Source organism: Pseudomonas oryzae, from assembly GCF_900104805.1.
In the GTDB taxonomy this organism is placed as follows: Bacteria; Pseudomonadota; Gammaproteobacteria; order Pseudomonadales; family Pseudomonadaceae; genus Geopseudomonas; species Geopseudomonas oryzae.
Genome location: NZ_LT629751.1, coordinates 844,470 through 957,449 on the forward strand (window position 1 = coordinate 844,470; position 112,980 = coordinate 957,449).

At 68.1% G+C, this 112,980-nt stretch carries 104 protein-coding genes and 6 pseudogenes (2 of these 110 running past the window's edge); 76 read left to right on the forward strand and 34 right to left on the reverse strand.

The features are described from left to right. The 5 genes in view from tcuA to BLT78_RS03965 are tightly spaced (at most 14 nt apart) and all read left to right on the forward strand, a layout consistent with a single transcriptional unit that may run on beyond the window. On the forward strand, nt 1-418 hold the 3' portion of the coding sequence (tcuA, locus tag BLT78_RS03945; protein WP_090347718.1) for an FAD-dependent tricarballylate dehydrogenase TcuA. Its footprint begins 1,043 nt before the window's first position; the window shows 418 of its 1,461 coding nt (coding positions 1,044-1,461); its start codon lies beyond the left edge, outside the window; it ends in the stop codon at nt 416-418. 11 nt (nt 419-429) lie between these two features. Further along, the gene (locus BLT78_RS03950) at nt 430-1,248 is read left to right on the forward strand and encodes an aspartate/glutamate racemase family protein (protein ID WP_090347719.1); all 819 of its coding nucleotides are present in this window, start codon (nt 430-432) and stop codon (nt 1,246-1,248) included. Between the two features lie 12 nt (nt 1,249-1,260). Further along, nucleotides 1,261-2,634 carry an FAD-dependent oxidoreductase gene (locus tag BLT78_RS03955; RefSeq protein ID WP_090347720.1) on the forward strand — a complete coding sequence of 458 codons (1,374 nt, stop codon included), beginning with the start codon at nt 1,261-1,263 and terminating at the stop codon, nt 2,632-2,634. A 14-nt stretch (nt 2,635-2,648) separates the two neighbouring features. Further along, entirely contained in the window at nt 2,649-3,440 is a 792-nt protein-coding gene (locus BLT78_RS03960; RefSeq protein WP_090347721.1) for an electron transfer flavoprotein subunit beta/FixA family protein, read from the forward strand. Beyond that, complete coding sequence (locus BLT78_RS03965) at nt 3,437-4,435, forward strand: electron transfer flavoprotein subunit alpha/FixB family protein (protein ID WP_090347722.1); 999 nt, start codon at nt 3,437-3,439, stop codon at nt 4,433-4,435. The genes BLT78_RS03960 and BLT78_RS03965 overlap by 4 nt, the downstream gene beginning before the upstream one ends. A gap of 56 nt (nt 4,436-4,491) precedes the next feature. Here the strand turns inward: BLT78_RS03965 and BLT78_RS03970 are convergent, their stop codons facing one another. From BLT78_RS03970 to BLT78_RS03980, 3 genes are all read right to left on the reverse strand, one after another. Next, nucleotides 4,492-7,632 carry a DEAD/DEAH box helicase gene (locus BLT78_RS03970; protein ID WP_090347723.1) on the reverse strand — a complete coding sequence of 1,047 codons (3,141 nt, stop codon included), beginning with the start codon at nt 7,630-7,632 and terminating at the stop codon, nt 4,492-4,494. Continuing rightward, entirely contained in the window at nt 7,629-8,438 is an 810-nt protein-coding gene (locus tag BLT78_RS03975) for a hypothetical protein (RefSeq protein ID WP_157719474.1), read from the reverse strand. The genes BLT78_RS03970 and BLT78_RS03975 overlap by 4 nt, the downstream gene beginning before the upstream one ends. A 159-nt stretch (nt 8,439-8,597) precedes the next feature. Continuing rightward, nucleotides 8,598-9,560 carry a LysR family transcriptional regulator gene (locus BLT78_RS03980; RefSeq protein ID WP_231975690.1) on the reverse strand — a complete coding sequence of 321 codons (963 nt, stop codon included), beginning with the start codon at nt 9,558-9,560 and terminating at the stop codon, nt 8,598-8,600. Between the two features lie 87 nt (nt 9,561-9,647). Between BLT78_RS03980 and BLT78_RS03985 the strand changes: the two genes are divergently transcribed. The 4 genes from BLT78_RS03985 to BLT78_RS04000 are packed head-to-tail and all read left to right on the forward strand — an operon-like array spanning nt 9,648 to nt 13,865. Continuing rightward, entirely contained in the window at nt 9,648-11,093 is a 1,446-nt protein-coding gene (locus BLT78_RS03985) for an FAD-dependent oxidoreductase (protein ID WP_090347725.1), read from the forward strand. A 1-nt stretch (nt 11,094) separates the two neighbouring features. After that, complete coding sequence (locus BLT78_RS03990; protein WP_231975691.1) at nt 11,095-11,826, forward strand: SDR family NAD(P)-dependent oxidoreductase; 732 nt, start codon at nt 11,095-11,097, stop codon at nt 11,824-11,826. Nucleotides 11,827-11,851: 25 nt separating this feature from the next. Further along, entirely contained in the window at nt 11,852-12,427 is a 576-nt protein-coding gene (locus BLT78_RS03995) for a cysteine hydrolase family protein (protein WP_090347726.1), read from the forward strand. 31 nt (nt 12,428-12,458) lie between these two features. Beyond that, on the forward strand, nt 12,459-13,865 hold the full coding sequence (locus tag BLT78_RS04000; protein ID WP_090347727.1) for an MFS transporter: 1,407 nt from the start codon (nt 12,459-12,461) through the stop codon (nt 13,863-13,865). Nucleotides 13,866-14,000: 135 nt separating this feature from the next. On the opposite strand, the gene BLT78_RS04005 is transcribed toward BLT78_RS04000, so the two are convergent. Next, nucleotides 14,001-14,768: a tetratricopeptide repeat protein gene (locus tag BLT78_RS04005; RefSeq protein ID WP_090347728.1), complete on the reverse strand. Its 768-nt coding sequence runs from the start codon at nt 14,766-14,768 to the stop codon at nt 14,001-14,003. A 128-nt stretch (nt 14,769-14,896) separates the two neighbouring features. Then, nucleotides 14,897-16,741: a sigma-54-dependent Fis family transcriptional regulator gene (locus tag BLT78_RS04010; protein WP_090347729.1), complete on the reverse strand. Its 1,845-nt coding sequence runs from the start codon at nt 16,739-16,741 to the stop codon at nt 14,897-14,899. A gap of 4 nt (nt 16,742-16,745) precedes the next feature. On the opposite strand from BLT78_RS04010, the gene BLT78_RS21295 reads away from it, so the two are divergent. The 13 genes from BLT78_RS21295 (at nt 16,746) to BLT78_RS04070 (ending at nt 31,159) form a co-directional block, all read left to right on the forward strand. Next, nucleotides 16,746-16,973: a hypothetical protein gene (locus BLT78_RS21295; RefSeq protein WP_157719475.1), complete on the forward strand. Its 228-nt coding sequence runs from the start codon at nt 16,746-16,748 to the stop codon at nt 16,971-16,973. 93 nt (nt 16,974-17,066) lie between these two features. Beyond that, nucleotides 17,067-17,966 carry a VOC family protein gene (locus tag BLT78_RS04015; RefSeq protein WP_090347730.1) on the forward strand — a complete coding sequence of 300 codons (900 nt, stop codon included), beginning with the start codon at nt 17,067-17,069 and terminating at the stop codon, nt 17,964-17,966. Nucleotides 17,967-17,988: 22 nt separating this feature from the next. Beyond that, complete coding sequence (locus BLT78_RS04020; RefSeq protein ID WP_090347731.1) at nt 17,989-18,867, forward strand: alpha/beta fold hydrolase; 879 nt, start codon at nt 17,989-17,991, stop codon at nt 18,865-18,867. 83 nt (nt 18,868-18,950) lie between these two features. Beyond that, the gene (locus tag BLT78_RS04025) at nt 18,951-20,171 is read left to right on the forward strand and encodes an acyl-CoA dehydrogenase family protein (protein WP_090347732.1); all 1,221 of its coding nucleotides are present in this window, start codon (nt 18,951-18,953) and stop codon (nt 20,169-20,171) included. A gap of 110 nt (nt 20,172-20,281) precedes the next feature. Then, entirely contained in the window at nt 20,282-21,976 is a 1,695-nt protein-coding gene (locus BLT78_RS04030) for a DUF1302 domain-containing protein (RefSeq protein WP_090347733.1), read from the forward strand. Between the two features lie 10 nt (nt 21,977-21,986). Continuing rightward, complete coding sequence (locus BLT78_RS04035; protein ID WP_090347734.1) at nt 21,987-23,360, forward strand: DUF1329 domain-containing protein; 1,374 nt, start codon at nt 21,987-21,989, stop codon at nt 23,358-23,360. Nucleotides 23,361-23,443: 83 nt separating this feature from the next. Next, on the forward strand, nt 23,444-24,526 hold the full coding sequence (locus BLT78_RS04040; protein ID WP_231975692.1) for a WD40/YVTN/BNR-like repeat-containing protein: 1,083 nt from the start codon (nt 23,444-23,446) through the stop codon (nt 24,524-24,526). 27 nt (nt 24,527-24,553) lie between these two features. Continuing rightward, the gene (locus BLT78_RS04045) at nt 24,554-26,971 is read left to right on the forward strand and encodes an efflux RND transporter permease subunit (RefSeq protein ID WP_090347736.1); all 2,418 of its coding nucleotides are present in this window, start codon (nt 24,554-24,556) and stop codon (nt 26,969-26,971) included. Next, the gene (locus BLT78_RS04050) at nt 26,968-27,414 is read left to right on the forward strand and encodes a GlcG/HbpS family heme-binding protein (protein ID WP_090347737.1); all 447 of its coding nucleotides are present in this window, start codon (nt 26,968-26,970) and stop codon (nt 27,412-27,414) included. Before BLT78_RS04045 ends, BLT78_RS04050 begins: the two co-directional genes overlap by 4 nt. 53 nt (nt 27,415-27,467) lie before the next feature. Further along, nucleotides 27,468-28,256, forward strand: a complete 789-nt coding sequence (dmpE, locus tag BLT78_RS04055) for a 2-oxopent-4-enoate hydratase (protein WP_231975694.1) — start codon at nt 27,468-27,470, stop codon at nt 28,254-28,256. Nucleotides 28,257-28,279: 23 nt separating this feature from the next. Further along, nucleotides 28,280-29,221, forward strand: a complete 942-nt coding sequence (locus tag BLT78_RS04060) for an acetaldehyde dehydrogenase (acetylating) (protein ID WP_090347738.1) — start codon at nt 28,280-28,282, stop codon at nt 29,219-29,221. Nucleotides 29,222-29,232: 11 nt separating this feature from the next. Then, entirely contained in the window at nt 29,233-30,264 is a 1,032-nt protein-coding gene (gene dmpG, locus BLT78_RS04065) for a 4-hydroxy-2-oxovalerate aldolase (protein WP_090347739.1), read from the forward strand. A gap of 49 nt (nt 30,265-30,313) precedes the next feature. After that, nucleotides 30,314-31,159: an alpha/beta fold hydrolase gene (locus BLT78_RS04070; protein ID WP_090347740.1), complete on the forward strand. Its 846-nt coding sequence runs from the start codon at nt 30,314-30,316 to the stop codon at nt 31,157-31,159. A gap of 74 nt (nt 31,160-31,233) precedes the next feature. Here the strand turns inward: BLT78_RS04070 and BLT78_RS04075 are convergent, their stop codons facing one another. Next, nucleotides 31,234-32,190 (reverse strand): p-hydroxyphenylacetate 3-hydroxylase reductase component, encoded by a 957-nt coding sequence (locus BLT78_RS04075; protein ID WP_090347741.1) that lies wholly within the window; start codon nt 32,188-32,190, stop codon nt 31,234-31,236. Between the two features lie 199 nt (nt 32,191-32,389). Here BLT78_RS04075 and BLT78_RS04080 point away from each other — a divergent pair, with 199 nt between their 5' ends. From BLT78_RS04080 to BLT78_RS04095, 4 genes are all read left to right on the forward strand, one after another. Beyond that, a complete protein-coding gene (locus tag BLT78_RS04080) occupies nt 32,390-33,466 on the forward strand; it encodes an SMP-30/gluconolactonase/LRE family protein (RefSeq protein ID WP_172830762.1) in 1,077 nt (358 codons plus the stop codon). 154 nt (nt 33,467-33,620) lie between these two features. Further along, complete coding sequence (locus BLT78_RS04085; protein ID WP_090347743.1) at nt 33,621-35,273, forward strand: arylsulfatase; 1,653 nt, start codon at nt 33,621-33,623, stop codon at nt 35,271-35,273. A gap of 181 nt (nt 35,274-35,454) precedes the next feature. Next, nucleotides 35,455-36,204 (forward strand): electron transfer flavoprotein subunit beta/FixA family protein, encoded by a 750-nt coding sequence (locus BLT78_RS04090; RefSeq protein WP_090352131.1) that lies wholly within the window; start codon nt 35,455-35,457, stop codon nt 36,202-36,204. A gap of 1 nt (nt 36,205) precedes the next feature. Continuing rightward, the gene (locus BLT78_RS04095; RefSeq protein ID WP_090347744.1) at nt 36,206-37,144 is read left to right on the forward strand and encodes an electron transfer flavoprotein subunit alpha/FixB family protein; all 939 of its coding nucleotides are present in this window, start codon (nt 36,206-36,208) and stop codon (nt 37,142-37,144) included. A gap of 186 nt (nt 37,145-37,330) precedes the next feature. Here BLT78_RS04095 and BLT78_RS04100 read toward each other — a convergent pair. The 4 genes and pseudogenes from BLT78_RS04100 to flgA all read right to left on the reverse strand — a co-directional run. Beyond that, nucleotides 37,331-38,875, reverse strand: a pseudogene (locus tag BLT78_RS04100) (methyl-accepting chemotaxis protein); the annotation flags it as partial. Nucleotides 38,876-38,983: 108 nt separating this feature from the next. Beyond that, entirely contained in the window at nt 38,984-39,436 is a 453-nt protein-coding gene (locus BLT78_RS04105; RefSeq protein WP_090347746.1) for a flagella synthesis protein FlgN, read from the reverse strand. Between the two features lie 30 nt (nt 39,437-39,466). Next, the gene (gene flgM / locus BLT78_RS04110; protein WP_090347747.1) at nt 39,467-39,748 is read right to left on the reverse strand and encodes a flagellar biosynthesis anti-sigma factor FlgM; all 282 of its coding nucleotides are present in this window, start codon (nt 39,746-39,748) and stop codon (nt 39,467-39,469) included. A gap of 118 nt (nt 39,749-39,866) precedes the next feature. After that, nucleotides 39,867-40,562, reverse strand: coding sequence for a flagellar basal body P-ring formation chaperone FlgA (gene flgA, locus BLT78_RS04115; protein ID WP_090347748.1), 696 nt, complete (start codon nt 40,560-40,562; stop codon nt 39,867-39,869). Between the two features lie 176 nt (nt 40,563-40,738). Between flgA and flgB the strand changes: the two genes are divergently transcribed. From flgB to flgL, 11 genes are all read left to right on the forward strand, one after another. Next, a complete protein-coding gene (gene flgB / locus BLT78_RS04120) occupies nt 40,739-41,152 on the forward strand; it encodes a flagellar basal body rod protein FlgB (RefSeq protein ID WP_090347749.1) in 414 nt (137 codons plus the stop codon). Between the two features lie 6 nt (nt 41,153-41,158). Further along, nucleotides 41,159-41,566, forward strand: a complete 408-nt coding sequence (gene flgC / locus BLT78_RS04125; RefSeq protein WP_090347750.1) for a flagellar basal body rod protein FlgC — start codon at nt 41,159-41,161, stop codon at nt 41,564-41,566. A gap of 11 nt (nt 41,567-41,577) precedes the next feature. Then, nucleotides 41,578-42,255 carry a flagellar hook assembly protein FlgD gene (flgD, locus tag BLT78_RS04130; RefSeq protein ID WP_090347751.1) on the forward strand — a complete coding sequence of 226 codons (678 nt, stop codon included), beginning with the start codon at nt 41,578-41,580 and terminating at the stop codon, nt 42,253-42,255. 66 nt (nt 42,256-42,321) lie between these two features. Continuing rightward, nucleotides 42,322-43,566: a flagellar hook protein FlgE gene (gene flgE / locus BLT78_RS04135; RefSeq protein WP_090347752.1), complete on the forward strand. Its 1,245-nt coding sequence runs from the start codon at nt 42,322-42,324 to the stop codon at nt 43,564-43,566. A 12-nt stretch (nt 43,567-43,578) separates the two neighbouring features. Continuing rightward, complete coding sequence (locus BLT78_RS04140; protein WP_090347753.1) at nt 43,579-44,334, forward strand: flagellar basal body rod protein FlgF; 756 nt, start codon at nt 43,579-43,581, stop codon at nt 44,332-44,334. A gap of 34 nt (nt 44,335-44,368) precedes the next feature. Further along, on the forward strand, nt 44,369-45,151 hold the full coding sequence (gene flgG / locus BLT78_RS04145; RefSeq protein WP_090347754.1) for a flagellar basal-body rod protein FlgG: 783 nt from the start codon (nt 44,369-44,371) through the stop codon (nt 45,149-45,151). After that, nucleotides 45,151-45,819: a flagellar basal body L-ring protein FlgH gene (locus BLT78_RS04150; RefSeq protein WP_090347755.1), complete on the forward strand. Its 669-nt coding sequence runs from the start codon at nt 45,151-45,153 to the stop codon at nt 45,817-45,819. The genes flgG and BLT78_RS04150 overlap by 1 nt, the downstream gene beginning before the upstream one ends. A 14-nt stretch (nt 45,820-45,833) precedes the next feature. After that, nucleotides 45,834-46,952 (forward strand): flagellar basal body P-ring protein FlgI, encoded by a 1,119-nt coding sequence (locus BLT78_RS04155; RefSeq protein WP_269458068.1) that lies wholly within the window; start codon nt 45,834-45,836, stop codon nt 46,950-46,952. Beyond that, nucleotides 46,952-47,965, forward strand: coding sequence for a flagellar assembly peptidoglycan hydrolase FlgJ (gene flgJ / locus BLT78_RS04160; protein WP_090347757.1), 1,014 nt, complete (start codon nt 46,952-46,954; stop codon nt 47,963-47,965). Before BLT78_RS04155 ends, flgJ begins: the two co-directional genes overlap by 1 nt. 91 nt (nt 47,966-48,056) lie before the next feature. Continuing rightward, nucleotides 48,057-49,685: a flagellar hook-associated protein FlgK gene (gene flgK, locus BLT78_RS04165; protein WP_090347758.1), complete on the forward strand. Its 1,629-nt coding sequence runs from the start codon at nt 48,057-48,059 to the stop codon at nt 49,683-49,685. Nucleotides 49,686-49,703: 18 nt separating this feature from the next. Continuing rightward, nucleotides 49,704-50,624, forward strand: a complete 921-nt coding sequence (gene flgL, locus BLT78_RS04170) for a flagellar hook-associated protein FlgL (RefSeq protein ID WP_090347759.1) — start codon at nt 49,704-49,706, stop codon at nt 50,622-50,624. A 22-nt stretch (nt 50,625-50,646) separates the two neighbouring features. Here flgL and fliR read toward each other — a convergent pair whose 3' ends face one another. From fliR to fliF, 13 genes are all read right to left on the reverse strand, one after another. Beyond that, nucleotides 50,647-51,435 (reverse strand): flagellar biosynthetic protein FliR, encoded by a 789-nt coding sequence (gene fliR / locus BLT78_RS04175; protein WP_090347760.1) that lies wholly within the window; start codon nt 51,433-51,435, stop codon nt 50,647-50,649. Then, nucleotides 51,436-51,705, reverse strand: a complete 270-nt coding sequence (gene fliQ, locus BLT78_RS04180; RefSeq protein ID WP_090347761.1) for a flagellar biosynthesis protein FliQ — start codon at nt 51,703-51,705, stop codon at nt 51,436-51,438. Nucleotides 51,706-51,721: 16 nt separating this feature from the next. Continuing rightward, the gene (gene fliP, locus BLT78_RS04185) at nt 51,722-52,471 is read right to left on the reverse strand and encodes a flagellar type III secretion system pore protein FliP (RefSeq protein WP_090347762.1); all 750 of its coding nucleotides are present in this window, start codon (nt 52,469-52,471) and stop codon (nt 51,722-51,724) included. Then, nucleotides 52,468-52,878 (reverse strand): flagellar biosynthetic protein FliO, encoded by a 411-nt coding sequence (gene fliO / locus BLT78_RS04190; protein WP_090347763.1) that lies wholly within the window; start codon nt 52,876-52,878, stop codon nt 52,468-52,470. Before fliO ends, fliP begins: the two co-directional genes overlap by 4 nt. Continuing rightward, a complete protein-coding gene (gene fliN, locus BLT78_RS04195) occupies nt 52,875-53,354 on the reverse strand; it encodes a flagellar motor switch protein FliN (protein ID WP_090347764.1) in 480 nt (159 codons plus the stop codon). The genes fliO and fliN overlap by 4 nt, the downstream gene beginning before the upstream one ends. Beyond that, the gene (gene fliM, locus BLT78_RS04200) at nt 53,347-54,399 is read right to left on the reverse strand and encodes a flagellar motor switch protein FliM (RefSeq protein ID WP_090347765.1); all 1,053 of its coding nucleotides are present in this window, start codon (nt 54,397-54,399) and stop codon (nt 53,347-53,349) included. The genes fliN and fliM overlap by 8 nt, the downstream gene beginning before the upstream one ends. A 4-nt stretch (nt 54,400-54,403) precedes the next feature. Beyond that, complete coding sequence (gene fliL, locus BLT78_RS04205) at nt 54,404-54,895, reverse strand: flagellar basal body-associated protein FliL (protein WP_090347766.1); 492 nt, start codon at nt 54,893-54,895, stop codon at nt 54,404-54,406. 117 nt (nt 54,896-55,012) lie between these two features. After that, nucleotides 55,013-56,296, reverse strand: coding sequence for a flagellar hook-length control protein FliK (locus tag BLT78_RS04210; RefSeq protein WP_090347767.1), 1,284 nt, complete (start codon nt 56,294-56,296; stop codon nt 55,013-55,015). 8 nt (nt 56,297-56,304) lie between these two features. Beyond that, nucleotides 56,305-56,775 (reverse strand): flagellar export protein FliJ, encoded by a 471-nt coding sequence (fliJ, locus tag BLT78_RS04215; protein ID WP_090347768.1) that lies wholly within the window; start codon nt 56,773-56,775, stop codon nt 56,305-56,307. A 22-nt stretch (nt 56,776-56,797) separates the two neighbouring features. Beyond that, a complete protein-coding gene (fliI, locus tag BLT78_RS04220) occupies nt 56,798-58,186 on the reverse strand; it encodes a flagellar protein export ATPase FliI (RefSeq protein ID WP_090347769.1) in 1,389 nt (462 codons plus the stop codon). Nucleotides 58,187-58,189: 3 nt separating this feature from the next. Next, the gene (gene fliH / locus BLT78_RS04225) at nt 58,190-58,927 is read right to left on the reverse strand and encodes a flagellar assembly protein FliH (RefSeq protein ID WP_090347770.1); all 738 of its coding nucleotides are present in this window, start codon (nt 58,925-58,927) and stop codon (nt 58,190-58,192) included. Then, complete coding sequence (fliG, locus tag BLT78_RS04230) at nt 58,920-59,906, reverse strand: flagellar motor switch protein FliG (protein ID WP_231975695.1); 987 nt, start codon at nt 59,904-59,906, stop codon at nt 58,920-58,922. Before fliG ends, fliH begins: the two co-directional genes overlap by 8 nt. 1 nt (nt 59,907) lies before the next feature. Then, a complete protein-coding gene (gene fliF / locus BLT78_RS04235; protein ID WP_090347772.1) occupies nt 59,908-61,671 on the reverse strand; it encodes a flagellar basal-body MS-ring/collar protein FliF in 1,764 nt (587 codons plus the stop codon). Nucleotides 61,672-61,910: 239 nt separating this feature from the next. On the opposite strand from fliF, the gene fliE reads away from it, so the two are divergent. The 29 genes and pseudogenes from fliE to BLT78_RS04355 all read left to right on the forward strand — a co-directional run bounded on the left by fliE (nt 61,911) and on the right by BLT78_RS04355 (nt 87,768). Next, nucleotides 61,911-62,240 (forward strand): flagellar hook-basal body complex protein FliE, encoded by a 330-nt coding sequence (gene fliE, locus BLT78_RS04240; protein ID WP_090347773.1) that lies wholly within the window; start codon nt 61,911-61,913, stop codon nt 62,238-62,240. A 246-nt stretch (nt 62,241-62,486) separates the two neighbouring features. Then, nucleotides 62,487-63,833 carry a flagellar filament capping protein FliD gene (gene fliD, locus BLT78_RS04245; RefSeq protein ID WP_090347774.1) on the forward strand — a complete coding sequence of 449 codons (1,347 nt, stop codon included), beginning with the start codon at nt 62,487-62,489 and terminating at the stop codon, nt 63,831-63,833. A 33-nt stretch (nt 63,834-63,866) separates the two neighbouring features. Beyond that, nucleotides 63,867-64,271 carry a flagellar export chaperone FliS gene (gene fliS / locus BLT78_RS04250; protein ID WP_231975697.1) on the forward strand — a complete coding sequence of 135 codons (405 nt, stop codon included), beginning with the start codon at nt 63,867-63,869 and terminating at the stop codon, nt 64,269-64,271. A gap of 2 nt (nt 64,272-64,273) precedes the next feature. Beyond that, nucleotides 64,274-64,633, forward strand: coding sequence for a flagellar protein FliT (locus BLT78_RS04255; RefSeq protein WP_090347775.1), 360 nt, complete (start codon nt 64,274-64,276; stop codon nt 64,631-64,633). Then, entirely contained in the window at nt 64,630-65,751 is a 1,122-nt protein-coding gene (locus BLT78_RS04260) for a flagellar hook-length control protein FliK (RefSeq protein ID WP_090347776.1), read from the forward strand. Before BLT78_RS04255 ends, BLT78_RS04260 begins: the two co-directional genes overlap by 4 nt. Then, nucleotides 65,741-66,019 carry an EscU/YscU/HrcU family type III secretion system export apparatus switch protein gene (locus tag BLT78_RS04265; RefSeq protein WP_090347777.1) on the forward strand — a complete coding sequence of 93 codons (279 nt, stop codon included), beginning with the start codon at nt 65,741-65,743 and terminating at the stop codon, nt 66,017-66,019. The genes BLT78_RS04260 and BLT78_RS04265 overlap by 11 nt, the downstream gene beginning before the upstream one ends. A gap of 376 nt (nt 66,020-66,395) precedes the next feature. Beyond that, nucleotides 66,396-66,719, forward strand: coding sequence for a flagellar transcriptional regulator FlhD (flhD, locus tag BLT78_RS04270; protein ID WP_090347778.1), 324 nt, complete (start codon nt 66,396-66,398; stop codon nt 66,717-66,719). Nucleotides 66,720-66,730: 11 nt separating this feature from the next. Then, a complete protein-coding gene (gene flhC / locus BLT78_RS04275) occupies nt 66,731-67,333 on the forward strand; it encodes a flagellar transcriptional regulator FlhC (RefSeq protein WP_090347779.1) in 603 nt (200 codons plus the stop codon). Between the two features lie 166 nt (nt 67,334-67,499). Then, complete coding sequence (gene motA / locus BLT78_RS04280; RefSeq protein ID WP_090347780.1) at nt 67,500-68,381, forward strand: flagellar motor stator protein MotA; 882 nt, start codon at nt 67,500-67,502, stop codon at nt 68,379-68,381. Further along, nucleotides 68,378-69,289: a flagellar motor protein MotB gene (gene motB, locus BLT78_RS04285; RefSeq protein WP_090347781.1), complete on the forward strand. Its 912-nt coding sequence runs from the start codon at nt 68,378-68,380 to the stop codon at nt 69,287-69,289. The genes motA and motB overlap by 4 nt, the downstream gene beginning before the upstream one ends. 8 nt (nt 69,290-69,297) lie before the next feature. Continuing rightward, nucleotides 69,298-71,547 carry a chemotaxis protein CheA gene (gene cheA / locus BLT78_RS04290; protein ID WP_090347782.1) on the forward strand — a complete coding sequence of 750 codons (2,250 nt, stop codon included), beginning with the start codon at nt 69,298-69,300 and terminating at the stop codon, nt 71,545-71,547. 2 nt (nt 71,548-71,549) lie between these two features. Further along, on the forward strand, nt 71,550-72,041 hold the full coding sequence (locus BLT78_RS04295; RefSeq protein WP_090347783.1) for a chemotaxis protein CheW: 492 nt from the start codon (nt 71,550-71,552) through the stop codon (nt 72,039-72,041). Between the two features lie 163 nt (nt 72,042-72,204). Then, nucleotides 72,205-73,836, forward strand: coding sequence for a methyl-accepting chemotaxis protein (locus tag BLT78_RS04300; protein ID WP_090347784.1), 1,632 nt, complete (start codon nt 72,205-72,207; stop codon nt 73,834-73,836). 236 nt (nt 73,837-74,072) lie between these two features. Next, nucleotides 74,073-75,206: a methyl-accepting chemotaxis protein gene (locus BLT78_RS04305; RefSeq protein ID WP_408003103.1), complete on the forward strand. Its 1,134-nt coding sequence runs from the start codon at nt 74,073-74,075 to the stop codon at nt 75,204-75,206. Between the two features lie 45 nt (nt 75,207-75,251). Beyond that, nucleotides 75,252-75,548, forward strand: a pseudogene (locus tag BLT78_RS22005) (PAS domain-containing protein); the annotation flags it as partial. A gap of 237 nt (nt 75,549-75,785) precedes the next feature. Further along, entirely contained in the window at nt 75,786-76,961 is a 1,176-nt protein-coding gene (locus BLT78_RS04310) for a methyl-accepting chemotaxis protein (protein WP_456239002.1), read from the forward strand. 147 nt (nt 76,962-77,108) lie between these two features. Then, nucleotides 77,109-78,830, forward strand: coding sequence for a methyl-accepting chemotaxis protein (locus BLT78_RS21795; protein WP_090347786.1), 1,722 nt, complete (start codon nt 77,109-77,111; stop codon nt 78,828-78,830). Between the two features lie 32 nt (nt 78,831-78,862). After that, nucleotides 78,863-79,726, forward strand: coding sequence for a CheR family methyltransferase (locus tag BLT78_RS04320; RefSeq protein WP_090347787.1), 864 nt, complete (start codon nt 78,863-78,865; stop codon nt 79,724-79,726). A gap of 103 nt (nt 79,727-79,829) precedes the next feature. Beyond that, nucleotides 79,830-80,891: a protein-glutamate methylesterase/protein-glutamine glutaminase gene (locus BLT78_RS04325; protein WP_090347788.1), complete on the forward strand. Its 1,062-nt coding sequence runs from the start codon at nt 79,830-79,832 to the stop codon at nt 80,889-80,891. A 594-nt stretch (nt 80,892-81,485) separates the two neighbouring features. After that, nucleotides 81,486-81,725 (forward strand): annotated as a pseudogene (locus BLT78_RS21920) (HAMP domain-containing protein); the annotation flags it as partial. Further along, nucleotides 81,717-82,643 carry a methyl-accepting chemotaxis protein gene (locus BLT78_RS21925; RefSeq protein ID WP_408003104.1) on the forward strand — a complete coding sequence of 309 codons (927 nt, stop codon included), beginning with the start codon at nt 81,717-81,719 and terminating at the stop codon, nt 82,641-82,643. The pseudogene BLT78_RS21920 and the gene BLT78_RS21925, both read left to right, overlap by 9 nt. A gap of 107 nt (nt 82,644-82,750) precedes the next feature. Next, complete coding sequence (gene cheY, locus BLT78_RS04335) at nt 82,751-83,140, forward strand: chemotaxis response regulator CheY (RefSeq protein ID WP_090347790.1); 390 nt, start codon at nt 82,751-82,753, stop codon at nt 83,138-83,140. A 23-nt stretch (nt 83,141-83,163) separates the two neighbouring features. Next, nucleotides 83,164-83,847 (forward strand): protein phosphatase CheZ, encoded by a 684-nt coding sequence (cheZ, locus tag BLT78_RS04340; protein WP_090347791.1) that lies wholly within the window; start codon nt 83,164-83,166, stop codon nt 83,845-83,847. A gap of 199 nt (nt 83,848-84,046) precedes the next feature. Continuing rightward, nucleotides 84,047-84,514: pseudogene (locus BLT78_RS21930) on the forward strand (methyl-accepting chemotaxis protein); the annotation flags it as partial. Nucleotides 84,515-84,541: 27 nt separating this feature from the next. Further along, a complete protein-coding gene (locus BLT78_RS21935) occupies nt 84,542-84,931 on the forward strand; it encodes a CZB domain-containing protein (protein WP_408003105.1) in 390 nt (129 codons plus the stop codon). A gap of 575 nt (nt 84,932-85,506) precedes the next feature. Then, nucleotides 85,507-85,839, forward strand: a pseudogene (locus tag BLT78_RS21940) (PAS domain-containing protein); the annotation flags it as partial. A gap of 129 nt (nt 85,840-85,968) precedes the next feature. Further along, nucleotides 85,969-87,309, forward strand: coding sequence for a methyl-accepting chemotaxis protein (locus BLT78_RS04350; RefSeq protein WP_408003106.1), 1,341 nt, complete (start codon nt 85,969-85,971; stop codon nt 87,307-87,309). A 35-nt stretch (nt 87,310-87,344) separates the two neighbouring features. Further along, a pseudogene (locus tag BLT78_RS21945) lies at nt 87,345-87,455 on the forward strand (AAA family ATPase); the annotation flags it as partial. Nucleotides 87,456-87,489: 34 nt separating this feature from the next. Beyond that, the gene (locus BLT78_RS04355) at nt 87,490-87,768 is read left to right on the forward strand and encodes a PD-(D/E)XK nuclease domain-containing protein (RefSeq protein WP_231975700.1); all 279 of its coding nucleotides are present in this window, start codon (nt 87,490-87,492) and stop codon (nt 87,766-87,768) included. Between the two features lie 25 nt (nt 87,769-87,793). On the opposite strand, the gene BLT78_RS04360 is transcribed toward BLT78_RS04355, so the two are convergent. Next, complete coding sequence (locus BLT78_RS04360) at nt 87,794-88,711, reverse strand: response regulator (RefSeq protein WP_231975701.1); 918 nt, start codon at nt 88,709-88,711, stop codon at nt 87,794-87,796. A 333-nt stretch (nt 88,712-89,044) separates the two neighbouring features. On the opposite strand from BLT78_RS04360, the gene flhB reads away from it, so the two are divergent. The 5 genes from flhB to BLT78_RS04385 are packed head-to-tail and all read left to right on the forward strand — an operon-like array spanning nt 89,045 to nt 95,580. Then, entirely contained in the window at nt 89,045-90,211 is a 1,167-nt protein-coding gene (gene flhB, locus BLT78_RS04365; RefSeq protein WP_090347795.1) for a flagellar biosynthesis protein FlhB, read from the forward strand. Further along, on the forward strand, nt 90,208-92,292 hold the full coding sequence (flhA, locus tag BLT78_RS04370) for a flagellar biosynthesis protein FlhA (RefSeq protein WP_090347796.1): 2,085 nt from the start codon (nt 90,208-90,210) through the stop codon (nt 92,290-92,292). The genes flhB and flhA overlap by 4 nt, the downstream gene beginning before the upstream one ends. Then, nucleotides 92,292-94,658: a flagellar biosynthesis protein FlhF gene (gene flhF, locus BLT78_RS04375; RefSeq protein ID WP_090347797.1), complete on the forward strand. Its 2,367-nt coding sequence runs from the start codon at nt 92,292-92,294 to the stop codon at nt 94,656-94,658. Before flhA ends, flhF begins: the two co-directional genes overlap by 1 nt. Further along, complete coding sequence (locus BLT78_RS04380; RefSeq protein WP_090347798.1) at nt 94,655-95,182, forward strand: hypothetical protein; 528 nt, start codon at nt 94,655-94,657, stop codon at nt 95,180-95,182. The genes flhF and BLT78_RS04380 overlap by 4 nt, the downstream gene beginning before the upstream one ends. Before the next feature lie 5 nt (nt 95,183-95,187). Continuing rightward, a complete protein-coding gene (locus BLT78_RS04385) occupies nt 95,188-95,580 on the forward strand; it encodes a flagellar protein FlhE (protein ID WP_090347799.1) in 393 nt (130 codons plus the stop codon). Nucleotides 95,581-95,608: 28 nt separating this feature from the next. Here the strand turns inward: BLT78_RS04385 and BLT78_RS04390 are convergent, their stop codons facing one another. The 3 genes from BLT78_RS04390 to BLT78_RS21525 all read right to left on the reverse strand — a co-directional run bounded on the left by BLT78_RS04390 (nt 95,609) and on the right by BLT78_RS21525 (nt 97,573). Further along, entirely contained in the window at nt 95,609-96,793 is a 1,185-nt protein-coding gene (locus BLT78_RS04390) for a GGDEF domain-containing protein (RefSeq protein ID WP_090347800.1), read from the reverse strand. 73 nt (nt 96,794-96,866) lie between these two features. Then, complete coding sequence (locus BLT78_RS04395) at nt 96,867-97,232, reverse strand: winged helix-turn-helix domain-containing protein (protein ID WP_157719476.1); 366 nt, start codon at nt 97,230-97,232, stop codon at nt 96,867-96,869. 101 nt (nt 97,233-97,333) lie between these two features. After that, a complete protein-coding gene (locus BLT78_RS21525; RefSeq protein WP_172830752.1) occupies nt 97,334-97,573 on the reverse strand; it encodes a hypothetical protein in 240 nt (79 codons plus the stop codon). Between BLT78_RS21525 and BLT78_RS04400 the strand changes: the two genes are divergently transcribed. Both BLT78_RS04400 and BLT78_RS04405 read left to right on the forward strand, forming a co-directional pair. Continuing rightward, nucleotides 97,472-98,140, forward strand: coding sequence for a response regulator transcription factor (locus BLT78_RS04400; protein ID WP_090347802.1), 669 nt, complete (start codon nt 97,472-97,474; stop codon nt 98,138-98,140). The genes BLT78_RS21525 and BLT78_RS04400 overlap by 102 nt on opposite strands. 478 nt (nt 98,141-98,618) lie before the next feature. Then, nucleotides 98,619-99,314, forward strand: a complete 696-nt coding sequence (locus BLT78_RS04405; protein ID WP_090347803.1) for an RNA polymerase sigma factor FliA — start codon at nt 98,619-98,621, stop codon at nt 99,312-99,314. A gap of 12 nt (nt 99,315-99,326) precedes the next feature. Here the strand turns inward: BLT78_RS04405 and BLT78_RS04410 are convergent, their stop codons facing one another. The 3 genes from BLT78_RS04410 to BLT78_RS04420 form a co-directional block, all read right to left on the reverse strand. Beyond that, on the reverse strand, nt 99,327-100,439 hold the full coding sequence (locus tag BLT78_RS04410; RefSeq protein ID WP_090347804.1) for a GGDEF domain-containing protein: 1,113 nt from the start codon (nt 100,437-100,439) through the stop codon (nt 99,327-99,329). Nucleotides 100,440-100,545: 106 nt separating this feature from the next. Continuing rightward, on the reverse strand, nt 100,546-102,657 hold the full coding sequence (locus tag BLT78_RS04415; RefSeq protein WP_090347805.1) for a putative bifunctional diguanylate cyclase/phosphodiesterase: 2,112 nt from the start codon (nt 102,655-102,657) through the stop codon (nt 100,546-100,548). A 10-nt stretch (nt 102,658-102,667) separates the two neighbouring features. Next, nucleotides 102,668-103,090: an Hpt domain-containing protein gene (locus BLT78_RS04420; RefSeq protein ID WP_090347806.1), complete on the reverse strand. Its 423-nt coding sequence runs from the start codon at nt 103,088-103,090 to the stop codon at nt 102,668-102,670. A gap of 216 nt (nt 103,091-103,306) precedes the next feature. Between BLT78_RS04420 and BLT78_RS04425 the strand changes: the two genes are divergently transcribed. From BLT78_RS04425 to BLT78_RS04435, 3 genes are read left to right on the forward strand one after another with little or no spacing between them, the layout of a single operon-like run. Then, nucleotides 103,307-104,995: a PilZ domain-containing protein gene (locus BLT78_RS04425; protein WP_090347807.1), complete on the forward strand. Its 1,689-nt coding sequence runs from the start codon at nt 103,307-103,309 to the stop codon at nt 104,993-104,995. Then, complete coding sequence (locus BLT78_RS04430; RefSeq protein WP_090347808.1) at nt 104,995-106,992, forward strand: PAS domain-containing hybrid sensor histidine kinase/response regulator; 1,998 nt, start codon at nt 104,995-104,997, stop codon at nt 106,990-106,992. Before BLT78_RS04425 ends, BLT78_RS04430 begins: the two co-directional genes overlap by 1 nt. After that, entirely contained in the window at nt 106,989-108,011 is a 1,023-nt protein-coding gene (locus tag BLT78_RS04435; RefSeq protein WP_090347809.1) for a response regulator, read from the forward strand. Before BLT78_RS04430 ends, BLT78_RS04435 begins: the two co-directional genes overlap by 4 nt. Here BLT78_RS04435 and BLT78_RS04440 read toward each other — a convergent pair. From BLT78_RS04440 to BLT78_RS04455, 4 genes are all read right to left on the reverse strand, one after another. Further along, nucleotides 107,992-108,501 (reverse strand): hypothetical protein, encoded by a 510-nt coding sequence (locus tag BLT78_RS04440; RefSeq protein WP_090347810.1) that lies wholly within the window; start codon nt 108,499-108,501, stop codon nt 107,992-107,994. The two genes, BLT78_RS04435 and BLT78_RS04440, sit on opposite strands and share 20 nt — an antisense overlap. A gap of 252 nt (nt 108,502-108,753) precedes the next feature. Beyond that, the gene (locus tag BLT78_RS04445) at nt 108,754-109,122 is read right to left on the reverse strand and encodes a flagellar protein FlaG (RefSeq protein WP_090347811.1); all 369 of its coding nucleotides are present in this window, start codon (nt 109,120-109,122) and stop codon (nt 108,754-108,756) included. A 280-nt stretch (nt 109,123-109,402) separates the two neighbouring features. Continuing rightward, nucleotides 109,403-111,148, reverse strand: a complete 1,746-nt coding sequence (locus BLT78_RS04450) for a flagellin N-terminal helical domain-containing protein (protein WP_090347812.1) — start codon at nt 111,146-111,148, stop codon at nt 109,403-109,405. A 228-nt stretch (nt 111,149-111,376) separates the two neighbouring features. After that, on the reverse strand, nt 111,377-112,980 hold the 3' portion of the coding sequence (locus tag BLT78_RS04455) for a putative bifunctional diguanylate cyclase/phosphodiesterase (protein ID WP_090347813.1). It continues 154 nt past the right edge of the window; the window shows 1,604 of its 1,758 coding nt (coding positions 155-1,758); its start codon lies off the right edge, out of view; its stop codon occupies nt 111,377-111,379.

Consider the following 112,980-nt stretch of genomic DNA (forward strand, 5'->3'; position numbering starts at 1 on the left):
CGACAGCCTCGAGGAACTGGCCGGCAAGCTCGAAGGCGTCAACGTCAACGCGCTGCTCGACACCCTCAGGGAATACAACGCCGCCGTGCGCCGCGAGGTGCCGTTCAACCCGGCGGTGCGCGACGGCCGCTCGACCCAGGGTCTGGCGATTCCCAAGTCGAACTGGGCCAACCCGCTGGAGCGCGGCCCCTTCGTCGCCTACGCGGTGACCTGCGGTATCACCTTCACCTTCGGCGGCCTCAAGGTGAACAGCGGGGCGCAGGTGATCGACGAGGACGGCCAGCCGATCCCCGGCCTGTACGCCGCCGGCGAGCTGGTCGGCAACCTCTACTACGTCAAGTACGCCGGCGGCGCCGGCCTCACCTCGGGTTCGGTGCTCGGCCGCATCGCCGGCGCCGCGGCCGCTGCCCAACGCTAAAAGGACATCCCATGACCATCCGCATCTGGCACCAGAGCTTCACCGTGCTCAGCGACCTCGGCGCCTACGACGCCGCCCTGCGCGCCCACTTCAGGAAGGTCGCCCGGCCTGACACGGTGATCGACATGCACGGCATGCAGCCGGGCACCTACCGCACCAATTACCCGGGCGACGACATCAAGTACGCCGCCATCCAGTACCTGCACGGCCTGCAGTTCATTGCCGCCGGCCTCAACGCCGAGCAGCAGGGCTACGACGCCTACGCCATCAGCACCCTGCCGGAGCCGGCGCTGCGCGAGATCCGCAGCCTGCTCGGCATTCCGGTGGTCGGCTACGGCGAGGCGGCGATGCTCACCGCCTGCACCCTCGGCCGCCGGTTCGGCGTCCTGGTGTTCATCGACGAGCTGGCCGAACTGGTCACCGACAACGCCCAGCGCCACGGCCTCGGCCAGCGCCTGGCCGGAGTGCGCCACGTCGGCTTCCGCTTCGCCGACGTGCTGGCCGCGTTCAGCGATCCGGCCTCCCTGATCGACCGCTTCCGCACCGCCGCCCGCGCGCTGATCGCCGCCGGCGCCGAGGTGATCATCCCCGGCGAGGCGCCGCTCAACGTGCTGCTCGCCACCCACGGCATCAGCGAGGTGGACGGCGTGCCGGTGCTCGACTCGCTCGGCGCCTGGATCAAGCAGGCCGAATCGATGGTCGACCTGCAGCGCGCCAACGGCACCCGCACCTGCAACCGCGGCTACTTCTCCGCCCAGCCCGACCCCGAGCGGGTGCGCGAGATCTTCGCCTTCTATGGCCTGGGCCAGCGTTTTCTCGAGCCGCGCTGAGGAGTGACGAACATGAGCGAGATCCTGAATACCCAACTGCTGGTGATCGGCGGCGGCCTGGCCGGCTTCGCCGCCGCCCTGAGCGCCGCCGAGGCGGGCGTCGACGTGCTGCTGCTGGAGAAGACCGCCGCCACCGGCGGCAGTTCGGCGATGAGCGGCGGCTGCCTGGCCTTCGCCGGCACCGACCTGCAGCGCGAGCGCGGCATCGAGGACTCCTCCGCGCTGCTCCATCGCGACCTGATCGAGGTCGGCAAGGGCGAGTGCGACGAGGCGCTGGTGCGCGCCTACGCCGATAATCAGCTGGCCACCTACGAATGGCTCAAGGCCCACGGCGTGGCGTTCCAGCCGGTGATCGAGACCGCCTCCGGGCAGTCGGTGCCGCGCGTGCACAACGTCGACCCGGCCGACATGGTGCGCCAGCTGGAGCTGGCCGCCCTCAAGACCGGCAAGGTCGAGGTGCTGCGCAACACCCGCGCCCGCCGCCTGCTGCGCAGCGCCGCCGGGCGGGTGATCGGCGCCAGCGCCGAGCGTGACGGCCAACTGCTGGAGATCCGCGCCACGCGCGGGGTGATCCTCGCCTGCGGCGGCTTCGTCCACGACCGCGAGCTGATCCACCGCTTCGCCCCGCTGTACGACAACGCCGTGTTCATCGGCGGCGAGGGCAACGAAGGCGACGGCCTGCGCATGGCCTGGGCGCTGGGCGCTGACCTGCGCGACATGGTCCACATCAAGGGCACCTTCGGCAAACACCCGATGGACGAGAACAACCACCACGCCTGCCTGGCCGTGTACAAGGGCGCCATCGCGGTCAACCAGGAGGGCCGCCGCTACGTCGACGAGTCGCTGTCCTACAAGCTGCTCGGCGACGCCTGCATGCAGCAGTCCTACGGCGTGACCTACCAGATCCTCGACCGCGACATCATGGAAAGCGGCGACGACCGCGTGCGCATCCTCGACTTCGAGCGCCGCCTGGAGGAAGGCCTGTTCGTCGAGGCCGACAGCCTGGAGCAGCTCGCCAGGCTGCTGGAGCTGCCGGTCGACGACTTCCTCGCCGAGGTGGCCGCCTACAACGCCGCGGTCGAGGCGGGCGAGACCCCGGCCTTCGGCCGCCGCCACCTGGTCCACCAGCACGGCGCGCTGCGCACCATCGCCCGCCTGCCGTTCTACGCCTACCCGTCCACCGCCGCGGTGTTCGGCACCTACTGCGGCGTCAAGGTGGATGCGCAGATGCGCGTGCACGACGTGTTCGGCGCGCCCATCGACGGCCTGCTGGCCGCCGGCGAGATGGTCGGCGGGCTGCACGGCGCCGCCTACATGACCGGCTCGGCGCTGGGCAAGGCGGCGATCTTCGGCCGTCTGGCCGCCGCCACCGCTTGCCACGGCTGAAGGGGGAAGGGCCGATGAACATCCTGGTACTGCTGGCCGGCGTGGCCGACAACCGCTACCCGCTGCACGACATCCGCATCGACGCCGCCGGGCTGATCGAGGAGAGCGGCCAGTCGCGCCGCCAGCTCGGCCCGTTCGACGAGGGCGCCCTGGAGCTGGCGCTCAAGCTGCGCGATGCCCGCGAGGACTGCCGCATCGAGGTGCTGGTGCTCGGCGGCAGCAACAACGACAACCTGCTGCGCAGCGTCGCCGCCTTCAAGCCCGACCGCCTGCGCCTGCTCGACCTGCAGCCGTGCCGGCCCTGGGACGCGCGCCTGAGCGCCGCGCAGATCGCCGGGCTGATCGGCGAGGAAGGCACACCCGACCTGCTGCTGATCGGCCGCGAGTTCGGCGACCTCGACGAGGGCAGCCTGCCGGTGCTGCTCGCCGCGCGCCTCGGCCTGCCGCTGTTCGCCCTGGCCCAGTACGCCGAATGGCAGGACGGCCGCGTGCGCCTGCTGCGCGAGCGCGGCATCCGTCAGCAGTGGCATGCCGTCGCCGGCCCGCTGCTGGCCACGGTGACCAACGACCGGCGCAACAAGCTGCGCCACCCGCTGATGAAGAACGTGATGCTGGCCAAGAAGATGACCTTCGACAGCGTGACCGCCAGCGCGGCGGAGGACAGCAGCGTCCTGCTCGACAACCTGGCGCCGGCCCGCGAAGTGCAGCGCGGCGGCCAGTGCCGGCTGCTCGATGGCGACGTGTCGAGCCAGGCCCGCGCGCTGGCCGGCTACCTGCGTGGCGAAACAGAGGAGAATGCGGCATGAGCGCACCACTTAAGACACGCGAGATTCTGGCCCTGATCCCCCTGGCCTGGGGCGAGGACGCCCTCGACATGACCCTCGGCGCCGCCCAGCGGGTGGCCGCCGACGCCGGCCTCGGCTTCGCCGCGCTGCTGCTTGGCAGCGCCGGCAGCGAGGAGGGCGCCCGCCGCGCGGCCGCCGCCGGCGCCGCGCGCATCTGCCTGGCTGCGCATGCCAGCCTGGCGCTCGACGCCGAACCCTCCGCCCTGGCGCTGGCCGGCGCCGACGCGGTGCGCCAGCAGCCCGAAGCCGCGCAGCGCCTGCTGCTGGTGCCGCCGGGCGCCGACGGGGAGGAACTGGCCGCCCACTTGGCGGCAGAGCTGGATGCTCAGCCCCTCGGCCGCTGCAGCGCCCTGCGCTGGACTGCCGACGGTCTTGAGGCCGAACGCGCCACCTGGGGCGGCCGCCTGCGTCTGGGCATGACCCTCGCCAGCGGCAGCGCCGTCGCCTGCCTGCGCCTGGGCAAGGCCGAAGCGGTCGCCAGCTCCGAGCCGCCGTGCGAGCGCCTGGAACTGGCTACCCTCCTGCCCGCGCCGCTGGCGGTGGAGGAGAGCACCAGCGGCCAGCGCCTGCCGCCGGTGGAGAGCGCGCGCATCGTGGTTTCAGGTGGCCGCGGGGTCAACGAACAGGGCTTCGCCCTGCTCGAGGAGCTGGCCGAACGCCTGGACGGCAGCCTCGGCGGCAGCCTGCCGGCGGTCGACGCCGGCATGGTGCCGGTGGTGCGCCAGGTCGGCGTGTCCGGCAAGTTCGTCAGCCCGGACATCTACCTCGCCGTCGGCATCTCCGGCACCCCGCAGCACCTCGCCGGCATCAGCCCGGACACCCGCATCGTCGCCATCAACAAGGACCCGGCGGCGGACATCTTCAAGGTCGCCAGCGTCGGCGTGGTGGGGGATTGGGAGCAGGTGTTGCCGGAGTTGTTGAGGGTGGTGGGGGAGGGGCGAGCAGCCGCGTCATGAGGCTTGAGGTGTTGGTGGGGACGCCAGGAGGCGTCCCGAGGGTGATTCACCTAGAACTAATCTGCGCTCAGAATCTGGCCAAAGTATGCGGGACTCAAAGCTACAACTCGCTGGATAGCGCTGAGATGATGCTCCTTAGCTACCTTGAAATGGGCGCCTTCAAATCCGTCTTGCAGAAGCGCATCGCGAATAGCTTGTGCGATGAAACGATCGGAAAATCCAGCCTCATACGCACTTATAGATAGGGTGTCAGGAAGTCCGTTCTTTAGGCTTTTTTGGAATCTCGCGAGCGATGCCCCCTGGTCACCCAGAAGCTCTGTGGGGTCGAAGAGGAATTGCGCGAGGGCCGCAAGGATGAGCGTGCAATCAAACGCCAGTGTGCTCTCTAGGAAGTCAAGAACATCATCGTCGCTCACCTTCTGGCGACGGCTGCCGGCCTGCTTTTTCGCATCCATCTTTGCGGTTTGTTTGAAGATTTCCCCATAACTTGCTCCACGTATCCAGTAAAGTGCGATCTCATAACCTGCTGTCCAAGGCTCGACAGATCGGAAGAAGCGATTGTCGCAAAGCTCGGTAAATAGCGGCCAAGCTGCGGTGAGCCAACTCTCATTTGAGTCAAGATGTCGGAGGGCCTCACGATGTTGGTTGGCCCACGTCTCAATGCGCTTGGCGTGCTTTGAGCCGAGTAATGTCTTTCCAAAAGAAGCTTGCTTTGCTGGGGAACTCTCGACCGACTCGATGCGTTGTGCAAGAAGCTTGAAGAACTCCTCCAGCTTGGTAGCTTGGTCTGCAGTAGCCAACGAGTACGCCAATGTTCCAAGGGCAAGCTCACCTGCCCTTTGAACAAAGTCGTTACCATCCTCGGTTGCACGGTTCGCCATCAGATAGCTTTCAAGCGTGCGCGTCATTTTTCTACGCTCCGCCAGTGACTTTCTCAGCGAACTCGCCAGTGCGTTTGTCTTTGTCTGGTCGAGGTGTGGCACTTGGCGGGCCAGCCAATGCGCCCAACCTTCCCAGCTTGACTCATCATCAATCAGGGAAAGTAGCTCCCCTGCAGAGAACCGCCATTCCAAGGTGCGGGAGAGAGAGAATGGCTCGAGCAACAAGAGCAGGGAACTAGTAACCCCTTCCGCTCGCTCGGGCGACAACAGCTCCACGGCGCTTTGAAATTTCCATGATTTCTGGCGACTCCGCCGGTTGTCGTAGATCGTGGAGTCAGCGAAAAGCACGATGCCCTCGGTATGCATTCCAGCTCGACCGGCGCGACCAATGAGGTTCTGGAAGTCGCGAACTTTAACGCGCTGCTCGCCTTGATTGACACCTTGTACTATGAGGTAACGAATTGGCAGGTTTACCCCTTGAGCGAGCGTGGATGTGCATGCGATAAAGCTAATGAGTCCCTTCTGCATGCCATGCTCAAGCGCTAAGCGGATACCGTGGGGCGTGTTGCTGTGGTGGGTATATATGCCAAGCTTTGCGGCTTTTGACGGTAAAGATTCGCTGCCGAAGTTTCCAGCGATGATGGCTCTCAGAGCTGATACTTCGTCGGGATTGGCGTAGCTCGCGGGCCAGGTGCCGCTATATCCAGCATCGGAAATTTGTACTGCCCGCTTTGCTATTCCGTTTGCAATTGTCTTCGTGCCGCAGAATATTGCGACCGCGCCATTTTTTGCGACGCGCAGGCCCAAATACAGCGACACGTCACTCGATTTCTGCCGGGCTGGAAATTTCGATTCACTCGGCTTCAGTCCTTTAAGTTCGGATTCTTCGATAACTCTCGGAACGAAGTAGTCCAGTTGTTCATAGCCGCTCTCGTAGAACATCAGTTGGCCAAGGGACTCAGACCAACTTGCAAATGCAACTGAGCGACTGGTCGGTAGCAAGCTCGCCCCATCTACCACCTGTCCCTTTTCTTGGCCCATCAACCATGTGGCAATGGCTTGTGGGTTCTGCATTACCGCTGAAATAAGTACTGTCTGCGCACTCTTTGGCAGTAGTCCCTTGATTTCTGTAAGCAGCAGTTCGTACGTAATGCCTCTGCCTCCAGTGTCGAACTGATGCCCCTCGTCGTAGACAACAAGTCCAATATGCTTCAGGGCTTGTGGTGATTGGCGCAGAACATAGAGAAGCTTTTCTGGCGTAAGTACCAATACATACGATGTAGGGGGAGGGGCGCCCCCTAAGAGCTCAGCGACCTGATCAACAAAGTCGATTTGCAAGGCATCAGTTAGTTCATTCACCTTGATGTCATCGCCCGCGAGGTCGTGCCGCAGGGATGTTGCAATCTCGTGGCAAAGCGCTCGAAATGGAGCGACAATCACCGCAAGCCTCGTGCGTCCAGACATAAAAGCACTACGGAGAATTATCTCTATTGACCTTGTCTTCCCGGCGCTCGTTGGCATCTGCACCAAGCCCGAGGCGCCCCTAAACAGCCCCCTCGCTCCTAGAAGAAGTTGAGATGGCCAGAGCTCCTTAGGGAAGGTGCTTTTTTGGATTACCGGTCTCCATTGTTCAACCGGCAAGCCTGAATAGGAAGGAAGTGTGGTCCAGGTCGACGCAGCAAGCCTCATGCGGCAGATCGACAGCGCAGTGTCTGTGTATAGAAGCTCTTCCGGAGTTCCGAATCTGTAGACATTGCTCCGAAGTTGCTTAAGCAAATTGTCAATTTCCTCAAGCCTGGAGCCGTCGGAAAAGTGGTACGCAACAGCACGCGCGATTGAGGTAAGTTGTGAGTTATAGCGCTCATCATCGAGGATCCAATAGCTGCCCCAATCCGCTTTCAGCAGCCACTGAAGAAGCTGCTCAACCTTGTTATCTCCGCCCTTAGGAACAATGCGTCTAGCGAGAACTAAGCTGCTCCCTGGTCGACGGGCAATGTAGTAGGCTGCTGAGGCTAGAAGCAACGTCGTCCTTTCAAGACCGCTGGCGAATTTTGAATCAAGAATCGCGTCAAAGAAGCTTGCACAAAAGTTCAGCTCTGATTGCTCGTCCGGAGGAAGTGGTGCCAAAGGGTGTGCACTATCAGAAAGTATTCCGCTGACGTCGCCAAGCGTTCCGATGGTTATAAGAAAAAGCTGTAGTGGGTCGGTGCCTTGAGGAACTTTAAGGTGCTGAGCTTCGTCAAGACCGAACTCGAACATCTTTCCTTTTGAGCGCGTAATACCAAATAGGCGTCTGCTGTTTTTTCCGGTCTTCATTGGCAGGCCCTGTCGTACAAGTCATGGATCAGCTTCATCTGCAGGTTTGCTCGGACGACCATCAAGCTGAGATTGGCCTGGTTTGAGTGGTCGGCGGCTACTGTCTTTTCTATATCGGTCTGATTGAAGGCCGCATTGGAGAGCACTGCAACTGCCCCTGAACGGTACACATACGGGTTGTCGGCGGGATTCTGGAACCTCGCAATCCTGCGGACTTCCGCCGTCTTCCCTTCGCGAAGAAGCCTGCGTTTGGTTGCATTCAGAGTGAACCCTTGCCTGAGATACAAGTCCTTTGAGCCGTCATTCACAGCATTCTGTAGCTGGCCATCATAGACCTTTGCTGCGAGTGAGGCTTTAACCTCAAACGCTAGAAGAGAATCGCTCGGATCGGCCGATGCGGGGTCGGCTTGGTAGAAGCCCAATATGTCAACGCCTTTGACAGACTCGTCTTTGCTGGCCTTGTCGGAGTATTTGCCTCGGGGCACCCAGTAGCCGAGCAAGAACTCCAAGTAGTCGGAGATGAGGAACTCGGCGAAGTCGCCTGAGCGAATCGAAGGTCCTGGAGCCTTTGTTTTGTGAGGGAAGACATGCTCGTTGAGATATTGCTTAATGGTCATCCCTGTACCTTCCATTAGGACCGGAAGCTCTTCGTCAGAACAGTATTGTCGACGAAAATGCAGTGCCCATGCGTCGAGGATGGCTGTGTCTGTAGGGACATCAAACTCCCAAATATCAATGGTCCGCCCTTCGATAGTAACCAAGTCGGCTGCGCATTTTTTTAGACCGAGCAAATGGTCTGGCTGCATGATTTCTCCCTTTCTGAGGCATGCGGCCACTAACCCTGGAGCCGCCATACTCCAAGGTTAACAGCGATTCCCTTCTATCTAAAATGCGCGCACACACTGCTTTTGGCCGATACCAGCCAATCAGCTTGAATGGCAAGTATCGTCCCAGTCACCTGATCCTCACACCCGCCCCCGTCTCCCCACATGCAGCCCCACACTCGCCCCCGGCGCCGGGCGGCGCTGGGCGTCCAGGCTCGCCAGCAGGAATTCGATGAAGGCGCGGGTGCGCGGGGCGACGAAGCGGGATTTGGGGGTGACGGTGAAGAAGGTGCGGCCGTAGGTCTGCCAGCCGGGGAACAGTTCCACCAGCTTGCCCTGGGAGAGCAGCCGGTTGACGAACACGTCCAGCACGTAGATGAAGCCCTGGTCGGCCAGCGCGGCGTCGATCAGGGCGTCGGTGCTGTTGAAGTTCAGCTTGCCCATCGGCTGCAGGTCGTGGGCTTCCTCGCCGAGGGTGAACGACCAGCGCGCCGGGGTGTAGCTGCTCTTGGGGAACAGGCCCAGGCACTGGGCGGGGTCGAGCTGTTCGGGGTGTTCGGGAGTGCCGAGTTTCTCCAGCAGCGAGGGAGTGGCGCAGGCGACGTAGTGGGCCTGGTACAGAGGGCGGGCGACCAGGTCGGCGTCGTTGACCGAATCGATGCGGATCGCCATGTCGGTGCCGCTCTCGATCAGCCCCTCGGGGTGGTCGGTCAGGCGCAGGGCGATGCGCAGGTCCGGATGGCGGGCGCCGAATTCGGCGAGCAGCGGGGCCATCACGTCCTTGCCGAAGGCGGCCGGCGACTCGATGCACAGCTGGCCCTGCACGCTGGCGGTCTGCTCCATCACCTCGGATTCGGCCTGCTCGACCTGGCGCAGCAGCTCGACGCAGTGCTTGAAGTAGCGCTCGCCGGCGTCGGTCAGGCGCAGGGTGCGGGTGTTGCGGCTGAGCAGGGTGACGCCCAGGTGGGTCTCCAGGTTGCGCACGCTGGCGGTCACCGTGGCGTTGGCGATGTCCAGCGATTCGGCGGCGCGGTTGAAGCTGGCGCATTCCACCACGCGGGTGAACACCTGCATGGCCCAGAGTTTGTCGATCCGGCTCTTCATTATTTTCTAATGCCCCATTAGCTCGGCCGGCCTCGTTCCGCGGTCGGCGCCTTCCTATCGTAACAACCACCAGAGGGAGGCTCAAAAATGACCGATCTGAATTTCGATTTGATTGTGGTGGGTTGCGGTGCCGCGGGGCTGTCCACGGCGGTGTCGGCGGCGGAGAGCGGCCTGCGCGTGGCGGTGCTGGAGCGGGCGAAGAAGGAGGAGCGCGGCGGGCAGACGCGCTTCACCGAGGCCTACTTCCGCATGAAGAGCCACGAGGAGGTGACCGACGACTTCGACGCCTTCCTGGCGGAGAACTCCGGCTTCTACCAGGACCCGGACTTCGTCGCCGAGAGCCTCAGCGAGCGCAGCGCCTGGTCGGTGCAGACTCGCGCGCTGGCGGCCATCGACGCCAACGTGATCGGCACCTTCGCCGCGGAGGTGCCGGGCACCGTGCAGTGGCTGAAGGACAACGGCGTGAAGTTCGACTTCCTGCCCACCCAGTTCCTCACCAGCACCCAGCCGCGCCTGCTGCCGGTGGGCGGCGGCGAGGCCATCGTCGAGGCGCTGGCGGCGCGCGCCGAGGCGCTCGGCGCCGAGTTCTTCTACGAGACCACCGCGCGCGGCCTGCTCACCGCCGGCTGCAACGAGGTGGTCGGCCTGCGTGCGTATTCGCCGGCCCGTGGCGAGATCCGCTTCGGCGGCGCGGTGATGCTGGCCTGCGGCGGCTTCGAGGGCAACCTGGAGATGCTCAGCCGCTACGTCGGCCCGCGCGCCTCCTTCATGCGTCCGGTGTGCAAGGGCGGCTACTACAACCGCGGCGAGGGCATCCAGATGGCGCTGGAGATCGGCGCCGCCGCCGCCGGCGAGTACGGCAGCTACCACGCCGAGCCGGTCGATCCGCGCTCGGGCATCTCCGAGCCGTCGATCTTCATCTTTCCCTACGGCGTGCTGCTCAACAAGGAAGGCCAGCGCTTCACCGACGAGGCGCCGGGCACCGTGGATGCCTGGTACGAGCGGGTCACCCGCAAGATCTTCGCCCAGACCGACGGCATCGCCTGGGTGATCCTCGACCAGAAGGTCAAGGACATCCCCAACTATCGCCTGGGCATCCGCACCGACCAGCCGGCCATCGAGGGCGTGAGCCTGGCCGAACTGGCGACCAAGCTCGGCCTGCCGGTGGCGGCGGTGGAGCGCAGCGTGGCCGAGTACAACGCCGCCTGCCGTCCCGGCGAGTACCGGCCGCTGCAGCTCGACGGCCTGGCCACCGAGGGCCTGCATCCGCCGAAGAGCAACTGGGCGCTGCCGCTGGATAAGGGCCCGTACCTGGCCTACCCGATCATCTCCGCCAACGTGTTCACCTTCGGCGGCCTGAAGACCGACGAGCAGGCGCGGGTGATCAACGTCGACGGCGAGCCGATCCGCAACCTGTATGCCGCCGGGGAAACCGCCGGCATGTACTTCGGCAACTACTGCGGCGGCACCTCGGTGCTGCGCGGCCTGGTGTTCGGCCGCATCGCCGGCCACACCGCTGCGGAGAGTCGCTGAGATGGCCGTGGCAATGGTGACCGGCGCCGGCGGCGCCATCGGCAGCGCGGCGTGCCGGCTGCTGGCCGCGCAGGGCTACCGGGTGGCGGCGCTCGACCTGGCCGAGCCGGCGACGCTGCCGGCCGGCGCCTGGTTCCGCACCTGCGACGTGTCCTCGCGCGCCGCCGTGGCGGCGGTGGTGGAGGAGGTGGAGCGCGAGCTGGGCGAGATCGATGCGCTGGTCAACGTGGCCGGCGTGGTCTCCAAAGGCAGCGCGCTGGATCTCGACGAGGCCGAGCTGCAGCGGGTGCTGCGCATCAACGTGCAGGGCACGCTGATTCCCTGCCAGTTGGTCGGCCGGCGCATGGCCGGGCGGGGCCGGGGCGCCATCGTCAACATCGGCTCGGTGGTCGGCAAGAACGGTGGCAACGCCCGCCCGTGGCTGGACCCGGCCGAGCAGGCCAGCGCCGGCAACGTGGCCTACGGCATGTCCAAGGCGGCGGTGCACAGCCTGACCCAGTTCCTCGCCAAGGAGCTGGCCAGCCGCGGCGTGCGGGTCAACGCCGTGGCGCCCGGCCCGATTGCCACCGACATGACCACCACCTTCCCCGAGAGCCTGCGCGCGCTGATCCCGCTCGGGCGCATGGGCCGCGCCGAGGAGGTCGCCGAGGCGGTGGCCTTCCTGCTCTCCGACAAGGCCGGCTTCATCAGCGGCGAAATCCTCGACATCAACGGCGCCCTGTGGTGCGACTGATTCAACCCAGCAGAGACTTGAAACAATGAAGAGCATCTATCTGGTTCTGGACATGCAGAACGACCTGATCCACGAAGACGGCGCCAGCGGCAAGTCGCCGCTGGGCGAGCAGGTGCGCTCGCGCGAGATCATCGCGCGCACCGCCGCGGCCATCGACAAGGCGCGCAGCAAGGGCATCCCGGTGGCCTTCGTGCGCGTGGCGTTCTCCGACGACCACCGCGAGGCCAACCCGAACTCGCAGGTGTTCGGCCCGATCGCCAAAAACGGCATCCTCAAGATGAACGCCTGGGGCGGCCAGGTGCACGCGGCGCTGGCGCCGCAGGCCGGCGAGTGGGATATCGTCAAGCACCGCGTCTCGCCGTTCTATCAGACCAAACTGGAGCTGCTGCTCAAGCGCGAGGGCATCGAGCGCATCTACTGCAGCGGGGTGAGTACCCAGGCGGTGGTGCAGGCTACAGTACGCGACGCGCATGACCGCGACTTCGACGTGGTGCTGCTGGAGGACTGCTGCGCTTCGCCTTCGGCCCAGGAACATGCCAACTCGGTGGCCAGCATCGGCCGCTTCTGCACGGTGACCACCTCGGACGCCGCGTTCGACTGACAGAGCTGGGGGGACCAGCGGAGATACGGAAATGACCACGCTGGAAAACCCGTCGCTACGCACCGAGGGCGCGCCTGTGCAGGGCGCGGCCTTCGGCGCCACTGCCGCGCTGATCGTCGGCACCTTCGCGGTGGTGATGTCGGCGACCACCATCAACATCGCCATCGTGCCGATGATGCAGGAGTTCGCCGTCAGCCACCGGGTGGCGCAGCTGTTCTCCTCGCTGTTCCTCGGCGCCACCGTGCTCACCGCGCCGCTGGCCGCCTGGCTGTCGCGGCGCTGGGGCGCGCGCCAGGTGTTCCTCGGCGTGCTGCTGCTCTACGCGCTCGCCTCGCTGGCCGCCACCTTCTCCGACTCCTTCCTGTCCATGCTGCTGGCCCGCGGCCTGCAGGGCGCCTGTGCCGGGGTCATCCAGCCGCTGTCGATGTTCCTGGTGCTGGCGGCGGCGCCGCCGGAGCGCCAGGGGCGGGCGATGTCGCTGTATGGCCTCGGTGTGGTGCTGGCCCCGGCGCTGGGGCCGACCATCGCCGGCTGGTTCGTCGATCACGTAGGCTGGCGCAGTACCTTTTCCCTCGGCGTGCCGCCCGCCCTGCTGGCGCTGGGCCTCGGCTGGTTCTGCCTGCCGCGCAGCGCGGCGGAGCGGGAGGAGGGCGGCAGCTTTGACTGGCCGGGCCTGGCCCTGCTCGGCGTGCTGGTGACGCTGGTCTTCGCCACGCCGCTGGCGCTGGAGCGTTCCGCGTTGCTGGCCGGGGCGCTGTGCCTGCTCTGGCTGGGCACCGCCTGGCTGTTCTGGCGCGTCGAGCGCGGGCGCTGCGATGCGCTGCTGCCCTTCGCGCTGTTCGCCAGCCCGGGCTTTCGCGCCGCGGCGCTGGTCAGCGTGGCCTACGGCGCCGGCATGTACGGCTCCACCTTCCTGATCCCGGTGTTCATGCAGGGCGCGCTGGGCATCCCGGCGCTGACCACCGGCAACATCCTCTTGCTCGGCGGTGTGGCCCTGGCGCTGAGCACCAGTATGGCCGGGCGGGTGGTCGACCGGCTGTCCGCGCGCCTGGTGGTGGCTGGCGGGCTGGCCTGCTTCGCCCTGGCCTGCGCGCTGCTGGCCTGGGCCCGCGAGCTGCTGTGGATCGCCGTGGCGGTGGTGCTCTGCCGCATCGGCCTGGGGCTGGTGATTCCCGGCCTGTACACCGGCATGGCCCAGGTGGTGGTGCCCGGCGGCCTGCGCGAAGGCACCGCGGTGATCACCCTGCTGCGCCAGGGCGGTGGGGCGCTGGGTGTGTCGCTGATCGGCGTGCTGACCGCCTCCGCCGGCAGCGCCGAGCTGGCCGGCTGGCTGGGCCTGGCGCCGGCGGGCAGCGCAGCCGCGGCGCCGGCGACGGTGTTCGCGGGGATTGCCCTGCTGTTCGTCGCGGCGCTGGGAGTGGTGCGGCGCTTGCGCTGAGGCCACCCCATCCCTGTAGGGGCGAATTCATTCGCCAGATCGCCGCGCACAGGCGAATGAATTCGCCCCTACAGTCCGGATCAGCTTTGTAGGGTGGCCTTTGCGCCCGGTCCCAACATTTAGCCAATTCATTGGTCAGGAGCCGATCAACCAGGCCCCTGCCGGCACGCGCTCGCGCAGCCTGCGGCAGTCGCCGGGCGGCGGCTGCTTGCCCGGCGGGCGCCCCGGAAACCAGATGCGGCATTGCCCCCGTGGCGGCCGATGGCCGCGAGGGATGCGGTAGATGTCCGCCTCCTGCGCCGTGTCGTACACCGCCGCCTGCATGCCGGGCTCCTCGAAATCGTCTCCGTATTCCGCATCGCGGGACCAGCTCCGCTGGTTGCTGCGGGCCTGCTCCTGGACCAGTTGCTCGCGCAGGGCGGCAGCGCGGGCTTCGGCCTGCTGGCGCGCGGCGATCTCCTCGTCGAGCCGCTGTTGCAGGGCGACCTGCTCGTCATCCGCGGGCTCCGCGGCTTCCGCCGGGGGAAGTCCCTGCACGGCGGCCTGCCGGGCGGCATTGATCAGCCAGACGTTGCGCTCGCGCAGGATGCGGTCGCCCCCGGAGAGGACGTCGGATTTGGCGGCCAGCGCCTCGGCCTGCGGGTAGTTGCCCTGGCGCAGGCGCACCTGGCCGAGGTAGTGCACGATCACCGGATTGCCCGGTTCGATGCGCTGGGCGCGCTCTAGGGTGGCGGCCGCCTGCTCGGTCCGCCCGGCCGCGAGGTCGCGGGAGGCGCTTTCCACCAGGGCCCTCACCACCGGGCTGTCCGGGCGTTCGGCCGCGCTGGCGGCGAATGCCGTGCAGGCGGCCCAGATCAGCAGTCCCGGCCACAGGGCGGCCTTCCTCAGGTTGTTTTTCATCATGATGGCGAGCGGTCGTCGAGGCCTCGGTGATCCTCCCGCCCGTGCTCCGGGGCGGGGGCTTGCGGTCCTCTTCGATCGCCTTTCGCGGCTGCCGTTCCCTGGCGCGGCAGCTCTTTTTGCCGGCCGCCTCAGCCTTCGCCCTGCGCCATCTTCTTCAGCCGGTAGTCGAGCTGGGCGCGGGTGTAGCCGAGCATCCCGGCGGCCCTGGAGACGTTGCCTTCGCTCAGCTCCATGGCCACCTCGATGTACACCTCCTCGATGTCGGTCAGGCGCACCGGGCCGCGCTGCAGGGTGCGTCTGGCCAGTGCCTGCAGCTGGTCGCGGCTGGCGTTGTCCTGCAGGCCCATGCCGACGCCGACTTCCTGGCCCGCCGGCAGGCGGATGCCGATGGCCGGGGCGGCCTCCCAGCTCACCGTGCCGACCCGCTCGCGCTGCTCGGCCAGGTTGAGGCCGGACAGGTGACGCAGGTCGATGGCCTCGTCGTCATCGGCGAGGATGACCGCGCGTTCGATGACGTTCTCGAACTCGCGGATGTTGCCCGGCCAGTGGTAGTCGAGGATCGCCTGCAGGGCGCGCGGGGTGATGCCGGTCAGCCGGCGGCCGTGCAGCGCCGACAGCTTGGTCATGCAGACGTCGAGCAGCAGCGGCAGGTCGTCCTTGCGCTCGCGCAGCGGGGCGATGGTCACCGGGAACACGTTGAGGCGATAGAACAGGTCGCTGCGAAAGCGCCCCTCCTTGACCGCCACGGCCAGATCCTCGTTGGTGGCGGCGATCACCCGCACGTTCACCTTGAGCGTCTTGTTGCTGCCCAGGCGCTCCAGCTCGCCGCTCTGCAGCACGCGCAGCAGCTTGCCCTGGGCGGTCATGCTGAGGGTGCCGATCTCGTCGAGGAAGATGGTGCCGCCGTCGGCGAACTCGAAGCGCCCGGCGCGCGGCTCGGTGGCGCCGGAGTAGGCGCCGCGCTGCACGCCGAACAGCTCGGACTCGATCAGCGCCTCGGGAATGGCCGCGCAGTTGATCTCGACGAAGGGGCCGTTGGCGCGCCGGCTGTTGGCGTGCACCTCGTGGGCGAACATGGTCTTGCCCACGCCGCTTTCGCCGAGCAGCAGCACGGTGGCGTTGGTGCTGGCGACGCGGAGGATCTTGTGCAGCACCGCGTGGTAGGCCGCCGAGCTGCCCACCGGGCGATCCAGCTCGGGAAGGCTGCTGCGCGGCTGGCTCAGGCCGAACGGGGCGGGGCCCAGGCTGGCCGGTTCGGAGCGTTTCGATGCCGGCGGGGCAGGCTCGCCGCGGCGGTGGTCGGCGGCACGCGGCTGGAAGTACTTGAGGTCTTCCTCGGCGTCCTCCCATTCCTCCACCGGCCGCGCCACGGCGCGGCACACTTCGTCGCCGCTGGCGCGGCACTCGGTCTCGCGCACCAGGATGCGCTTGCCCATCAGGCGGGTGAGGAAGCCCGAACTGTAACCGACTTCCATCCAGCAGATCGGGTCGCTGGCAGTACCGTTGCTGGCCACGTGCAGGTCGCTCTCCACCGAGTGCTTCCAGATGAACTCGCCGTACAGGTAGCCCTTGCTCTGGTCGAACTCGATGCACACCGGGGTGACCTCGACCATCCCGGACAGCGCATGCAGCTGCGCGCCGGCGGCGAGGATGTCGAGCTGGGAGCCGCTGGTGCGGGTCCTGATCGCCAGCTCGGCGTCGCGCAGGCCGGTGAGATAGCCGATGCGGGTGAACAGGCCACGGGTGTACTCGACACCCATGGATTCCAGCAGCTCCTGGCGCATGGCGCCGAAGGCTTCGGCGTGGACCAGCAGCATGCGCTTCTCGCCGAGCCAGATCAGCCCTTCCCGCGGGTTGAAGTACAGGTGCTCGGCGAGGTCCTGCATGTCCGGAAAACGCAGGTCGGTGATGATGCCACGCGCGTCGCCGCGCATTCCCTTGCCTGCGCCTGCGCTGTTTTCGGTCGTGGTCATGGTGATGTCCGTTGTCGTTTTTGCTTGTCGAGGGCTCTGCCGGCCGTTTTCAGCTTCGCCCGCCCGCTTCGGCGCCGGCAAGGGAAAGTTGCGATTTTTCATCGCGGATTTTCTGAGGCTTGCGAATTTTCGCAAGGCCGGCCCGACGCCCGAGGCGCTGCCTGGAGCCTTCCGCAAGCGCCTGTTGATTTCCTATCTATCTGATTCAAAAGGATTTTTCTGTCGATTCTGACGGCCTCCACGAACTTGGCACGCCGCTCGCTATGTTCCTCGCAAGACGAAGCCCCGCTCCGGGGCACTTATAAAAACAACAGAGGAACGAGCAGTGGCAGAGATCAACTCACTCGGTTACGTCGGTCTGGGCGTCAGCGATCTGGAGCAGTGGCAGTGGTTCGCCACCGAGATTCTCGGCATGCAGGTGGGCGAGCGCGATGCCCAGGGCATGAGCCTGCGCATGGACGAGCACCAGCAGCGGATCTTCCTCGAGGAGAACAGCGCCGACGACCTGCTGGTCGCCGGCTGGGAGCTGAAGACCGAGCGGGCGCTCGAGGAGTACGTCGCCGAGCTGCGCGAGAAGGGTGTCGAGGTCAGCGCGCTGCCGGCCGATCTGCTCAAGCGCCGCAAGGTGGAGAAGGCCTACGCCTGCCAGGACCCCAACGGTTTCACCCACGAGTTCTATTTCGGCGCCCATGTGGCCAGGCTGCAGGAGCCGTTCCGCTCCAGCGTGCTGAAAAGCCGCTTCGTCTGCGGCGAGCTGGGTGTCGGCCACATCCTGCCGTTCGCCAAGGCCGGCAAGGGCGAGCAGACCCTGAGCTTCTACAAGGACGTGCTCAAGCTGCGGGTCAGCGACTACATCCGCGAGGAGATCATGCCCGGCGTGCTGGTCGACGCCACCTTCTTCCACACCGCCAGCGGCCGCCACCACTCCATCGCCACCGCCGAGAACCCGATGGCGACCAAGACCCTCAACCACATCATGTTCCAGGTCGAGGACATCGACGACGTCGGCCTGGCCTACGACCGCGTCGCCGCCGCCGGCATCCCGGTGGCCCTGGAGCTCGGCCATCACCCGAACGACCGCATGTTCTCCTTCTACGCGCGCACGCCGTCCGGCTTCAACTTCGAGTTCGGCTGGGGCGGGGTGGTGATCGACGCGGCCAACTGGGAAGTGCGCAGCTACTCGCAGCTGAGCGACTGGGGCCACAAGCGCAACCAGATCGCCTGACCGGCACCACGGAGAACCGAACATGAGTATCTGGCTGGATTTCCTCGGCGCCGAGATTCGTTTCGTCGAGCTGCCCACCTACGGTCGCACCCGCATCGCCGAGGCCGGCAAGGGCAAGGCCGAGACGCTGATCCTGATGCACGGCATCGGCGGCCATCTGGAGGCCTACGCGAAGAACGTGGTGGCCCTCGGCGAGCACTACCACGTGATCGCCTTCGACTACGTCGGCCACGGCCTGTCGGCGAAGAAGACCGATATCGAGTACTCGATCGCCGACTACGTCGAACAGCTGCGCGAGCTGATGGATGTCCTCGACATCCCGCAGGCGCACATCTCCGGCGAGTCGCTGGGCGGGGTGGTCACCGGCGAGTTCGCCGTGCGCTACCCGCAGCGCATCAGGCGCGCGGTGCTCAACACCACCGGCGGCATCCCGGTGGTCAGCGACAAGGGCCGCGCCGACCTCAAGTACCTGGCCGAACTGTCGGCCCGCAGCTTCGGCCAGGCGCCGACCTTCGACAGCATCCGCGAGCGCATGCAGTGGCTGCTGTTCGAAGGCAACTGGCACCTGCTGAGCGACGAGCTGATCGCCACCCGCCTGGCCTTCTACTCCTCGGCCGGCTACCAGCAGTGTGCGCCGCTGATCTACTCGCGCCTCAAGCGGGTCAAGGAGGGCGGCACGCCCGACATGATCGAGCTGGAGCAGGTGCAGTGCGAAACCCTGCTGCTGTGGACCAGCCACAACCCGATCCACGACGTGGCCGCCGCCGAGGCCGCCCTGCCGCGTCTGCCCCGGGGCCAGCTGTACGTGATGAAGACCGAGGCCGGGCACTGGCCGCAGTACGAGGACCCCGAGGAGTTCAACGGCGTGATGCTGAAGTTCCTCGCCAGCGGACAGCTCTAAATCCCGCACAACGCTCAACCGCATCTCCCCGCCGCCCATTGCGGGCGGTGGGCTGCCGATAACAAGAACAGAGAGATCACAGCATGAACCAAGTCCTGAAGAAGTCCGACCTGCAGGCCTGCGAGCCGATTCCCAGCGAAGCCGAGATCCTGCAGCGCGCCCGCGACCTGATCCCGATGCTGCTGGACAAGGCGACCTCGGTAGAAAAGAACCGCATGGTCTCGAAGGAAACCATCCAGGCCTTCGTCGATGCCGGGTTCTTCAAGATCCTCCAGCCGGCGGCCTTCGGCGGCTGGGAGATGAATCCCAGCGTGTTTTACAAGGTGCTGATGGAACTGGGCCGCGGCTGCTGCAGCAGCGCCTGGAACATGATGATCCTCGGCATCCACCAGTGGGAATTCGGCAGCATGCCCGAGCAGGCCTGCGTCGACGTGTGGGGCGAGGACGACCGCGCCATCATCGCCTCGTCCTACCCGCCCTTCGGCAAGCTCGAGGAGGTCGATGGCGGCTACCGCATCAGCGGCACCTGGAAGACCTCCAGCGGTTGCGACCACGGCCAGTGGGCCTTCCTCGGCGGCCTGCGCAAGGACGCCAACGGCAAGGTGATCGACCGCCTGTCCATGCTGGTGCCGGCCACCGACTACGAGATCATCGACGACTGGCACACCTTCGGCCTGGCCGGCACCGGCAGCAAGAGCCTGCTGGTCAGGGATGCCTTCGTGCCGGCCCACCGGGTGCACAGCCTGATCAGGTACGAGTACAGCGAGCGCGGCAACCACTACCTGTATCCGTTCAACCAGGTGTTCTTCGGAGCGGTGTCCTCGCTGATCGTCGGCATGGCCCAGGGCGGCGTCGACGAGTACATCCGCCAGATGAGCGTGCGCACCAACACCACCGACGGCAACAGCGCGGCGCTCAGCCCCTACGTCAAGGATCGCCTGGGCAACGCCGTGGTGCGCGTGCGCACCGCCCGCGCCCGCCTGCTGCAGATGATGGCCGAGACCACCGAGATCGTGGAGCGCCGCGAGCTGGTGCCGACCCATGACCGCGTGCACTACATGCTCGACATCGCCCGCGTCGGCCGCGAGTGCGAGGAGGCGGTGATGCTGCTGTTCAAGGCCACCTCGGCGCGCGGCATCTACCTGGACAACCCGCTGCAGCGGATCCTGCGCGACGTCATCGCCGCCGCCAACCACATCACCCAGAACGCCGACGACACCGCCGGCATGCTCGGCGCCTACCTGCTGGGCCAGCAGCTGCCGCCGATGATCTTCGGCCTGGAGCCGGTATCCATCCACGACTGAGGAGAATGCGGGGGAATCCGAACGTCCGTATGTGTGCATCTGCCGGCCGCCGGGGCCGGCAGACATCCCGATAACAATAAAAGCGCTCAAGCGTAATTCGAGGTATCCACATGACTTCCAAGAAAGCCGCGCGGCCAGTCGACTCTGCCTGCGCAGTGGAAAAGGCCTTCAAGCTGTCCGCACTGACCGTCGCCATCGTCCTGCTGCCGAACATGTCGGCACAGGCCTTCCAGTTCGATACCGGCAGCGACATCGAGGTGCGCTGGGACAACACCCTCAAGTACAGCAACGCCTGGCGGATCAAGGACCAGCACGACAAGCTGGTCGCCGATCCCAACCTGGACGACGGCGACCGCAACTTCGACCAGGGGCTGATCTCCAACCGTGTCGACCTGCTGTCCGAACTGGACGTCAAATACCAGGACGTCGGCTTCCGTGTCAGCGGCGCGGCCTGGTACGACGACGTCTACAACAAGGACAACGACAACGACTCGCCCTTCACCGCCAACTCGTTCAGCGTCGACCACGACGAGTTCACCGACGAGACCCGCGACCTGCACGGCCGCGATGCGGAGTTCCTCGACGCCTTCGCCTACGGCAAGTTCACCATGGGCGAGGAGATGTGGGGCGTGGCGCGCCTGGGCCAGCATGCGCTGCTCTACGGCGAGAGCCTGTTCTTCGGCAACAACGGCATCGCCGCCGCCCAGCAGCCGATCGACGCGGTCAAGGCGCTGTCGGTACCCAACTCGCAGTTCAAGGAGCTCGGCCTGCCGGTCAAGCAGTTCTCCACCCAGCTGCAGCTGACCCCCAACTTCTCGGTGGGCGCCTACTACCAGTTCGAGTGGGAGCGCACCCGCATCCCCGGCGCCGGCAGCTACTTCAGCCCGGCCGACCTGCTCGACGAGGGCGGCGAGCGCATCATCCTCGCCACGGTGCCGGGCGTCGGCCCGGTGGCCTCCTTCTACCGCGGCAAGGACATCGAGGCGCGCGACTCCGGGCAGGGCGGCATCCAGCTGCGCTACCGCTCGGATGCACTGGATACCGACTTCGGCCTGTACGCGGTGCGCTACCACGACAAGAACTTCCAGGTGCAGGTGCGCCCGGGCGCCAATGTCGGCCCGAGCCAGCCGGCGGACAAGCAGGGCGAGTACATGCTGGTGTTCCCCGAGGACATCACCGCCTTCGGCTTCAGTGCCAACCGCGGCATCGGCAACGCCAACGTCGGCTTCGAGGCGTCGATCCGCCACGACGCACCGCTGGTCAGCCTGACCGTGGCCGACCTCAGCGCGGTGGCGCCGGTGGCGGTCGGTGACAACGACCACAACCCGCTGTACGCCATCGGCAAGACCGCCCACGCGCAGATCAACATGATCAACGTGCTGCCCACCGGCACCTTCTGGGATTCGGCGACCATCCTCGCCGAGCTGGCGTGGAACCGCACGCTGAGCGTGGACAAGAACCGCGAGAGCCTCGACCCCAACTCGACCCGCGACGCCACCGCCATGCGCGTGGTGTTCACCCCGACCTACTTCCAGGTGCTCGACGGGCTCGACCTGTCGGTGCCGATGGGCTTCGGCTACGGCATCGACGGCCGTTCCTCGGCGGTCGGCGGCTTCAGCCAGGCCAAGGGCGGCAACTACAACATCGGCATCGCCGGCGACTACCTGAAGTCGATCAACTTCAGCCTGTCCTACAACGGCTACTTCGGGCCCTCGGCGCCGATCAACATCGGCGGCATCAAGACCTACGAGCAGACCAACGCCGACCGCGACTTCATCGCCTTCAGCGTCTCGCACACTTTCTGAGGTGTTGACCATGTACAAGAACAACAAAGCCCGTTTCCTGACTTGCGTATCCCTGCTGTCGCTGTGCATCGGCGCCGCCCATGCGGCGGTCAGCCCGCAGGAGGCCGAGGCCCTCAAGGGCAAGCTGACGCCGATTGGCGCCGAGCGTGCCGGCAACGCCGACGGCAGCATCCCGGCCTGGAACGGCGGCTTCACCGAGGTGCCGGCCGGCTACCAGCAGGGGCAGCGCAACGTCGATCCGTTCGCTGCCGACAAGCCGCTGTACACCATCACCGCGGCCAATCTCGACCAGTACAAGGACAAGCTGTCCGAGGGCGTGATCCAGCTGTTCAGGGACAACCCGCAGACCTTCCGCATCGACGTCTATCCGACCCGGCGCACCGCGGCGGCGCCGCAGTGGGTGTACGACAACACCTACAAGAACGCCACCCGCGCCACCCTGGAGAACGACGGCCTGACCGTGAAGGGCGCCTACGGCGGCGTGCCCTTCCCGATCCCCCAGTCGGGCCTCGAGGTGCACTGGAACCACATGACCCTGTGGCGCGGCGAATCCACCCACACCAGGTACAAGGTGTGGACCACCACCGCCGACGGCAAGCAGGTGCTGGCCACCGCCGCGGTCGACGACGGCCAGTATCCCTACTACTACAAGGACGGCTCGCTGGAGAGCACGCCCAACCCCAACTACATGCTGGCGATCCAGTCCACCTACGCGCCGGCCTTCCGCGCCGGCGAGGCGCTGATGGTGCACAACGTGCTCGACCACGTTAAGGGCCGCACCCTGTGGCAGTACCTGGCCGGCCAGCGCCGCGTGCGCCGCGCGCCGAGCATCAACTTCGACACCCCCAACGTGGTGGCCTCCGGGGTCAACTTCGTCGACGAGACCTTCGGCGGCGGCGGCTCGCCCGAGCGCTACGACTGGAAGCTGATCGGCAAGCGGGAAATGATCATTCCCTACAACAGCAACAAGCTGCTGGCCAACGCCGACCAGGCGGTGATGGATCAGCGCCATGCCAAGCCGGAGATGATGCGCTGGGAGCTGCACCGCGTCTGGGAGGTGGAGGCGACCCTCAAGCCCGGCAAGCGCCACGCCGTGCCCAAGCGCAAGTACTACTACGACGAGGACAACTGGGGCACCGCCATCCTCGACGGCTGGGACGCCGAGGGCACCCTGTGGCGCACCGCGCTGACCACCCCGTTCGCCGCGCCGGATATCCCGGCCACGGTGAACTACTGCACCGGTTTCTTCCATGACCACCGCACCAAGGCCTGGGTCTACAACTGCGCCCTGGGCGATGCCGGCAAGGACCAGTACGCCATGGCCGAGCGCCGCCGCGAGAGCTACTTCTCGCCGGAATCGCTGATGACCCAGAGCGCACGCTGAGTTCCGATGCGCACGGGCTGCCTGCCCCGCTGCGGCGGGGCGGGCAGCCCGTGCGGTGCCCTGTGGTAGCGGAGATTCCGACAGTGAAAAGAACAATGATCGCCTTGTGCATATCCCTGGTCGGACTGGTTGTGGCGGAGTCGAACGCCTTCGCCGATACCGAGAAGCGGCCGGAGGTCGTCCGTGACGTACCTGACACCCTGCAGCAGCCGGCCCTGCGCTCGCCCCTGGCGGCGCGCTCGCTGCTCAATGCCGTGGCCAGCGCCGGCGAGCGCATCGTCGCGGTGGGTGCGCGCGGCCACATCGTCTATTCCGACGACCGCGGGCAGAGCTGGCAGCAGGCCGAGGTGCCGGTCTCGGTGACCCTGACCGGCGTGTGCTTCGCCGACCGCGACACCGGCTGGGCAGTCGGCCACCGCGGCGTGATCCTCAAGACCGTCGACGGCGGACGCAGCTGGAGCAAGCGCTTCGACGGCCTGCAGGCCGCCACCGCCATCGTCCAGGCCCGCGAGCTGCAGGACCCGGAGCGCGCCCACGATGCGCGGCGCCTGCAGATGGAGGGCGCCGACAAGCCGCTGCTCGACGTGCAGTGCCTCGATCGCCAGCGGGTGGTGGCCGTCGGCGCCTACGGTTTCGGCTTCGTCACCCACGATGGCGGCGACACTTGGCTGCCCTCGCTGGCGCTGCTGGACGGCACCGAGCAGCGCCACGTCAACGTCGTCCGCGAACACGGCGGGCAGCTCTACCTGGCCGGCGAGCTGGGCATGCTGCTGCGTCTGGACAGCGACCTGCAGCAGCTCGAGCCGCTTGGCGAGCCCTATCCGGGCAGCTTCTTCGGCCTGGTCGTCACCCGCAGCGGCCATCTGCTGGCCTTCGGCCTGCGCGGCAACCTGTTCCGCTCCGGCGATGGCGGCGCCAGCTGGCAGCAGGTCGAGTTCGCCGGCAGCCAGAGCCTTACCGCCGGGGTCAACCTGGCCGACGGCGGCATCCTGCTGGTCGACGAGTCCGGCGCCGGCTGGCTGAGCCGCGACGACGGGCAGAGCTTCCGGCCGGTCAGGCCCAGCGCCCAGTTCCCCTTCGCCGGCCTGCTGGCCACCAGCGATGGCGGCAGCGTGGCGGTCGGAGTCAATGGCGTTTCCTTCTTCGAGCCGGGCGCGCTGCGTTGAGTCGGTCAATAACAAGAGGTCAATAACATGGCTATCGGTCATTCCACCGACGATTTCGCCGCCATCGCATCCCTTGCGGATTTCGACAGGCATTCGGGCAACCGCCTGGAGCGCCTGCTGTTCAACCATCGCAGCCTGGTGATCGGCGTCTGCCTGCTGCTGACGCTGCTGTTCGCGGTCGCCGCCACCGGCCTGCGCCTGAACGCCAGCTTCCTCAAGACCATCCCGGCCAACCATCCGTTCGTGCTCAACTTCCTCGCGCATGCCGACGAGCTCAAGGGCAGCGCCAATGCCGTGCGCATCGCCGTGGCGGTGCCGGAGGGGCGCGAGGGCGACATCTTCAGCGCCGAGTACATGGAGACCCTCCGGCAGATCAACGACGACCTGTACCTGGTGCCGGGCGTCGACCGTGCCTTCATGAAGTCGCTGTGGACGCCGCTGACCCGCTGGCAGGGCGTCACCGAGGAGGGCTTCGACGGCGGCCCGGTGGTGCCGGACGGCTTCGACGGCAGCGCCGAGAGCCTGGCGATCCTGCGCGCCAACGTCGAACGCTCCGGCGAGATCGGCCAGCTGGTGGCGCGCGACCTGCGCTCGACCATCGTCCATGTGCCGCTGCTGGACATCGACCCCAAGACCGGCCAGGCGCTCGACTACCAGACCCTGTCCGACGCCCTGGAGGAGATCCGCAGCCGCTACCAGGCCAAGGGCATGGACATCCACATCATCGGCTTCGCCAAAGTGATGGGCGACCTGATCGCCGGCCTGCAGGCGGTGCTCGGCTTCTTCGCCGTGGCGGTGCTGATCACCACGGCGATCCTCTACTACTTCACCCGCTGCTGGCGCAGCACCCTGGTGGTGCAGGGCTGCACCCTGGTCGGGGTGATCTGGCTGCTCGGCTGCCTGCCGCTGCTGGGCTACGAGCTCAATCCCTACTCGATCCTCATCCCGTTCCTGGTCTACGCCATCGGCGTCAGCCACGGCGCGCAGAAGATGAACGGCATCATGCAGGACGTCGGCCGCGGCACCCACAAGCTGATCGCCGCGCGCTACACCTTCCGCCGCCTGTTCGCCGCCGGGATGACCGCGCTGCTCGCCGACGTGGTCGGCTTCGCCGTGCTGACCATCGTCGATGTGCCGGTGATCCAGGAGCTGGCGATCATCGCCAGCGTCGGCGTGGGCATCCTGGTGTTCACCAACCTGGCGCTGCTGCCGATCATGCTGTCGTACACCGGCGTTTCCCCGCTCGCCGCCGCGCGCAGCCTCAAGCTGGAAGCGGGCGAGGCGGGCGGTCCGCGCCTGCTCGGCGTGTTCGAGCGCTTCACCGGCCCGCGGCCGGCGGCGCTGGCGCTGCTGGTGGCGCTGGGCATCGGCCTGTTCGCGCTGCTGGTCGGCCGCGAGCTGAAGGTCGGCGACCTCGATCCGGGCGCCCCCGAGCTGCGCGCCGACTCGCGCTACAACCGCGACAACCAGTTCGTCATCGGCCACTACCAGGCCAGCAGCGACGTGTTCGTGGTGATGGTCGCCACCCCTGCCGGCCAGTGCATCGACTACGCCACCCTGCGCAAGGTCGAGGAGCTGGAGTGGCGCCTGCGCCAGCTGCCGGGCGTCGAGGGCACCAGCTCCATCGCCGGGCTGGCGCGCAAGATCAACGTCGGCATGAACGAGGGCAACCTCAAGTGGAACGAGCTGCTGCCCAACCAGGCGATGATCAACGCCGCCGCCATCCGCTCGCCGCGCGAGCTGTTCAATGACACCTGCGACCTGCTGTCGGTGTATGCCTACCTCAAGGACCACAAGGCCGACACCCTGAGCGATGTGGTGGCGGTCACCGAGCGCTTCGCCGCCGAGTACGACGACCAGCGCGCGCGCTTCCTGCTGGCGGCGGGCAATGCCGGCATCGAGAGCGCCACCAACATCGTGGTCAAACAGGCCAACGGCCAGATGCTGCTGGGCGTGTACCTGGCGGTGACCCTGCTGTGCTTCGCCGCCTTCCGCTCCTGGCGCGCGGTGGTCTGCGCCATCCTGCCGCTGATCCTCACCTCGCTGCTGGCCGAGGCGCTGATGGTCAAGCTGGGCATGGGCCTCAAGGTGGCGACCCTGCCGGTGGTGGCCCTGGGCGTCGGCATCGGCGTCGACTACGCGCTGTACATTCTCAGCGTCACCCTGTTCTGGCTCAAGCGCGGCGCCTCGCTGGCCGAGGCCTACGCCCGGGCCCTGCAGTTCACCGGGCGGGTGGTGGTGTTCACCGGCCTGACCCTGTCGCTCGGCGTGGTGACCTGGATCTTCTCGCCGATCAAGTTCCAGGCCGACATGGGCGTGCTGCTGACCTTCATGTTCCTCTGCAACATGCTGGTGGCCCTGGTGCTGGTCCCGGCGCTGGCCTGCTTCATGCTCAGGCCGGCGGCGACTGTGGCCTGCGCCAGCAGCCAGGAGGTGCCGGCATGAGCCTGCACCCCAACCCCGGCGCCAGCACCCAGCGCCTGAGCGATCCGCTCAGCCTGCCGGCGGCCCACCAGGCCATCGCCGCCGCCCTGCGTCACGCCGAGGAGCGTGGCCTGCGGGTCAGCGTCGCGGTGGTCGATGCCGGCGGCCATCTGCTGGCCTTCTCCCGCCTGCCGCAGGCGCCGCTGCACACCATCGACATCGCCCAGGACAAGGCGATGACCGCGGTGTCCTTCTCCATGCCCACCGGGGCGCTCGGCGAGCTGATGGGCTGCGCGCCCGACCACGTGCGCACCTGCCTGCTGCTGCGCCCGCGCATGGTGCCGATGGGCGGCGCCTTCCCGCTGCTGGTCGACGGCCGCCTGGTCGGCGCCATCGGCGTGTCCGGCGCCAGCGAGGAGCAGGACATCGAGTGCGCTACCGCTGGCGTGAGGGCTATCGCATGACGCTGAGCTTCCTCAATCCCTTTCACAGCTCCATCGCACAGGAGAACGACCCCGTGAGCAATTACCCCATCGACATCGCGGCGCTCGGCGACGAACTGTTCAACGCGCTGCGCAGCGGCGAGGCGGTGGCGCCGCTGACCGAGCGCTTCCCGCAACTGGGCATCGAGGATGCCTATGCCATCCAGCAGCGCCTGATCGCCCGGCGCCTGGAGCAGGGCGAGCGCATCGTCGGCAAGAAGATCGGCGTCACCAGCCAGGCGGTGATGGACATGCTCAAGGTCGACCAGCCGGACTTCGGCCAGCTCACCGACCGCATGATCGTCGACCAGGGTTCCAGCGTGTCGATGGCCTCGCTGATCCAGCCCAAGGCCGAGGGCGAGATCGCCTTCGTGCTCAAGCACGACCTGGCCGGGCCGGGGGTCACCGTGGCCGACGTGCTGCGCGCCACCGAGGGGGTGATGGCCTGCTTCGAGATCGTCGATTCGCGCATCCAGGACTGGAGGATCCGCATCCAGGACACCGTCGCCGACAACGCCTCCTGCGGGGTGTTCGTGCTCGGCGACCGCCTGGTCGACCCGCGCCAGCTGGACCTGTTCACCACCGGCATGGTGCTGGAGAAGAACGGCCGCATCGTCGGCACCGGCGCCGGTGCCGCGACCATGGGCTCCCCGGTGATCGCCGTGGCCTGGCTGGCCAACACTCTGGGCCGCCTGGGCATGGGCCTCAAGGCCGGCGAGGTGATCCTCTCCGGGGCGCTGTCGGCCATGGTGCCGGTGACCGCCGGCGACCAGCTGCGCATGACCCTGGCCGGCATCGGCAGCTGCTCGATCCGCTTCGACTGAGCGACATCCACAAGGAAATCCCGATGAACAACCAGAAACTCAAGGTCGCCATCGTCGGCTCGGGCAACATCGGCACCGACCTGATGATCAAGATCCTCCGCCACGGCCAGCACCTGGAAATGGGCGCCATGGTCGGCATCGACCCGGCCTCCGACGGCCTGGCCCGCGCCGCGCGGATGGGCGTGGCCACCACCCACGAGGGTGTCGAGGGCCTGACCCGCATGGAGGTGTTCAAGGACATCGACTTCGTGTTCGACGCCACCAGCGCGGGCGCCCACGTCAGGAACGACGCCTTCCTGCGCTCGCTCAAGCCCGGCATCCGCCTGATCGACCTGACCCCGGCGGCCATCGGCCCGTACTGCGTGCCGGTGGTCAATCTGGAAGACAACCTCGCCGCGACCAACGTCAACATGGTCACCTGCGGCGGCCAGGCCACTATCCCGATGGTCGCCGCGGTGTCGCGCGTGGCCAAGGTGCATTACGCCGAGATCGTCGCCTCGATCGCCAGCAAGTCCGCCGGCCCCGGTACCCGCGCCAATATCGACGAGTTCACCGAAACCACTTCGAAAGCCATCGAGGTGATCGGCGGCGCCGCCAAGGGCAAGGCGATCATCGTCATGAACCCGGCCGAGCCGCCGCTGATCATGCGCGACACCGTGTTCGTGCTCTCCGAAGCGGTCGACCAGGCCAAGGTCGAAGCCTCGGTAGAGGAAATGGCCGCCGCCGTGCAGGCCTACGTGCCGGGCTACCGCCTCAAGCAGAAGGTGCAGTTCGACGTGATTCCGGAAGATGCGCCGCTGACCATCCCGGGCCACGGCAAGTTCTCCGGCCTGAAGACCTCGGTGTTCCTCGAAGTCGAAGGCGCCGCCCACTACCTGCCGGCCTACGCCGGCAACCTCGACATCATGACCTCCGCCGCGCTGGCCACCGCCGAGCGCATGGCGCTTTCCATGATCAACGGCTGAGGAGAAGCGCCATGACCTTCGACCCGAGCAAGAAGCTGTACATCTCCGACGTGACCCTGCGCGACGGTAGTCATGCCGTGCGCCACCAGTACTCGCTGCAGAACGTGCAGGACATCGCCCGCGCCCTGGACGAGGCCAAGGTGGACTCCATCGAAGTCACCCACGGCGACGGCCTGCAGGGTTCCTCGTTCAACTACGGCTTTGGCGCGCACACCGATCTGGAGTGGATCGAGGCCGCCGCCGAGGTGATCCAGCACGCCAGGATCACCGTGCTGCTGCTGCCCGGCATCGGCACGGTCCACGACCTCAAGGCCGCCTACGACGCCGGCGCCCGTTCGGTACGCGTGGCCACCCACTGCACCGAGGCGGACGTCTCCAAGCAGCACATCGAATACGCGCGCAGCCTGGGCATGGACACCGTCGGCTTCCTGATGATGAGCCACATGATCCCCGCCGAGCAGCTGGCCGCCCAGGGCAAGCTGATGGAGAGCTACGGCGCCCAGTGCATCTACATGGCCGACTCCGGCGGTGCGATGAACATGCAGGACATCCGCGAGCGCATGCGTGCGTTCAAGGCGGTGCTGAACCCCGAGACCCAGACCGGCATGCACGCCCACCACAACCTCAGCCTCGGCGTGGCCAACTCCATCGCTGCGGTGGAGGAGGGTTGCGACCGCATCGACGCCAGCCTCGCCGGCATGGGCGCCGGCGCCGGCAACGCGCCGCTGGAGGTGTTCATCGCCGCCGCCGAGCGCATGGGTTGGAACCACGGCACCGACCTGTACCGCCTGATGGACGCCGCCGACGACCTGGTGCGTCCGCTGCAGGACCGCCCGGTGCGCGTCGACCGCGAGACCCTCGGTCTCGGCTACGCCGGCGTCTACTCCAGCTTCCTGCGCCACGCCGAGGTGGCGGCGGCCAAGTACGGCCTGAAGACCCTCGACATCCTCGTCGAGCTGGGTCGCCGGCGCATGGTCGGCGGTCAGGAAGACATGATCGTCGACGTGGCGCTGGATCTGCTGGCGGCCGGCAAGGGCCACTGAGTTTTCCCATTCGCGTGCAATTCAACATCGAACAACAAGGAAAAGAACCATGAGCCAATACACCCAGGACAACACCAGCCATTTCGTCCAGGTCGGCGACCTGCGCCTGCACTACAACGACGCCGGCAGCGGCGAGGTGGTGATCATGCTGCACGGCTCCGGCGCCGGCGCCACCGGCTGGGCCAACTTCCACCGCAACGTCGACGCCTTCGTCGAGGCCGGCTACCGGGTGATCCTGCTCGACTGCCCGGGCTTCGGTAAATCCGACCCGATCCTCACCGCCGAGCCGCGCTTCGTGGTCAACGCCCGCTACACCAAGGGCCTGATGGACGCGCTGGACATCGACCGCGCGCACCTGATCGGCAACTCCATGGGCGGCGGCAGCGCGCTGGCCTTCGCCGTCGAGTTCCCCGAGCGGCTGAGCCGGCTGATCCTCATGGGCGCCGGCGGGGTCGGCAAGACCAGCCTGTTCACCCCGCTGCCGATGGAGGGCATCAAGCTGCTGTTCCAGGTCTACCGCGAGCCGACCCTGGACAACCTGAAGAAGATGCTCAACGTCTTCGTCTACGACTCCAGCGCGCTGACCGAGGAGCTGATCCAGCTGCGCCTGAGCAGCATCCTGGCCAACCCGCTGCACCTGGAGAACTTCCTCAAGAGCGTCGAGTTGAGCCAGTTCAACTTCGGCGACTTCAGCGCCGACCTGCCGGGCATCAAGGCGAAAACGCTGATCACCTGGGGCCGCGACGACCGCTTCGTGCCCATCGACTGGAGCCTCAAGCTGCTCAACGGCATCCCCGACTCGCGCCTGCACGTGTTCAGCCAGTGCGGCCACTGGGCGCAGTGGGAGCACGCCGAGGCGTTCAACCGCCTGGTGATCGACTTCCTCAAGCACTGAGGTCGGTACAACGACAAGGGGGGAGACGGTTACCGTCTCCCCCCTTGTCGTTTGCGCGGCTGATGGGGCTGGCTTCAGCGGCTGGCCATGCCCAGGCGCAGCGCCTTCTTGAACACTTCCAGCTCGCCGTCACTGAGGGCGCCGAAGATGTCCTGCTGCGCCTGCTTCACCGTGGCCCACAGCGCTTCCAGCTTGGCATGCCCGGCGGCGGTGACCTCGTGGCGCGTACCGGCCGGTTGCAGGAAGCCGCGCTCCTGCAGGGCGGCCAGGGCTTCCTCGACCTCCTGCGCCGGCATGGCGGCGGCCTGCTGCAGTTCGGCGAGGCTGGCGTGGGGCGCGCTGTCCAGCACCAGCAGCAGGCGTGCCTCGCTGTTGCGCAGGCCCAGCGCGAGGTTCTCCTGGACGAAGCGCGGGTGGCAGGCGTTGACCGCCTGGATCAGCAGGTAGAACAGGTTGTCGCCGAGGCGGGTGTTGAGCAGGTCGCGGCTCTCGATCGCCTCGCCGGCCTCCGGCTTGCGCCCGCGCGGGTGGGGCAGAACCATGGCGTAGCCGCCCTGGTGATAGACCAGCGGCGCGCGGCCGTGGTCCTCGTAGCGCTCCACCCGGCCGATCATGATCCAGTGGTCGCCGCCGTCGACGTGCTGGAACTGGCTGCACTGGAAGTTGCCGGCGCAGCCGTCGAACAGCGGCGCACCGCCGAGACCGGCGCTGTGTTCGATGCCGGCGAACTTGTCTTCCTGCGGGCGGGCGAAGTGGTTGGACAGGGCGATCTGCTCGGCGGCCAGCAGGTTGACCGCGAAGTGGCTGGCGTCCTTGAACACCTCCCAGGCGCTGGAGCGCTTGTCCAGGCTCCAGAGGATCAGCGGTGGCTCCAGCGAGACCGAGTTGAAGCTGTTGGCGGTAACGCCGACCTTGTGGCCGTCGGCGCCGCAGGCGGTGACGATGGTCACCCCGCTGGCGAAGTTGCCGAGGGCGCGGCGGAACTGGCGGGGATCGAGGCTGGGATCGAGGTTGTGGTCTGCACTTGTCATGTGGCTCTCCTGGGATCCTTCTGCGGCGCGGCCTGCGCGAGATCCGTCTGGTTGTCGAGGTAAGGCCATTCTGGCCAACCCGGCCGGCGGCTTCATCGACGTTAAAGCGAAAGCACCGTTCGCTTCGTTTGTCTGGTCGCCCGCTGCCCGACTGGTAGCTTTGCCGTGAACCATGCCTGCAAAGTCAAAGGAGTTGCCCGTGCCCAGGATCCATCCCGTCGCCATCTTGGCCTGTTCGCTGCTCGGTGGTACTGCTTTCGCCGATGCGCCGCCCTGCACGCCGGGACAAGGCTTCCAGCCGGTCTGCGGCATCGCTCCGCCGGAGGATCTGGAACTCACCCCGGACGGTCGCCAGCTGATCATGAGCATCACCCCCGGACTGGCCGGGCAGCAGGTGTCGCGCCTGCGTATCATGGACCTGCAGAGCGAGACGGCACGCGACCTGCCGCTGCAGATCGCGCCGCAGGAAGGCTGGGGCGAGGCGGGCTGTGCCGCGCCGCCGCAGGCGCCCGGCGCCCATGGCATCCACCTGACCAAGCGCGCCGATGGCCGCCAGCAGCTGCTGGTGGTCAACCACAGCGGTCGCGAAGCCGTCGAGTTCGTCGAGCTGCTGGCGGACGGCGGCGACTGGCAGGCGTACTGGCGCGGCTGCGTCGAGCAGAAGGAGATCGGGCGCTTCAACGACGTGGCGGCCACGCCGGACGGCGGCTTCGTTGCCAGCGTGATGTTCGAGTCGGCGAGCATGGCGCCGCCGCTGCCGCTCGCGCAGCTGCTCGACGGCCGCGACACCGGCTACCTGATGCGCTGGACGCCGGGGCAGGCGCTGCAGAAGCTGGCGGGCAGCGAGGCGCCGTTCCCCAACGGCGTGCAGGTGTCGGCCGATGGCCGGCATGCCTGGTTCGCCGCCTGGACCGCCGGAGAGATCCGCCAGTTCGACCTGCAGGAGGGTCGCCCGCTGGCGCGGGTGCCGGTCGGCTACATGGTCGACAACCTGAGCTGGGGCGCGGACGGCCGCCTGCTCGGCGCCGGCATCGACGACGCCGGCGCCTTCCAGCGCTGCTTCGCCAGCCATGTCGAGCACTGCCCGGTGGGCTTCAAGGTGTCTGCCGTGGATACGCAGAGCGGCGAGAACCGCGAGCTGTTCGCGGCGAAGGAGGGCGTGCTGGCCGGCGCCTCGGTGGCGGTCGAGGCCGGTGGGACGCTGTACGTCGGCTCCTACACCGGGGATCGCCTGCTGAGGCTGGCGGCGCCGGAGCGGGCAGGGCAGTCGCGTTAAAGGCCACCGAGGCCGGTCGATCCGCTGTAGGGGCGAATTCATTCGCCGGAATACGCGCCAGGACGAATGAATTCGCCCCTGCAGACCGGAAACCGGCCGCGTGCCATTGCCCTGCCGGATCAAGCGCTTTCTCGTCGAACAAAAGGGAAATGTCATGCAACGACTCAAGCGGGCGGCCGGTGCCGCCCTGCTGGCCTGGGTGCTGCCGGCCGCCGCCGCCGCGGCCGAGCAGCCGAACATCCTGCTGATCCTCGCCGATGACCTGGGCTTCTCCGACCTCGCCAGCTTCGGCGGCGAGATCGAGACGCCGAGCCTCGACCAGCTGGCCGGGGAGGGGGTACGGATGACCGGCTTCTACGCCGCGCCGACCTGTTCGCCGACCCGGGCGATGCTCATGTCCGGCACCGACAACCATCTGGTCGGCCTCGGCACCATGGCCGAGGTGTTGCCCTTCGCCAAGTCGCTGCAGGGCCGTCCGGGCTACGAGGGGCACCTCAATGCGCGCGCCCATTCGCTGCCTCGCCTGCTCAAGGACGGAGGCTATGTCACCTACATGGCCGGCAAGTGGCACCTGGGCAAGGCCGACGACCAGGGGCCGCACGCCTGGGGTTTCGACCGCTCGCTGACCCTGCTCGAAGGCGGCGCCAGCCACTTCAAGCCGCTGCCGGACTCGACGGTGCGCGTCGAGAACGTCAGCTACCGCGAGGACGGCAAACCCATCGAGCTGCCGGAGAACTTCTTCTCGAGCGACTTCTACACCGACCGGTTGATCGACTACATCGAGTCCGGGCGCGACAGCGGCAAGCCGTTCTTCGCCTACGCCGCCTACACGGCGCCGCACTGGCCGCTGCATGCCCCCGAGGCCTACATCGACAGGTACCGCGGGCGCTACGACGGCGGCTACGAGGCCATCCGCCAGGCACGCATCGAGCGCCTGAAGCGGCTCGGGCTGGTCGATCCACAGTTCGTCGCCGCGGCGCCGGCGAGCGTGCCGAGCCCGCAGTGGCAGCAGCTCGATGCTGCGGAGAGGGCGCTGCAGGCGCGCAAGATGGAAGTCTATGCGGCCATGGTCGAGCACCTGGACATGAACATCGGCCTGCTGATCGACTACCTCAAGCGCATCGGCGAATACGAGAACACCCTGATCGTGTTCATGTCCGACAACGGCGCCGCCGGCGAGGACCACGCCAAGGGCTACTCGCCGGGCGACGGCCTGACCGACGACTCGCTGGCCAACATCGGCCGCCGGGGCTCCAACATCAACTACGGCTACCGCTGGGCCGAGGTCAGCGCGACGCCGTTCAGCCTGGTCAAGGGCACCACCGCCGAGGGCGGCATCGCCGTGCCGACCATCGTGCGTCTGCCGGCGGCCATGGGCGGCGGGGGCGGGCGCATCCTGCACGGCTTCGGCCGGGTCGACGACCTGGCGCCGACCTTCCTCGAGGCGGCCGGCCTGCCGCTGCCCGGCGACAGCTACCAGGGAGCACCCAGAGCGCCGATGAGCGGGCGCTCGCTGCTGGCCATGCTCGCCGGCGGGCAGGCCGATACATCGCGACAGGTAGCCGGTGAGCTGTTCGGCCAGGCCTACGTGCGCGACGGCGACTGGAAACTGGTGGCCGCCCGCGCGCCGCACAGCGGTCCGCCGTTGCCCGACCGGCCCTACGCCTGGAAGCTCTACAACCTGGCCGAGGATCGCGGCGAGACCACCGACCTGTCCGCCCGCTACCCGCAGAAGGTCGAGGAGCTCAAGGCCCAGTGGCGGCGCTATGTGGACTGGGCGGGGGTGGTCGAGCCGCCCGGCACCTGAGCCTGTGTTGATTGAAGAGGCCTCCGATCCGGGGGCCTCTTGCATTGGCGCCGCGGCGGATTCTGCAGCAAAGCTGAACGCCCCCTTCGCTCGCCCTGCCTCCTCAACGCTGGGCGCGGCTGTCGATAATCCCTGCCACAGGCAAGCCCGTCCGGGCATGACAGCAATGAGCGAGGTGGTGATGAAGATTCTGGTGACCGTGAAGCGGGTGCTGGACTACAACGTCAAGGTCCGCGTCAAGGCGGACCACTCCGGCGTCGATCTGGGCAACGTGAAGATGGCGATGAACCCCTTCTGCGAGATCGCCGTGGAAGAAGCGGTACGCCTCAAGGAGCAGGGCATCGCCAGCGAAGTGGTGGTGGCCTCGGTCGGCCCGGCCGCCGCGCAGGAACAGCTGCGCACCGCCCTGGCCCTCGGCGCCGATCGCGCCATCCTGGTCGAGTCCAATGACGAGCTGAATTCCCTGGCCGTGGCCAAGCTGCTCAAGGCCGTGGTCGACAAGGAGCAGCCGCAGCTGATCATCACCGGCAAGCAGGCCATCGACAGCGACAACAACCAGACCGGGCAGATGCTCGCCGCGCTGACCGGCTTCGCCCAGGGCACCTTCGCCTCCAAGGTCGAGGTGGCCGGCGACCGTGCCAGCGTCACCCGCGAGATCGACGGCGGCCTGCAGACCGTTTCACTGAAACTGCCGGCCATCGTCACCACCGACCTGCGTCTCAACGAGCCGCGCTACGCCTCGCTGCCCAACATCATGAAGGCCAAGAAGAAGCCGCTCGACGTACTGACTCCGGATGCTCTCGGCGTGTCCACCGCCTCCAGCGTCAAGGTGCTCAAGGTCGAGGCCCCGGCCGCGCGCAGCGCCGGGATCAAGGTCAAGTCGGTGGCCGAGCTGGTCGAGAAACTGCAGAACGAAGCGAAGGTGATCTGAGATGGCAATCCTGGTAATCGCTGAACACAACAACGCTACCCTGGCTGCCGCCACCCTCAACACCGTGGCCGCTGCCGCTCAGATCGGTGGCGACATCCACGTGCTGGTCGCCGGCCAAGGCTGCGGCGCGGTCGCCGAAGCCGCGGCCCAGGTCGCCGGCGTGGCCAAGGTGCTGCGCGCCGACGCCCCGGTCTACGCCCACCAGCTGCCGGAGAACCTCGCGCCGCTGATCGTCGAGCTGGCGCGCAGCGGCTACAGCCATGTGCTGGCCCCGGCCACCACCAACGGCAAGAACTACCTGCCGCGCGTCGCCGCGCTGCTCGACGTCGAGCAGATCTCCGAGATCGTCAAGGTGGTTTCCGCCGACACCTTCCAGCGGCCGATCTACGCCGGCAACGCCATCGCCACCGTGCAGTCTTCGGCCAGCGTCAAGGTCATCACCGTGCGCGGCACCGGCTTCGACGCCGTGGCGGGCGAGGGCGGCAGCGCGAGCATCGAGGCCATCGACGCCGCCTGCGATGCCGGTATCTCCAGCTTCGTCGGCGAGGAGCTGGCCAAGTCCGAGCGCCCCGAACTGACCGGCGCGAAGATCGTCGTCTCCGGCGGGCGCGGCATGCAGAACGGCGACAACTTCCAGTTGCTCTACGCGGTGGCCGACAAGCTCGGCGCCGCGGTGGGGGCCTCGCGCGCCGCCGTCGACGCCGGCTTCGTGCCCAACGACATGCAGGTGGGGCAGACCGGCAAGATAGTCGCGCCGCAGCTGTACGTCGCCGTCGGCATTTCCGGTGCCATCCAGCACCTGGCCGGCATGAAGGACTCCAGGGTGATCGTGGCGATCAACAAGGACGAGGAGGCGCCGATCTTCCAGGTCGCCGACTACGGGCTGGTCGCCGACCTGTTCGAGGCGGTGCCTGAGCTGGACAGGACGCTCGCCGGCTAGGGCGCCGAGAGGTCAGCCATACGTCGAAGGATTGGGGCCGTTGCAGGGTGTGAGTGCCGATCTGCACTTTTAGAACGCCGCTCCCTGAGCCTCGTAGAGTACGGATTCCCGCACCCTGGTGGAGTGAAAGGCATAGCTCGGCAGGAGGTCGGCGGCTCGGGATTCGTCCTGCGCGCTCGTGGCCGTGGTCCTGAAGGTGGCGACCAGCTCCTTCATCTGACCCGCCTGGTTTTCCAGTGCCGCGACGGCGGCGCGGGATTGCTCGACCAGGGTGGCGTTCTGCTGGGTGGTGCTGTCCAGCTGGTTGATCGCGGTGTTGATCTGGCCGATGCCGGCGCTCTGTTCGCGGGTGGCGCTGGCGATTTCCTGCATCAGGCTCGACAGCTGGCCGATCGAGGCCACGGTTTCGCGGATGGTCTGGCCGCTGTGCTCCGCCTGGCGCACGCCGTGGCCGATCTTGCTGGAGATCGTTTCGATCAGTTCGCGGATCTCGCTGGCCGAGGCGGCGCTGCGGCTGGCCAGGCTGCGCACCTCGGCGGCCACCACGGCGAAGCCGCGGCCCTGCGCGCCGGCGCGGGCCGCCTCGACCGAGGCGTTGAGGGCCAGGATATTGGTCTGGAAGGCGATGCCGTCGATGACCTGGATGATGTCGTTGATCTTCTGCGAGCTGGAGGCCAGCTCCTGCATGAGCCGGATGCTCTGCTCGACGTCGCGGCCGCCGCTTTGCGCTGTCGCGGCGGCGTTTGCGGCCAGGCGGCTGGCCTGCTCGGTGGTCTCGCTGTTCTGCTGCACCAGGGCGGTGATCTGCTCCATGCTGGAGGCGGTCTGCTGCAGGGCTGCCACCTGTTCGTCGGTGCGGGCGGACAGTTCCTGGCTGCCGAGCAGGACCTCGTGGGCACTGGTGAACACCTGGTCGCTGCTGTCATGCAGCGAGGCGACCAGGCGCGACAGCTTCTGGTTGGTTTCGCCCATGGCTTCGAGCAACTGGCCGGTTTCGTCGTGGGCGTTGCCGTAGATGGCCTGGGTCAGATCGCCCTCGGCGACCCGGCGGGTGGCCTCCAGGGCGCTGCGCAAGGGGATCGTGATGCTGCGGCTGATGCGTATCGCCATGAGGGCCGCGATCAGCAGTGCCAGGGCGGCGAAGGCCAGCAGGCCGGCCAGGGCATTGCGGTGCTGACGCTCGATCTGGCTTTCGGCCTTGGCCACCAGCTCCTGCGCCGCCTGCTCGATGGCGATGGCCTGCTGGTCGAGCTGCTGGATCTCGTCGTTGAACTGGCCGAAGACCATGTCGGCGATGGCCGGGTCGGTGATCTCGCCGGCGGCGATCCGCTCGTAGACGCCACTGAAGCCGTAGTGATAGGCCGACAGCAGGGTGGCCGACTGGGTGTACAGGTCGTGCAGGCTGCTGTCGGGGGCCAGCTCGGCGCCCTGTTGCAGGGTGTCGGTCAGCGCCTGGTGAACGTCGTCCCAGCGCTGCTTGTGAGCCAGCACCGCCTGCGGGTTGCTGACGTTGAGGAACAGGCTTTTCTCGATGTGACGCCCCTCGATGGTCAGGCGGCGAACCTCGGCGGCATTGTGCGAGAGGGCGATATCGATCTGCAGCAGCTCGTTGGCGGTGCGCTTCTGCGCGGCCAGCCCCTGGACGCCGACGGCAGTGGCGGCGGCCAGCAGGAGCACGATACCGCCGAAGGCCAGGCGCAGGCGGGTGGCAATGTTGAGGCGGGAGAGCATGCGATTTACCGGAGCGATCAGTGATGTTGAATTGATATCAACTGATCGTTGCGCTTTCGTGACGGCGCGGGTCTGCCGGCGCGATGCCCTGTGCGGTGTGGCGTGGATTCAGGCGCGGGAGGTCACGGCGCCGAGTCGACCCAGCCTGGACTGGCCGTCCGGGCCGTAGAGGCCGTTGCCCCTGGCCTCGTGGAGGAAGTTGAGCATGCGCTGATTCTGCTCGAGGCGGGCGCGAATGTTCTCGCCGTTCAGGCGGTTGAGCTGGTGTGCCCGGCTGGCCAGGGCGAGCAGCCGTTGCCAGGCGCTCGGGCAGCCGGCGTCCGTGGCGGCGCGTGCGGCCCCCTGGCGATCGTCGCCGTAGCCGAGTCGCAGCTGGGCATGCCGGCGTTGCGCCTCCAGCTGTTCGATCGCGCCGAGGAGTTCCTGCTTGCGGGCGGCGAGGTCGGTCAGGTGCTGGCCGTCCACCCTGCCTTGGGCAAGAAGGCGCTGTTCGTCCTCGAGCAGGTCGATGAACTGCGCGACGGCTGCGGACTGGCGGTCCAGGTGCTTGGCCAGGCTCATGCGATCTCCCGGGGTGGCGAAGGGGGAAGGTCAGTTCTGCTCGAGCTGTTCGCGCACGCTGGCGATCAGGCCGTCGGCGATACGGTCGGCGCTGATTTCCAGGCGGCCTTCCTTGATGGCCTGGCGCAGTTCGGCGACGCGGGCGAGGTCGATATCCTCGCTGCCGGTCCGGCTGCCGGCGGCGCTCAAGTGGGTCACCGTGGAGGGCGCCTGCTCGCTGGGCGCGGCCTGGCCTTCCTGGGCGCGGGTCGGCGCGGGCTTGCCGGTCGTCGCGGCCGGGCGGGCCGGTAGATGTGAACTGTCGATTTTCACGGGAAATCTCCCTCGTGTGGTTTCTGTCTGCACTATCGGCCCCCGCCGGCCAGACTTGAATGCCGGTCTGGCGGGAAAGTGCCTACTGTGTCGCAGATTATGCGCCTTGTGCGCAGCGCTAGAAATCGACCGTCAGCAGATTCCGACCGTGTACCCGGGCACGCAGGATGGCGCCGCTCTCGGTGCGGATGCGGACTTCCTCGCCCAGGCCGCCGTTGTCGAGGGCGGTACCCTCGCGGCTGGCGACGAAGTCGCCGGCGCGGGCCTCGATCCGGACGCGGGCGCCGCGGATGACCAGCGGTACGCTGCGCAGCGCGTTCGCCGGCAGCGGGCTGCCCGCGGCCAGGGCGCGGGTGAGCTCGCGGCCGATGGCCTGCCCGGCGTCGAGCACGGCATTGCGCGGCAGGCTGCCGAGGTCGCCATGGCGCAGCTCGAGCAGGTCGGCGCTCAGCACCTCGCCGGCCGTCAGGGCCCGGCGCGTGACGGGGTAGGCGGCGCTGATCGCGACCGTCGCCTGTCGATAGCGGGTTGCGCCGCCGCTGCAGTGCACGCCGACGGCGACACGGCCGAGCAGACGCTGCGTGGACTGCGGCAGGAAGGGTTGCGGCTGGTCGCAGGGCGGCAACTGGGCGGTGACCGGAGCGACCTCCACCGTGACCTGCCGCTCGGGGCCCGCAGCGGCTCGGGTGAGGAAGTCCTGCACGGCGACGGCCACCGGATCGGTTTGCGCAGCGGTCAGGCTGGTCGGCAGCAGCAGGATGCCCAGGGCGCCGAGTTGCTGCAGCCGGTTTGCGCGGGGGAGGGGACGCGGCATGGCGGCGCCTCGTGAATGGCGGGGAAGGCCAATTCTAGGCAGGCATGCCGTCGGCCAAGGCGCAAATTGAGCGGTAAATACCGGCCTGTTCACACCTTTGCGCTGACAGAGCTCCCCCTATTCTGTGCACTGAATCACTTTTACCTTGAGCGCTGACTGGCGCGGAGGTCGTCCGCATGATCGACAAGCTCGATGGCGCATTGCGCATGCATCAGCTGGCGCTGGGCCTGCGCGCCGAGCGTCAGCAGGTGCTGGCCAACAACATCGCCAACGCCGATACGCCCAACTTCAAGGCGCGCGATTTCGATTTCGCCGCCGAGCTGGCCCGGGCCGCGCAGGCGTCCCCGGCGGCGGGCGGCCAGGCGCTGACCACCACCAATGCCCGTCACCTGGCGGCCCGCAGCGGTGCCCTGGCCAGCGAGCGGGAGCTGCTCTATCGCATTCCCGGTCAGCCCAGCATGGACGGCAACACCGTGGACATGGATCTCGAGCGCGGCGAATTCGCCGACAACGCGGTGCGCTACCAGGCCAGCCTGACCCTGATGAACAGCCGAATCCAGGGCCTGAAGTCAGCCCTGCAGCCCGAGTAATCCCGCATGTCGATGTTCAATATCTTCAATATCTCCAGCTCCGCGCTCAGCGCGCAGTCGCAGCGCATGAACGTCACCGCCAGCAACCTGGCCAATGCCGACAGCGTGAGCGGGCCGGATGGCCAGGCCTACCGGGCCAAGCAGGTGATCTTCGAGGCCCAGGGGCGCGACAGCCAGGGCGTCGGCGGCGTGCGGGTGGCGCAGGTGATCGATGACGAGGCGCCCATGCGTCTGGAGTACCGCCCCGGGCATCCGCTGGCCGACGAGCGCGGCTACGTGACCCTGCCCAACGTCGAGCCGGTCAACGAGATGGTCAACATGATCTCCGCATCGCGCTCCTACCAGGCCAACGTCGAGGTGATGAACACCAGCAAGCAGCTGATGCTCAAGACCCTGGCCCTGGGCGACAGCTGAGGAGTGGCGGCATGAGCAACACCATCGACAGCTCGGTCATCAGTGCGATCAATGGCGGCGGCAGTTCGGCCAGCGTCAGCGAGCAGAAGAAGGCCGACGACCTGCGCAACAACTTCATGACCCTGCTGGTCACCCAGCTGCAGAACCAGGATCCGCTCAAGCCGATGGAGAACGCGGAGATGACCTCGCAGCTGGCGCAGGTCAACACCCTCAGCGGCATCGAGGAGCTCAACGCCACCCTCAAGGGCATCACCGGGCAGATCGATGCCGGACAGACCCTGCAGGCCTCGGCGCTGATCGGTCGTGGCGTGCTGGTACCGGGCGACCGCGTGCTGGTCGGCAGTGGCCAGGCCACGCCGTTCGGCGTCGAGCTGGCGAAGGCCGCCGATCAGGTCAAGGTCAGCATCTACGACGGTGCCGGTCAGCTGGTGCGCCAGTTCGATCTGGGCGCGCTGTCGGCTGGGGTCGAGTCGTTCGTCTGGGACGGCACCCTCAACGACGGCAGCGTGGCGCCGGATGGCGCCTACCGGGTCGCCGTCGAGGCACTGGCCGACGAGAAGACCCAACCGGCCACCGTGCTTACCTATGGTCAGGTCGGTGGCGTCAGCAGCACCGCCAGCGGCCCGCAACTGGACCTCGGTGCCACTCTGGGACGGGTAGGCCTGCAGGATATCCGTCAGATCCTCTGACCACTTTCATTCATCATCCGGTTTCGCGCGGCAGGCGGCCAGCCGCTGCGTCCAGGGAGTCAAGCAATGGGCTTTTCGCAGGCACTCAGCGGTCTCAACGCGGCGTCCAAGAACCTCGACGTGATGGGCAACAACATCGCCAACGCCCAGACCATCGGCTACAAGAGCGCGAGCATGCAGTTCGCCGACGTGTATGCCGGCGCCAAGGTCGGTCTGGGCGTCAGCGTCGCCGGCGTGCAGCAGAACTTCAAGGATGGCAACCTCGAGGCCACCGGGCGCAATCTCGACCTCGCGATCAGTGGCGGGGGCTTCCTGCGTTTCGATCAGGGCGAGCAGATCGTCTATGCGCGCAACGGCCAGCTGACCATGACCCCGGACGGCTATCTGGAGAACGCCCAGGGCGGCCGGCTGACCGGCTACCCGGGGGCGGCCGGCAACGGTGGCCAGGTGCAGCAGCTGAACATCCCCGCGGCCGGTCTGCCGGCCAAGGCGACCGGCGAGCTCAAGGCAACCCTCAACCTCGACGCCACCCTGCCGAGCCTGGATCCGGCGGCCTTCGACCCGCTCAAGTCCAGCACCTATTCCTATGCCAACGGCGCCACCGTGTTCGATTCCCAGGGCACGCCGCAGACGCTGACCCTGTACTTCATCAAGACCGAGGTCAACACCTGGGAGGTGAAGACCGCACGCGCCACGCCGGCGGGGCAGGAGTTTTCCCCCGACACCACCCAGCTCACCTTCGACAGCAACGGTCTGCTGGCCGGCAGCACGGCGATCCGCACGGCGGAGGACGGCACCGTCACCACCGGGCCGCTGCAGACGCCCTATGACACGACCCCGATCAGCTTCGCGCTGACCAACGGCGCCAACGACATGAGCTTCAAGCTCAACGTCGCCGGCAGCACCCAGTTCGCCAACGAATTCGAGCTCGGCAGCCTCAACCAGGACGGCTTCACCTCCGGCAGCCTGGTCGGCATCTCGGTGGACAAGAAGGGCCAGATCATCGGCAACTACTCCAACGAGCGCACCCAGGTGCTGGGCACCATCGCCATGGCCAACTTCCGCAACCCGGAAGGGCTGACCCCGGTCGGCGGTGGCTGGGCGGAAAGCAGCGACTCCGGCCAGGCGCTGATCGGCGAGGCCGGTACCGGCCTGTTCGGCGACATCGAGGCCGGCGTGGTGGAAACCTCCAACGTCGACCTGACCAAGGAGCTGGTGGCGCTGATCATTGCCCAGCGCAACTTCCAGGCCAACGCCCAGACCATCAAGCTGCAGGACGAAGTGCTGCAGCAGGCCGTCAACCTGCGCTGATCGGGCTGAGCCATGGATCGCATCGTCTATACCGCGATGAGCGCGGCACGCTTCACCCTCGAGCAGCAGGGGGCGGTCAGCCACAACCTGGCCAACGCCGCCACCCCCGGCTTCCGCGGCCAGCTGGCTGCCATGCAGGCTGTGCCCGTGGAAGGCGCCGGCCTGGCCACGCGCACTCTGACCGTGGCCAGCGCGCCGATGGCCGACTTCAGCGCCGGGCCGGTGTCCACCACCGGACGCGACCTGGATGTCGCCCTGCTCGGCGACGCCTGGCTGGCGGTACAGGCCGCCGATGGCAGCGAAGCCTACACCCGGCGCGGTGATCTGCAGGTGGATGCCACCGGCATGGTCACCATCCTCGGTCGCCCGGTGATCGGCGAGGGCGGGCCGCTGATCGTGCCGCTGGGCAGCACCCTGAGCATGGGCAGCGACGGCACCCTCAGTGCGATCGGCGAGGGCGAAGGGCCGGAGAGCATCGCCGCCGTCGGTCGCCTCAAGCTGGTCGCGGCAGCGCCAGGCAGCCTGGAGCGCGGCGAGGACGGCCTGTTCCGCAACCAGCCGGATGCCAATGGCGTCGGCGCCGCGCTGCCGGCGGACGACAACCTGCGCCTGACCCCCGGCGCCCTGGAAGGCAGCAACGTCAACCCGACCGAGGCGATGGTGGCGATGATCGACAACGCCCGTCGCTACGACATGCAGATGAAGGTGATCGGCAGCGCCGACGAGAACGCCCAGCGCGCCAACAGCCTGCTGTCGCTGCAGGGCTGACGCCCCGGCGACCCACCCCACCCGAGGAATTCCGATGATCAGATCGCTGTGGACGGCCAAGACCGGCCTGGAGTCGCAACAGGTCCAGCTGGACGTGATCGCCAACAACCTGGCCAACGTCGGCACCGCCGGCTTCAAGCGCTCGCGCGCGGTGTTCGAGGACCTGCTCTACCAGAACCTGCGCCAGCCCGGCGCCAGCAGTACCGCGCAGACCAACCTGCCGTCCGGCCTGCAGATCGGCACCGGCGTGCGCCCGGTGGCCACCGAGCGCATCCACAGCCAGGGCAGCCTGCAGAACACCGAGAACTCGCGGGACCTGGCGATCAACGGCAACGGCTTCTTCCAGGTGCTGCGCAGCGACGGCACCACCGCCTACACCCGCGACGGCAGCTTCCAGATCGACCGCGACGGCCAGCTGGTCACCGCCAGCGGCTATCCGCTGCAACCCAGCATCACCATCCCCGACAACGCACTGTCGGTCACCATCGCCCAGGACGGCATCGTCTCGATCACCGAGCCGGGCAGCAGCCAGAGCCGCGAGGTCGGCCAGCTGACCCTGGCCACCTTCATCAACCCGCCGGGCCTGCAGAGCATCGGCGAGAACCTCTACCTGGAAACCGACAGCTCCGGCTCGCCCAACGAGAACATCCCCGGACTCAATGGTGCGGGCGTGCTCTACCAGGGCTACGTGGAGACCTCCAACGTCAACGTGGTCGAGGAAATGGTCAGCATGATCCAGACCCAGCGCGCCTACGAAATCAACAGCAAGGCCGTGGAGACCTCCGACGAGATGCTGGCACGGTTGGCCCAGCTGTGATGAGCACCTTCCGCGCCGCCGCCGCCCTGCTGGCGGCCCTGCTGCTGGCCGGTTGCGCGCAGTTGCCGCGGCCCTCGGTGGTCGGCGAGCAGGAGCTGGTGCAGATTCCCGAGCGGCCGCTGCCGCAGGCCAACGGCGCGATCTTCCAGTCGCGCCAGGGCTTCCAGCCGCTGTTCGAGGACCGTCGTCCGCGCCAGGTCGGCGACATCCTCACCGTGGTGCTCAACGAGCAGGTCAGCGCCAGCAAGAATGCCGCCGCCAACGCCAGTCGCAACGGCTCGGCCAGCCTGACGCCGGTCACCGTGCCCGACAAGCTCAGCCAGCTGGCCGACTGGGCCACCGAGCTGGAGGGCGAGAACGTGTTCGCCGGCAGCGGCGGGGCCAAGGCCAACAACTCGTTCAACGGCACCATCACCGTGTCGGTGCTGGAGGTGATGACCAACGGCAACCTGCGCGTGCGCGGCGAGAAGCAGATCGCCATCAACCAGGGCACCGAGTTCATTCGCTTCTCCGGGGTGGTCAATCCGCGCGCCATCACCGTGCAGAACACCGTACCCTCGACCCAGGTGGCCGATGCGCGCATCGAGTACGTCGGCGACGGCTACATCAACGAGGCCCAGACCATGGGCTGGCTGCAGCGCTTCTTCCTCAACGTCTCGCCGTTCTGATGGGCCCCGACGCCATGCGACCCAAACTCTCGCTTCCCGCCCGCCTGCTGATGCTGCTGCTGGTGTTCTGCGCCGCGACCGGCGCCCGCGCCGAACGGCTGCGCGACCTGGCCGAATTTTCCGGGGTGCGCAGCAACGCCCTGGTCGGCTACGGCCTGGTGGTGGGCCTCGACGGCTCGGGCGACCAGACCATGCAGGCACCCTTCACCGGACAGAGCCTGACCAACATGCTGTCCCAGCTGGGCATCACCGTGCCGCCGGGTACCAACATGCAGCTGCGCAACATCGCCGCGGTGATGGTCACCGCCGACCTGCCGGCCTTCGCCCGTCCCGGCCAGCACCTCGACGTGGTGGTGTCCTCGGTGGGCAACGCGCGCAGCCTGCGCGGCGGTACCCTGCTGATGACCCCGCTCAAGGGCATCGACGGCGAGGTCTACGCCCTGGCCCAGGGCAACCTGCTGGTCGGCGGCGCCGGTGGCGAATCCGGCGGCAGCAGCGTGCAGATCAACCAGCAGGCCGGCGGCCGTATCGCCCGTGGCGCCACCGTCGAGCGCCAGGTGCCGCTGCAGCTGGGCAACGAGCACGGGCTGCTCGAGCTGCAGCTCAAGCAGCCCGACTTCGGCACCGCCCAGCGCCTGGTCAGCACCATCAACGCCACCTTCGGCCGCACCGTGGCCAGCGCCCAGGACGCCGGGCTGATCCTCCTCGATGCGCCGCGCGACCCCAACGGCCGGGTCAATTTCATGGCCCGCCTGGAGAGCATGGACATCCTCCCGGTGGAGGCGCCGGCCAAGGTCATCATCAACTCGCGCAGCGGCGCCGTGGTGCTCAACGGCAGCGTCACCCTGCACAACGCCGCGGTGGCCCACGGCAACCTCTCGGTGGTGATCGAGAACCAGCCCAAGGTCAGCCAGCCGGCGCCGTTTAGCCAGGGGCAGACGGCGGTGGTGCCCGACTCGAAGATCACCGTCGAGCAGCAGGGCACCGGCCTGCGCATGGTGGCGCCGAGCACCAACCTGCTCGACGTGGTCAAGGCGCTGAATGCCCTGGGCGCCACCCCGCAGGACCTGATGTCGATCCTCGAGGCGCTCAAGGCCGCCGGCGCGCTGCGCGCGGAACTGGAGATCATCTGATGAGCGTCAACGACCTGCGCGGCCAGTTCGCCCTCGACCTGCAGGGCCTGCAGCGCCTCAAGCAGAGCGCCCGCCAGGATCCGGCGAGCGGCCTCGGCGAAGCCAGTCGCCAGTTCGAGGCGGTGCTCCTGCAGATGATGCTCAAGAGCATGCGCGAGGCCGGTCCGCAGTCCGGCTTGCTCGACAGCCAGCAGAGCCGCCTGTACACGGAGATGCTCGACCAGCAGTGGGCGCAGACCCTCGCCGGCCAAGGGCTGGGGCTGGCCGAGCAGATCGAAAGCCAGTTGCGCGGCCAGGCGCTCGGCGCCGCCGCTCCGGCCGACGACCGCCTGATCGCCGGGATTCCCCGCGGTACGCCGCGGCCGCTGTACGGTGCCCTGCAACTGGAACCGGGCGAGCCCGCCAGCGTGTCGACGGCCGCGCCGGCGCAGTCCAGCCGCACGCTGCCGTCGGCGCAGGCGTTCGCGGCCCCGATGCGACCGCTGGCGGTCGCGACCGCGCGCGCGGAGACGGGGGGCGCGGAAGAGGGCGGCCATGTCGCCGCCTTCGTCGCCCGCCTGCAGGAGCCGGCGCGCGCGGCCAGCCGTGCTAGCGGCGTGCCGGCGGAGCTGATCCTCGCCCAGGCGGCGCTGGAGACCGGCTGGGGCCGCCACGAGATCGCCACCGCCGGCGGTGGCAACAGCCACAACCTGTTCGGCATCAAGGCCGGCGCCAACTGGCAGGGGCCGACCACCGAGGTGCGCACCACCGAGTACGTCGACGGTCGCCCGGTGAGCCGCATCGAGCGTTTCCGCGTCTACGAGTCCTTCGAGGCGGCGTTCACCGACTACGCCCGACTGATCGGCGACAACCCGCGCTACAGCGGGGTGGTCGATGCACCGGACGCGGCGCAGGCGGCGCGGGCGCTGCAGCGCGGCGGCTACGCCACCGACCCGGCCTATGCCGACAAGCTGATCGCGGTGATGGCGACCCTTGCCCCCTTCGATCCGGCCCGCCAGGTGGCGCAGCTCTGATCTCTCCGGGTGCGCCGCGCCGGCCTGATGGCCGCTCAAGATAGTCGCGGCGCTGCCGATATCCCGAGCAAGGTTCAACAGGAACGGCTTCATGAGCATCTTCTCCATCGGCGTCAGCGGCCTGCAGACCGCGCAGACGGTGCTGGCCACCACCAGCAACAACATCAGCAACGTCTACACCCCCGGCTACAACCGTCAGCTGGCGCAGGTGGGCGAGCGCTTCGCCGGTAGCGGCGTCGAGGTGGTGAACATCGAGCGCCAGTTCAACCAGTTCGTCGCCAACCAGCTCAACCGCAGCAACGGTGTGGCCGGCGCGCTGAGCAGCTACCACGCCCAGGTCAGCCAGATCGACACCCTGCTGGCCGACCGCGAAGCCGGCCTGGCGCCGCTGATGAGCAAATTCTTCTCCGCCCTGGAAGACGTGGTGGCCTCGCCGGCCGATCCGGCTGCCCGTCAGGGCGTGCTGGGTGCCGCGCAGACCCTGACCGGCCAGTTCCGCGCGTTCGAGGGCTACCTCAGCGACATGCAGAGCAGCATCAACGGCCAGCTCAAGGACCAGGTCACCCAGATCAACAACACCGCCGGCCAGGTCGCCAACCTCAACCGCGAGATCGCCCTGGCCAAGGCCAAGACCGGCGAGGCGCCCAACGGCCTGCTCAACATGCGCGACCAGCTGGTCGCCGAGCTCAGCCAGCGTATCGACGCACGGCTGACCGTCCAGGATGGCGGCAGCTACAACCTGACCCTCGGCAACGGCCTGAGCCTGGTCAGCGGCACCAACAGCTTCAAGCTCGAGGCCATGCGCTCCTCCGAGGATGCCAGCCGCTTCGTGGTCGGCTACCGCGATCCTGGCGGCAACCTGGTGGAGTTTCCCGACACCACCTTCCAGGACGGCGAGCTGGGCGGGCTGATGACCTTCCGCCGCGAAAGCCTCGACCGTACCCAGGGCCAGCTCGGCCAGCTGGCGGTGTCCCTGGCGGTGGCCTTCAACCAGCAGCATGCCCAGGGCGTCGACCTCTACGGCGATGCCGGCGGCGACTTCTTCACCATCGGCGCGCCGGTCAGCTTCAGCAACACCGGCAACCGCGGCGATGCCGTGCTCAGCGCCAGCTACGACCCGGCCGCGCTGGCCAGCCTCACCGCCAGCGACTACAACGTCAGCTGGAGCGCTGCCGACGGCTACAGCGTGGTGCGTCGCGATATCGGCGCGGCGGTCGAGGCCAACTACGACAGCGCCAACGGTACCCTCAGCTTCGGCGGCATGACCGTGCAGGTCAGCGGCACGCCCGCCGAGGGCGACCGCTTCCTGATCCAGCCGACCCGCGCTGCCGCGGCGCGCCTGGGCAACAACCTGACCGATCCGGCGCGCATCGCCGCCGGCCAGCCGGAGGGCGGCAGCGGCTCCGGCGACAACCGCAACGCCCTGCAGCTGCAGGCGCTGCAGACGCGCAGCCTGGTGGGCGGCCAGGCCACCCTCAGCCAGGGCTATGCCGCCATCGTCAGCGACATCGGCAACCGCACCAGCATCGCCGCCGCCAACCTCTCGGCCCAGCAGGGCCTGAGCGAGCAGCTCAGCGCGCTGCAGCAGGCCGACTCCGGGGTCAACCTCGACGAGGAGGCCGCCAACCTGATCCGCTATCAGCAGTTCTACCAGGCCAACGCCAAGGTGATCGAGATCGGCGCGACCGTGCTCGACACCCTGCTCGGCATCCGGGCCTGACCGAAGGAGTAACGCGCGATGCGCATCAGCACCCTTACCATGTACGAGCAGAGCCTCACCGCGCTCAACCGCCAGCAGGGCGAGTTCCTCAAGACCGGCCTGCAGATTTCCAGCGGTCGCCGCGTGGTCAACCCGTCCGACGATCCGCAGGCCGCCTCGCTGGCGGTGGGCGTCGCGCAGGCCAAGGCGGTCGACGAGCAATACGCCAATGCCCGGGTCAGCGCGCGCAACAGCCTGTCCCAGGAGGAGAGCGTGCTCAGCAGCACCTCCGACTTCATCGTCCGCGCGCGCACCCTGCTGGTCCAGTCCGGCAACGGCACCCTCGCCGATGCCGACCGCAATGCCATCGCCCAGGAGCTCAATGGCATCTATCAGGGCCTGCTCGGTCAGGCCAACTCCAGGGACGGCAATGGCCGCTACCTGTTCGGCGGCCATCAGGACGGCGCGCCGCCGTTCGTGCAGGATGCCGACGGCCGCGTCAGCTACATCGGCGACGAGGGCGTCAAGGCCCAGCAGGTCGACTCGGCGCGCCTGATGCCGAGCACCGACAACGGCCGTGCGATCTTCGCCAGCGCCGAGGATGCCGACCTGTTCAGCGCGCTCAAGGACATGATCGACGTGCTGTCCACGCCGGTGCAGGACGAGGCCGGGCGCGCCAACCTGCAGGCCACCCTGTCCAGCGCCACCGCGAAGCTGGACAAGAGTTTCGACAACGTGCTGTCCGTGCGCGCCTCGGTGGGCGCGCGGCTCAACGAGCTGGACGTGCTCGACGTGGTTGGTAGCAACCGCATGCTCAACTACGAGCAGGTGCTCTCCGACCGTCTCGATCTCGACTACAACCAGGCGATCTCCGAGTACACCCTGCGCCAGGTCGGCCTGCAGGCGGCGCAGAAGGCTTTCGTCGACGTGCAGAAGCTGTCGCTGTTCCAGCAGCTCTGAAGGCCGGCGCCGGCGGGCTGGTTCAGCTCGCCAGCGCCAGGCTCTCCACCAGCTGGCGCAGGAACACCAGCGCGCCGCCGAACAGGCCCTCGAGGAAGCGGCCCAGGTCGTTCATCAGCACCATCAGCAGCACCAGGCCGACCAGCATGGTCACCGGGAAGCCGACCGAGAACACCGTCAGCTGCGGCGCGGCGCGGTTGAGGATGCCCATCGCCAGGTTGATGGTCAGCAGCGCCGCCACCAGCGGCAGGGCCAGCAGCAGGCCGGAGGCGAAGATCACCCCGGCGTGGCGCACCAGGGTTTCGCCGGCGGCCAGGTCCAGCGTCTGGCCGATCGGCAGGCTGGTGAAGCTGGTGGCGAGGATCTCCAGCACGATCAGGTGGCCGTTCAGGGCGAGGAAGATCAGCAGGCTGAGCATGTACAGCAGCCTGGAGAGGATCATGGTGTTGGTGCCGGTGTCCGGGGCGAAGAAACTGGCGAAGCCCAGGCCCATCTGCAGGCCGATGATCTCGCCGGCCGCCTGCACCACGGCGAAGGTCACCCGCATGGTCAGGCCGATGGCGATGCCGATCAGCGTCTGCTCGAGGAGGATGCCCAGGCTCGCCCAGGACACCAGCGGTACCGCCGGCAGCGGCGGCAGGGTCGGCCCGAGCAGCACCGCCAGCAGCACCGCCAGGCCGATCTTGGCGCGCATCGGGATGCTGCTGTGGCCCCACAGCGGCGAGGCGGCGAGAAAGGCGCTCAGGCGCACGAACGGCCAGAAGAAGGCGGCCAGCCACTGCTGCAGCTGGGCGAAGTCGACCTCGACCATCTAGCCGAGCATCAGCGGGATGTTGCCGAACAGCTCGCGGGTGAAGTCGACGATCAGCTTGATCATCCACGGCCCGGCCAGTACCAGCACGGTGAACACCGCGAGGATCTTGGGGATGAACGACAGGGTCATCTCGTTGATCTGCGTGGCGGCCTGGAACAGGCTGATCAGCAGGCCCACCAGCAGCGCGGTGAGCAGCAGCGGGCCGGCCATGAACAGGGTGACGCGCATGCCCTGGTAGGCGAGGTCCATGACCGATTCGGGTGTCATCGCGGTGCCTCCGCAGTCAGGTGTAGAAGCTCTGCGCCAGCGAGCCGATCAACAGCTGCCAGCCGTCGACCAGGACGAACAGCATCAGCTTGAACGGCAGCGAGATGGTCGCCGGCGGCACCATCATCATGCCCAGCGCCATCAGCACGCTGGCCACCACCAGGTCGATGATCAGGAACGGGATGAAGATGGTGAAGCCGATCTGGAAGGCGGTCTTCAGCTCGCTGGTGACGAAGGCCGGCAGCAGCACGCGCATCGGCACCTGCTCCGGCCCCTCGATGTCGCCGACCTGCGCCAGGCGGGCGAACAGCGCCAGGTCGGTCTCGCGGGTCTGGCCGAGCATGAACTCGCGGAACGGCTGGCTGCCGGTCTCGATGAACTGCTCGAAGTTGATCTCGTCGCGGGAGAACGGCTGCCAGGCCTGCTCGTGGACCTTGGTCAGCACCGGCGACATGACGAAGAAGGTGAGGAACAGCGCCAGGCCGATCAGCACCTGGTTGGGCGGCGTCGACGGCGTGCCGAGCGCGGTGCGCAGCAGGCCGAGGACGATGATGATGCGGGTGAAGCCGGTCATCATCAGCAGCATGGCCGGCAGGAAGGCCATCGAGCTGAGCAGCAGCAGGGTCTGCAGGCTCAGCGACCACTGCTGGCTGCCGTCGGCCAGCGGCTTGCTGATCACCCCGGGCAGGCCGGTTTCGGCCAGGGCCAGGCCCGGCAGCAGGAGCAGCGCCAGCAGCGCCGGCAGGTGGCGAAGACGCGCGCTCATGGCTGGCGCGCCCCGCCGCCCAGGTTGTGCTTGAGCGCCTGGGTCAGGCGCGCGGCGAAACTGCCGTCGAGGGCCGCGCCGCTGGCCGCGGCCGGCTCGACCGGCGGCGCCGGCAGCTCGTGCAGCTTGCTGATCTGCCCGGGGGTGACGCCGAGCACCAGCCAGGTGCCCTCGACCTCGACGATCACCACCCGCTCGCGCTGGCCCAGCGCGGTGCTGCCGCGCACCCGTAGCGTCTGCCCGGGCAGCTGGCGGCCGGCATTGAGGCGGCGCAGCAGCCAGCTGCACAGCAGGATCAGGCCGATCACCAGCAGCAGGGCGAGGCCGGTCTTGCCCAGCGTGGCCATGCCGAGCAGGGCGTCGCCGCTGCCGCCGGCGGCCTGCTGGGCAGTCGCGAGGCTGCTCATCGATTGAGCTTCTGCACGCGTTCGGACGGGGTGATGATCTCGGTGATGCGGATGCCGTACTTGTCCTCCACCACCACCACCTCGCCCTGGGCGATCAGGTAGCCGTTGATCAGGATGTCCATCGGCTCTCCGGCCAGGCCGTCCAGTTCGATCACCGAACCCTGGGCCAGCTCGAGCAGCTGCTTGATGGTGATGCGCGTGCGGCCGAGCTCGACGCTGAGCTTGACCGGAATGTCCATGATCATTTCCAGATCGCGCATGCCGGCGGCGCCGGCGCCCTTATCCAGCGGCTTGAACACGCTTTCCCCGGCGCTCTTCACGCTGGCGGCCGGCGGCGTGGCGGCGGCCTGCTCGGCGAAGGCGGCAGCCCAGGGATCGTCCTCGGCGGCGGGCGGCGCGCCTGCGGACTGCTCGGCCATGGCGCTGGCCCAGTCGGCGTCGAGGCCGGATTGCTCGGGGGAGTTCGGATCAGTCATGGTTGGATTCCTTGGCCGCGGGCACGGCGCCCTTGGCGAACAGATCGGCGGAAGCCTTGGCTGAGGGCGGCGTGTGGTCGACCAGGCGGGTCACCCGCAGGGCGCGCAGGCCGTTCTGGCTGCCGTATTCGCACTGCATCACCGGCACGCCGTCGACCCGGGCGCTGACCTGCTCGGGCAGCTCGATGGGCAGCACGTCGCCGATCTTCAGCGCCATGATCCGCGCGATGCTGGTGGGGATCTCGACGAAGTCGGCGATCAGCTCCACCTGCGACTGGCGGATCTCGCCGGCGATGCGCTGGCTCCACTGGCGATCCTCGGCGGGGTTGCTGTCGGTCAGCGGCCCGTTGAGCAGGTCGCGCAGCGGCTCGATCATCGAGTAGGGGATGCAGATGTTGAAGTCGCTGGCCAGGTTGCCGACTTCCAGGTGGAAGGTGGTGTTGACCACGATCTCGTTCGGCGAGCTGGTGATGTTGGCGAACTTGACCTGCATTTCCGAGCGCAGGAAGTCGATCTCCAGCGGATAGACCGCGCGCCAGGCGTCGGTGTACGACTCCAGCGCCAGGCCCAGCAGACGGCGGATGATGCGCTGCTCGGTGTTGGTGAACTCGCGCCCCTCGTTCTTGGTGAGGAAGCGGCCGTCGCCGCCGAACAGGTTGTCGACCACCATGAACACCAGGCTCGGCGGGAACACCACCAGCGCGGTGCCGCGCAGCGGCTTCATGGCGATCAGGTTGAGGTTGGTCGGCACCGGCACGTTGCGGACGAACTCGCTGTAGCTCTGGTAGCGCACGCTGTCCACGGTGATGTCTGCACTGCGCCGGATCAGGTTGAACAGCGCCATGCGAAAGCGCCGGGCGAAGCGCTCGTTGATGATCTCCAGCGCCGGCAGACGGCCGCGGATCACCCGCCGCTGGGTGGCCGGATCGTAGGGGCGCACGCGCAGCTGGCCGGCGCTGTCGCTGGCCTGGGACTCGTCCTCGCCGGTGACGCCCTTGAGCAGGGCGTCGATCTCGTCCTGCGAGAGCAGATCGTTCTGGGACATGGCGCTACTGCACGATGAAGTCGGAGAACAGCACGCCGTCGATCATCAGCGGCGGCTGCGGGCTGGTCAGCGGCGTGCCGAACAGGCCGAGGATCTGCGCGGTGAGGGCGTCCTTGCCGGCCGGCGTGATCAGCTCGCTGGCCTTCTGGCTGGCCATCAGCATCAGCAGGCGGCTGCGCACCTCTGGCATGTGCTCCTTGAGCAGGGTTTCGGTGGCCTGGTCGCCGACCTTCAGCGACAGGCCGATGTACAGCAGGCGCTGCTCGCCGGGCTCGCCCTGCAGGTTGACGGTGAACGGGCTGATCGGCACGAACAGCGGCGTCGGCGCCTTGACCGGCGCGCTGGGCGCCTCGGCGGCACTGGCCGTCAGATTGCCGAGCTTGCCGCTGCTCACCAGGAAGTAGACACCTGCCGCGCTGCCGCCCGAAAAGAGCAGGATCAGCAGGACGATCACCAGCCAGGGAGTGGATTTGCCGGTGGATTCGGTGTTGGCCATGGGGGTGCGCTCGAGGGACGGATTACAGGGTGAGGAGTATGGCGTTGGCAACGCTGGCTCGATGGGCCGAAAAAGCCAGCCAATCGAGCCTATCTTCAGGTTTTGCCGTCAGCCGGTTCAGGCGTACAGGTCGACCTGGCCACGCAGTGTGCGTGGAGCCAGCGGGGCGCGGGGCTCGTCGCCGTCGCCCGGCACCGCGGCAAGGTCGCTGCCCTGGCGGTTGCCCGTGCCGCCGCCGGCCTGCTGCTCGCCCTGCGGCTGGTGCTGCGCGCCCACCGAGGTTTCGCCCAGGTTGATGCCCTGGGCCGCCAGCGCCTCGCGCAATTGCGGAAGGGCCTGTTCGACGGCGGCGCGCACCTGCGGATGGGCGGAGAGGAACTGCGCCTGGGCGCCCAGCTCGCCGAGCTTGAGGCTGACCGACAGCGGTCCCAGCTCGCTGGGGTGCAGGTGCAGCTCGATCTGCTGCTCGCCGCGCTGGTGCAGGCCGATCAGCTGGCGGCCGAGATCCTGCTGCCATTCGCGGCTGGCCAGCGGGGCGGCGAGGATGGCGGACGGCGCAGCGCCGCCGGCCATCCCGGCGAGGGTGGGGGTGCCGGGCGGCATAGCGCTGGGGGCCATTCCGCTGGGCGGCAATCCGCTGGGCGGCAGGCCGTTCCCGGTCGCGGCCGAACCCGGTGCAGCGTCCGCCAGGCTGGACGTGACGGCCGGCGTCGCGGCGATATCGCTGCCCGTTTCGGCGCCGGCCTGGGCGGGGGCCGCGGCGTCGACGGCAAGGCCCGGAGCGGTCGGATCCTGCGCTGCGAGCGGCAGTCCGGCGCCGGTGGCGCTTGCCTCCCGCGTCGAGGGCTGGAGCAGCGTCTGCCGGCTGGAGGCACCGGCCACGGCGGCAATCGACTCCGGACTGTGCCCCGCAGTGACCGGGGTGGCGGCGAGCGGACTGCCGCCCGGCGTCTGTGCCGCGATGGCCGCCGCCTGCAGGGGGGCGATGGCAGCGGCGCTCTCGGCCCCCGGCAACTGGCCGGCCTGCTCGATCAGCGCGAGGCGCCGGCGAATCTCGTCGAGGGCATCCAGCGGTTGCAGCGGCGCGGCATTCGCGCCGGTATCCGCCAGGGTGCTGGCGTGCGCCGGCGCTGGCGGCGACTGCATGTCGGCCTCTGCCGGCGGTGCGTTGTCGTCCGGCTTGAGGGGCTGCGTCTGCGTTTCCCGGGTGTCCGCGACCGAGGCGGAGTTCTTGGCGGGTGCCTTGGCCGCCGGGCTCGCCGAGGCTGCGCCGGCGTCGCCGGCCGCGGCGTGCGCCTGCTGCAGGTGGCGGGCGAAGCGGTCCGTGCCGGTCGCTGGGCCCTGGCTGCTGCGCGGCTGGGCGCCGGCGGAGGGGGCGGCGCCGATGATGCTGATGTCCATGGAACTGCTCACAGGCTGTTGCCGGAAGAAGAGGTGAAGGCGTTGCCGCGCAGGCGCAGCTGGGCGCTCAGCTCGTCGGTGATGCGCTGCTGGCTGCGGCTGTCGCGCAGCTGCTCGGCCTGCGCGCGGCGCTCGATGAGGGTGTGGTAGGAGTTGAGCTTGCGCTGCTGCTCCAGCCACTGCTGCTGGCGCTGGCTGACCTGGCGCTGCTGGTCGTGCAGGCTCAGACGAGCGCGGTCGATGGCGTCGTCCAGGGTGCGCAGGAAGGCCTGGTAGTTGAGCAGGCTGGCCGGCTCCATGCCTTCCTGCATGGCCTGCTGCAGGCCGCGGGCGTATTCGTGGCGGTAGTGCTGCAGGGTGTCCAGCTGGCCCTGGGCCTGCTGCTGGCTGCGCCGCGCGCCGGCCAGCTGGCGGCCGGCGTTGTCGACGGCCTCGCGGGTCAGCTCGATCAGGGTGTCGAGTGCGGATGAGCGGGACATGCCGGATCACCTCTCCATCAGGTCAGACCCCGGGAACCAGGGCGGAAAGTTGCTGCAGGGTCGCCTCGATGCCGGCGCGCTCGTCGATGCGCTGCTGGAGGAAGCGTTCCAGACGCGGATACAGGTTGACCGCGTGGTCGAGCTGCTGATCGTGGCCGGCGACGTAGGCGCCGACGCTGATCAGGTCGCGGTTGCGCTGGTAGCGCGACAGCGCCTGCTTGAACTGCTGGGCGCGGCGGCGCTGCTGCTCGCTGACGATGGCGGTCATCGCCCGGCTGATCGACGCCTCGATGTCGATGGCCGGGTAGTGGCCGCTCTCGGCCAGCTGGCGCGACAGCACCACGTGGCCGTCGAGGATCGCCCGCGCCGAGTCGGCGATCGGGTCCTGCTGGTCGTCGCCCTCGCTGAGCACGGTATAAAAGGCGGTGATCGAGCCGCCGCCGCGCGGGCCGTTGCCGGTCTTCTCCACCAGCTTGGGCAGCTTGGCGAACACCGACGGCGGGTAGCCCTTGGTCGCCGGCGGCTCGCCGATGGCCAGGGCGATCTCGCGCTGGGCCATGGCATAGCGGGTCAGCGAGTCCATGATCAGCAGCACGTCGCGGCCCTGGTCGCGGAAGTCCTCGGCCAGGCGGGTGGCGTAGGCGGCGCCCTGCAGGCGCTTGAGCGGCGAGGTGTCGGCCGGCGCGGCGACCACCACGGCGCGGCGACGGCCTTCCTCGCCGAGGATGTTGTCGATGAAGTCCTGCACCTCGCGGCCACGCTCGCCGATCAGGCCGACGACGATCACGTCGGCGCGGGTGAAGCGCGCCATCATGCCGAGCAGCACCGACTTGCCGACGCCAGAGCCGGCGAACAGGCCCATGCGCTGGCCGCGGCCGACGCTGAGCAGGCCGTTGATGGCGCGGATGCCGACGTCGATCTGCTCCTCGATCGGCGCGCGGTTGAGCGGGTTGATCGGCTCGGTGGCCAGCGGCGCGTAGTGGCAGTCCTCGGGTAGCGGCAGCCCATCCAGCGGCTGGCCGCCGCCATCGAGCACCCGGCCGAGCAGCGCGCTGCCGAGCGGGAAGCGCCTTGCGCTCTCGCGCTCGCCGGCGCTGTCGGCGAGCGGGAACACCCGCGCGCCGGGCAGCAGGCCGCTGATCTCCTCCAGCGGCATGAGGAACAGCTTCTCGCCGGCGAAGCCGACCACCTCGGCCTCGGCGCAACTGGGCTGCTGCCGGGCCGCGCCGCGCGGCGACAGCTCGATGCGGCACACGCCGCCCAGCGGCACCTGCAGGCCGGTGGCCTCCAGCACCATGCCGGTGGCGCGGATCACCCGGCCGCTGGCCGAGTAGTGCGGCACCGCGGCGATGCGCCGGCTGACGCTGGAAAGAGTCTGTTGCCAGTGCTGCTGGTGCGGGTTGGCGGCCATGCTTCAGCTCCCCAGGTCCGGGGCGTGGAGGGCAGCCTGCTGGCGATGACGGATCTGCGCGACCAGCGCTTCCCAGCGCCGTTCGCGGCTGGCGTCCAGCTCGCCGCTGGCGGCGCTGGCCCGGCAGCCGCCGCGACTGATCTCGCCGTCCGGCTGCAGGCGCCAGCCGGCGGCCTCCAGTTCGGCGCCGAGGTGCGCCTTGACCAGCAGCAGGTCGGCCGGATGCAGCCACAGGCGCGGCTGGCCGCTGAGCGCCGGCTCGCTGTGCAGCAGCTCGCGGACGATCTCGAGGATCTGTTCGGGGTGCGCCTCCAGGGCCTCGCCGGCCAGCTGGCGGCCGGTGACCAGCGCCAGGTCGACCAGTTGCGCGGCGATCTGCTCGTCGAGCTGGGCCAGCGCGGCGCTGAACTGCGCGGCCAGACCCTGCAGCGGTTGCAGGGTCTGCTGTAGTTGCTGCTGCAGCTCCAGCTCGCCCTGGCGGCGACCTTCTTCGAGGCCGGCCGCATAGCCGGCGTCGCGGCCTTCGGCGAAGCCCTCGCGGTAGCCCTGCTCGCGCGCCTGCTGCTGGGCCTGTTCGCGCAGCGCCTGCAGTTCGGCGTTGCGCTTGAAGGCGGCCTGGCGCAGGGCTTCCTGGCGCTGCGTCTCGCGCTGCTGGCGGCCGGCCTGCGGCGGGCTGGCCAGCTCCTCCATCTGCCAGGGGCGCCACTGCTCCCCGTCGTGCGGCGGCCGCCGTTCAGACATAGGAATCGTCCCCGCTGCCGAGCACTATCTCGCCGCTGTCGGCCAGGCGGCGGACCACCAGCAGGATCGCCTTCTGCTCGGCCTCGACCTGCGACACGCGGATCGGCCCGCGCGCCTCGAGGTCCTCGCGGAACAGCTGGGCGGCGCGCTGCGACATGTTGCGCAGGAACTTGTCGAGCAGCGCGGGCTCGGCGCCCTTGAGCGCCACCACCAGCGAGTTGGTGTCGACTTCCTTGAGGATGAGCTGGATGCCGCGATCGTCGACGTCGAGCAGGTTCTCGAAGAGGAACATCTCGTCGAGGATCTTCTGCGCCAGGTCCTCGTTGTGCGCGCGCAGGGTCTCGATGGCCGACTCTTCCTGGGTGGAGTTGAACAGGTTGAGCAGTTCGGCGGCGGTGCGCACGCCGCCCATCTTGCTGCGCTTGAGGTTCTGGCCGTCGAGCATGCCGCCGAGCACCTCGGTGAGCTCCTGCAGCGCCGCCGGCTGCACGCCGTTGAAGGTGGCGACGCGCAGGATGATGTCGTTGCGCAGGCGCTCGTCGAACAGGGCGAGGATGTCGGCCGCCTGGCCGCGCTCGAGATGCACGAGGATGGTGGCGATGATCTGCGGATGCTCGTCGCGGATCAGTTCGGCGACCATGGCCGGCTCCATCAGGTTGAGCTTGTCGATGCCCGAACTGGTGCCGCTGGCGTCGAGGATGTCCTCGATCAGGGTCTCGGCGCGCTCGCTGCCGAGGGCCTTGGTCAGCACCGCGCGGATATGGTCGCTGGACAGCAGGTTGATCGCCGCGTACTGCTCGGTCTCGTCGAAGAAGTCGTCGAGGACCTGGCGCATCTCCTCATGGGAGACCTGCTGCATGCGCGCCATCTCCAGGCTGACCGCCTCGATGTCCTGGGTAGTCAGGTACTTGAACACTTCCGCGGCGCTGTCCTCGTCGAGGCTGAGGAGGAGGATGGCACTGCGGCGGACGCCGCTCATCTCAGTCATTCTTCTTCATCCAGCCGCTGATGATCATGGCGATCAGACGTGGATCCTCCTGCGCCATTTCGCGCAGGCTGGCCAGGTTGTGTTCATAGACCGCCGAGCGGCGGCGCAGGCGGCGCTGCAGTTCGCCGGTGGCGGCCGCGGCCGCGTCTGCCGGGTCGCTCGGCTCGCCGCCGGCGGCGCTGCCGGCCGGGCCGACGCTGGCGATCGCGGCGCTTTCCCCGGCCTCGACGGCCGGCGCCGGCGGCGGTGCGTAACGGCGCATCAGCGGGCGCAACAGCAGCAGCCAGAGCAGCAGGGCGGCCAGGGCGACCATCAGGTAGCGGGCGATCGAGGTGGCCATCACGAAGAATTCCGGGGTCTGCCACCAGGGACTGACGGCCACGCTCTCGGTCGCCTCGGTGAACGGGCTGTTGACCACTTCCAGCTGGTCGCCGCGGCTTTCGGAGTAGCCCATGGCCTGGCGCACCAGACGGTTGATCTGCTCCAGTTCGGCCTCGCTGAGGGCTTCGCGGGTCGGCTTGCCGTCGGCGTCGACGCCGCTGCGGTAGTTGACCACCACGGCCGCGGTCAGGCGCTTGATGCTGCCGCGGCGCAGCTGGACATGCTCGACGCTGCGGTCGACCTCGTAGTTGACCAGGCTGTCGCGCTGCGCCGAACCCTGGCCGTTGGCGGCCGCCGGGTTGGCCGCCGCTGCGGTGTCCTGGGTGCCCTGGCCCTGCGGCTGCGCCGCTCCCGGCGGGGTCGGCGCGGGCGGGGTCGGCGGGGTGTTGGACAGGGCGCCCGGCACGCCGCGCGCCTGCTGGCCGTCGCCGCTGTAGTTCTCGCTCGACTGCTGGCTGCGGATCGCCGCCTCGCCGGGGGTCTGATTGGGGGTGAAGCGCTCGGCGGTCTGCTCGCGGTTGGCGAAGTCGATATCCACGGCCACCTGGGCGCGCACGTTCCCGGCGCCGAGGATCGGGCTGAGGATGCGCTCGATGCGCCGCTGGTAGGAGCTTTCGATCTCGTCGATGTAGCTGAGCTGGCTGCCGTCGAGGTCGCGGCCCTCGCCGCCGGGCGCCGACAGCAGGCGACCGTTCTGGTCGACCACGGTGACCGCCTCGGCGGTCAGCTCCGGCACGCTGGAGCTGACCATGTGCACGATGGCGTCGACCTGGCCTTCGCCGAGGCTGCGCCCCGGATGCAGGGTGAGTACCACCGAGGCGCTGGCCGGCTGGCGGTCGCGGACGAAGATCGACTGCTTGGCCATCGCCAGGTGCACGCGCGCCTTGGCCACCGGGCCGAGCGATTCGATCGAGCGCGCCAGCTCGCCTTCCAGGCCGCGCTGGAAGTTGATGTGCTCGGCGAACTGGCTGACGCCGAAGGCCTGCTTGTCCATCAGCTCGAAGCCGACGTTGCCGGCCTGCGGCAGGCCCTGTTCGGCCAGTTGCAGGCGCAGCGCATGCATCTGCTCGGCCGGCACCAGCAGGCTGTTGCCGCCTTCGCTGAGGCGATAGGGCACGCCGCGCTTGTCCAGCTCGGCGATGATGCGCCCGCCGTCGGCTTCGCTGAAGTTGGAGTAGAGCACCCGGTAGTCCGGCGCCTGTGCCCACAGCAACAGGGCGACCAGCGCGGCGATGGAGGCTGCGCCGGCGATCATCACCGGCAGCGGCGGGATGCCGCGCACCCGGGCCAGCAGGCGCTCGAGCCCGCTGCCGGTGCTGCTGTTGGCGGCGGCGCTGGCGGGGGCGCCGGCAGCGGCAGGCGTCGCGCTGCTCATGCGCAGTTCCGTGGGGCGGTCGGGAGGGATACCAGGGGCATTGCGGGTTCCGCTAGCAAGGTCGGTCGCGAAGCCCCGCCGGGCGCGGGCGGAGCTGTAGTTGCGTCATTATGCGTCGGCGACCTCTGGCTAAAGGTCTGAAAAGCCGCGGCTTTTGCCGTCAATTGGGGGCATGGGCGGCGCCCGTCGGTTGCTAGGCTTGCCAGCATCCCGAATTCCCGTCTGCCCGGAACCCATCGATGAGTGCTCCCGCGATCCAGTCCGCCCTGCAACAGCTCCACACCCTGGCTACCCAGGCGGCGGGGCAGTCCGCGCAAACGGCCCAGGCTGGCCAGGCGGTCGGGCAGGGCGGCTTCGCCGCCGAGCTGCGCGCCTCGATCCAGCGCATCAACGAGCTGCAGCAGACCGCCAGCAGCAAGGCTCTGGCGCTGCAGTCCGGCGCGTCCGGCGTGGAGCTGAGCGACGTGATGGTCGACGTGCAGAAGGCCAGCATCGCCTTCCAGATGGGCGTGCAGGTGCGCAACCGCCTGATCACTGCGTACAAGGACGTGATGAACATGCAGGTGTGATTCAGGCGGTGCCGTTGCTCGCGCGGCTATGCGCATCTTCCCCGGGAGACTCCGGGGGATGATGGTCGCGCACGCGCCGCTCCCGGTTGCCGCAGCCTCCAGAGGGGACGGGCGCCCTGCCTAAAGTCTCCCGGCGGCCTGCCGATAACGCTTCAGACAGCGCCCTGCGTCATGCCGCGGGGCATCACCTGACAGAGATGCGCCCCGCCTTCGTCGCCGGGGCGTCCGGGTTGCAAGGGGAATCCCATGGCTTCCATTTCCTCGCTGGGCGTCGGCTCCGGGCTCGACCTCAGTGGTCTGCTCGACCAGCTGGACAGTGCCGAGCGCTTGAAGCTTCAGCCGATCACCACGCAGAAGAAGGCCCAGCAGACCAAGCTGTCGGCCTATGGCCGGCTGGAGAGCGCGTTGGGCAAGCTGCAGGACGCCGCCAAGAAGTTGGCCGACGGCAAGACCTTCCAGGCGGTCACCAGCAGCATCACCGGCACCGGCGTGACCGCCGCGGCCAAGGGCGATGCCGTCGCCGGCCGCTACGATGTCACGGTCGCCAAGCTGGCCCAGGCGCAGAGCCTGGCGAGCGTCGGCGTGGCCGACCGCACGGCCGACCTCGGGGCTGGAACACTGACGATCACCCAGGGCAGCGGCGCGACGCAGAAGACCCTGACGGTGACCCTGGAGGCCGGTGCCAGCTCGCTGGAGGATCTGCGCGATGCCATCAACAAGCAGAACGGCGGGGTCAGCGCCAGCATCGTCAACGACGGCAGCGCCACGCCCCATCGCCTGGTGCTGACCGCCAAGAACACCGGCACCGACGCGCGGATGACCGTGAGCGGTGACTTCGGCAGTGCGCTGGGTCTCACCGAAACGGTGGCGGCGCGCAACGCCGAGCTGAAGGTCAACGGCATCGACATCGGCAGCCAGTCCAACCTGGTCGAGGGTGCGGTGCAGGGCGTCAGTCTGGCGCTGTCCGCGGAGGGGGGCAGTCATGTGCTCACCGTCGAACGCGACAGCGCCGCGATCAAGTCGTCGGTGACCGGGTTCGTCGATGCCTGGAACTCGCTGCAGAGCACCGTTTCCAGCCTAACCGCCTACAACGCCGATACCCAGGTGGCCGGCGACCTGCTCGGCGATGCCACCCTGCGCAGCGTGCAGAGCCAGTTGCGCAACGTGCTCACCGCCAGCCTGGGCGAGGGGGCGCTGTCACGTCTGGCCGATCTCGGCATCGAACTGGAGCTCAAGGGCACCCTCAAGGTCGACAGTGACAAGCTCGACGGCCTGCTCACCAGCGATCTGGCATCGGTCAGCGGCTTCTTCGCTGGCGTCGGCACTGGCGAGGGCCTGGCCGACAAGCTGAGCAGCACCCTGGATGCAGCTCTCAAGGATGGCGGCGCCCTCGATGCGGTCAGCAAGGGCGTCGAGGCGCGCATCAAGGCGCTTGGCGAACGCTCCGCGCGGATGGAGGAAAGTATTTCCGCCACCGTCGAGCGCTACCGCAAGCAGTTCACCCAGCTGGATCTGATGCTGTCGCAGATGAACGCGACGACCAGCTACCTGACCCAGCAGTTCGATGCGCTGAACGCTCAGCTCAAGGGCTGATAATCACTCACTCGCAGAGAGAGAACGAAGAAGATGGTCACCAGTACCATGCGCGGTGCGGCTGCCTATGCCCGGGTGGGTGTGGAGAGCAGTGTCATGGCCGCGACGCCTCACCGACTGATCGTCATGCTGTTCGATGGCGCCCAGGGCTCGATCCGCGCGGCGCGCCTGCACATGCAGAACGGCGCCGTCGCCGAGAAGGGCAAGGCGCTCTCCAAGGCCATCGATATCGTCAATCTCGGCCTGATCGCGGCGCTCGACCCGGAGCAGGGTGGCGAGCTGGCGCAGCGCCTCGAACAGCTCTATGAATATGTAGTGCGCCTGCTGCTGCAGGCCAATCTGCACAACGATGTGGCGCGGCTGGACGAGGCCGAGCGTCTGCTCGAGGACATCGGCTCGGCCTGGCGCGAAATCGGTCCGCAAGTGGACGGTTACTGAGCATGGCCAGTCAATCCGTGGTAATCGACTCCTACCAGCATCTGCTCCAGCAGTCGCAGCGGATGCTCGAATTCGCCCGTCAGGGCGACTGGTCCAGCCTGGTGCTGGAGAAGTCCCGCTATCTGGTCGAGCTGGAGAATGTCACCCAGTGCGAGCGGCGCCTCGGCGTCGAGGGCGGCGACCGGGTGCGGCGCGCCTGCCTGCTCGAGCAGATCCTCGAACTGGAAGCGGAGATCCGCAGCTGCCTGCTGGCCCGCCGTGACGAGCTCGGCCGGCTGATCGGCGTCTCGCGCCGCCAGCTCGAGGTGGGGCGTGCCTATCGCGCCGATGCGCCGGTCGGCCCCGATGGGGGCGGCATGTGAGCGGTATCACGCCGCTGCTGGACACCTTGCTGCATCAGGTGCTGGGGCGGCGTGTGGATATTCCGGTCGTCAAGGATCTGAACGCGGCGGTGTCGGCTCCGGTGCCGGCGCAGGGGCCGCGTCCCCTGCACAGCGATTCGCGGCTCGATCCGCGCGAGCAGGCGCCGCTGGCGCAGGCCTCGGCGGCGACGCGCAGCCAGGCCGCCCATGGCCCGGCGCCGCGCACCCCGGGCGCCGGCGAGACGCCGCCGCCGGCCCAGGCGCAGCCGTCGACCAGTACTTCGTTCAGTGCCGCGGCGCGGCTGATCGGCGACCTGCTGCAGCGCTTTCCGGCGCCGCCGGCGGCCATCGCGCCCGCCGTCCCGCTGCTGACCGAGGCGCTGGTGGGGCCGCAGGCGGCCGCGCAGATCGCCGGGCAATTGCAGCAGAGCATCCAGTCCAGCGGGCTGTTCTACGAAGCGCACGTGGCGCGCTGGTCGCGTGGCGAACTGCCGCTCGAGGCGCTGCAGCGCGAGCCGCAGATGCGGGCGTTGCCTCTACCGGCGCAGCCGCCTGCCATGCAGGGTGCGGCGCCGGTGCAGGAGCCGGTCGCGCCCGAGTCGGCGGCGACGCCTGTGCTGCCCGGCGAACGTCTGTCGCCGGCCGAGCAGCGGCTGGAAGTGCTGGACGAACGCCTGGCGCTCGGCGAGCGCGAGGGTGGCGCGGTCGGCGAGGCGCAGCTGCCGCTGCTGCGCCAGCAGCTGGAGCTGCTGGCGGCGCCGCAGCTGCGCTGGGAAGGCAATCTCTGGGCCGGGGTGTTCGTCGCGCTGAACATCCAGCCGCCGCCGGCGGAGCCGCGGGCTGAAGGCGACGGCGAGCGCGAAGGCGAGGGCTCGCCGGGGCAGGGGGCGTGGCAGGTGCGCCTGGCCTTGCGCCTCGAGGGGCATGGCGAGCTGGAGGTGGCGATCAGCCTGCAGGGCGAGCGGCTGGCGCTGACCCTGCAGACCGAGTCGGCCAGCCTGCGTGGCTACTTCGTACAGACCCGTGGGGCGCTGGAGGAGTGCCTGGCCGGTCATGGCTTCAGCGAGGTGAGTCTGCACCTGCTCGACCGCGACGGGGAGGCCGACGATGGCCGATGAGCACCTTCGGGCGCGGCGGCGCCAGGCGCTGGCGCTCGCCTACCGTGACGGCGAGCAGGCGCCGCGGCTGGTGGCCAAGGGCTATGGCGAGGTGGCCGAACGCATCATCGCCGAGGCGCGCCGGCACGGCGTGCCGATCCACGACTCGCCCGAGCTGGTCGGCCTGCTGATGCAGGTGGACCTCGATGCGCGGATTCCGCCGCAGCTGTATCAGGTGGTCGGCGAGCTGCTGGCCTGGGCGGGCAGGCTGCAGGCGCTGCAAAAGTAGCGCCATATTTTTGATGCAGATCAAGGGAGTGCGTCGGCGCTGGTGGCTTTTAGCACTGTATAGGTTTTTTGCAAGTGTTTTTTTGGCGCCAAATAGCTGTTTTTTGCGTGTTTTGCCCGCTTTTATGAGATCGGTTATCGATTGGATTCCGCATATATCCTTTGGTTGTGCTACCTGGTTCACATTTTTGCGTGATAGCATTTCATCGCAGGCGGAACTTGGACGTCAGACAAGTGTCGCCGAGCCTTCGTAATGCACAGCCGGAGTCCAATGCCAAGAGTGGCGTCAAAAGCGCTGTCACGGTTGTGTACAACTATTAGCTTGAGTCGCTGGGCGGCGTGCAGCCTTGATGACGTTTGAATTTCAAGGGTTAATCATGAGTGTCGATAGTCTGCTGGACGATATCCAGGAGCTGAATCTCTCCTACCTGCTGCTGGCGCAGAAGCTGCTGCGCGAGGATCCGGTGACCGCTCAGTTCCGTCTCAAGCTCAATCCGCAGACTGCCGAGCTGATCGGCGGGCTGTCGGCCAAGCAGCTCATGCAGCTGTCCCGCACCCGCCAGTTGCTCTGCCGGATGGTGCTGGATGATGCCGAACAGCTGGCGCAATTGACCCAGAACCAGCGCGAACAGGACCTCGGGCGGATCCATGCCGCCCTGTTGATGGCGTCGGTGTCGCCCGTGGCTGCAACTGCTGGCTGAGTAGGTGCTTCATGAGCGAAAAGAGTCTGCTCAACGAAATGCAGCAGGTGCAGCTGGCGATCGACCTGATCGAGCTGGGTGCGCGGCTGCAGGTGCTCGAGACGGAAACCGATCTCAGCCGGGGGCGGCTGATTCGCCTGTACAAGGAAGTGCGCGGCGTGTCGCCGCCGAAGGGCATGCTGCCGTTCTCCACCGACTGGTTCGTGACCTGGCTGCCGAATATCCACTCGTCGCTGTTCTACAACATCTACGAGAGTCTGGTGCTCAGTCACGGCTGCGAGCGCATGGAGGCCTTCGTCAAAGCCTATCGCCTGTATCTCGAGCATGTCGACCTGGCCGAGGACAGCGAGGTGGTGCTCGGGCTGACGCGCGCCTGGACCCTGGTGCGCTTCTTCGAGAGCGAAATGCTCGAGCTGGTGAGCTGCACCAACTGCAGCGGTCGCTTCGTTGCCCATGCGCACGCGCCCAAGCGGGGCTACGTGTGCGGCATCTGCCAGCCGCCGTCGCGCGCCGGCAAGACCCGCAAGCAGCGCGAGGCCAGCCTCGAGGCCACCGCCAGCGGTGGCGAAGAGGTCGGCTTCGGCGATGCGCCGCTGGCGGTCGCCTGCGGCTGATGTTTCCCTCCGGGGCGCCCGCTCGTGGCGCCCCTGGTGGCTCGCCCACCCCCTGCCGCGCCGTATCGGCTCCGTTTCCCGCTTCGCGCATGGCCCCCTCAAGTTTCGCCGGCGATTGCCGATAGCACAGAAGTCATCTCCTGATCTGACCCAAGGAAGCGTTGTCGTGCTGATCGTGATCGGATTCGCCGTGGTCCTCATTTCCGTGTTCGGTGGCTATGTGCTGTCCGGGGGCAGTCTCGGCCCGCTCTATCAACCCACCGAAGTGCTGATCATCTGCGGCGCGGCGCTGGGCGCCTTCCTCGCCGCCAACCATGGCAAGGCGATCAAGGGCACGTTCAAGGTCGCCTCCACCCTCAAGCGCAGTCTCAAGTACGACAAGGCGATGTACATGGAGGTGCTGGCCCTGCAGTACAAGCTGCTGGCCAAGGCCCGGCGCGACGGCATGCTGTCGATCGAGCGCGACATCGACAGTCCGGCGGAAAGTGCGCTGTTCGCCGAGCATCCGGCGCTGCTCGAGGACACCATGATCATGCACTTCCTCACCGACTACCTGCGCCTGATGGTCAGCGGCAACATGAGCGCCCACGAGATCGACGAGCTGATGCTGCACGAGATCGAGTCGTTCGAGCACGAGGCACACCTGCCGGCGGACGCGCTGAGCAAGGTCAGCGACGGCCTGCCGGCGTTCGGCATCGTCGCCGCGGTGATGGGCGTGGTGAAGACCCTGAGCATGGCCGCCGGCGCCCCGCCGGAGGAAATGGGCATGATGATCGCCCACGCCCTGGTCGGCACCTTCCTCGGCATCCTGCTGGCCTATGGCTTCGTCGCGCCGCTGGCCAGCCGCATCGGTCGTCAGGTAGCCGAGGCGGTGAAGATGCTGCAGTGCCTGCGGGTCACCCTGCTGGCCAGCATCAACGGCTATCCGCCGCAGATCGCCGTCGAGTTCGGGCGCAAGGCGCTGGACATCGTCGAGCGGCCGACCGCCGCCGAACTGGAAGAGCACGTGCGCAACCAGAAGCCGGCGGCCGCGGCAGGTAGTGCATGAGCGACCACGACCGCCCGATCATCATCGTCCGCCGCAAGAAGGTCGCCCACGGCCATCACGGCGGCGCCTGGAAGATCGCCTTCGCCGACTTCATGACCGCGATGATGGCGTTCTTCCTGGTCATGTGGATTCTCGCCTCCTCGGACGAGAAGACCCGCCAGTCGGTCGCCGAGTACTTCAGCACGCCCCTGGTGGTGGCCATGGCCGGTGGCGACAAGCCCACCGCCAGCGACAGCGCGATTCCCGGCGGCGGCCCCGACCCGACCCACGCCGAGGGCGAGCGGATGCGCATCGACCTGCGCGAGAAGACCCGCAGCAGCGACGAGCAGGCGCGTCTGCAGGATCTGAAGAAGCGCATCGAGGCGGTGATCGAGAACGATCCGGCGCTGCGCGAACTGCGCGAACAGATCCGCCTCGAGCTGACCCCCGAAGGCCTGCGCATCCAGCTGGTGGATACCGAGTCGCGGCCGATGTTCGAGGTCGGCAGCGCGCGCGTCGCTCCCTATCTGCGCAGCCTGCTGCGGACCATCGCGCCGATGCTCAACGAATTGCCCAACAGCATCCAGATCACCGGACATACCGACAGCCGTCCCTACCCGGGTGGCGAGGTCGGCTACGGCAACTGGGAGCTGTCCAGCGAGCGCGCCAATGCCTCGCGCCGCGAACTGGTGGCTGGCGGCCTGTCCCTGGACAAGCTCCTGCGGGTGGCCGGCATGGCCGACCGCGTGCCCTTCGAGGGGGCCGGTCCGCACGACCCGATGAACCGGCGCATCGCGGTGATCGTCCTCGATTCGCGAACCGCCGCCGCCATCCTGGAGCAGAGCTCCTTCACCCCGGAGGCCGAACCCGCGCCGACGCCGAGCGTCCCGCCCGTTCCCGCCACCGGCACCCCCCCAACGCCCGAGTGAGAGCCTGCATGGATATCACCGAATTCTACGCCACCTTCTTCGAAGAGGCCGCGGAGCTGCTGGACGACATGGAGCGCCACCTGCTGGAGCTGGATATCGACGATCCGGATCCCGAGCAGCTCAACGCCATCTTCCGCGCGGCCCACTCGATCAAGGGGGGCGCCGGCACCTTCGGCTTCGATGTACTGCAGAAGACCACCCACATCTTCGAGAACCTGCTCGATCACCTGCGCCGCGGCGAGCTGAAGCTGCGCCGCGACATCGTCGACCTCTTCCTGGAAACCAAGGACATGCTGCAAGACCAGCTGGACGCCTACCGCCACAGCGCCGAGCCGGATGCCGAGGCCTTCGCGCGCATCTGTCAGACCCTGCAGCAGCTGGCGCTCGAGGAGATCGGCCATGCCTCCGAGGGGGCTGCGCCGCCCGCCGCGGCCCCGGCTCCTGCGCCGGCACCGGTGGTCGAGCCGGAGCCGGTGGCGCCGAGCGTCGAGGCGCCGGCCGTGGCCGACGAGGGCGGGCAGGCGCGACTGTGCGTCGCGCTGCTGGGCGTCAAGGAAAAGGATCGCCAGTTGCTGGTCGACGAGCTCAAGCAGTTCGGCACCATCACCCGTCAGGGCGGCGACCTGCAGCGCTATGAGGTGGAGCTGCTTTCCGAGGAGGACCCCGGCGACATCGAGGCAGTGATGTGCTTCATCGTCGAACCCGAGCAACTGGAGATCTGCGTGCTCGGCATCGGCGCCGGGCCGGCTTCGGCCACCGTCGAGCTGGAGCCGATCGCCCAGCTGGTGGCCGCCTTCGCCCCCGAGGCGGCGGCCGTGGCTGCCGCCCAGGCCGTGCAGGCGCCCGCCGCGCCAGTCGTGGCGCCGCCTGTTGCGCCGGCCCCGGTTGCGGCGCCTGCTGCGGCACCGGTGCCTGCGCCTGTTCCGGCCGCCCCGGCAGCGGTGGCTCCGCTCGCCAGCGCACCGGTGGCCAGTGCTCCTGCCGCCAGTGCGCCGGCCAACTCCGCGCCGGCCGCGCGACCTGCGGCGCCGGCCAGCGCCGAATCCAGCAGCCTGCGCGTGCCGGTGGACAAGGTCGACCAGATCATCAACCTGGTCGGCGAACTGGTGATCACCCAGTCGATGCTGGAGCAGACCGCCGGCCAGCTCGACCATGGCGTGCACAGCGAGCTGATCAACAGCATGAACCTGCTCAAGCGCAATGCACGCGACCTGCAGGAAGCGGTGATGTCGATCCGAATGGTGCCGATGGACTACGTGTTCAGCCGCTTCCCGCGCCAGGTGCGCGACCTCGCCGGCAAGCTGGGCAAGCAGGTCGAGCTGGTCACCGAGGGCAAGTCCACCGAACTGGACAAGAGCCTGGTCGAGCGCATCATCGACCCGCTCACCCACCTGGTGCGCAACAGCCTCGACCACGGCATCGAGTCGCCGGAGAAGCGCGCAGCCGCCGGCAAGTCGCCGGTCGGCAGGCTGACCCTGTCCGCCCAGCATCAGGGCGGCAACATCCTCATCGAGGTGCGCGACGACGGCGCCGGCCTCAACCGCGACAAGCTGCTGGCCAAGGCGCGCAGCCAGGGTCTGGCGGTGACCGACAACATGCCCGACGACGAGGTCTGGCAACTGATCTTCGCCCCCGGCTTCTCCACCGCCGAGCAGGTCAGCGACGTGTCCGGGCGCGGCGTGGGCATGGACGTGGTGCGCCGCAACATCCAGTCGATGGGCGGCCACGTGCAGATCCTCTCGCGCGCCGGGCAGGGCACCACCATCCGCATCGTCCTGCCGCTGACCTTGGCGATCCTCGACGGCATGTCGGTGCGCGTCGGCGGGGAGATCTTCATCCTGCCGCTCAGCGCGGTGCTCGAGTCGCTGCAGCCGCGCGCCGAGGATCTCTACTCGATGGCCGGCACCGACCTGCTGCTCAAGGTGCGCGACGAGTACCTGCCGGTGGTCGCCCTGCACCAGGTGATGGACGTGCCGGGAGCGCGCACCGCGCCCACCGAGTCGATCACCGTGATCGTGCAGGGCGAGGGCCGCCGCTACGCCCTGCAGGTCGACGACCTGATCGGCCAGCAGCAGGTGGTGGTGAAGAACCTGGAAGCCAACTACCGCCGGGTGCCGGGCATCTCCGCGGCCACCATCCTCGGCGACGGCAGCGTCGCCCTGATTCTCGATGTCGGCGACCTGCAACGCCTCAACCGTAGTCAATCCGCGCTGCGCGACCCGCGCGCCAGCGCCGCCCCCCTCCAGGAGGTTATCTGATCATGTCCATCACTCATCCGACCGACAGCGCCGCCGAGGCCCAGCCGCGCGAATTCCTGGTGTTCTCGCTGGGCAACGAGGAGTACGCCATCGACATCCTCAAGGCCCAGGAGATCCGCGGCTACGAGAACGTCACCCGGATCGCCAGCGCGCCGCCGTTCATCAAGGGCGTGACCAACCTGCGCGGGGTGATCGTGCCGATCATCGACCTGCGCATCAAGTTCAACCTCGATCGCGTCGAGTACGACGGCCAGACCGTGGTGATCGTGGTGAACGTCTCCGGCCGGGTGGTCGGCGTGGTGGTCGACGGCGTTTCCGACGTGCTCAGCCTGACCCCCGAGCAGATCAAGCCGGCGCCGGAGTTCGGCCTGTCGCTGTCCTCCGACTACCTGAGCGGCCTGGCCAGCCTGGAGGACCGCATGCTGGTGCTGGTCGACATCGACCGCATGCTGACCAGCGAGGAAATGGCGCTGGTGGAGCGCTCCGCGGCCTGAGGCGCGGCGCCGGCGCTACGGCGTCTGCCCTCGCTGTGGCGGCGGCAGACGGCCGGGCGAAAGTTCTTCCCCGGATTGCCGATAGATGTATGAGCGGTACGGGCCGCGGGTGGCGGTCAGTCCGGCAAGCCATAAGTGAAAAGAAAAAAGGCGGGGTTAGCAAATGCGCAATCTGACGACGAGCCAGAAACTCTGGGGCACCTTGATCGCGGCCTGGCTGGCGATGCTGGTGCTGATGTTCTGGAGCTCCTGGGTGACGCGCAGCGTCATGTTCGACGAACGCAAGGCCAAGGTGGAAAGCCAGGTGGCGATCGCCCTGTCGGTGATCAGCGACGTGGCCGCGCAGGTGCAGCGTGGCGGCATGAGCCTGGAGCAGGGCCAGCTGTACGCCGGTGAGCTGATCAAGAGCATGCGCTACGACGACGGCCGCGGCTATTTCTTCGTCTTCGACGACAGCATGGTCGTCGCCCACCCGACCATTCCGACCAGCACCTCGGTCGAGGACTTCAAGGATGCCGATGGTCGCCACCTGTTCGTCGAGATGGCGCAGGCGGTGAAGAAGGCCGGCGAGTCCGCCTTCGTCGACTACCGCTGGAAGCATGCCAACGGTACGGAGCTGGAGAACAAGCGCTCCTTCGTGCGCAGTTTCGAACCCTGGGGCTGGTACATCGGTACCGGCACCTACATCGCCGACATCAACGAGATGTTCGTGCAGAAGCTGATCCGGGCGGCGCTCGGCTTGCTGCTGGCTGGCATCCCGCTGTCGCTGCTGATGGGCTGGGTGATCCGTGACCTGCTGCAGCGCCTGGGCGGCGATCCGCGCTACGCCGTGGCGGTGGCCCGGCAGATCGCCGAGGGCGACCTCAGCCAGGCGCCGCTGCTGCGTGCCGGCGACACCCAGAGCCTGCTGGTGGACATGAACCGCATGCGCGAGTCGCTCAGCCGCACCATCGGCGACATCAGCCACAGCGCCCGCGAGGTGCACAGCGAGGCCGAGGCGATCAGCTTCGGCAACGCCGAACTGGCCGCGCGTACCGAGCAGCAGGCCGCGGCGCTGGCGGAAACCGCCTCGACCATGGAGCAGCTCACCTCCACGGTGCGGCAGAACGCCGAGAACGCCGACCAGGCGCGGCGCCTGGCGGCCAACTGCGCCGACAACGCGCGCAAGGGCGGCAGCGCCATGGAGCAGGTGGTCGACGCCATGAACGCGATCCAGAGCAGCGCCACCCAGATGTCGAGCATCGTCGACACCATCGACGCGATCGCCTTCCAGACCAACATCCTCGCCCTCAACGCCTCGGTCGAGGCGGCGCGGGCCGGCGAGCAGGGCCGCGGCTTCGCCGTGGTCGCCGGCGAGGTGCGCAAGCTGGCCAGCCGCAGCGCCGAGGCCGCCCACGAGATCAAGGGGCTGATCGACGGCGCCGGCGGTCAGGTGCGCAACGGTAACGAGCGGGTACGCCAGACCGGCGAGGTCATCCGCAACATGGTGGCCGACATGGGCCGCCTGAACACGCTGATCGGCGAGATCTCCTCGGCCTCGGCGGAGCAGAGCAACGGCATCGAGCAGGTCAACGTGGCTGTGGCGCAGATGGACCAGATGACCCAGCGCAACGCCGGCATGGTGCAGGACAGCGCGCTGGCGGCCCAGCGCCTGAGCAAGCAGAGCGCGCGCCTGAGCGAGCACGTGGTGCGCTTCGTCATCGGCGGCGACAGCGCCGCGCCGCGCGCCCGCGCCGAAAGCGGGGCGTTCGAGCGGCAGCCGGACGGAGTGCGCGGCGAGGCGGCGTGGTCCTGAGCGATCGACAACGAGGTCTGCCATCGGCGGCAGGTAACAGGGAAAAGGAGAGCAAGGTGAAGCTACTGAACGACATGACGGTGCGCCTGAGCTGGAACCTGGTGCTGGGACTGTTCGCCACCCTGGTGTGCGGCCTCAGCGTCGTCGGCTGGTACAGCCTGGGGTTCGCCGAGCAGACCATCGCCGCCCTGCCGCAGGCCGGCGGGCAGCAGGCCTTCGCCGGGTTCGCCGACCTGATGCGTGGGCTGATCGCCCTGATCGTGCTGGTCTCGGTGGGCAGCATCTGTGCGGTGGTGTGGGGGGTCAACCGCAACGTGATCCGCCCGCTGCAGCGGGTGGTCGGCCACTGCGAGCAGATCGCTGCCGGCAACCTGGCCGAGTCGATCGAGAAGGGCAACGCCAACGAGATCGGCCAGCTGTTCGCCTCGCTGGCGCACATCCAGCAGCGCCTGACCGCCACCGTCGGCACCGTGCGGCACAGCAGCCAGCTGATCCACGAGGGCGCCCAGGAGATCGCCGAGGGCAATCGCAACCTGTCCGCGCGCACCATCGAGCAGGCCGCCTCGCTGGAGAACACCGCCTCGAGCATGGAGCAGCTGACCTCCACCGTCGGCCAGAACGCCGACAACGCGCGCCAGGCCAGCCAGCTGGCCGCCACCGCGGCGCAGGCCGCGCAGCGCGGCGGTGAGGTGGTCGACGAGGTGGTCAGCACCATGGGGCAGATCAGCAGCAGCTCGCACAAGGTCGCCGAGATCATCAAGTTGATCGACTCGATCGCCTTCCAGACCAACATCCTCGCCCTCAACGCCTCGGTCGAGGCGGCGCGCGCCGGCGAGCAGGGCCGCGGCTTCGCCGTGGTGGCCGGCGAGGTGCGCAGCCTGGCCAGCCGCAGCGCCGAGGCGGCCAAGGACATCCGCACGCTGATCGGCGAGTCGGTGGCGCGGGTCGAGACCGGCAGCGAGCTGGTCAGCCAGGCCGGCAACGCCATGCAGGAAATCGTCGAGGCGGTGCAGAAGGTCGCCGACATCATGGACGAGATCGCCGCCGCCTCCGCCGAGCAGAGCAACGGCATCGGCCTGGTCAACCAGGCGGTGACCCAGATGGATCAGGTGACCCAGCAGAACGCCGGTCTGGTGCAGGACTCGGCGCGCTCCGCCAGCGACCTGGTCGGCGAGGCCGCCCGTCTGCGCGAGGCGGTGGAAGTGTTCCGCATCGTCGAGGCGCAGCTGGCGCAGCGCGCGCCGGCCGAGTCGTGGGCGCGTCAGCAGTACCGCAACGCCGAGCGCGAAGTGGCCGAGCTGGCTCGTCCCGCTGCCGGCAGCCCCGCGGCCAGGCCGGCGGCTGAAGATGACGACTGGCAGACCTTCTAGTCCGCTGTCCCGCCTTCAGGGCCGTCACATTCATGGAGATGCAGCATGCGCAATAACCAGCCGGTCACCCAGCGCGAATTCGAGTTGGCGGACGACACCTTCCTGATCTCGCGTACCGACCTCAAGGGCCGGGTCACCTACGCCAACCCGACCTTCATCAAGGTCAGCGGCTACTCGTGGGAGGAGCTGCACGGCGCCGACCACAACCTGGTGCGTCATCCGGACATGCCGCCGGAGGCGTTCGCCAACCTGTGGTCGACCATCCAGGACGGGCACTCCTGGAACGGCGTGGTGAAGAACCGACGCAAGAACGGCGACCACTACTGGGTGCGCGCCAACGTCACGCCGACCGTCGAGGACGGTCGGGTGGTCGGCTACACCTCGATCCGCCGCAAGGCCACCCGCGCCGAGGTCGAGGCGGCCGATGCCGCCTACCGGCTGATCCGCGAGGGCCGTGGCGGCAAGTTCATGCTCGACCGCGGCCGCCTGCTGCTGCGTGGCCCGGCCGGCTGGCTGGCGCGTCTGCAGCCGTCCTCGCTGCGTTTCCGCCTGTGGCTGATCCGCCTGATCGCCGTGCTGATGGTGGCCGGCAACAGCGTGTCCGGAGTGACGAAGTTTCTCGAGGGCGCCGAAGGCCTCGAGATGCTGGCCGAGGGGACGATGGCGCTGCTCGGCGTGCTGCTGCTGACCATGACCCTGAGCACCGGACGCGCCCTGCTGCGCGGCCTGGAGTCGGCCGCCGACTACATGGCGCAGCTGGCCGCCGGCAACCTCGATGCGCGCCTGCGCAGCAGCCGTCTCGACGAGCTGGCCCTGCTGATGCGTTTCCAGGAGGCGCTGCGCAAGAGTGTGCGCGGTATTTCGGTCGACGTGAACAACAGCGTCAACGCCCTGTCGGCTGCCGTCGACGGCATCGCCTCCGGCAACGAGGAGCTGTCCGCGCGCACCGAGCAGCAGGCCGCCTCGCTGCAGCAGACCGCGGCGAGCATGGAAGAGCTGACCGCCACCGTGCAGCAGAACGCCGGCAACGCCCGCCACGCCAGCCAGCTGGCCAGCGACGCCGCCAGCACCGTGCGCGACAGCGGCGAGGTGATGGGCCAGGTGGTCGGCACCATGGACCAGATCACCGCCACCTCGCGCAAGATGACCGAGATCATCAACGTCATCGACTCGATCGCCTTCCAGACCAACATCCTTGCGCTCAACGCCTCGGTCGAGGCGGCGCGCGCCGGCGAGCAGGGCCGCGGCTTCGCCGTGGTGGCCAGCGAGGTGCGCAACCTGGCCAGCCGCTCGGCCGAGGCGTCCCGGGAGATCCGCGGCCTGATCGTCAGCTCCTCGCAGCAGATCGACGAAGGTGCCCAACTGGTACAGCGCGCCGAACAGAGCATCGAGGGCGTGGTGGCGGCGGTGACCAAGGTCAACGACATCATGGGCGAGATCGCCGCCGCCTCGGCCGAGCAGAGCAGCGGTATCGCCCTGGTCAACCAGGCGGTGGCGCAGATGGACGACGTCACCCAGCGCAACGCCGGCCTGGTGCAGAGCGCGGCCCAGGCGGCAGTGGAGCTGAAGGGGCATCTCGACGACGCCCTGCGCACCATGGGGGTGTTCCGGCACGAGGGCCAGCAGACCGTCGCGCCGCGCGCGCCTGCCGCCGCGGTGCGCCGTGCGGCGCCCGTGGACGCCGCGTCGGCGGCCAATACCCGGCCGGCCAGGCGCAAGGACGCCGAAGCGGTCGAGGAGTGGAGCGAGTTCTGAAGGATTCTGCGACACGGAGGTTTTCGCATGGAAAGTCACTGGACGCGATTCATTGCAGTGCGCTGCGGTTTTTCCCCGCCGCGCCCTGCCTGACAACGAATACGCCGGCCCCGCGCCGGCCTGCCACAGTAGTGGAGCAAGTCTGTTATGCGTAACAACCAGCCGGTCACCCAGCGCGAGTACGAGTTGCGGGACGAGCACTTCCTGATTTCCCGCACCGACCTCCAGGGCCGGATCGTCTATGCCAACCCGTCCTTCATCGAGGTCAGCGGCTACTCCTGGGAGGAGCTGCACGGCGCCAACCACAACCTGGTACGCCATCCGGACATGCCGCCGGCTGCCTTCGCCAACCTGTGGGAAACCATCCAGCAGGGGCATTCCTGGAACGGCCTGGTGATGAATCGGCGCAAGAACGGCGACCACTACTGGGTACGCGCCAACGTCACGCCGACCGTCGAGGCAGGGCGGGTGGTGGGTTACACCTCGGTGCGCTCGAAGCCGGGCCGGGCCGAGGTGGATGCGGCGAGCGCGGCCTACCGGGCGATTCGCGAGGGGCGCGGCAAGCACCTGCGCCTCGATCGCGGGCGCCTGGTGCATCGCGGACCGCGTGGCTGGCTGGTGCACCTGCGCCGGCCCTCCCTGCGCGCGCGCCTGTTGAGCATCATGGTCGCCGCCGGGGTGGTGGTGATCGACAGCAGCGTCACGCTGGTGCAGGCGCTGATCGAGGGCGCGGGGACTGCGGAGCTGCTGGAGGCGGCGGGCCTGGCGCTGGTCGGCCTGTTCCTGCTCGGCCGCATCGTGGGGACCGGTCGCGCGATGCACCGCGCGCTGCAGGACTCGGTCGACTACATGGCGCAGCTGGCCGCCGGCAATCTGGAGGCCCGCCTGGGCGAGTGCGAGATCGGTGAAATGGCCGAGCTGATCCGTTTCCAGGGCGCGGTGCGCAACAGCGTCGCGCGGATCGCCCGCGACGTGAACCACAGCGTCGACTCGCTGGCCCTGGCGGTGGACGACATTGCCCGCGGCAACGAGGAACTGTCCGCGCGCACCGAGCAGCAGGCCGCCTCGCTGCAGCAGACCGCGGCGAGCATGGAAGAGCTGACCGCCACCGTGCAGCAGAACGCCGGCAACGCCCGCCACGCCAGCCAGCTGGCCAGCGACGCCGCCAGCACCGTGCGCGACAGCGGCGAGGTGATGGGCCAGGTGGTCGGCACCATGGACCAGATCACCGCCACCTCGCGCAAGATGACCGAGATCATCAACGTGATCGACTCGATCGCCTTCCAGACCAACATCCTCGCGCTCAACGCCTCGGTCGAGGCGGCGCGCGCCGGCGAGCAGGGCCGCGGCTTCGCCGTGGTGGCCAGCGAGGTGCGCAATCTGGCCAGCCGCTCGGCCGAGGCGTCCCGGGAGATCCGTGGGCTGATCGTCAGCTCCTCGCAGCAGATCGACGAGGGTGCCCAGCTGGTGCAGCGCGCCGAACAGAGCATCGAGGGCGTGGTGGCGGCGGTGACCAAGGTCAACGACATCATGGGCGAGATCGCCGCCGCCTCCAATGAGCAGAGCAGCGGCATCGCCCAGGTCAACCAGGCGGTGGCGCAGATGGACGACGTGACCCAGCGCAACGCCGGTCTGGTGCAGACCGCGGCGCAGGCTTCGGTCGACCTCAAGGGCCATCTGGACGACGCCCTGCGCACCATGGGCGTGTTCCGCCTGCGTGACCGGCAGGCCCGGGCGGCGGCTCCCGCGGCGCGCCCGCAGGTGCAGCGCGCGCCGCGCGTCTCGGCGCCCGCGCCGGCTGCGGCGTCGGCAGCCGCACCGGCCGCGCGCCGTGAGGAGCCGGCCACCGAGGAGTGGAGCGAATTTTGAGCATATGCAGGGAGTAGTTCTTGAGCATTACGATGAACGCTGAAGTGTCGGCCGCCGGCGGCTTTGGTCGCGATCTGGTGATGAACGACGCGGATTTCCACCGCATCTGTCAGCTCATCTACGATCGCGCCGGCATCGTGCTGGCTGACAACAAGCGCGAGATGGTCTACAGCCGTCTGGCCAAGCGCCTGCGCATGCACGGCATGAGTCATTTCGGCGAGTACCTCGACCGCCTCGCGCGCCAGCCCGGCGCGCGGGAGTGGGAGGCCTTCACCAATGCGCTGACCACCAACCTCACCGCATTCTTCCGCGAGGCGCACCACTTCCCGCTGCTGGCCGCGCATGTCGCCGGCCGGCGCGAGCCGGTGCGCGTCTGGTGCGCGGCGGCGTCGACCGGCGAGGAGCCGTACTCGATCGCCATGACCCTGATCGAGGCGCTCGGCCCGCAGCTGGCCAGCCAGTCGCGGGTCATCGCCACCGACATCGACACCGATGCCCTGAGCAAGGCGCGCACCGGTGTCTACCCGCTCAAGCAGGTGCTGGAGATGGGCGAGGAGCGCGCGCACCGCTTCTTCCTGCGCGGCAGCGGCGAGCGCGTCGGCCTGGCGCGCGTGCGTCAGGAGCTGATGAACATGGTCGAGTTCCGCCAGCTCAACCTGCACGACGCGAAGTGGAACATCAGCGGACCGTTCGACGCGATCTTCTGCCGCAACATCATGATCTACTTCGACAAGCCGAGTCAGGCCAAGATCCTCAAGCACTTCGTGCCCTACCTGAAGCCGGATGGCCTGCTGATCACCGGCCATTCGGAAAACTTCTCCTACATCAGCGACGACTTCGTGCTGCGCGGGCAGACGGTATACACCCTGCGCGACGCCGGCCGCGCTAAAGACTGAAGCGCGCTTGCCGATAACTTTCCATATGTCAGCGTGAAATCCGTGGCCCACCCTGCCGGCGGCAGGGTGGTGCCATCACCCGCTACACGCGAAGGAGAGCAGTTTGAGTGTCCCCAAGATCAAGGTTCTGTGTGTCGATGACTCGGCGCTGATTCGTGACCTGCTGCGCGAGATCATCAACGCGCAGCCGGACATGGAAGTGGTGGCGGTGGCCGCCGATCCGCTGGTGGCGCGCGACCTGATCAAGCTGCACAACCCCGACGTGCTGACCCTGGACGTGGAAATGCCGCGCATGGACGGCCTCGACTTCCTCGACCGTCTGATGCGCCTGCGGCCGATGCCGGTGCTGATGGTGTCGTCGCTGACCCAGGCCGGTTCCGAAGTGACCCTGCGCGCGCTGGAGCTGGGGGCGCTGGACTTCATCGCCAAGCCGCAGATGGGCATCCGCCACGGCATGCTCGACTACAGCGAGCTGATCGCCGACAAGATCCGCGCCGCCGCCCGTTCGCGGCCGCGCCAGTCGCCGCCGGCCAGCGCGCCGCGGCCGCCGGCGCTCAAGGCGCCGCTGATTTCCAGCGAGAAGCTGGTGATCATCGGCGCCTCCACCGGCGGCACCGAGGCGATCCGCGCGGTGCTCGAGCCGCTGCCGGCCAACAGCCCGGCGATCCTCATCGCCCAGCACATGCCCGGCGGCTTCACCAAGTCGTTCGCCGAGCGGCTCAACCGGCTGTGCAACATCGCGGTCAAGGAAGCCGAGGACGGCGAGCGCATCCTGCCCGGTCACGCCTACATCGCCCCCGGCACCGCCCACCTCAAGCTGGTGCGCAGCGGCGCCAACTACGTCGCCCGTCTCGATGACGGTCTGCCGGTCAATCGCCACCGCCCCTCGGTGGACGTGCTGTTCCGCTCGGCGGCGGAAAGCGCCGGGCGCAACGCCATCGGCGTGCTGCTCACCGGCATGGGCCGCGACGGCGCCCGTGGCCTGCTGGAGATGCGCCAGGCCGGCGCCTTCACCTTCGCCCAGGACGAGGCCAGCTGCGTGGTGTTCGGCATGCCGCGCGAGGGCATCGCCCTCGGCGGGGCCTGCGAGGTGGTCTCGCTCGACCAGATGGCCGAGCGGATTCTCAAGCAGGTGGCGGCGTCCGGCCGTGCGCAACGGGTTTGAATGACGGATCGTGAGTTCGAGTTGAGGATGGCGGAGATGTTCAGTTACTTGCGCGGAAAAAGCATTCAGGCGACGGTCAACCGGGCGATGGTGGTGTTCCTGCTGCTGCTGCTGACGGTCTCCGTCCTGGGGGTGATGAGCAGTCGCAGCGCCAAGCTGGAGATCGAGCGGATCAACCGCATCGCCGTCGACCAGTCCGACTATGCGCAGGCCGCCGATCGCAACCGCCTGAACGCGATGATCGCCCTGTTCAGCTACGAGCGGCTGCTCGGCAATCGCCAGGCCGACGAGGCCGCCAAGCGGGCGCGCCTGGCCGAGGCCGACGAGCATATCGGCAAATCCGTCGAGTACCTCGAGCGCTTCCAGAAGATGCCGGTGCTGAGCACCGAGGAAGGGCGCCGCGCGGTGGAGGGCTACCAGGCCCAGCTGGCGCTGATGGTCGACCTGCTCCGCCAGCAGAGCGCGGCCCTGCGCAAGGGTGACCTGGAGACCTACCGGGCACTCGAGAAGCGCGTGCTCGGCGAGGAGCAGCCAGTGCTCGAGGAGTCGATGGTCAGGCTGTTCGCCTTCTTCACCAGCTTCGCCAATGCCGAGATGAAGCGCTACGAAGAGACCTTGCAGCTGTATGCGGTGTTCGGCGGTCTCGCCCTGTGCTGCTCGATCCTCGTGCTGCTGTTGCTGCGCGCCAGTCTGTTCCGCCTGGTCGTGCGGCCGATCGAGGAAGTGGCCGAGCACCTGCAGCGCCTGGCCAAGGCGGACCTGTCGCAGTCGATCGAGGTCACCGTGCAGAACGAGGTCGGCCACCTGCAGCAGGCGATGCGCGACATGCAGGCCAACCTGCGGGAAATCGTCGGCACCGTACGCGCCAGCAGCGCGGCCATCTACGAGGGCGCCCAGGAAATCAGCCGCGGCAACGTCGACCTGTCGTCGCGCACCGAGCAGCAGGCCGCCTCGCTGCAGGAGACCGCGGCGAGCATGGAGCAGATGACCTCCACCGTGCAGCAGAACGCCGACAATGCCCGCACCGCCAGCGCGCTGGCCAACGACGCCTCCGACACCGTCGGCAAGGGCCGCGAGGTGGTGGCCCAGGTGGTCGACACCATGCAGGGCATCGCCGACAGCTCGCAGCAGATCGCCAGCATCATCAACGTGATCGACTCGATCGCCTTCCAGACCAACATCCTCGCGCTCAACGCCTCGGTCGAGGCGGCGCGCGCCGGCGAGCAGGGCCGCGGCTTCGCCGTGGTCGCCGGCGAGGTGCGCACGCTGGCCGGACGCAGCGCCGAGGCGGCCAAGGAGATCAAGACGCTGATCCAGGACTCCAGCCGCCGCGTGGAGGAGGGCTCGCAGCTGGCCGAGCAGGCGGGGCGGACCATGGTCGACATGGTGGCCGCGGTACGCCGGGTGACCGACATCATCGACGAGATTTCCGCGGCCTCGCAGGAGCAGAGCGACGGCATCGGCCAGATCAACGTGGCCATCGCGCAGATGGACGAGGTGACCCAGCAGAACGCCGGGCTGGTGCAGCAGGCCACCACCGCGTCCACCGCGCTGGACGCCGAGGCGCATCGCCTGGAAGAGGTGGTGGCGGTGTTCCGGCTGGGCCAGGAGTCCGCGCGTCGCGCCCCCGCCAGAAGCATGCCGCCGGCGCGCCCGCAGCCGGCCGCCCAGCCTGAAGGCGCCGCTCAGCCGGCGACCGGCGGCCGCCAGCCGGTCGCGGCGAGTGCGCAGGAGCAGTGGGAAGAATTCTGAACCCGCGAGCGCGAGCTCCGCGGACAGCGAGCAATCAGGGCGTTGCCGGCCGTGTAGCGGCCCGGCGCACCGGATCGACAAACGCCATGACACGATGAGGAAAGACAATGGCCGACAAGAACATGAGCATGCTGGTAGTGGACGACTTTCCGACCATGCGCCGGATCGTGCGGAGTTTGCTCAAGGAGCTGGGCTTCAACAACGTGGAAGAAGCCGAAGACGGCCAGGATGCCCTCAACAAGCTGCGCTCGGGCAAGTTCGAGTTCGTGGTTTCCGACTGGAACATGCCCAACCTCGATGGCCTGGACATGCTCAAGCAGATCCGCGCCGACGACAACCTCAAGCACCTGCCGGTGCTGATGGTCACCGCCGAGGCGAAGAAGGAGAACATCATCGCGGCCGCCCAGGCCGGCGCCAACGGCTATGTGGTCAAGCCGTTCACCGCCGCGATCCTGGAAGAGAAGCTCAACAAGATTTTCGAGAAACTGGGCAAATAACCGGCGCCCGGAGGAGACAGCTTATGAGCGGTGACGTACAGCAGGCAGCTGCCAACTGGGACATGGCGCCGGATGAACTGATCCAGCGCATCGGGCAGCTGACCCGCATGCTGCGCGACAGCATGCGCGAACTTGGCCTGGACAAGGAAATCGAGAAGGCCGCCGAGGCGATTCCCGATGCGCGCGACCGTCTGACCTATGTGGCTTCGATGACCGAGCAGGCCGCCGAGCGCGCCCTCAACGCCATCGACCGCGCCCAGCCGTTGCAGGACGAGCTGGCCAAGGGCGCCAGCGGACTGGATCAGCGCTGGGAGGCCTGGTTCGCCAATCCGGTCGAACTGGAGGAGGCTCGCGAGCTGGTCAAGGACACCCGCGCCTACCTGGCCGAGGTGCCGCGCCAGACCCAGGCGACCCAGCGCGAGCTGATGGAGATCCTGATGGCGCAGGACTTCCAGGATCTCACCGGCCAGGTCATCAAGCGGATGAACGAGGTGATCCGCGAGATCGAGCACCAGCTGATCCAGGTGCTGATCGAGAGCGTGCCGGACGGCAGCGAGGCGATCATCCTCAAGCGCCTGGCCGAGAGCGAGTGGGAGCCGGAAAAGCAGAAGCAGCTGCTCAACGGTCCGCAGGTCAAGCCGACCGCCGGCGACGCGGTGGTCAACCAGGATCAGGTCGACGACCTGCTCGACCAGCTGGGTTTCTGACGACTGTGGCATTGCCGAGGAAAGTGCACGGATGATGATATTCGCCCGCCGGAAACAGGCCGCCCAGCAGGAAGCAGCCGAGCAGCAGGCCCACAAGCTGCTCGAGGATCTGCAGCAGCTCGAACAGCAGCTGCTGTCCGCCGATCAGGCCCGGGATGGCCTGAGCCACGTGTATGCCAGCCACCTGCGCGGTGCCGGCATGCTCGAGGTGGTGCGGCAGAGCATCGCCGAGCGTGCCGAGGCCCTGGTCGAGGAGCGCAAGGAGCTGAAGAAGCTGGACGACGTGTTCGGCGACGCGCGCAGTGCGGTCAGCGCCCTTGACAGCCGCTCCCGGCGCATCAGCGAGCATGCCGACAGCAGTGCGCGCAGCGCCGAGGTGCTCGACCAGGCGGCCGGGGGCATCAAGGGGCTGGTGGAGAACATCCAGAAGATCACCGACCAGACCAATCTGCTGGCGCTGAATGCCGCCATCGAGGCGGCCCGGGCCGGCGAGGCCGGGCGCGGTTTCGCCGTGGTGGCGGGCGAGGTGCGCCAGCTGGCGCAGCGCGCCGCCGTGGCCAGTGCGCAGATCGACGAGCTGGTGCAGGAAATCGTCGGCGAGATCGCCAGCATCCGCGCCGCCGTGCTGCTGACCCAGGACAGCGCGACCGAGGTGTCCGCCTCCTCGGTGCAGATCAACGAGGTCGTCGGCACGATGATCGAGCGCTCCGAGCACCTGCAGGGCATCATCCGCCAGACCACCACCACGTCCTTCCTCAACGCCACCAAGCTCGACCATGCGGTGTGGAAGAACCAGGTCTACCGGCACATCCACAATGCCGAGTTCGCTGCCCAGCTGACCTGTCACAGCGAGTGCCGCCTGGGCAAATGGTACTTCCAGGGCTATGGCGCCCGGCACTATGCCCATCTGCACAGCTTCCAGGCGCTCGACGCGCCGCACCGCGAAGTGCACGAGGCCGGGCTGCGGGCCCTGCAGGCCGGGCAGGCGGGCGACAGCGCGGCGATGCGCGAGGCGCTGGAGCAGATGGAGGATGCCAGCATGCAGGTGGTCGGCTGCATCGACCAGCTGATGCGCCAGCTCTGAGCGTCGGCTTTTCCCGGTTGTCACTCCCGCGCAGGTGGGAGTGCGGCCGGCAGCAGTCTCGTGGATTCTCTCCCGTAGCTTTCCTTCGGCCGTTCGGCCTCAACCGCCCGTGCATCTCGTCTGGATTGACCCCGCGAAGCTAAGAGATGGTGTCCACCTATTTATCGTGGACACCATCTCGAGGCTCTCATGCGGGCAATCAGGCAGCGACGTCTTTCGTCGTCCTGCGCATCGAAAGTCCAGCGGATCTGCCGCTGGCAACCTTTCCCCGCGATAAAAGCCTTATTCCCTTGCAGCAAATGCGGGAATTCTGCGGCTGGTGCCTAATACGCTCCCCAGTCATGGTTCTGTCGCCTGCCTGCCAGTCTTTCGCTGGTGTGCTGTTTGGTGACGAGCGGATGACTGGCCCATGGCGCATCTTTGCCGCCCCCTCGCTTGCGGGGTTGTCAGCGCATTGCTGCCGGCGTACGGCCATGGAGCGAAACGGATGCAGGGCGCTTGTCGATGCGCTGGTCGAGCTTGCCTGTACGGGATGGGTCGCCCCTTGAGCGGCTGTCAATCACGAGAAAACGCTAATGACCAATCACTCTCGACCTGTCACTCGGAACGAGTACAAGGTCTCCGAAGATCAGAATCTGTTGTCCCGTACCGACCGCAACGGGGTGATTACCTATGCCGCACAGGCATTCGTCGAGGTCAGTGGTTATTCCCGCGAGGAACTGGTCGGTTCGCCGCACAGCATCGTGCGCCATCCCGACATGCCCCGCGAGGCCTTCGCCAATCTCTGGCAAACCCTCAAGCGCGGCGAGATCTGGGTCGGTCTGGTGAAGAACCGGCGCAAGAACGGCGACTACTACTGGGTGCGCGCCCATGTCACGCCGATCGTCGAAAATGGCGAGGTCGTCGGCTATACCTCGGTGCGGGTCAAGCCGGACGATGCCGAGGTCCGCCTGGCCGAGCAGACCTACGCGCGTCTGCTGGCGGGCGACAGTCGTGGGATCAGGCTGGATCGCGGACGCATCAAGCGTACCGGCTGGATGGGCTGGCTGAGCCAGTTCAGCTTCAGCAGTCTGCGCACGCGCATCCAGGCGGCCCTGCTGGCCAATGTCGTCCTGCTGCTGCTGGCGCTGAGTGTCGTGTTCTGGCGCGAGAGTGCCCTGCAGGCGGAGCTGGAGCGCCTGGACGGAGGGGGAGCCAAATTGCGGGACGTGGCTGGCGAGATCGTGCGGGCGCAGGGGATGTTCGATTATCTGCAGGTCGGCGTGCTGCTGCTCATCGCCCTGCTCAGTGCGGGGGTCTTCGCCTTCATGTTGCGCGCCATCCAGCGTGAAGTGCGGCGGGCGACGAATTTCGCCATGCAGATGGCCGCCGGCAACCTAAGCGCCCTACGCCCGGAGTGCCAGCACCGGGAGTTCGCCGTGCTGACCGAAATGCTCGCGGTAATGCAGCGCAGCCTGAGCAATATCGCCACCGAGGTGCATCGTAGCCTCGACGCGGTCAGGCCGGCGGCCAGCCAGGTTGCCGATGGCAGCGACAACCTGTCCGCGCGCACCGAGCAGCAGGCCGCCTCGTTGCAGCAGACCGCCGCGAGCATGGAGGAGATCACGTCCACGGTGCAGATGAATGCCGGGCATGCCAAGCACGCCAGCCAGCTGGCCGATGCGGCGGCGAGCGAGGTGCGCAACAGCGGTACGGCGATGCATCAGGTCGTCGAGCGCATGGCGGGTATCACGACCAGCTCGCGGAAGATCGCCGAGATCATCGGTGTGATCGACTCGATCGCCTTCCAGACCAACATCCTGGCCCTGAATGCCTCGGTCGAGGCGGCGCGGGCCGGTGAGCATGGTCGCGGTTTTGCGGTGGTGGCCAACGAGGTGCGCAGTCTGGCGACGCGCTCGGCCAGTGCGGCGGAGGAGGTGCGCAAGCTGATCGAGGCATCGCGCCAGGAGGTGACGCTGGGCGAGAAGCAGGTGCAGCAGGCCGAGCAAGCCATCGCCGGGGTCACCGAGGCCGTGCTAAAGGTCAATGACATCATGAACGAGATCGCGGCGGCGTCGGACGAGCAGAACCGCGGTGTCGAGCAGGTCAACATCGCCATCGCGCAGATGGATCAGGTCACCCAGAGCAATGCGGCGCTGGTGGTCGAGTCCGCGCAGTCCGCGCACACCATGGAGACCCAGGTCGCGGAGCTGGCCAATACCATTTCGGCGCTGCGCCTGGCCGGACAGGGCCGCGGGGCGGTGCAGAGGCCCCGGGTCGTCCCTGCTGGAGTCCAGCAGCGCGCCCCTGCGGCGCCGTCACGTGCCGCTCATGGGCGTTCGCTTCCGGCACGCGAACCGATGGGCGGCACCCAGCAGCAGGAGTGGAGCGAGTTCTGACGCGGACAGGGGCGCCGTAGCGAGCCCTGGCCGAGCTGATCCGTAATGCCGAGTGTGTTCACGGCCAGCGCGTGATGGTGCTGGTGGACGAGTACGACAAGCCGATCCTCGATAATCCGACCCGTCCGGAGATCGCCCGCGAGATCCGCGACGGGCTGCTGCTGTTCCAATTACGCCAGTGTGTTCTACAGCCACTTCGCCGCGCTGGGGCTGGATGTCCGTCTGGAGGATGCGACCCACCGCGGGCGCATCGACATGGCGGTGCTGTTCAACGGTCGGGTGTATCTGTTCGAGTTCAAGGTGGTGGAGCTGGCGCCCGAGGGCCGCGCCCTGCAGCAGCTTCGGCAGCGTGGCTATGCGGAGAAGTACCGTGCCCGTGGCGAGCCGATCCACTTGGTCGGTGTGGAGTTCAGTCGCGACAGTCGCAGCGTGGTGGGCTTCGAGGTGGAGCAGCTGTAGCCGGCAATCCGCTGCAGGGGCGAATTCATTCGCCAAAATACCCCGCCGAGGCGAATGAATGCGCCCCTGCGGACTGGGCAATCGCGTCAGTGATTGGTGAGGCTGACGCTAGCCTGGCGGCCATGGGGCGCGCACTGGAGGACTGCTCGGCACCTGTACGGGTCTGTCGATACTGGCTGGGCGAGACGCCGAAGCGCTCGCGGAAGGCGGTGGCGAAGTTGGCGCCGCTGGTGAAGCCCAGTTCCAGGGCGATGGCCTGCACCGGCAGCTCGGTATTCTCCAGCATGAACTGCGCCTGTTGCATGCGCTCCTCGCGCAGGTAGGCGAACACGGTGACGCCCGCGCACTTGCGGAAGGCCTCGTTGAGCCGCTTGGCGTTGGTGCGCAGGGTGCTGGCCAGTTGATGGAGGTCGGGCGTTTCGGCCAGGTGCGACACCAGTTGACAACGGGCCGACTGGAACAGGATGTGATCCAGTGCAGAGGCCGAGTCGAGCGGCGGCCTTTCGAGGCTGGGAGCCCGGCCGCCTCGCCAGCGCAGGTGCACGGCGAGGCGCAGGCGCAGCTCCTCGTTGTTGAAAGGTTTGGTTACGTAGTCCACGGCGCCGGCCTGCAGGCCTTGCACGCGCTCTTCGGGAAGGGCCGCCGCGGTGAGGAAGATGACCGGCACCCGGTGGGTGCGTTGATCGGCCTGCAGCAGGCGGCAGGCTTCGAGTCCGTTGCAGACCGGCATGTGCACGTCCATGAGGATCAGGTCGGGCTGCACCTGCAGGGCCTTGTGTACGCCTTGCTGGCCATTGGCCGCCTGATAGACGCGATAGCCTAGCCCACGCAGAAAGTCGACCAGCAGATAGCGCTCGGTATCGTTGCCTTCCACGACCAGGATGCGGCGTCCTTGCATTTCATCGAACTTTTTGAAGTGAGGCGGTGTGATCATGTTGGGCATTTTCACCTATCGCCGAGTAAGCCGACTGTTTTGTAAGGTTTTTTCCCTGTGGGCAAAGGCGCGTTTGCTCTCCGGCAAACAGGCGGTGTCTCCCGCTGCAAGCGCACGGCGCCGCCGATGCTCGCAGGAGCCAGCAATCCGGTTTCTGCGGCAGCGTGCGTGCGGCTGCTCTTGCGCATAGAAGCCGACTGCTCCGCCATCATCCTCTTGTCGCCGCCATGCACCGGTACGATAAGCCGGCGAATCGTCGCGCTGTTTCAGCGATTGACGGCATGCGTTCGCCGGCACAATGCCGTTTTGCCCGGATAGGTCGCCGCACGCGCGCACAAGACCATGGCTGACGACAGCGATCAGGACGACAAGACAGAAGCGGCGACACCCCGGCGCCTGGAGAAGGCCCGCGAGGAGGGCCAGGTCGCCCGTTCCCGCGAATTGAGCACCTTCCTGCTGCTGGCCGGCGGCCTGGGCGGGCTGTGGGCGATGGGCAGCAGCCTGTACGCCCAGCTCGGCCTGGTGGTCGAGCAGTCGTTCCTGTTCGAGCGCAGCGTCGCCTTCGATCCGGCGGTGATGGTCGCGCACTTCTGGGCTCTGGCCCAGCGCAGCCTGCTGGCCCTGCTGCCGCTGTTCATCCTGCTGCTGCTGATCGCCCTGGTGGCGCCGATGTTGCTCGGCGGCTGGCTGCTGTCGGCCAAGTCGCTGGCGCCGCAGTTCTCCCGTCTCAACCCGCTCAAGGGCCTGGCCCGGCTGTTCTCCACCCATGCGCTGGCCGAGCTGGGCAAGGCCATCGCCAAGTCGCTGCTGATCGGCTGGGTCGCCGTGCAGTTCATCGCCAGCCACGTCGGCGAGATGCTCGCGCTGATGAACCAGCCGCTGAGCCAGGCGCTGGCCAACGCCCTGCACCTCACCGCCTGGGCCTGCGCGGTGATCGTGCTGACCCTGGTGCTGGTGATCGGCATCGACGTGCCCTACCAGCTGTGGAGCCACGCCAGGAAGCTGCGCATGAGCAAGGAAGACCTGCGCCAGGAACACAAGGAGTCCGAGGGCGACCCGCACGTCAAGGGCCGCATCCGCGCCCAGCAGCAGGCGGTGGCGCGGCGGCGGATGATGAGCAAGGTGCCGACCGCCGACGTGATCGTCACCAACCCGACCCACTATGCGGTGGCCCTGGCCTACCAGGAGGGCAGCATGGGCGCGCCGCGGGTGGTGGCCAAGGGCACCGAACTGGTCGCCGCGCGCATCCGCGAGCTGGGCGCCGAGCACGGCGTGCCGCTGCTCGAGGCGCCGCCGCTGGCGCGTGCGCTGTACCGCCACGTGGATCTCGACAAGGAGATCCCCGCCGAACTCTACACCGCGGTGGCCGAGGTCCTGGCCTGGGCCTACCGCCTCAAGCGCGTGCGCGAGGAGGGCGGCGAAATGCCGCCGGCCCCGCACGACCTGCCGGTCCCGGCCGAGCTGGCCGATCCGCCGCCGCGCGCCGCCAATGACGAGGAATCCCGATGAATGCACTGAGCGCCATGCTGGGGCGCGCCGGCCTGTCCGGCCAGGGCGACATGAAGCTGTTCGCCGGCCCGCTGCTGATCATCCTCATCCTGTCGATGATGATCCTGCCGCTGCCGCCGTTCGTCCTCGACCTGTTCTTCACCTTCAACATCGCCCTGTCGATCATGGTGCTGCTGGTCAGCATGTTCACCCAGAAGCCGCTGGACTTCGCCGCCTTCCCGGCGATCCTGCTGTTCACCACGCTGCTGCGCCTGTCGCTCAACGTCGCCTCGACCCGCGTGGTGCTGTTGCACGGCCACGAGGGCGGCGACGCGGCGGGCAAGGTGATCGAGGCGTTCGGCCACTTCCTGGTCGGCGGCAACTTCGCCGTCGGCCTGGCGGTGTTCCTGATCCTGGTGATCATCAACTTCATGGTCATCACCAAGGGCGCAGGGCGCATCGCCGAGGTCGGCGCGCGCTTCACCCTCGACTCGATGCCCGGCAAGCAGATGGCCATCGACGCCGACCTCAACGCCGGCCTGATCGGCGAGGAGGAGGCGCGCAAGCGCCGCCGCGAGGTGTCGCAGGAAGCCGACTTCTACGGCTCGATGGACGGTGCCAGCAAGTTCGTCCGCGGCGACGCCGTGGCCGGCCTGGTGATCATGGTGGTCAACGTGGTCGGCGGCCTGCTGATCGGCATGCTGCAGCACGACCTGGCCTTCGCCCGGGCGGCCGAGACCTACGTGCTGCTGACCATCGGCGACGGCCTGGTGGCGCAGATCCCGGCGCTGGTGATCTCCACCGCCGCCGGCGTCACCGTGTCGCGGGTCAATACCGACCAGGACGTCGGCCAGCAGATGCTCGGCCAGCTGTTCAACAACCCCAAGGTGCTGTGGCTGGCCGCCGGGGTGATGGGCCTGCTCGGCCTGGTGCCGGGCATGCCCAACCTGGTGTTCCTGCTGTTCACCGCGCTGCTCGGCGGCCTGGCCTGGTGGCTGACCCGCCGCGCGGAGCAGCAGCAGGTGGAGAAGGTGATGAACCCCGAGTTGCCGCCACCGGCCGAGACCCCGGAAGCCAGCTGGGATGACGTGCAGCTGGTCGACACCCTCGGCCTGGAAGTCGGTCACCGCCTGATTCCGCTGGTCGACCACCGCCAGCAGGGCGAGCTGCTCGGCCGCATCAAGGGCGTGCGCAAGAAGTTCGCCCAGGAAGTCGGCTTCCTGCCGCCGGTGGTGCACATCCGCGACAACCTGGAGCTCGGCCCGAACACCTACGTGATCCGCCTCAAGGGCGTGGAGATCGGCCGCGCCGAGCTGCAGCCCGGCAAGTGGCTGGCCATCGACCCCGGCCAGGTCTCCGGCAAGCTGGAAGGCCAGGCCACCACCGACCCGGCCTTCGGCCTCCCGGCGGTATGGATCGACCTGGCGCAGCGCGAGCTGGCGCAGGTCTACGGCTACACCGTGGTCGACGCCAGCACCGTGGCCGCCACCCATCTCAACCACCTGCTGCACCGCCACGCCAGCGACCTGCTCGGTCGCCAGGAGGTCCAGCAGCTGCTCGACCGCCTCGGCGAGGACAACAAGGCGCTGGTCGAAGAGGTGGTGCCCAAGGCGGTCAGCCTCACCACCCTGCAGCGCATCCTGCAGAGCCTGCTGGAGGAGGAGGTGTCGATCCGCGATCTGCGCAGCATCCTCGACACCCTCGCCGAGCACGCCGGCGTGCAGGCCGACGCCCAGGAACTGGTCGGCGTGGTGCGCGTGGCCCTCGGCCGGGCGATCACCCAGCAGTGGTTCGGCAGCGAGGGCGAGCTGCGCGTGATCGGCCTCGACGCCGGTCTTGAGCAGGTGCTGGCCCAGGCCCTGAACAACGGTGGCGCGCTGGAGCCGGGTCTGGCCGGCAACCTGATGCAGCTGACCGAAACCGCCCTCGCGCGCCAGGAAGCCAACGGCGACGCGCCGGTGCTGGTGGTCCAGCACCGCCTGCGCGCGCTGCTGGCGCGCTTCCTGCGCCGCCGCCTGCGCCACCTGGTGGTGATGTCGCTGGCCGAGATTCCCGATGACCGCATGCTGCGGGTGACCAGCCTGATCGGAGGCAATAACTGATGAGTGTCAGACGTTTTGTCGGAGCCAACAGCCGCGAGGCGATGCGCCAGGTGCGCGCGGCGCTGGGCGAGGATGCCCTGATCCTGTCCAACCGCACCACCGCCGAGGGCGTGGAGATCCTCGCCATGGCCGACGACGAGCACCAGCGCCTGGTGCCGGAGCCGGACGTCGCCACGTCGGGCGCCGCCGCGCCAGCAGTCGCACCGGTCGCACCGCGCCCGGCATCGGCCATGCAGCCGCCTGCGGTGGCACCGGCAGCCGCCCCGCAGCCGGCGCCGAGCTTCGCCGCCCAGCGCGCCGCCGCCTACCAGCGTACCCAGCAGGACAGCGCCGCGCCCGGCCCGGGCGCTCCGGCCGCCGCCGCGCTGGACTTCGCCACCCTCGGTGCGCGCCTGCTCGACGAGATGGCCGACATGCGCGCGCTGCTCGACCGCCGCACGGCGCCCGCCGCGGTGCCGGACAGCACCGCCGGCCGCCTGCGCCAGCGCCTGCTGCTGGCCGGCTTCGGCGCCCGCCTGGGCGACGAGATCCTCGCCGCGCTGCCCGCCGAGCTGCACGACTGCGGCGCCGACGCCCCGGCCGTGCGCGCCTGGCTGGAACGCCAGCTGGCCGCGCGTCTGCCGGTGCCGGCCGACGAGAACGACCTGCTCGACGCGGGCGGCGTGCTGGCGCTGGTCGGTCCCACCGGGGTCGGCAAGACCACCACCACCGCCAAGCTGGCGGCGCGCTACGTGATGCGCCATGGCAGCGGTCAGGTCGCTCTGCTCAGCACCGACAGCTACCGGATCGGTGCCCACGAGCAGTTGCGCATCTACGGCCGCCTGCTCGGCGTCGAGGTGCAGGCGCTGCCTGCCGAGGCGGCGCTCGACGCGGTGCTGGCCCAGCTGGCCGACAAGCGCCTGGTGATCATCGACACCATCGGCATGAGCCAGCGCGACCAGCGCCTGATCGGCCAGATCGCCCAGCTCGGCGGCGCCGGCCATGCGGTGCGCCTGATGCTGCTGCTCAACGCCGCCAGCCACGGCGACACCCTCGAGGAAGTGGTGTCCACCTACCAGCGCGCCGCCCGCGCGGCCGGTTCGCGCCTCGACGACTGCATCGTCACCAAGAGCGACGAGGCGGCGCGCCTCGGCCCGGTGCTGGACATCCTGATCCGTCACAACCTGCGCCTGCACTACCTGTCCTGCGGCCAGCAGGTGCCCGAGGACCTGCATCCGGCCGAGGCCGGGGCGCTGGTCCGCCAGGCGCTGGCAGCCAGCCAGGATTCGCCGTTCGTGGCGGCCACCCCCACGGCGGCGGCGCCAGCGCAGCGCCTGGAAGCGCTGTCGCGCGGCCTGCTCGGCCACGGCCGGGCGATGGCCACGGCGCTCGACGGCCTGCGCCGCGAAGTGGAGGGCTTCGCCCTGCTCGAAGCGGCCTGGCAGCTCGCCGCGCTGCCGCGCAGCCTGCAGGGCGAGCGTCTGGCCGAGCTGCTCGCCGCCTGCCCGCTGGTGGACGCCGGCCTGCTGCTGTGGGGCCGCGCCGGCGCGCTACCCGGGCAGACCTGGCAGATGCCGCTGCTGACCCTGTCCGCGGCCGGTCGCCTGCAGGCCCGCCCTTGGCTGGCCCACCAGCTGCCGGCCGGCGCCAGCGCGCGCCTGGAGTGGGCCGCGCAGCAGTGGCCGCAGGCCGACCACCTGCTGGCCGCCGCCCCCGACGCCATCACCCTGCGCGCCCTGGCCGCGCAGGGCAGCACCTGGCTGGCGGCGGCCAAGGGCAACAGCCGGGTCGAGTACCTCGGCGAGCGCTATGCCCTGCAGACCCTGGCCGAGATCGCCATGCCGCAGGCCAGCCTGAGCTGCCGCCATCGCGGCCACGTCATGCAGCTCGACCTGGCGCTGCTCGACGTCGGCCTCGACGCCGGTCGCGAGCGCAGCCAGCACGGTGGCGCCTGGCCGCTGCAGGCCTGGTTCGGCCAGCTGCACGACCCCGACGGCGCGCGTGCGCCGCTGCAGCGCTTCTGGCTGGCCAGCAGCGCCCAGCCCGGCGAGCAGGGCCTGCGGCAACAGCAGCAGCTGCTGCTGCGCCAGCTGCACTGCGACGACCTGCCGAGCCTGACCGGCCGCGCCTGGCTCAGCCTGGACAGCCTGTTCGGCCCGCTGCAGGCCGAGCTGCGCCTGTTCCTCGCCGCCGGCCTGGCCGCCAGCGCCAGCCATCTGGAGCAGGCCGAAGGCGACTGGGCGATGGACGTGCGCGCCCAGCTGCTCAGCCTTACCGGCGGCCGCCGCCAGCGCAGTGCCCAGCAGCAGCTGGATGCCCTGCTGCACCTGCTGGCCGCGCGTGACACCCTGCGCCAGGTGGCCGACAGCGCCGGCCTGCACGGATGACGGTAGGCGATCAGGCCGCCGGCCTGCGCCGTTGGGCCGAGCAGTTCGGCCGCGCCGAGGCGGCGCCCGAAGCCGAGCCGGCAGCTGTCCCGCTGCCCGCGTCAGTGCAGCCCGAGGCGCCGCCGGTGACCCTGCTGGTGGTCGGCCTGCCCGGGCCGCGCCGGGGGCAGGTCGCCCGCGTGCAGGCCTGCCTGGCGCGCTGGCTGGCCAACGGTCACCGCTGGGTCGGCGACCCGGCGCGCTGGAAGGTGGTGGCGCTGGAGGCGGACAGCCCGCATCTCGAGGTGCTGGCCAGCCAGCAGTCGCGCTGGGCGCTGTGGGTCGAGGACGACGCCGATGGTTTCCGCCGCACCTTCCGCACCCTGCGTCTGCTGCGCGAGCGCGGCGGGCCGCCGCGTCTGCTGGTCCTGCATGGCGGCATCGCCAGTCACGCCGGCCTGCTGCGCAACCTGCAGCAGGCGGCGGCTAGCTATCTTGGCCTCGAGCTGCTGCTGCTGCCCGAACAGCCGGGGGCGGCGTGCTGAGGCGCTTGCTGGCACTTGCCCTGCTCGGCAGCCTGCTGGGCGCAGCGGGCGGGGCGCCTGCGCAGGGCGCACCCGGCAGCTGGCAGGGCAGGGCGCCGGCCCTGCTGGTGGCGCGCAGCGACCAGCGCGTCTGTTCCGAGCCGCTGCCGCCGCCGCCCCTGGCCAGCGGGCAGCGGCTGGCCAGCCTGGCCTGGCAGTTCAGCGTGCCGGCCGGTGCGCCGCTGCGCGCCTGGCTGTGTCACCCGCAGCAGTGCCTGGCGCTGCCTGCCAGTCGCGGTCGCAGCCGGGCGCTGGGCGGACTCGACGCCGGTCAGCCGCTGCAGTTGTGCTTTCTGCTCGACGCCGGCGGCCGGCCGCAGCGCGTCGCCGATCTGCAGGTGCTGGTCGAGTACCGCTGAGCGTCGCCGGAGGCCGGTGCCGCGCCGTTCAGGACGGCTCGGCGATGCTCGGGCGATTGCGCCCTTCGTGCTTGGCGCGGTACAGCCGGGCATCCGCCAGGCTGAGGAGTTCCTCCAGCGAGCCGACCGTGGCCGAGGTCGACAGGGCGCCGCCCATGCTCAGGGTGACCACATCGAGTCCGTCCGGGCGATGGGCGTGGGGCAGGCCCAGTTGCTGTACGCCCTGCACCAGGCGCCAGGCGATCCGCTCCAGCGTTTGCGGACAGGCGGTGGCGATCAGCACGGCGAACTCCTCGCCGCCGTAGCGGGCGACGAAATGCTCGCCCTCGCGCAGGCTGCTGCTCAGTACGGCGGCCACCTGCGCCAGACAGCGGTCGCCTGCGGGGTGGCCGTAGTGGTCGTTGTACAGCTTGAAGTGGTCGATGTCGGCCAGCAGCAGGGCGAAGGGTTCGCCGCGCTCCCACAGGTGTTGCGCCTGCTGGTCGAAGCGGCGCCGGTTGCCGATGCCGGTGAGCGCATCGGTCTCGGCCAGCGCCTGCAGTCGCTCGTTGGCCTTGGCCAGGGCCTGGCTGCGCATGTCGTCGAGCAGCGAGTGGAGGAAATCCCGCCGCCCGGCCAGGGTGTTGCTCCAGCTGATGAACAGGCTGAACAGCAGCACCGGCAGGTAGACCAGGGCGAACACCAGGACGGCCTCGCCGCGGCCGTCGCTGAGGCTGTGCACGCCATGCAGGATCACCGCGGAGATCAGCAGGGACAGCAGCAGCGAAGCGAGGAAGCACACCCTGACGCACAGGTTGGCCAGCACGATGAAGATCACCGAGGCGTACTGGTAGGTGGCGACCGCGGGGCTGGCACTGCGTGCGAGCAGGTCGAACCAGGCGATGGCGGCCAGCAGGATCAGGCCGGGCAGCAGGAGGTCGAGCAGGCGGACATTGTTCGACCAGCGGAACAGCGCCAGCACCGGCGGCAGGCTTAGGGCGAGGAAGGTGCTGCGCAGCAGCAGCGACTCGGCGAACACGTCGGGGATCACCAGCGCGTCGGCCGCCACGTAGGAGAAGTAGGCCACCTGGCCGAGCAGGTTGATCAGCAGCAGGAAGCGCCGATGCTGATCGAGCTGATAGCGATGGAAGGCGTCCCGCAGATCGAGCGGGATGGGTGCACGGGGGCTGCCGATCAGTCGCTGGATGGAATGGCGTTCTGCTGCGTTGCTCATGATGACCTGCGGGCAAGAGCATTGTGCGGACTGGGCGGGGATGCCGGCGAGCGCCGCGGCATGGCGCGGGCCACTAGCCGGCCAGCGGCGTTGCCCGTGCCTGCGGCGCGGCGGCCAGCTCCTCTGCCAGCGCCAGGCGATACCCCCTGCCGTAGACGGTCTGGATCAGCACGGGGTGGGCGGGGTCGCGCTCCAGCTTGCGGCGCAGGCGCACCACCAGGGTGTCCACGGTGCGCAGGTCGCCGAGCTTGTCGTGCTGCCCGGGATGCAGCGCCGCCAGCAGGGTGCTGCGCCCGACCACCTGGCCGCGCTGGGTGAGCAGGCAGGCGAGCAGGGAGAACTCGCCGGGGGTCAGTTGCAGTGACCGGTTGTCGTGGGTGCGGATGTGGCGCTGCAGGAGATCGACCCGGTAGTCCCCCAGCTGCACGATTGCCAGCATGAACGGAACTTCTGTTATCGGGGATCTGGTGTTCTGGGTTTTCATTTTTGGATTCTGCTCTTCAACCAGAGACACAAATAGTGTTAACTATTTCACACTTCTTAAACTGACAAGTTCTGACGAATGTCGTGCCGCAGGCCGCGGCCGACTGTCCCCGATGCCAGAAACGGTTGGTTTGCGTCGGTCATGGCGATGATATTTTTTGAATAAGTCCAGGATGTTGAATTGGTCGGAGTGCTATGACGCGCGTCGTATTGTTGGATGCTGAAGAAGAGTTCTGCGTAAATGCTGCCGGCTTTCTGACTGAGCGCGATTTCGAAGTATCTTTCACCGAAAGTCATGATGAGTTTCTGACGCTGATCGGCGCGGCCGATATCGCCGTACTCGATATGGCCCGGCCCGATGGCACGGGGCTGGATCTGGTCAGAAGCCTGCGCGCGCGCTATCCGCACATCGGCATCATCGCCCTGGGCGGCTGCCTCAGCATCGAAGGCAAGCTGCAGAGCCTGCAGGCGGGGGCCGATCATTTCCTGTTCAAGCCGGTCGAGCTGGCCGAACTGCTGGCGGTGCTCAAGGCGCTGGCGCGTCGGGTCGGCTGCGCCTGCGCCTGGCAGCTCAAGGTGAGCATGCGCCTGTTGCAGGCCCCCGAAGGCCAGCAGGGCATCCTTTCCGCGTCCGAACTGGCCATTTTCCGGCTGTTCGCCGTGCATGCCGGCGAGGTGGTCAGCCGCCGGCAGATCGTCGAGGCCATGGGCTACAGCTGGCTGGACTACGATCTGCGCCGCCTCGATACGCTGATCAGCCGCCTGCGCCGGCGCTGGCGCGAGCAGCTGGGCCTGGAGCTGCCCCTGCGTACCGAGCATCGCGACGGCTACAGTTTCTGCGCGCAGTTGCGCTGCACGGCCTGAGCGGTGCGGGCCCGCGCTCTGCTCGCGGGCTTCTTCTTCGCTAATACCTGTCGCCGGCATTGCCGGGCGCAGTTGCACGGTATTTCTGCGCGGCAGTATTTCATCCCGAGTTGCAGTACGCAGTCGCCGGTCTTGCGCAAAGTCCCGTCGCAGACAGTCCGCCGCAGAGCGCAAGCGGTGCGCCGCACGCTGCGTTACTTGTCGCCGATCTGCCGCGGCGGGTGCGGATATTGGCGCGTCGACTGTCCGGCAATCGATGAGGATTTCCCTGTCGTTGATCCAGGCCAATTGCATGGCGTGCGGCAAAGCCGGGAATAGTCGCTGCCGAGACTGACTATTCGACGCTTGGTGCGTTCGGGCCTGCCGCCACAATGCTCGAAGGGCTGGCCTGCCTGCGACGGGGCGCTGGTCCCGTGTCCTGTTCCACGCCGCCCGGATGGCCAGGACGCACCGCTTGGACTGGCCCAGGGGCAGACGGATGTACAACGCACAAGGCAAGATCAGACAGCGTGACCTGTTCGACGAGCACCTGCCGCTGGTGCGCCGGCAGGCGCTCAACCTGCAGGTGCGCCTGCCGGCCAGCGTCGAGCTGGACGATCTGATCCAGGCCGGCATGATCGGCCTGCTCGACGCGGTGAATCGCTACGATGCCGGCCAGGGCGCCAGCTTCGCCACCTTCGCCAGCCAGCGCATCCGCGGCGCGATGCTCGACGAGCTGCGCAGCCGCGACTGGGTGCCGCGCAGCGTGCGGCGCAACACGCGCATGCTCGACGAGACGATCCGTCGCCTCGAGCAGCAGCTCGGTCGCCCGGCCGAGGAGCGCGAGATCGCCGCCGCCCTCGAGGTCAGTCTCGAGGAGTTCCGTCACCTGCTGATGGATGCCAACGGCAGTCAGCTGGTCGCCCTCGACGAACTGCCGGAAGAGGAGGGCGACAGCCTCTGCGCGGGAACGCATGCCACGCCGCTGGCCGAACTGCTCGAAGGGCGTCGCCGCACCGATCTGGTCGCGGCCATCGAGCGCCTGCCCGAGCGCGAGAAACTGCTGCTCGGCCTGTATTACCAGGAAGATCTCAACCTCAAGGAAATCGGCGCGGTGCTCGGCGTCAGCGAGTCGCGGGTCTGCCAGCTGCACAGCCAGGCCGTGGCTCGCCTGCGCGCCGCGCTGGCGGACTGAAAGGCGGGCGGCTCAGGCGAGCGCCGCCGTGAGCCGTTGCGCCTGCGCCGCCGTCTCGCCGAGCACGATGCCGCCACCCTGGCGCTTGGCGGCATACATCAGCTGGTCGGCGCAGTGGATCAGCTCCAGGGCGTCCAGCCAGTGTTCCGGGCCGTTCTGCACGATGCCGATGCTCAGGCGGGGCGCGTTGGCGCTGTCGGCCAGCCGCTGCAGCAGGCGCTCGGCGAACTGTCTGGCGCCCCGCTGGGTGCAGTCGGGCAGCAGCACGCAGAACTCGTCGCCGCCATAGCGGCAGCAGATGTCGTAGGTACGGCTTTCCTCGAGCAGGGCGGTACCGATGTTGCACAGCACCGCGTCGCCGGCCAGGTGGCCGGCACTGTCGTTGATCTGCTTGAAGTTGTCGACGTCGAGGTACAGCAGCGAGTGCGGCTTGCCCGCGCGTTGCGAGCGCTTCAGCTCGCATTTCAGGCAGTCCATGAGGAAGCGCTGGTTGTACAGGCCGGTCAGCGAATCCTGGCGGGACAGCTCCTCGAGTTCGCGGGTGCGCTCTGCGTTCTGCTCTTCCAGCGACAGCGCATAGCTCACCGCCTTGTTCTTGGCCGATTCCATTTCGGCCAGCAGGCTGCCGATGTAGGTATCGAATACCAGTTCATTGTCGAAGTACAGCAGCTTGTCCAGCGCCTGCCAGGTAGCATCGCGCTGCTGGCGGTCGTGCAGGTGCGCGTCGAGGGTATCCAGCAGCAGGCCCTTGAGCATCCGCATCGCCGATAGGTAGTACTTGGGTTCGACGCCGATGCGCTTGTGCACCAGGCCGATACGCAGCCGGTCGTTGACATAGTCCTCGCCGTAATTGCCGGAGAACAGGTCGATGATATAGCGGACCATTGTCGCGCGCAGGCGGCTTAGCGTATCGACGTCACTGATGATGGCGGCAACCTCGTTGATGGAAGTCTGATGATCGTAGAACTGCTCCACCAGATCCTCGACCTTGTCGCTGATATACGGCTTGCAGGCCGCCAGCAGTTCCGCATCCTGGCGAGTGAAGCCCAGCAGCTCCTTGCGTCTGGTGATTTCCAGATCGTGGATGTGCATCTGTTCCGCCAGACTCTTCTGTGTCGGATTCATGGACTTACCTCGGCTGGCCAGGGTCGGATGGGGGAGGGGAACAGCCCTCGCGGCAGGCCGCCCCTGTTATCGGCGGGCAGGGCGGCGGCTTGAGGCACGGCGCGCTTCACGAGTCGACCCTGGCGACCAGCGGGCGTATGGGGATGGACGGTCGCCTGCTTTGCAGGTGTTCGGCGTACAGGCGGCGCAGCTCTTCCTCGCGCATCGGCTTGCCGATCAGGTAGCCCTGGATCTGGCTGATGCCGATCGCATCCAGATAGTCCTGCTGGCGCTGGGTCTCGACGCCCTCGGCGATGGTGGTCAGGCCCATGCTCTGCGCCATGACGGTGACCGCGCGGACGATCGCCCGGTCGCTGGGCGACTCGACGATGTCCTTGATGAAGGCGCGGTCGATCTTGATCGCGTCCAGCGGGAAGCGCAGGACATACTCCAGCGAGGAGTAGCCGATGCCGAAGTCGTCGATGGCGATCTGGAAGCCGCGCTCGCGCCACTCGCGCAGTTGCTCGACTGTCCCCTGCGGGTCCTGCATGGCGGTGCTCTCGGTGATCTCCAGCTTGAGATCCGCCGGGCGGATGCCCGCCTCGGCCACCGCCTGCTCGAGCTTCGCCGACAGGTGGCTGTCCTGGAACTGGCGTGGCGACAGGTTGATGCTCATCTGCAGCTGGATGCCGCTGTCCTGCCAGCTGCGCAACTGCTGGCAGGCGGTGCGCAGGATCCACTCGCCGAGCTGGTTGATCAGGCCCAGCTCCTCCATGATCGGGATGAAGCGCGGCGGTGCCACCGGGCCGAGTTCGGGATGGCTCCAGCGGATCAGCGCCTCGACGCCGACGATGCGGCTGTCGCTGAGGCGCATCTGTGGCTGGTAGACCAGATGGAACTGGGCGAAGTTGTCCTCCAGCGCCGCGCGCAGGGCGAACTCCAGCTTGAGCTCGATGGCTTTGTTGGCGCTGACCGGGCTGGCGATGGCCAGCGGCCGGCCCTGCTGGCGGGCGTGCTGGCGTGCGTCCTGGGCCGCCTGGATCATCTCCTCGGCGCTGCCGGCATGTTCGGGAAACAGGGCGATGCCGGCGGTCATCGAGACGAACAGGGTTTCCTCGCCGATGGTGATCGGCTGGCTGGCACGGCTGAGTACCGCCTCGGTCTTGGCGCGCACCCGGTCGAGGTCGTTGTGATGGACGAACAGGGCGAACTCGTCACTGTCCAGCCGGGCGATGCTGGTTTCCAGCGGCAACACCTGGCGCAGGCTGTTGGCGATGCGGCCGAGCAACTGGTCGCCGGCCTGCATGCCCAGTGCGTCGTTGATGCGGCTCAGGCGATTGAGGTCGAACAGCACCATGGCCACGCCGTGGCCCTGCTGACGGGCGCGCTCGATGGCCGACTCCAGCTGGCGCAGGAACAGCTTGCGGTTGGGCAGGCCGGTGAGGCTGTCGTGCAGGGCCATGTGCTGCACCATCTGCTCGGTTTCGCGCACGTGGGTCAGATCCTGGAAAGCGCCCTCGAACAGCTCGGGGTTGCCCGGCGAGGGGTGGTGGGCGGCCACCAGGTGGATCACCCGCACCGTGTCCTCCGGCGCCAGCAGGCGGATCTCCTGGTCTAGGCGGGTGCGCGCGCGGCGCGCCACCTGCAGGGCCAGGGTCAGGCGCTTGCGGTCATCCGGGTGGGTGTGGGCGAGCAGGGCCTCGAGGCTGCCGAGCCGCTCGGCGGCCAGCCCCGTCAGTTCCGCCAGATCCGCCGACCATTCGAGGCTGTCGTCTTCGGCATCCCAGGCCCAGAAGCCCATGCGGGCGATCTTCTGCGCGTACTCCTGGCGCAGGCGGATGCGCAGCAGCTCATGGCTGGTGCGTCGGGCGCGCAGCGCGTGGCGTACCCGGGCGATCAGCAGCGGCCAGCTGATCGGCTTGCTGATGAAGTCGCTGGCGCCGGATTCGAAGGCCTGCTCGACATCCGCGCCGGCATCGGCGGCGGTGAGCATGATGATCGGGGTGCCCGGGTCCTGTTCGAGCTGGCGCAGGGCGCGGCAGGCCGCGTAGCCGTCGAGCCGCGGCATCATCACGTCCATCAGGACCAGGTCGGGATTTTCCCGCTGAAAGGCTTCGACGCCTTCCTGGCCGTCGGCGACTTCGAGAATGCGGTAGCCCTGGCGGGCGAGAACGGACCTGATCAGTCGGCGCGTCGAGCTGTCGTCGTCGACGATCAGGATGGTTTCCACGCTGGTCATGCGTTGCTCGTCACTCCGTGCCGAGGGGGCGGGGGCAGAGGGGGGCGTCAGTGGAGGCTTGAGCCTGCCGCTGGTAGCGCTCGCCGAGGGCGCTGTGCGTGGCGGCAGCCAGCGCGCTGAGCGCGTCGGCCCGGCAAGCCGGGATCGCCCGCCGCTGGCGCGCCAGTTGCTCGATTTCCTGCGCCAGGCTCGACAGCGCCAGGGCGCCCATGCTGCCGGCGCTGCCCTTCAGCCTGTGCGCCTGCTGCTGGATCGGCTCGTGATCGCCCGCGCGCAGGCTGTGCAGCAGGGTGTCGATCATGTCGGGCAGATTGCTGCAGAAAAAGGCGACCACATCCTGCAGATCCTCTCCCAGCACGGCTTCGAGGGTGCCGAGCAGCTCGGTGTCCAGCACCATCTGCCCGTTCGTGGGGGAATGCAGCTCTTGCGTCATGCTGGCGGGGGCCTGTTGCTCATCCGGGTGGCGCAGTGGCGAGTGCGCTGCTGCGGCCTGAAGTGTGACCTCTTTCACATGTTATCGGAAGCTCGCCGCCAAACTTGAGGCGCACGGCAGGGGCGCGGCACCGGCTCGCTCGCTAAAGAAATCCGCCCGGTCGGCCGATATAGAGCAGCCAGGCGGTGTTGCGTGGTTGACCAGTAGAGGGATGTGATGGAAGAGCAAATCGACACGCCCACCCGGATCGAGCATCCCGGTGAGTGCCTGTCCCTGCTTGAGGGGCTCTGCCAGCCGGGCGGCGCCTCACTGCTGTTCGCGGCGCAGCCGGGACAGCCGCATCCGGTGGTGCTGATGGAGCTGGTTCCGGAGGAGGGGCTGGTGATCGATATCAGCGCCGTACCGGAGCTGGCCGGGCGAATCGGTCGCGGGGATCCCTTCTATCTGTGCGGCCAGGTCGATGGCGCCATGCTGCGCACCCCCGGCCTCAGCGTGCTGGAACGCCGCGAGGTGGAGGGCCGGGTGCAGTATCTGTGCGCCTATCCGCAGTGGCTGGAGCTGATGCACAGGCGCAGTTCCTATCGGGCCGAACTGCGCAGCGACATGCTGGTGCCGGTCGAGCTGCAGCTGCAGGAGGACGCGGGCAGCCTGCGCGGACGCCTGGTCAACCTGTCGCTGGGCGGCTGTCTGGTCGAGCTGCCGGCCAGGGAGGCGGTGCGTATCGAGGGGCCGCAGCTGCTCGATCGGCTGGTACTCAATTTCCCCGGCGGCCAGCGTCTCGAGCTGGCGGCGCGGATCTGTCACATGCACGGCGAACTGGACTGGCAGCACCTGCGCTTCGGTTGCCAGTTCCTCGGCGTGAGCGGCGACCAGGAGCGCCGCCTGTGGTTGTACGTGCGCGAGATCGAGCGGGAAAAGGCGCGCTCCAGCCATGCCGGCAGCCGGGCCTTGCAGCCCTCGGCGCTGTTCACCCGGCGCACGCCGGCGGCGCAGGCGCTGCTTGCCGCCAGCAATCCGCTGCCCGGCAGCAGCATCGGCCGCCGCCTGGGACGGGTGGCGGGCTACCTGGACACCCAGCTGATCAAGCTGCGCCTCGGCGCGGCCGTCGACTCCAGGCAGCTGTCGCGCCACGCCGACCTGCTGCTCGATCTGCTGGCCACCGATCGTGATGCCCTGCTGTTCGCCGTGCAGCATCAGCCGGACGAACCGCTGCTGGTGCAGCACGGCATCGCCCTGGCGGTGCGCATGGCGGACATGGCCCAGGCGCGCAATCTGCCGCGTCAGGCGATCAAGACGATAGTCGCCGCGGCCCTGGTGCATGACCTGGGCAAGGCCCTGCTGTCGGCCGATCTGCGTCAGGCCAGACACCTGGATGCCGGCCAGCGCCAGGCCTTCGGTAGTCACGTCGGCCTGCTGCGCGAGCGCCTGGAGAGCTGCAAGTGGCTGGCCGGGCCGGTGCTGGATGCCGTGGTCGGCTCGATCAACGAGCGTCTGGATGGCAGCGGCTACCCGCAGGCGATGCCGGGCGAACGGCTGGGCGAGCTGGCGCGCATGGCCACGGTGATCGATGTGATCGACGCCATGAGCCGCCCGCGTGCCGACCGTGCGCCGCTGCCGATCGACGCCATCTATCGCCACCTGCAGACCAGTAGCGCTCAGCTCGATCCGCAGTGGAGCCAGCGCTACATGCGCCACTTCGGCCTGATCCCGATCGGCAGCCTGGTGCGCTTCGCCAGCGGCCAATTGGCCTGGGTGCGCCGTCTGGACGGCGACGGGCGGGTGGCCCAGGTGCAGCTGACGGCCAGCCCGGTCTTCACGCCCCAGCTGAGCGGGCCGTTGCTCAGCGATGCCGAGCTGTCAGGACTGGGGCAGATCGAGAACCCCATGGTGCCGGAGCTTGAGTGATGAGCGGCGCCTGGCCAAGCGAGCCGCTGTTCTTCATGGTGCTTGGCATTCTGGCGCTGGGGGCGGTGGCCGTGCTGCTGGACGGACTGCGTAGCGATTGGCGGAACAGGGAGGTACCGGATATGGATGGCGCGCCCGCCAGTGTGACGCACGCCGATGAGCCGGCCAGCCAGATGGCGGCCATTCATCGGGTCATGGCGGTGATCGAGTTCGACCTCGAGGGCTGCATCCTCACCGCCAACCAGAACTTTCTCGATCTGTTCGGCTGTCGCCTGGAGGAGATCCGCGGGCAGCCGCACAGCATCTTCTGTCCGCTGGAGGTGGCGCACAGCCAGGACTATCGGGAGCTGTGGGAGCGGCTGCGGCGTGGCGAGTACGAGAACGGCGAGTATCGCCGGCTGGCCCTCGACGGCCGCGAGCTGTGGATCCAGGCTTCCTACCATCCGATCTTTCCGGCCGCCGGCGGGCCGGGCAAGGTGGTCAAGTTCGCCAGCGACATCAGCTTCCATCGCGAGCTGGAGGCGCAGCTGCTCGAGGCCAAGGAGCATGCCGAGCGGGCCGCCGCCGCCAAGAGCGCCTTTCTGGCCAACATGAGCCACGAGATCCGCACGCCGATGAACGCCATCATCGGCTTCACCGAGCTGCTGCTCGGCACCCGCCTGGACGAGACCCAGCGCCACCACCTGCAGACCGTGCAGCACTCGGCGCGCTCGCTGCTGGCCCTGCTCAACGACATCCTCGATACGGCCAAGCTCGAGCGCGGCGTGGTCGAGCTGGAGATGGTCGACTTCTCGCTGCGCGAGCTGGCCGAGCGGGCCTGCGCGGTGCTGCGTCCCAACGCCGCCGCCAAGGGCCTGGCGCTGACGCTGCAGTATGCGCCGGAGCTGGGCGAGCACTTCCGCGGCGATCCGCTGCGCATCCAGCAGGTGCTGCTCAACCTGCTCGGCAACGCGATCAAGTTCACCCCGCAGGGCGAGGTGAGCCTGCACGTGCAGGCCGAGGGCGAGCGGGTATGCCTGGTCGTGCGCGACACCGGTATCGGCATCGCCGGCGACCGTCTGCAGAAGATCTTCGAGCCCTTCGCCCAGGCCGACGCGACCATGAGTCGGCGCTTCGGCGGCACCGGCCTGGGCACCACCATCGCTCGCCAGCTGGTCGAGCTGATGGGCGGTGGCATCGAGGTGCACAGCCAGCCCGGGGTGGGCAGCACCTTCAGGGTCAGCCTGCCGCTGCTCTCGGCGCAGACGCTGCCGCGGCAGCCGGTCGCCAGCCTGCCGCGCCTGCCGCCGCTGCACATGCTGGTGGTCGACGACGTGGAGCAGAACCTGGAGCTGCTGGCGCTCAGCCTGGGACGGCTCGGCCATCGCATCAGCGTCGCCCGCGACGGTGCCCAGGCCCTGGCGGCATTGACCGGTGGGCGCTTCGACCTGGTGCTGATGGACGTGCAGATGCCGGGCACCGATGGCCTCGCCGCCAGCCGCCAGTGGCGCGCCCACGAGCAGGCGCACGGCCTGCCGCGCACCCCGCTGATCGCCCTGACCGCCAGCGTGATGGAGCGCGACCGCCAGGCCGCCCGCGAGGCGGGCATGGACGGTTTCGCCGCCAAGCCGGTGGAGCTGGAGCTGCTGCTGGCCGAGATCGCCCGCGTCGTCGGCAACGCTCCGCCCGCAACCTGCGCTGAACCCGTCGCCGCGCCGGTGAGCGACGCCGCATGCCCGCTGGAAGACAGCTGCCCGGCGGCGACGTGCACTTCCGCCGATTGTCCGCTGCTCGGGGTACAGGCGCTGCTCGAACGCCTGGAGCGCGCCTGGCGCCGCGGCGAGCTGGACGACCAGGCGTTGCGCCAGTTGGTCGCCAGGCTCGATCCGCAGGGCGACTCGGCCTGCCTCGCCGCCCTGCTGAGTGCGGTAAACGAATTCGAATTCGACCGGGCTCTGCAGCTCCTGGAAGTGCTGCAGAGCCGGCTGGAGACATTGCCCGAGGGCCAGCCCGCATGACCAGCGACACCGCCGAACGACGCCAGACACTCCTTCTTGTCGATGACGAGCCGAGCAACCTGCAGGTGCTGCGGCACATCCTGCAGGACAGCTACCGCCTGCTGTTCGCCCGCGACGGCGACAAGGCCATCGAACTGGCCTGTCGCGAGCAGCCCGACCTGATCCTGCTCGACGTGATGATGCCGGGCATGACCGGCTACCAGGTGTGCCGGGTGCTCAAGCGCGAGCCGGCGACCCGGGGCATCCCGGTGATCTTCATCACCGCCCTGACCGATACCGACGACGAGGCCGAGGGCTTCGAGGCCGGTGCGGTGGACTACATCACCAAGCCGGTCAGCCCGCTGATCGTCAAGGCGCGGATCCGCACCCACCTGTCGCTGGTGCGGGTCGACGAGCTGCGCGAGACCCGCCTGCAGATCGTCCAGCGCCTGGGCATGGCCGCCGAGTACAAGGACAACGAGACCGGCCTGCACGTGATCCGCATGAGCCACTATTCGCGCCTGCTGGCGCTGGCCGCCGGCCTCGGCGAGGACGAGGCGGAGGACCTGCTGCACGCTGCGCCCATGCACGACGTGGGCAAGATCGGCATCCCCGATGCCATCCTGCGCAAACCCGGCAAGCTGGATGCGGACGAGTGGCGGGTGATGCGCGAGCACGCGCGCATCGGCGCGAAGATCATCGGCGAACACCCTGGCGGCCTGCTGAAGATGGCGCACAACATCGCCCTCTGCCACCACGAGAAGTGGGACGGCAGCGGCTATCCCCACGGCCTGCGCGGCGAGGCGATTCCGCTGGAAGCGCGCATCGTGGCGATCGCCGACGTGTTCGACGCCCTGACCAGCGAGCGCCCGTACAAGCAGGCGTGGAGCGTGGAGGAGGCGGTCGCGCTGATCCGCAGCGAGGCCGGCCGCCACTTCGAGCCGCGGCTGGTGCAGCTGTTCATCGACAGCTGCCTGCCGCAGGTGCTGGAGGTCAGGGAGTTGTGGAAGGAGCGCGAGGTCAGCTGCGCATCAGCCTGAGCATCTCCGCCTCGGCCTTCCACAGCTTGTCGAACAGCGTGGCGGCGGCTTTGCTGGCGGTCGGCGGCACCTCGCTGGTGATCTTGAAGCGGTGCTCGCGGGTCAGGCCGATGGCTTCGCCGAGCAGCGCCATCACCTCCAGCGGCAGCACCGCGCCATGGCGGGCCAGGTATTCGCCGAGGGCCGTGTCGATCTTGGCGAAGTCGTAGGCGATCTCGTTGCACGCCGCCTCCCACTCCATGGCCGGGAAGTGGAAGGTCGGCAGGAACTGGCGCAGCAGCGCCACCAGCGCCGAGGTGGCCTCGAATTCCTTGTCCAGCAGCAGCGCGGCCTTGCGTGCCTGCAGTTCCAGTCCACGGTCCTGCTCGCGGCGCACCCGTTCGGCCCAGCGCCGGCCGATCCAGCCGGCGAGCGACAGGGTCAGCAGGCTGCCGGCGGCGAGGGCGGCGAACAGGACGATGGCAATTTCCGTGGTGGGGCGCAGTTCCATGGCAAGGCTCGAACGAGAAATGGGGCAGGGGCCGCAGGCCGGAGGCAGGGCGTCAAACAGTTATCGTCAGAACCGTGGCGGAACTTTAGGACGGGGCTGATCGATGCTGCCCTCGGTTACCCAATGGAGCCACATTTCTTACAGTCGCCAGGTCGGATATGGCCAGCGTAGGGTGCGCCATGCGCACCGCTTCGGCTTTGGGCTCCATGGTGCGCATGGCGAACCCTACTCAGGAATCATTACCGACGCTGATCAGGCCTTTTCCTGGAGAAGCAGGCCGATCCGGTTCTCCATGCGCTGCGCCATGCGCAGAACCTCCTCGCTGGGAATCTGGCGGATCAGCTCGCCGCTCTCGCGATCCACCACCCGGGTGACCAGATGATTGCCGGGCTCGCTGAACTCGAACTCGATACCGAAACTCTGCAGTCCGGCGTTCAGTTGCTGCAGGCTGGCCGCCAGCTGCGCGGCGCCCCCCTGGGTGGGCTCCCTGGTCGAGGGCTCGTTGCGTGGTTCGCTGGCGATGACACTCGGCGACTCGCTGGGGGGAGATACAGACAGCGCGGCCTGCTCGGTGGGAAAGGGAAACAGCTGGATGACGTCGAGAGAGGGCGGTGTTGTCATGGTGGCTCCACTCCGAGCGGCGCTGGGCGCGTTTTGAAAGGGGATTTTCGTCTTCTATCGGCAGGCGGGTGGGGGATCTTGAGGGCGAAAGACCTTGGGTGATGTCATGTTTAGGGTGCGCCGTGCGCACCAGTCCAGGCATTCTGTCAGCGGTGCGCATGGCGCACCCTACGGGAGTCTGTGTTCGTGGCTGTAAAACGAACAGGGCGCCCGAAGGCGCCCTGTAGTGGTGCTGGAGCCGAGGTGCGCGCTTTCCTGGTCGCGCACCTCGGCGAGCCGCTTAGCGCAGCAGGGACAGCACGCCCTGCGGCAGCTGGTTGGCCTGGGCCAGCACCGAGGTACCGGCCTGCTGGAGGATCTGCGCACGGGTCATGTTGCCCACTTCCACGGCGTAGTCGGCGTCCTGGATGCGCGAACGAGCGGCGGTGATGTTGGTCTCGTTGGTGCTCAGGTTGGTGATCGCCGACTCGAAGCGGTTCTGCACGGCACCGAGGTCGGAGCGCAGGGAGTCGATCTGCTTCAGGGCGGCGTCGATGGTTTTCAGCGGGTTCTCGGTCTTGGTGCCCTTGGTGGTTTCGGCAGTGGTCAGCTTGCCGTCCTGACCGACAAAGTACTGGACGCCATCAGTGTCGGTGACCTTGCCATTGTCGCGCACATGCAGGGTGGTGTCGGTGGTCGCTGCGGTGGTGAGAGCACCGTTGGCGTCGGCACGGACGGTGTTGCCACCGGACTTCACGGTGGTGGTGCCGCCGTTGCTGCTGATGGTGACTGTCTGAGCGGCAACGCCGCCAACTGTAGTTTGGAAAGAGAGATCCTGGGCGGTGTTGGCTTCGGCGGCAGCCAGCAGCTCGCTGCGGCTGATCTTGGCGCCGGCCACGTTGACCCCGGCGTTATTGGTACCGGTCAGGGTGCTGCCATCATCCAGGGTGATCTTGGCAGTGGAGATGTCGGTAGTGCTGACGTCAAAGCCGTTGCCATCAATGTCCGAGGCATCAGTAGCCATAGCATTGGTCAGGCGCCCAACAGTGGCTTCAACGTAGTCGGTACCAGCAGTGCCCGAGGTGGTTGCGGTCAGGTTGCCGGAGCTGTCGATGAACAGCGCCTTGCCGTCTTTGCTGGTGATGTCACCGGTATTGGTGATCAGCACGTCCATGGCAGTGCCGCCGATCTCGATCTTGGCCGAGCGGGGAGCTTCACCGGCTTTCGGGGTCAGGGCAGCGGCGGCATTGGTTTCGGTCACGCCAGTAGCGCCGTAGGTGAAGGAGTCCTTGGCGCTGTCATAGGTGTAGGTGCCGCCAGTTGCAGCAGTACCGTAGGCGTTGTTGGTGCCGTTGAAAGTTGCAGTGCCAGCGTTGGCCAGCTTGCCCAAGGCGTCGGCTGCGCTGACAGCGGTATTGTCAGTCTTCAGGGTGTACTGCTTGTCGGCAACGGCTTCAGTGACATTGCTGGCCAGCTTGAGGTCGGACAGGGAGGCGGCCTTGTTGGCGATTTCGGCCTTGCCGTCAACGTTGAAGCCCTTCAGGTTCAGGGTTTCGGCATTGATTTCCTTCAGGTTGATCTTGATGGTCTGGCCATCCTGAGCGCCAACCTGGATGCTCAGCTCCTTATCGCCAGCCAGCACATTCACGCCGTTGAAGCTGGTTTCCTTGGAGATGCGGTTGATCTCTTCCAGGCGCTGACCGATCTCGTTCTGGATCGAGGTCAGGTCGTCGCCGGAGTTGGTGCCGTTGGAAGCTTGCACGCTCAGCTCGCGAATGCGCTGCAGGTTGTCGTTGACCTGGTTCAGCGCGCCTTCGGCGGTCTGGGCGACGGAGATGCCGTCGTTGGCGTTGCGCTGGGCCTGGGCCAGACCCTTGACCTGGGCGGTCATGCGGTTGGTGATGGCCTGGCCGGCGGCATCGTCCTTGGCGCTGTTGATGCGCAGGCCGGAGGACAGGCGCTCCATGGCGGTGGTCAGGGCGCTCTTGGAGCTGGTCAGGTTCTTCTGTGCGATCACAGAAGTGATGTTGGTGTTGATCACGGACATGGAGTGACTCCTTGCTGTTTCAAGTTGGTGCCAGTGGCGAGCTGTGCTGCGCCTGGCGACAACGGCGCCGTTGGCCGTTACCTCAGATATCGACGGGCTGCGGGGAAGCTTTAGGGCTGGCAGCGATTTTTTGTGAATGGATCGGCACTTTTTGATCTGTCTCAATCCTGTGGCGTCGTGCCGGCTGTCTAGCCGGCGGTGCGGGGACTGAGGTGGCGCCGGTCTGTTTCAGGCAATCGCCTGCTGCTCCCGCCCCGCACAGAACTCCACGAACTGCTCCACCTTCAGCGGCGCCGAATACCAGTAGCCCTGGGCCAGTTCGCAGCCCATGTCCCGGAGCATTTCCGCCTGTTCCGGTTTCTCCACGCCTTCGGCGACGGTGATGCAGCCGAAGTTGCGCGCCATGTCGATCACGGTTTCGGCCAGGCGGCTGTCCTGGGGTTCGGTGTCCATGTTGCTGACGAAGGCGCGGTCGATCTTCAGCACCGAGACCGGCAGGGTCTTCAGGTAGGCCAGCGAGGAGTGGCCGGTGCCGAAGTCGTCGATGGCCACCGGTACGCTGTGGCGGGACAGCAGGCGCAGCTGGTCGCGGGCCAGTTCGACGTTCTGCATCAGGCCCGATTCGGTGACCTCGACTTCCAGCGCGCCGGCCGGCAGGCGGCTGCGCAGCAGGCGGTTGAGCAGGTTGCGGGCGAAGTCCGGGCGGGTCAGTTGCTGTACCGAGACGTTGACCGCCAGGCGGAAGTTCGGTGCCACCTGGCGGGTGGCCAGCCATTCCTCGAGCTGGCGGATTGCGCGCTCGATCACCCATTCGCCGATGCGCAGGATCTCGCCGCTGTCTTCGGCCATGGGAATGAAGTCGGCCGGCGAGACGAAGCCCAGGGTCGGGTGTACCCAGCGCAGCAGGGCCTCGGCGCCGATGACCCGGCCGCTGGCCAGTTCGATCTTGGGCTGGTAGACGAGGAAGAATTCCTGGTTGTCCAGGGCGGCGCGCAGGGCCTCGTGCAGGCGCGTGCGTTTCTGCAGGTCGTCCTCGATGCTCGAGTGGTACAGGCGCCACTCCGCGCTGGTGTCCGGCAGGGCGAGCGCCGCCAGGCGCAGCAGGTGGTCGGCCGACTCGTGCGGCATTTCGGTGTGGCTGATGCCGATGCGCGCGTCGAGGCGGACCTGCACCTGGTCGATGCCGAAGGGCTGGGTGATGCAGTGCAGCAGGCTGCGGGCCTGCTCGTCGAGGCGGTCGGCGAGCATCGGCTGCTGGGCGATGACCAGCCACTTGTTGGTGTTCCACACGCCCACGGTGGCCTGCGGCGCGAAGCGTTCGAGCAGGCGGTCGCGCAGGCGCAGGCTGAGAGTCTCGCTGGTGGCGTAGCCGTGCAGGCGGGCGATGTCGTCCATGCCTTCCAGGGCGATGAAGTACAGCGCCGCCGGCGCCTTGTCCTGCAGGCTGGCTTCGAGCTGGGCGAGCAGGGCGCGGCGGTTGGGCAAGCCGGTGACCGGGTCTTCGCGGGACAGACGGGCGATGGCGGCGGTGCGTTCTTCCACCAGGTTCTGCAGGAGGATGGCGCGGTCGTTACGCTCCTTGAGCAGGAAGTGCACCTCGAGGGAGTTGCGGATGCGCTGCATGACTTCCTGCTGGTCGAACGGCTTGGTGAGGAAGTCCCGCGCGCCGAGATCGAGGGCCTGCATGCGGGTGTCGCGGCTGGTCTGTGCGGTGAGCACGATCACCGGCGGCGCCTGGTCGCCCCAGCGGGTCTTCAGCCAGGCGAGGATGTCGTGGCCGCTGAGGTGCGGCATGTTGATGTCGAGCAGGATCAGGTCGGGCAACTGCTCCT

Coding starts and splice junctions, on each gene's coding strand:
- BLT78_RS04150 (WP_090347755.1), top strand. CDS start 45,151: ATGAGCACCTTCCGCGCCGCCGCCGCCCTGCTGGCGGCCCTGCTGCTG.
- fliN (WP_090347764.1), bottom strand. CDS start 53,354: ATGACTGATCCGAACTCCCCCGAGCAATCCGGCCTCGACGCCGACTGG.
- flgL (WP_090347759.1), top strand. CDS start 49,704: ATGCGCATCAGCACCCTTACCATGTACGAGCAGAGCCTCACCGCGCTC.
- flgD (WP_090347751.1), top strand. CDS start 41,578: ATGAGCAACACCATCGACAGCTCGGTCATCAGTGCGATCAATGGCGGC.
- fliM (WP_090347765.1), bottom strand. CDS start 54,399: ATGTCCCAGAACGATCTGCTCTCGCAGGACGAGATCGACGCCCTGCTC.
- BLT78_RS04210 (WP_090347767.1), bottom strand. CDS start 56,296: ATGGACATCAGCATCATCGGCGCCGCCCCCTCCGCCGGCGCCCAGCCG.
- BLT78_RS04255 (WP_090347775.1), top strand. CDS start 64,274: ATGGCCAGTCAATCCGTGGTAATCGACTCCTACCAGCATCTGCTCCAG.
- dmpG (WP_090347739.1), top strand. CDS start 29,233: ATGACCTTCGACCCGAGCAAGAAGCTGTACATCTCCGACGTGACCCTG.
- fliJ (WP_090347768.1), bottom strand. CDS start 56,775: ATGTCCCGCTCATCCGCACTCGACACCCTGATCGAGCTGACCCGCGAG.
- BLT78_RS04405 (WP_090347803.1), top strand. CDS start 98,619: ATGTACAACGCACAAGGCAAGATCAGACAGCGTGACCTGTTCGACGAG.
- BLT78_RS04000 (WP_090347727.1), top strand. CDS start 12,459: ATGACCACGCTGGAAAACCCGTCGCTACGCACCGAGGGCGCGCCTGTG.
- BLT78_RS04400 (WP_090347802.1), top strand. CDS start 97,472: ATGACGCGCGTCGTATTGTTGGATGCTGAAGAAGAGTTCTGCGTAAAT.
- flhD (WP_090347778.1), top strand. CDS start 66,396: ATGAGTGTCGATAGTCTGCTGGACGATATCCAGGAGCTGAATCTCTCC.
- fliO (WP_090347763.1), bottom strand. CDS start 52,878: ATGAGCAGCCTCGCGACTGCCCAGCAGGCCGCCGGCGGCAGCGGCGAC.
- BLT78_RS04295 (WP_090347783.1), top strand. CDS start 71,550: ATGTCCATCACTCATCCGACCGACAGCGCCGCCGAGGCCCAGCCGCGC.
- BLT78_RS04105 (WP_090347746.1), bottom strand. CDS start 39,436: ATGAGCCTGGCCAAGCACCTGGACCGCCAGTCCGCAGCCGTCGCGCAG.
- BLT78_RS04005 (WP_090347728.1), bottom strand. CDS start 14,768: ATGATGAAAAACAACCTGAGGAAGGCCGCCCTGTGGCCGGGACTGCTG.
- cheY (WP_090347790.1), top strand. CDS start 82,751: ATGGCCGACAAGAACATGAGCATGCTGGTAGTGGACGACTTTCCGACC.
- fliS (WP_231975697.1), top strand. CDS start 63,867: ATGGTCACCAGTACCATGCGCGGTGCGGCTGCCTATGCCCGGGTGGGT.
- BLT78_RS03975 (WP_157719474.1), bottom strand. CDS start 8,438: ATGCAGCCAGACCATTTGCTCGGTCTAAAAAAATGCGCAGCCGACTTG.
- BLT78_RS21795 (WP_090347786.1), top strand. CDS start 77,109: ATGCGTAACAACCAGCCGGTCACCCAGCGCGAGTACGAGTTGCGGGAC.
- flhC (WP_090347779.1), top strand. CDS start 66,731: ATGAGCGAAAAGAGTCTGCTCAACGAAATGCAGCAGGTGCAGCTGGCG.
- fliD (WP_090347774.1), top strand. CDS start 62,487: ATGGCTTCCATTTCCTCGCTGGGCGTCGGCTCCGGGCTCGACCTCAGT.
- fliE (WP_090347773.1), top strand. CDS start 61,911: ATGAGTGCTCCCGCGATCCAGTCCGCCCTGCAACAGCTCCACACCCTG.
- BLT78_RS21935 (WP_408003105.1), top strand. CDS start 84,542: ATGATCGAGCGCTCCGAGCACCTGCAGGGCATCATCCGCCAGACCACC.
- BLT78_RS03995 (WP_090347726.1), top strand. CDS start 11,852: ATGAAGAGCATCTATCTGGTTCTGGACATGCAGAACGACCTGATCCAC.
- BLT78_RS04045 (WP_090347736.1), top strand. CDS start 24,554: ATGGCTATCGGTCATTCCACCGACGATTTCGCCGCCATCGCATCCCTT.
- BLT78_RS04075 (WP_090347741.1), bottom strand. CDS start 32,190: ATGACAAGTGCAGACCACAACCTCGATCCCAGCCTCGATCCCCGCCAG.
- BLT78_RS04095 (WP_090347744.1), top strand. CDS start 36,206: ATGGCAATCCTGGTAATCGCTGAACACAACAACGCTACCCTGGCTGCC.
- BLT78_RS04140 (WP_090347753.1), top strand. CDS start 43,579: ATGGATCGCATCGTCTATACCGCGATGAGCGCGGCACGCTTCACCCTC.
- BLT78_RS03990 (WP_231975691.1), top strand. CDS start 11,095: ATGGCCGTGGCAATGGTGACCGGCGCCGGCGGCGCCATCGGCAGCGCG.
- BLT78_RS04395 (WP_157719476.1), bottom strand. CDS start 97,232: ATGCTGGCAATCGTGCAGCTGGGGGACTACCGGGTCGATCTCCTGCAG.
- BLT78_RS04060 (WP_090347738.1), top strand. CDS start 28,280: ATGAACAACCAGAAACTCAAGGTCGCCATCGTCGGCTCGGGCAACATC.
- BLT78_RS04090 (WP_090352131.1), top strand. CDS start 35,455: ATGAAGATTCTGGTGACCGTGAAGCGGGTGCTGGACTACAACGTCAAG.
- BLT78_RS04030 (WP_090347733.1), top strand. CDS start 20,282: ATGACTTCCAAGAAAGCCGCGCGGCCAGTCGACTCTGCCTGCGCAGTG.
- BLT78_RS21295 (WP_157719475.1), top strand. CDS start 16,746: ATGTCCGTTGTCGTTTTTGCTTGTCGAGGGCTCTGCCGGCCGTTTTCA.
- fliP (WP_090347762.1), bottom strand. CDS start 52,471: ATGAGCGCGCGTCTTCGCCACCTGCCGGCGCTGCTGGCGCTGCTCCTG.
- BLT78_RS04305 (WP_408003103.1), top strand. CDS start 74,073: ATGCGTGGGCTGATCGCCCTGATCGTGCTGGTCTCGGTGGGCAGCATC.
- flgG (WP_090347754.1), top strand. CDS start 44,369: ATGATCAGATCGCTGTGGACGGCCAAGACCGGCCTGGAGTCGCAACAG.
- BLT78_RS04430 (WP_090347808.1), top strand. CDS start 104,995: ATGAGCGGCGCCTGGCCAAGCGAGCCGCTGTTCTTCATGGTGCTTGGC.
- BLT78_RS04155 (WP_269458068.1), top strand. CDS start 45,834: ATGCGACCCAAACTCTCGCTTCCCGCCCGCCTGCTGATGCTGCTGCTG.
- BLT78_RS03970 (WP_090347723.1), bottom strand. CDS start 7,632: ATGAAGACCGGAAAAAACAGCAGACGCCTATTTGGTATTACGCGCTCA.
- BLT78_RS04320 (WP_090347787.1), top strand. CDS start 78,863: ATGAACGCTGAAGTGTCGGCCGCCGGCGGCTTTGGTCGCGATCTGGTG.
- BLT78_RS03960 (WP_090347721.1), top strand. CDS start 2,649: ATGAACATCCTGGTACTGCTGGCCGGCGTGGCCGACAACCGCTACCCG.
- BLT78_RS04390 (WP_090347800.1), bottom strand. CDS start 96,793: ATGAGCAACGCAGCAGAACGCCATTCCATCCAGCGACTGATCGGCAGC.
- fliR (WP_090347760.1), bottom strand. CDS start 51,435: ATGGTCGAGGTCGACTTCGCCCAGCTGCAGCAGTGGCTGGCCGCCTTC.
- cheA (WP_090347782.1), top strand. CDS start 69,298: ATGGATATCACCGAATTCTACGCCACCTTCTTCGAAGAGGCCGCGGAG.
- BLT78_RS21525 (WP_172830752.1), bottom strand. CDS start 97,573: ATGACTTTCGGTGAAAGATACTTCGAAATCGCGCTCAGTCAGAAAGCC.
- BLT78_RS04380 (WP_090347798.1), top strand. CDS start 94,655: ATGACGGTAGGCGATCAGGCCGCCGGCCTGCGCCGTTGGGCCGAGCAG.
- BLT78_RS03965 (WP_090347722.1), top strand. CDS start 3,437: ATGAGCGCACCACTTAAGACACGCGAGATTCTGGCCCTGATCCCCCTG.
- BLT78_RS04025 (WP_090347732.1), top strand. CDS start 18,951: ATGAACCAAGTCCTGAAGAAGTCCGACCTGCAGGCCTGCGAGCCGATT.
- flhA (WP_090347796.1), top strand. CDS start 90,208: ATGAATGCACTGAGCGCCATGCTGGGGCGCGCCGGCCTGTCCGGCCAG.
- BLT78_RS04070 (WP_090347740.1), top strand. CDS start 30,314: ATGAGCCAATACACCCAGGACAACACCAGCCATTTCGTCCAGGTCGGC.
- BLT78_RS04445 (WP_090347811.1), bottom strand. CDS start 109,122: ATGACAACACCGCCCTCTCTCGACGTCATCCAGCTGTTTCCCTTTCCC.
- flhF (WP_090347797.1), top strand. CDS start 92,292: ATGAGTGTCAGACGTTTTGTCGGAGCCAACAGCCGCGAGGCGATGCGC.
- BLT78_RS03950 (WP_090347719.1), top strand. CDS start 430: ATGACCATCCGCATCTGGCACCAGAGCTTCACCGTGCTCAGCGACCTC.
- BLT78_RS04415 (WP_090347805.1), bottom strand. CDS start 102,657: ATGACCAGCGTGGAAACCATCCTGATCGTCGACGACGACAGCTCGACG.
- fliI (WP_090347769.1), bottom strand. CDS start 58,186: ATGGCCGCCAACCCGCACCAGCAGCACTGGCAACAGACTCTTTCCAGC.
- BLT78_RS04350 (WP_408003106.1), top strand. CDS start 85,969: ATGGGCTGGCTGAGCCAGTTCAGCTTCAGCAGTCTGCGCACGCGCATC.
- BLT78_RS04435 (WP_090347809.1), top strand. CDS start 106,989: ATGACCAGCGACACCGCCGAACGACGCCAGACACTCCTTCTTGTCGAT.
- BLT78_RS04310 (WP_456239002.1), top strand. CDS start 75,786: ATGGTGGCCGGCAACAGCGTGTCCGGAGTGACGAAGTTTCTCGAGGGC.
- BLT78_RS04425 (WP_090347807.1), top strand. CDS start 103,307: ATGGAAGAGCAAATCGACACGCCCACCCGGATCGAGCATCCCGGTGAG.
- BLT78_RS04050 (WP_090347737.1), top strand. CDS start 26,968: ATGAGCCTGCACCCCAACCCCGGCGCCAGCACCCAGCGCCTGAGCGAT.
- fliF (WP_090347772.1), bottom strand. CDS start 61,671: ATGAGCAGCGCGACGCCTGCCGCTGCCGGCGCCCCCGCCAGCGCCGCC.
- flgC (WP_090347750.1), top strand. CDS start 41,159: ATGTCGATGTTCAATATCTTCAATATCTCCAGCTCCGCGCTCAGCGCG.
- cheZ (WP_090347791.1), top strand. CDS start 83,164: ATGAGCGGTGACGTACAGCAGGCAGCTGCCAACTGGGACATGGCGCCG.
- flgK (WP_090347758.1), top strand. CDS start 48,057: ATGAGCATCTTCTCCATCGGCGTCAGCGGCCTGCAGACCGCGCAGACG.
- BLT78_RS03985 (WP_090347725.1), top strand. CDS start 9,648: ATGACCGATCTGAATTTCGATTTGATTGTGGTGGGTTGCGGTGCCGCG.
- BLT78_RS04010 (WP_090347729.1), bottom strand. CDS start 16,741: ATGACCACGACCGAAAACAGCGCAGGCGCAGGCAAGGGAATGCGCGGC.
- BLT78_RS04410 (WP_090347804.1), bottom strand. CDS start 100,439: ATGAATCCGACACAGAAGAGTCTGGCGGAACAGATGCACATCCACGAT.
- BLT78_RS04035 (WP_090347734.1), top strand. CDS start 21,987: ATGTACAAGAACAACAAAGCCCGTTTCCTGACTTGCGTATCCCTGCTG.
- BLT78_RS03955 (WP_090347720.1), top strand. CDS start 1,261: ATGAGCGAGATCCTGAATACCCAACTGCTGGTGATCGGCGGCGGCCTG.
- flgB (WP_090347749.1), top strand. CDS start 40,739: ATGATCGACAAGCTCGATGGCGCATTGCGCATGCATCAGCTGGCGCTG.
- BLT78_RS04440 (WP_090347810.1), bottom strand. CDS start 108,501: ATGGAACTGCGCCCCACCACGGAAATTGCCATCGTCCTGTTCGCCGCC.
- BLT78_RS04420 (WP_090347806.1), bottom strand. CDS start 103,090: ATGACGCAAGAGCTGCATTCCCCCACGAACGGGCAGATGGTGCTGGAC.
- BLT78_RS04020 (WP_090347731.1), top strand. CDS start 17,989: ATGAGTATCTGGCTGGATTTCCTCGGCGCCGAGATTCGTTTCGTCGAG.
- fliQ (WP_090347761.1), bottom strand. CDS start 51,705: ATGACACCCGAATCGGTCATGGACCTCGCCTACCAGGGCATGCGCGTC.
- BLT78_RS03980 (WP_231975690.1), bottom strand. CDS start 9,560: ATGAAGAGCCGGATCGACAAACTCTGGGCCATGCAGGTGTTCACCCGC.
- BLT78_RS04265 (WP_090347777.1), top strand. CDS start 65,741: ATGGCCGATGAGCACCTTCGGGCGCGGCGGCGCCAGGCGCTGGCGCTC.
- BLT78_RS04360 (WP_231975701.1), bottom strand. CDS start 88,711: ATGCCCAACATGATCACACCGCCTCACTTCAAAAAGTTCGATGAAATG.
- fliL (WP_090347766.1), bottom strand. CDS start 54,895: ATGGCCAACACCGAATCCACCGGCAAATCCACTCCCTGGCTGGTGATC.
- BLT78_RS04300 (WP_090347784.1), top strand. CDS start 72,205: ATGCGCAATCTGACGACGAGCCAGAAACTCTGGGGCACCTTGATCGCG.
- BLT78_RS21925 (WP_408003104.1), top strand. CDS start 81,717: ATGCAGGCCAACCTGCGGGAAATCGTCGGCACCGTACGCGCCAGCAGC.
- BLT78_RS04450 (WP_090347812.1), bottom strand. CDS start 111,148: ATGTCCGTGATCAACACCAACATCACTTCTGTGATCGCACAGAAGAAC.
- flgE (WP_090347752.1), top strand. CDS start 42,322: ATGGGCTTTTCGCAGGCACTCAGCGGTCTCAACGCGGCGTCCAAGAAC.
- motB (WP_090347781.1), top strand. CDS start 68,378: ATGAGCGACCACGACCGCCCGATCATCATCGTCCGCCGCAAGAAGGTC.
- flgA (WP_090347748.1), bottom strand. CDS start 40,562: ATGCCGCGTCCCCTCCCCCGCGCAAACCGGCTGCAGCAACTCGGCGCC.
- flgJ (WP_090347757.1), top strand. CDS start 46,952: ATGAGCGTCAACGACCTGCGCGGCCAGTTCGCCCTCGACCTGCAGGGC.
- fliH (WP_090347770.1), bottom strand. CDS start 58,927: ATGTCTGAACGGCGGCCGCCGCACGACGGGGAGCAGTGGCGCCCCTGG.
- flhB (WP_090347795.1), top strand. CDS start 89,045: ATGGCTGACGACAGCGATCAGGACGACAAGACAGAAGCGGCGACACCC.
- fliG (WP_231975695.1), bottom strand. CDS start 59,906: ATGAGCGGCGTCCGCCGCAGTGCCATCCTCCTCCTCAGCCTCGACGAG.
- BLT78_RS04085 (WP_090347743.1), top strand. CDS start 33,621: ATGCAACGACTCAAGCGGGCGGCCGGTGCCGCCCTGCTGGCCTGGGTG.